The 115,343-nt window shown below is 69.3% G+C and carries 90 protein-coding genes and 1 riboswitch (2 of these 91 cut by a window edge); of the genes, 41 read left to right on the forward strand and 49 right to left on the reverse strand.

All coding sequences use genetic code 11. The annotated features are described in order from the left end of the window. Together BJEO58_RS05510 and BJEO58_RS05515 are read left to right on the forward strand one after the other, a co-directional pair. Nucleotides 1–830, forward strand: partial view of an amidohydrolase family protein gene (locus tag BJEO58_RS05510; RefSeq protein ID WP_246075912.1) — the 3' portion only. 853 nt of this gene lie to the left of the window's left edge; only the last 830 of its 1,683 coding nucleotides appear in the window; its start codon lies off the left edge, out of view; it ends in the stop codon at nt 828–830. Then, the gene (locus tag BJEO58_RS05515) at nt 827–1,582 is read left to right on the forward strand and encodes an IclR family transcriptional regulator (RefSeq protein WP_180951834.1); all 756 of its coding nucleotides are present in this window, start codon (nt 827–829) and stop codon (nt 1,580–1,582) included. The genes BJEO58_RS05510 and BJEO58_RS05515 overlap by 4 nt, the downstream gene beginning before the upstream one ends. Before the next feature lie 190 nt (nt 1,583–1,772). Here BJEO58_RS05515 and BJEO58_RS15315 read toward each other — a convergent pair whose 3' ends face one another. From BJEO58_RS15315 to BJEO58_RS05550, 6 genes are all read right to left on the reverse strand, one after another. After that, nucleotides 1,773–2,498: an HdeD family acid-resistance protein gene (locus tag BJEO58_RS15315; protein ID WP_101588430.1), complete on the reverse strand. Its 726-nt coding sequence runs from the start codon at nt 2,496–2,498 to the stop codon at nt 1,773–1,775. Further along, nucleotides 2,495–3,463 carry a glutamate racemase gene (locus BJEO58_RS05525; RefSeq protein WP_180951835.1) on the reverse strand — a complete coding sequence of 323 codons (969 nt, stop codon included), beginning with the start codon at nt 3,461–3,463 and terminating at the stop codon, nt 2,495–2,497. The genes BJEO58_RS15315 and BJEO58_RS05525 overlap by 4 nt, the downstream gene beginning before the upstream one ends. Then, nucleotides 3,460–4,179 carry an HAD domain-containing protein gene (locus tag BJEO58_RS05535; protein ID WP_180951836.1) on the reverse strand — a complete coding sequence of 240 codons (720 nt, stop codon included), beginning with the start codon at nt 4,177–4,179 and terminating at the stop codon, nt 3,460–3,462. The genes BJEO58_RS05525 and BJEO58_RS05535 overlap by 4 nt, the downstream gene beginning before the upstream one ends. Nucleotides 4,180–4,394: 215 nt before the next feature. Further along, nucleotides 4,395–4,892 carry a hypothetical protein gene (locus BJEO58_RS05540; protein ID WP_101588432.1) on the reverse strand — a complete coding sequence of 166 codons (498 nt, stop codon included), beginning with the start codon at nt 4,890–4,892 and terminating at the stop codon, nt 4,395–4,397. Between the two features lie 2 nt (nt 4,893–4,894). Continuing rightward, nucleotides 4,895–6,085, reverse strand: coding sequence for a serine hydrolase domain-containing protein (locus BJEO58_RS05545; RefSeq protein WP_101588434.1), 1,191 nt, complete (start codon nt 6,083–6,085; stop codon nt 4,895–4,897). Between the two features lie 64 nt (nt 6,086–6,149). Further along, nucleotides 6,150–6,803, reverse strand: a complete 654-nt coding sequence (locus BJEO58_RS05550) for an ArsR/SmtB family transcription factor (RefSeq protein WP_101588436.1) — start codon at nt 6,801–6,803, stop codon at nt 6,150–6,152. Nucleotides 6,804–6,928: 125 nt separating this feature from the next. Here BJEO58_RS05550 and BJEO58_RS05555 point away from each other — a divergent pair, with 125 nt between their 5' ends. After that, on the forward strand, nt 6,929–8,476 hold the full coding sequence (locus BJEO58_RS05555; RefSeq protein ID WP_101588439.1) for a phytoene desaturase family protein: 1,548 nt from the start codon (nt 6,929–6,931) through the stop codon (nt 8,474–8,476). Between the two features lie 9 nt (nt 8,477–8,485). On the opposite strand, the gene BJEO58_RS05560 is transcribed toward BJEO58_RS05555, so the two are convergent. Then, nucleotides 8,486–8,944, reverse strand: a complete 459-nt coding sequence (locus BJEO58_RS05560) for an acyl-CoA thioesterase (RefSeq protein WP_180951837.1) — start codon at nt 8,942–8,944, stop codon at nt 8,486–8,488. Nucleotides 8,945–9,153: 209 nt separating this feature from the next. Here BJEO58_RS05560 and BJEO58_RS05565 point away from each other — a divergent pair, with 209 nt between their 5' ends. Beyond that, entirely contained in the window at nt 9,154–10,440 is a 1,287-nt protein-coding gene (locus BJEO58_RS05565; RefSeq protein WP_246075913.1) for a CaiB/BaiF CoA transferase family protein, read from the forward strand. A gap of 138 nt (nt 10,441–10,578) precedes the next feature. On the opposite strand, the gene BJEO58_RS05570 is transcribed toward BJEO58_RS05565, so the two are convergent. The 4 genes from BJEO58_RS05570 to BJEO58_RS05585 all read right to left on the reverse strand — a co-directional run bounded on the left by BJEO58_RS05570 (nt 10,579) and on the right by BJEO58_RS05585 (nt 14,409). Continuing rightward, entirely contained in the window at nt 10,579–12,012 is a 1,434-nt protein-coding gene (locus BJEO58_RS05570) for an APC family permease (RefSeq protein WP_246075914.1), read from the reverse strand. Nucleotides 12,013–12,157: 145 nt separating this feature from the next. Next, nucleotides 12,158–13,441, reverse strand: coding sequence for a site-specific DNA-methyltransferase (locus BJEO58_RS05575; RefSeq protein WP_101588446.1), 1,284 nt, complete (start codon nt 13,439–13,441; stop codon nt 12,158–12,160). A 27-nt stretch (nt 13,442–13,468) separates the two neighbouring features. Then, nucleotides 13,469–13,987, reverse strand: coding sequence for a hypothetical protein (locus BJEO58_RS05580; RefSeq protein WP_101588448.1), 519 nt, complete (start codon nt 13,985–13,987; stop codon nt 13,469–13,471). Nucleotides 13,988–14,187: 200 nt separating this feature from the next. Continuing rightward, nucleotides 14,188–14,409 carry a hypothetical protein gene (locus BJEO58_RS05585; RefSeq protein ID WP_101588450.1) on the reverse strand — a complete coding sequence of 74 codons (222 nt, stop codon included), beginning with the start codon at nt 14,407–14,409 and terminating at the stop codon, nt 14,188–14,190. 195 nt (nt 14,410–14,604) lie between these two features. Here BJEO58_RS05585 and lhgD point away from each other — a divergent pair, with 195 nt between their 5' ends. After that, nucleotides 14,605–15,858 carry an L-2-hydroxyglutarate dehydrogenase gene (gene lhgD / locus BJEO58_RS05590; protein WP_101588452.1) on the forward strand — a complete coding sequence of 418 codons (1,254 nt, stop codon included), beginning with the start codon at nt 14,605–14,607 and terminating at the stop codon, nt 15,856–15,858. Nucleotides 15,859–16,149: 291 nt separating this feature from the next. Then, on the forward strand, nt 16,150–18,063 hold the full coding sequence (locus tag BJEO58_RS05595; RefSeq protein WP_101588454.1) for a calcineurin-like phosphoesterase C-terminal domain-containing protein: 1,914 nt from the start codon (nt 16,150–16,152) through the stop codon (nt 18,061–18,063). Between the two features lie 128 nt (nt 18,064–18,191). Here the strand turns inward: BJEO58_RS05595 and BJEO58_RS05600 are convergent, their stop codons facing one another. From BJEO58_RS05600 to BJEO58_RS05610, 3 genes are all read right to left on the reverse strand, one after another. After that, complete coding sequence (locus BJEO58_RS05600) at nt 18,192–18,833, reverse strand: hypothetical protein (RefSeq protein WP_101588456.1); 642 nt, start codon at nt 18,831–18,833, stop codon at nt 18,192–18,194. An 83-nt stretch (nt 18,834–18,916) separates the two neighbouring features. Further along, the gene (locus BJEO58_RS05605; protein WP_101588458.1) at nt 18,917–19,513 is read right to left on the reverse strand and encodes a DUF4333 domain-containing protein; all 597 of its coding nucleotides are present in this window, start codon (nt 19,511–19,513) and stop codon (nt 18,917–18,919) included. Nucleotides 19,514–19,661: 148 nt separating this feature from the next. Beyond that, complete coding sequence (locus tag BJEO58_RS05610; protein ID WP_101588459.1) at nt 19,662–20,618, reverse strand: siderophore-interacting protein; 957 nt, start codon at nt 20,616–20,618, stop codon at nt 19,662–19,664. 291 nt (nt 20,619–20,909) lie between these two features. Between BJEO58_RS05610 and BJEO58_RS05615 the strand changes: the two genes are divergently transcribed. Beyond that, nucleotides 20,910–22,412 (forward strand): MFS transporter, encoded by a 1,503-nt coding sequence (locus BJEO58_RS05615; RefSeq protein ID WP_101588461.1) that lies wholly within the window; start codon nt 20,910–20,912, stop codon nt 22,410–22,412. Between the two features lie 79 nt (nt 22,413–22,491). Here the strand turns inward: BJEO58_RS05615 and BJEO58_RS05620 are convergent, their stop codons facing one another. The 6 genes from BJEO58_RS05620 to BJEO58_RS05645 all read right to left on the reverse strand — a co-directional run bounded on the left by BJEO58_RS05620 (nt 22,492) and on the right by BJEO58_RS05645 (nt 28,233). Next, nucleotides 22,492–23,412 carry an endonuclease/exonuclease/phosphatase family protein gene (locus BJEO58_RS05620; RefSeq protein ID WP_180951838.1) on the reverse strand — a complete coding sequence of 307 codons (921 nt, stop codon included), beginning with the start codon at nt 23,410–23,412 and terminating at the stop codon, nt 22,492–22,494. A 118-nt stretch (nt 23,413–23,530) separates the two neighbouring features. After that, nucleotides 23,531–24,241, reverse strand: coding sequence for an HAD family hydrolase (locus BJEO58_RS05625; protein WP_180951839.1), 711 nt, complete (start codon nt 24,239–24,241; stop codon nt 23,531–23,533). Then, complete coding sequence (locus BJEO58_RS05630) at nt 24,238–25,326, reverse strand: ABC transporter ATP-binding protein (RefSeq protein ID WP_101588466.1); 1,089 nt, start codon at nt 25,324–25,326, stop codon at nt 24,238–24,240. Before BJEO58_RS05630 ends, BJEO58_RS05625 begins: the two co-directional genes overlap by 4 nt. Further along, the gene (locus tag BJEO58_RS05635) at nt 25,323–26,177 is read right to left on the reverse strand and encodes an ABC transporter permease (RefSeq protein ID WP_219617076.1); all 855 of its coding nucleotides are present in this window, start codon (nt 26,175–26,177) and stop codon (nt 25,323–25,325) included. Before BJEO58_RS05635 ends, BJEO58_RS05630 begins: the two co-directional genes overlap by 4 nt. Next, entirely contained in the window at nt 26,174–27,100 is a 927-nt protein-coding gene (locus BJEO58_RS05640; RefSeq protein ID WP_101588469.1) for an ABC transporter permease, read from the reverse strand. Before BJEO58_RS05640 ends, BJEO58_RS05635 begins: the two co-directional genes overlap by 4 nt. Further along, entirely contained in the window at nt 27,097–28,233 is a 1,137-nt protein-coding gene (locus BJEO58_RS05645) for an extracellular solute-binding protein (protein ID WP_101588471.1), read from the reverse strand. Before BJEO58_RS05645 ends, BJEO58_RS05640 begins: the two co-directional genes overlap by 4 nt. Before the next feature lie 357 nt (nt 28,234–28,590). Here BJEO58_RS05645 and BJEO58_RS05650 point away from each other — a divergent pair, with 357 nt between their 5' ends. Continuing rightward, nucleotides 28,591–29,385 carry a GntR family transcriptional regulator gene (locus BJEO58_RS05650; RefSeq protein ID WP_180951840.1) on the forward strand — a complete coding sequence of 265 codons (795 nt, stop codon included), beginning with the start codon at nt 28,591–28,593 and terminating at the stop codon, nt 29,383–29,385. An 18-nt stretch (nt 29,386–29,403) separates the two neighbouring features. Here the strand turns inward: BJEO58_RS05650 and BJEO58_RS05655 are convergent, their stop codons facing one another. Continuing rightward, a complete protein-coding gene (locus tag BJEO58_RS05655) occupies nt 29,404–30,927 on the reverse strand; it encodes a helix-turn-helix transcriptional regulator (RefSeq protein ID WP_101588475.1) in 1,524 nt (507 codons plus the stop codon). 171 nt (nt 30,928–31,098) lie between these two features. Here BJEO58_RS05655 and aceA point away from each other — a divergent pair, with 171 nt between their 5' ends. From aceA to BJEO58_RS05670, 3 genes are all read left to right on the forward strand, one after another. Continuing rightward, the gene (gene aceA / locus BJEO58_RS05660; RefSeq protein WP_101588476.1) at nt 31,099–32,385 is read left to right on the forward strand and encodes an isocitrate lyase; all 1,287 of its coding nucleotides are present in this window, start codon (nt 31,099–31,101) and stop codon (nt 32,383–32,385) included. A 270-nt stretch (nt 32,386–32,655) separates the two neighbouring features. Further along, nucleotides 32,656–34,404 (forward strand): malate synthase, encoded by a 1,749-nt coding sequence (locus BJEO58_RS05665; RefSeq protein WP_101588478.1) that lies wholly within the window; start codon nt 32,656–32,658, stop codon nt 34,402–34,404. Nucleotides 34,405–34,578: 174 nt separating this feature from the next. Next, nucleotides 34,579–35,334 (forward strand): IclR family transcriptional regulator, encoded by a 756-nt coding sequence (locus tag BJEO58_RS05670; RefSeq protein WP_101588480.1) that lies wholly within the window; start codon nt 34,579–34,581, stop codon nt 35,332–35,334. Here the strand turns inward: BJEO58_RS05670 and BJEO58_RS05675 are convergent. Further along, a complete protein-coding gene (locus tag BJEO58_RS05675) occupies nt 35,328–36,188 on the reverse strand; it encodes a methylenetetrahydrofolate reductase (protein WP_101588482.1) in 861 nt (286 codons plus the stop codon). The two genes, BJEO58_RS05670 and BJEO58_RS05675, sit on opposite strands and share 7 nt — an antisense overlap. A gap of 184 nt (nt 36,189–36,372) precedes the next feature. Here BJEO58_RS05675 and BJEO58_RS05680 point away from each other — a divergent pair, with 184 nt between their 5' ends. After that, a complete protein-coding gene (locus tag BJEO58_RS05680) occupies nt 36,373–37,677 on the forward strand; it encodes a glycine cleavage T C-terminal barrel domain-containing protein (RefSeq protein WP_101588483.1) in 1,305 nt (434 codons plus the stop codon). A gap of 137 nt (nt 37,678–37,814) precedes the next feature. Further along, nucleotides 37,815–38,297 (forward strand): cupin domain-containing protein, encoded by a 483-nt coding sequence (locus BJEO58_RS05685; protein ID WP_101588485.1) that lies wholly within the window; start codon nt 37,815–37,817, stop codon nt 38,295–38,297. Nucleotides 38,298–38,321: 24 nt separating this feature from the next. On the opposite strand, the gene BJEO58_RS05690 is transcribed toward BJEO58_RS05685, so the two are convergent. Beyond that, a complete protein-coding gene (locus tag BJEO58_RS05690; protein ID WP_101588486.1) occupies nt 38,322–39,881 on the reverse strand; it encodes an acetolactate synthase large subunit in 1,560 nt (519 codons plus the stop codon). Nucleotides 39,882–40,390: 509 nt separating this feature from the next. Between BJEO58_RS05690 and BJEO58_RS05695 the strand changes: the two genes are divergently transcribed. After that, on the forward strand, nt 40,391–40,837 hold the full coding sequence (locus tag BJEO58_RS05695) for a hypothetical protein (RefSeq protein ID WP_101588488.1): 447 nt from the start codon (nt 40,391–40,393) through the stop codon (nt 40,835–40,837). Between the two features lie 146 nt (nt 40,838–40,983). Then, the gene (locus BJEO58_RS05700) at nt 40,984–42,048 is read left to right on the forward strand and encodes an inositol monophosphatase family protein (RefSeq protein ID WP_101588490.1); all 1,065 of its coding nucleotides are present in this window, start codon (nt 40,984–40,986) and stop codon (nt 42,046–42,048) included. A gap of 26 nt (nt 42,049–42,074) precedes the next feature. On the opposite strand, the gene BJEO58_RS05705 is transcribed toward BJEO58_RS05700, so the two are convergent. From BJEO58_RS05705 to BJEO58_RS05720, 4 genes are all read right to left on the reverse strand, one after another. Then, nucleotides 42,075–42,830, reverse strand: a complete 756-nt coding sequence (locus tag BJEO58_RS05705) for an iron ABC transporter ATP-binding protein (protein ID WP_101588491.1) — start codon at nt 42,828–42,830, stop codon at nt 42,075–42,077. Next, nucleotides 42,827–44,032: an iron chelate uptake ABC transporter family permease subunit gene (locus BJEO58_RS05710; protein ID WP_373270407.1), complete on the reverse strand. Its 1,206-nt coding sequence runs from the start codon at nt 44,030–44,032 to the stop codon at nt 42,827–42,829. Before BJEO58_RS05710 ends, BJEO58_RS05705 begins: the two co-directional genes overlap by 4 nt. A gap of 1 nt (nt 44,033) precedes the next feature. Next, a complete protein-coding gene (locus tag BJEO58_RS05715; RefSeq protein ID WP_101588493.1) occupies nt 44,034–44,951 on the reverse strand; it encodes an ABC transporter permease in 918 nt (305 codons plus the stop codon). Between the two features lie 134 nt (nt 44,952–45,085). After that, entirely contained in the window at nt 45,086–46,087 is a 1,002-nt protein-coding gene (locus tag BJEO58_RS05720; protein WP_101588495.1) for a siderophore ABC transporter substrate-binding protein, read from the reverse strand. A 237-nt stretch (nt 46,088–46,324) separates the two neighbouring features. On the opposite strand from BJEO58_RS05720, the gene BJEO58_RS05725 reads away from it, so the two are divergent. After that, on the forward strand, nt 46,325–48,163 hold the full coding sequence (locus BJEO58_RS05725) for an amidohydrolase (RefSeq protein WP_101588497.1): 1,839 nt from the start codon (nt 46,325–46,327) through the stop codon (nt 48,161–48,163). Between the two features lie 146 nt (nt 48,164–48,309). Here BJEO58_RS05725 and fdxA read toward each other — a convergent pair whose 3' ends face one another. Beyond that, entirely contained in the window at nt 48,310–48,630 is a 321-nt protein-coding gene (fdxA, locus tag BJEO58_RS05730) for a ferredoxin (protein WP_101588499.1), read from the reverse strand. Nucleotides 48,631–48,793: 163 nt separating this feature from the next. After that, nucleotides 48,794–48,880, forward strand: a riboswitch (glycine riboswitch). 127 nt (nt 48,881–49,007) lie between these two features. Between fdxA and gcvP the strand changes: the two genes are divergently transcribed. The 6 genes from gcvP (at nt 49,008) to BJEO58_RS05760 (ending at nt 59,460) form a co-directional block, all read left to right on the forward strand. Then, nucleotides 49,008–51,968, forward strand: coding sequence for an aminomethyl-transferring glycine dehydrogenase (gcvP, locus tag BJEO58_RS05735; protein ID WP_101588500.1), 2,961 nt, complete (start codon nt 49,008–49,010; stop codon nt 51,966–51,968). Nucleotides 51,969–52,069: 101 nt separating this feature from the next. Further along, complete coding sequence (gcvT, locus tag BJEO58_RS05740) at nt 52,070–53,224, forward strand: glycine cleavage system aminomethyltransferase GcvT (RefSeq protein ID WP_101588502.1); 1,155 nt, start codon at nt 52,070–52,072, stop codon at nt 53,222–53,224. Between the two features lie 68 nt (nt 53,225–53,292). Beyond that, a complete protein-coding gene (gene gcvH, locus BJEO58_RS05745; RefSeq protein ID WP_101588504.1) occupies nt 53,293–53,694 on the forward strand; it encodes a glycine cleavage system protein GcvH in 402 nt (133 codons plus the stop codon). Nucleotides 53,695–53,847: 153 nt separating this feature from the next. After that, nucleotides 53,848–55,254, forward strand: a complete 1,407-nt coding sequence (locus BJEO58_RS05750) for an L-serine ammonia-lyase (RefSeq protein WP_101588506.1) — start codon at nt 53,848–53,850, stop codon at nt 55,252–55,254. A 275-nt stretch (nt 55,255–55,529) separates the two neighbouring features. Further along, complete coding sequence (locus BJEO58_RS14925) at nt 55,530–56,354, forward strand: hypothetical protein (protein ID WP_101588508.1); 825 nt, start codon at nt 55,530–55,532, stop codon at nt 56,352–56,354. Next, nucleotides 56,347–59,460 carry an SdrD B-like domain-containing protein gene (locus tag BJEO58_RS05760; RefSeq protein WP_180951841.1) on the forward strand — a complete coding sequence of 1,038 codons (3,114 nt, stop codon included), beginning with the start codon at nt 56,347–56,349 and terminating at the stop codon, nt 59,458–59,460. The genes BJEO58_RS14925 and BJEO58_RS05760 overlap by 8 nt, the downstream gene beginning before the upstream one ends. A gap of 381 nt (nt 59,461–59,841) precedes the next feature. Here the strand turns inward: BJEO58_RS05760 and BJEO58_RS05765 are convergent, their stop codons facing one another. The 3 genes from BJEO58_RS05765 to BJEO58_RS05775 all read right to left on the reverse strand — a co-directional run bounded on the left by BJEO58_RS05765 (nt 59,842) and on the right by BJEO58_RS05775 (nt 63,630). Continuing rightward, nucleotides 59,842–60,771: a VOC family protein gene (locus BJEO58_RS05765; protein WP_101588512.1), complete on the reverse strand. Its 930-nt coding sequence runs from the start codon at nt 60,769–60,771 to the stop codon at nt 59,842–59,844. Between the two features lie 141 nt (nt 60,772–60,912). Continuing rightward, complete coding sequence (locus BJEO58_RS05770; RefSeq protein WP_101588513.1) at nt 60,913–62,373, reverse strand: alanine/glycine:cation symporter family protein; 1,461 nt, start codon at nt 62,371–62,373, stop codon at nt 60,913–60,915. A gap of 87 nt (nt 62,374–62,460) precedes the next feature. Beyond that, on the reverse strand, nt 62,461–63,630 hold the full coding sequence (locus BJEO58_RS05775; protein WP_246075915.1) for an aminotransferase-like domain-containing protein: 1,170 nt from the start codon (nt 63,628–63,630) through the stop codon (nt 62,461–62,463). Between the two features lie 148 nt (nt 63,631–63,778). Between BJEO58_RS05775 and BJEO58_RS05780 the strand changes: the two genes are divergently transcribed. Together BJEO58_RS05780 and BJEO58_RS05785 are read left to right on the forward strand one after the other, a co-directional pair. After that, a complete protein-coding gene (locus BJEO58_RS05780; protein ID WP_246075916.1) occupies nt 63,779–65,587 on the forward strand; it encodes an ABC transporter transmembrane domain-containing protein in 1,809 nt (602 codons plus the stop codon). Next, the gene (locus BJEO58_RS05785; RefSeq protein WP_101588516.1) at nt 65,584–67,515 is read left to right on the forward strand and encodes an ABC transporter ATP-binding protein; all 1,932 of its coding nucleotides are present in this window, start codon (nt 65,584–65,586) and stop codon (nt 67,513–67,515) included. Before BJEO58_RS05780 ends, BJEO58_RS05785 begins: the two co-directional genes overlap by 4 nt. Before the next feature lie 40 nt (nt 67,516–67,555). Here the strand turns inward: BJEO58_RS05785 and BJEO58_RS05790 are convergent, their stop codons facing one another. Together BJEO58_RS05790 and BJEO58_RS05795 are read right to left on the reverse strand one after the other, a co-directional pair. Next, nucleotides 67,556–67,807, reverse strand: a complete 252-nt coding sequence (locus BJEO58_RS05790) for a hypothetical protein (RefSeq protein ID WP_144573790.1) — start codon at nt 67,805–67,807, stop codon at nt 67,556–67,558. 125 nt (nt 67,808–67,932) lie between these two features. Beyond that, on the reverse strand, nt 67,933–69,459 hold the full coding sequence (locus tag BJEO58_RS05795; RefSeq protein WP_342779388.1) for an ATP-binding cassette domain-containing protein: 1,527 nt from the start codon (nt 69,457–69,459) through the stop codon (nt 67,933–67,935). Nucleotides 69,460–69,977: 518 nt separating this feature from the next. Here BJEO58_RS05795 and BJEO58_RS05800 point away from each other — a divergent pair. The 3 genes from BJEO58_RS05800 to BJEO58_RS05810 all read left to right on the forward strand — a co-directional run bounded on the left by BJEO58_RS05800 (nt 69,978) and on the right by BJEO58_RS05810 (nt 72,925). Further along, nucleotides 69,978–70,760, forward strand: a complete 783-nt coding sequence (locus tag BJEO58_RS05800; RefSeq protein WP_101588521.1) for a class I SAM-dependent methyltransferase — start codon at nt 69,978–69,980, stop codon at nt 70,758–70,760. 75 nt (nt 70,761–70,835) lie between these two features. Continuing rightward, nucleotides 70,836–71,702 carry a class I SAM-dependent methyltransferase gene (locus BJEO58_RS05805; RefSeq protein ID WP_101588523.1) on the forward strand — a complete coding sequence of 289 codons (867 nt, stop codon included), beginning with the start codon at nt 70,836–70,838 and terminating at the stop codon, nt 71,700–71,702. 263 nt (nt 71,703–71,965) lie between these two features. Next, on the forward strand, nt 71,966–72,925 hold the full coding sequence (locus tag BJEO58_RS05810) for an EamA family transporter (protein WP_101588525.1): 960 nt from the start codon (nt 71,966–71,968) through the stop codon (nt 72,923–72,925). A gap of 11 nt (nt 72,926–72,936) precedes the next feature. On the opposite strand, the gene BJEO58_RS05815 is transcribed toward BJEO58_RS05810, so the two are convergent. Both BJEO58_RS05815 and BJEO58_RS05820 read right to left on the reverse strand, forming a co-directional pair. Next, nucleotides 72,937–73,740 carry a family 1 encapsulin nanocompartment shell protein gene (locus tag BJEO58_RS05815; RefSeq protein WP_101588528.1) on the reverse strand — a complete coding sequence of 268 codons (804 nt, stop codon included), beginning with the start codon at nt 73,738–73,740 and terminating at the stop codon, nt 72,937–72,939. A gap of 153 nt (nt 73,741–73,893) precedes the next feature. Beyond that, a complete protein-coding gene (locus tag BJEO58_RS05820) occupies nt 73,894–75,288 on the reverse strand; it encodes a CPBP family intramembrane glutamic endopeptidase (protein ID WP_246075918.1) in 1,395 nt (464 codons plus the stop codon). Between the two features lie 95 nt (nt 75,289–75,383). Between BJEO58_RS05820 and BJEO58_RS05825 the strand changes: the two genes are divergently transcribed. Both BJEO58_RS05825 and trxA read left to right on the forward strand, forming a co-directional pair. Continuing rightward, nucleotides 75,384–77,540, forward strand: a complete 2,157-nt coding sequence (locus tag BJEO58_RS05825) for a thioredoxin domain-containing protein (RefSeq protein ID WP_101588529.1) — start codon at nt 75,384–75,386, stop codon at nt 77,538–77,540. Nucleotides 77,541–77,625: 85 nt separating this feature from the next. After that, a complete protein-coding gene (gene trxA / locus BJEO58_RS05830; protein WP_101588531.1) occupies nt 77,626–78,114 on the forward strand; it encodes a thioredoxin in 489 nt (162 codons plus the stop codon). Nucleotides 78,115–78,225: 111 nt separating this feature from the next. Here the strand turns inward: trxA and BJEO58_RS05835 are convergent, their stop codons facing one another. Continuing rightward, a complete protein-coding gene (locus BJEO58_RS05835) occupies nt 78,226–79,764 on the reverse strand; it encodes a M18 family aminopeptidase (RefSeq protein ID WP_101588533.1) in 1,539 nt (512 codons plus the stop codon). Between the two features lie 336 nt (nt 79,765–80,100). On the opposite strand from BJEO58_RS05835, the gene BJEO58_RS05840 reads away from it, so the two are divergent. The 3 genes from BJEO58_RS05840 (at nt 80,101) to BJEO58_RS05850 (ending at nt 85,634) form a co-directional block, all read left to right on the forward strand. Continuing rightward, entirely contained in the window at nt 80,101–82,410 is a 2,310-nt protein-coding gene (locus BJEO58_RS05840; RefSeq protein WP_144573791.1) for an HNH endonuclease signature motif containing protein, read from the forward strand. A gap of 288 nt (nt 82,411–82,698) precedes the next feature. Continuing rightward, nucleotides 82,699–84,057, forward strand: a complete 1,359-nt coding sequence (locus BJEO58_RS05845; RefSeq protein ID WP_101588534.1) for an MFS transporter — start codon at nt 82,699–82,701, stop codon at nt 84,055–84,057. A 119-nt stretch (nt 84,058–84,176) separates the two neighbouring features. Continuing rightward, entirely contained in the window at nt 84,177–85,634 is a 1,458-nt protein-coding gene (locus tag BJEO58_RS05850) for a DUF1684 domain-containing protein (protein WP_180951843.1), read from the forward strand. A 290-nt stretch (nt 85,635–85,924) separates the two neighbouring features. Here BJEO58_RS05850 and BJEO58_RS05855 read toward each other — a convergent pair whose 3' ends face one another. Then, on the reverse strand, nt 85,925–87,904 hold the full coding sequence (locus BJEO58_RS05855) for a M13 family metallopeptidase (protein WP_101588537.1): 1,980 nt from the start codon (nt 87,902–87,904) through the stop codon (nt 85,925–85,927). A 122-nt stretch (nt 87,905–88,026) separates the two neighbouring features. Between BJEO58_RS05855 and BJEO58_RS05860 the strand changes: the two genes are divergently transcribed. Next, nucleotides 88,027–88,701 carry a copper resistance CopC family protein gene (locus BJEO58_RS05860; protein ID WP_246075919.1) on the forward strand — a complete coding sequence of 225 codons (675 nt, stop codon included), beginning with the start codon at nt 88,027–88,029 and terminating at the stop codon, nt 88,699–88,701. Nucleotides 88,702–88,776: 75 nt separating this feature from the next. On the opposite strand, the gene BJEO58_RS05865 is transcribed toward BJEO58_RS05860, so the two are convergent. The 8 genes from BJEO58_RS05865 to scpC form a co-directional block, all read right to left on the reverse strand. Further along, on the reverse strand, nt 88,777–89,898 hold the full coding sequence (locus BJEO58_RS05865) for a glycerate kinase (protein WP_180951844.1): 1,122 nt from the start codon (nt 89,896–89,898) through the stop codon (nt 88,777–88,779). 245 nt (nt 89,899–90,143) lie between these two features. Next, a complete protein-coding gene (locus BJEO58_RS05870) occupies nt 90,144–91,400 on the reverse strand; it encodes an MFS transporter (protein WP_101588538.1) in 1,257 nt (418 codons plus the stop codon). A 10-nt stretch (nt 91,401–91,410) separates the two neighbouring features. Then, the gene (locus BJEO58_RS14940; RefSeq protein ID WP_180951845.1) at nt 91,411–91,593 is read right to left on the reverse strand and encodes a hypothetical protein; all 183 of its coding nucleotides are present in this window, start codon (nt 91,591–91,593) and stop codon (nt 91,411–91,413) included. Between the two features lie 27 nt (nt 91,594–91,620). Beyond that, on the reverse strand, nt 91,621–93,261 hold the full coding sequence (gene pgm / locus BJEO58_RS05880; RefSeq protein WP_101588539.1) for a phosphoglucomutase (alpha-D-glucose-1,6-bisphosphate-dependent): 1,641 nt from the start codon (nt 93,259–93,261) through the stop codon (nt 91,621–91,623). A gap of 144 nt (nt 93,262–93,405) precedes the next feature. Next, nucleotides 93,406–94,818 carry a hypothetical protein gene (locus tag BJEO58_RS05885; protein ID WP_101588540.1) on the reverse strand — a complete coding sequence of 471 codons (1,413 nt, stop codon included), beginning with the start codon at nt 94,816–94,818 and terminating at the stop codon, nt 93,406–93,408. A 4-nt stretch (nt 94,819–94,822) separates the two neighbouring features. Beyond that, the gene (locus BJEO58_RS05890) at nt 94,823–95,149 is read right to left on the reverse strand and encodes a rhodanese-like domain-containing protein (RefSeq protein ID WP_101588541.1); all 327 of its coding nucleotides are present in this window, start codon (nt 95,147–95,149) and stop codon (nt 94,823–94,825) included. 131 nt (nt 95,150–95,280) lie between these two features. Further along, nucleotides 95,281–97,176 (reverse strand): AMP-binding protein, encoded by a 1,896-nt coding sequence (locus tag BJEO58_RS05895; RefSeq protein ID WP_101588542.1) that lies wholly within the window; start codon nt 97,174–97,176, stop codon nt 95,281–95,283. A gap of 232 nt (nt 97,177–97,408) precedes the next feature. Then, on the reverse strand, nt 97,409–98,914 hold the full coding sequence (gene scpC / locus BJEO58_RS05900) for a succinyl-CoA:acetate CoA-transferase ScpC (RefSeq protein WP_101588543.1): 1,506 nt from the start codon (nt 98,912–98,914) through the stop codon (nt 97,409–97,411). A 183-nt stretch (nt 98,915–99,097) separates the two neighbouring features. Here scpC and BJEO58_RS05905 point away from each other — a divergent pair, with 183 nt between their 5' ends. Next, complete coding sequence (locus tag BJEO58_RS05905) at nt 99,098–99,946, forward strand: acyl-CoA thioesterase (protein WP_101588544.1); 849 nt, start codon at nt 99,098–99,100, stop codon at nt 99,944–99,946. Between the two features lie 101 nt (nt 99,947–100,047). On the opposite strand, the gene BJEO58_RS05910 is transcribed toward BJEO58_RS05905, so the two are convergent. Next, nucleotides 100,048–100,833, reverse strand: a complete 786-nt coding sequence (locus BJEO58_RS05910) for a crotonase/enoyl-CoA hydratase family protein (protein ID WP_101588545.1) — start codon at nt 100,831–100,833, stop codon at nt 100,048–100,050. Between the two features lie 161 nt (nt 100,834–100,994). Then, nucleotides 100,995–102,167 carry an acyl-CoA dehydrogenase family protein gene (locus BJEO58_RS05915; protein ID WP_101588546.1) on the reverse strand — a complete coding sequence of 391 codons (1,173 nt, stop codon included), beginning with the start codon at nt 102,165–102,167 and terminating at the stop codon, nt 100,995–100,997. A gap of 196 nt (nt 102,168–102,363) precedes the next feature. On the opposite strand from BJEO58_RS05915, the gene BJEO58_RS05920 reads away from it, so the two are divergent. The 4 genes from BJEO58_RS05920 (at nt 102,364) to BJEO58_RS05935 (ending at nt 108,101) form a co-directional block, all read left to right on the forward strand. Then, the gene (locus BJEO58_RS05920; protein ID WP_101588547.1) at nt 102,364–103,530 is read left to right on the forward strand and encodes a thiolase family protein; all 1,167 of its coding nucleotides are present in this window, start codon (nt 102,364–102,366) and stop codon (nt 103,528–103,530) included. Beyond that, nucleotides 103,527–105,254 (forward strand): AMP-binding protein, encoded by a 1,728-nt coding sequence (locus BJEO58_RS05925; RefSeq protein ID WP_101588548.1) that lies wholly within the window; start codon nt 103,527–103,529, stop codon nt 105,252–105,254. The genes BJEO58_RS05920 and BJEO58_RS05925 overlap by 4 nt, the downstream gene beginning before the upstream one ends. Before the next feature lie 186 nt (nt 105,255–105,440). Further along, the gene (locus BJEO58_RS05930; RefSeq protein ID WP_101588549.1) at nt 105,441–107,396 is read left to right on the forward strand and encodes a S1 family peptidase; all 1,956 of its coding nucleotides are present in this window, start codon (nt 105,441–105,443) and stop codon (nt 107,394–107,396) included. 219 nt (nt 107,397–107,615) lie between these two features. Next, nucleotides 107,616–108,101 (forward strand): META domain-containing protein, encoded by a 486-nt coding sequence (locus BJEO58_RS05935; protein WP_180951847.1) that lies wholly within the window; start codon nt 107,616–107,618, stop codon nt 108,099–108,101. A gap of 72 nt (nt 108,102–108,173) precedes the next feature. On the opposite strand, the gene BJEO58_RS05940 is transcribed toward BJEO58_RS05935, so the two are convergent. Together BJEO58_RS05940 and BJEO58_RS05945 are read right to left on the reverse strand one after the other, a co-directional pair. Continuing rightward, nucleotides 108,174–109,805, reverse strand: coding sequence for a class I adenylate-forming enzyme family protein (locus tag BJEO58_RS05940; protein WP_101588551.1), 1,632 nt, complete (start codon nt 109,803–109,805; stop codon nt 108,174–108,176). Next, nucleotides 109,802–110,755 carry a cyclase family protein gene (locus tag BJEO58_RS05945; RefSeq protein ID WP_101588552.1) on the reverse strand — a complete coding sequence of 318 codons (954 nt, stop codon included), beginning with the start codon at nt 110,753–110,755 and terminating at the stop codon, nt 109,802–109,804. The genes BJEO58_RS05940 and BJEO58_RS05945 overlap by 4 nt, the downstream gene beginning before the upstream one ends. Nucleotides 110,756–111,140: 385 nt before the next feature. On the opposite strand from BJEO58_RS05945, the gene BJEO58_RS05950 reads away from it, so the two are divergent. The 3 genes from BJEO58_RS05950 to BJEO58_RS14945 form a co-directional block, all read left to right on the forward strand. Then, a complete protein-coding gene (locus tag BJEO58_RS05950) occupies nt 111,141–111,725 on the forward strand; it encodes a TetR-type transcription factor C-terminal domain-containing protein (protein ID WP_101588553.1) in 585 nt (194 codons plus the stop codon). Nucleotides 111,726–111,825: 100 nt separating this feature from the next. Beyond that, on the forward strand, nt 111,826–113,064 hold the full coding sequence (locus tag BJEO58_RS05955; protein WP_101588554.1) for an acyl-CoA dehydrogenase family protein: 1,239 nt from the start codon (nt 111,826–111,828) through the stop codon (nt 113,062–113,064). 1,932 nt (nt 113,065–114,996) lie between these two features. Then, nucleotides 114,997–115,343: the start of a helix-turn-helix domain-containing protein gene (locus BJEO58_RS14945; RefSeq protein ID WP_505541478.1), read on the forward strand. The gene runs 577 nt beyond the window's last position; only the first 347 of its 924 coding nucleotides appear in the window; it begins with the start codon at nt 114,997–114,999; its stop codon lies off the right edge, out of view.

The raw sequence follows: 115,343 nt of genomic DNA on the forward strand, positions 1-115,343 counted from the left end.
CCTCCGCGCGAGGGACGGGGTGCTGGTCCGACGGACGGGCGACTGCGGGTGTCCCTCGGACCAGCACCCCGTCCCTCGCGGGCGAGGGTGCGCGGCTCGTCACGCTGGGGGCCGCGATCCACTCCGTGCGAGCCGTTCCCGCGGCGGACATCGCCCGCTTCCACGAACTCGACGGGCCCGTCCACATCCACCTGTCCGAGCAGCCCGCGGAGAACGAGACCTGCCTCGCGGCCCACGGCCGCACGCCCACCGGGGTGCTCGAAGGCGCCGGCGTCCTGGGCCCCGCCCTGTCGCCCGTGCACGCCACACACCTGACGGACGAGGACATCGCGGCGCTGGGTGCAGCGGGCACGACGATCGTCATGTGCCCCACCACGGAGGCGGACCTGGCGGACGGGATCGGCCCGGCGCTCGACCTCGCGCACGCGGGAGCGACGATCGCCCTGGGCTCCGACCAGCATGTGGTGCTCGACGCTCTGCGGGAGCTGCAGGGACTCGAAGCGGGAGCACGGCTGCGCTCCGGGCAGCGCGGACGCTTCGCCCCAGCCCAGCTGGTCGACGCGATGACGACGGGAGGCGCACGCAGCCTGGATCTGCCAGCAGGGTCGTTCGAGGTGGGCCGCGTGTGCGACCTCTTCGCGGTGGACCCTGCGAGCCCTCGGACGTGCGGGTCGGTGGCGGAGCAGGTGGTGCTGGCGGGGACCGCGGCGGACGTGCACACCGTCGTCACCGCCGGGCGGGTGCGGGTGCGCGATGGCCGGCACACGACGCTGGGCGGCATCGGCGCGCTCTACCGCGACGCATACGCCGCACTGGGGCTGGATACATGAGTGCCGAGGTCCCGGCGCTGCGCCGCGGCATCGCGATCCTGCGCCAGCTGTCCGCCTCGAACCGCGCAGTGAGCGCCGGGACGCTCGTGCGGCTGCTCGGGCTGCCGCGGTCCACGGTGTATGACCTGCTGGGCGTGCTCGAGGAGCTCGGCATGGTCCAGCGGGTCGAGGCCGGCTATGTCCTGGGCCCGGGCGTCCACGAGCTGGGGGCCTCGTACCTGCGGACGAACCCGCTGCAGAATCTCGCAGCACCGCTGGTGCGGCAGCTCGCGGAGGACACCGGCGGCACCGCGCAGCTGGCTGTCCTGCGCGGGTGGGAGACGGTGTATCTGCTGAAGGAGAGCTCGCCGAGGTCATTGGCGCTCATTACCGCGGCGGGTGTGCGGCTGCCCGGCTACCTCACGGCCACGGGGCGCGCGATCATGGCGCATCTGCCCAAGCCGGAGCTGCTGGCCGCGCTGCAGGGCGAGACCGAGTTCGTCAATCGGACGGGGCGGGGGCCGCGGATGCTCTCGCAGCTGAGTGCCGAGCTGTCACTGACCCGTCGGCGCGGGTACGCGCAGGAGGACGGCGAGGTCACGCCCGGCGTCCGAACCATCGCGGCGGCCGTGTTCGATGTGCTGGAGAGGCCCATCGCAGCGATCGGGGTCAGCGTGGCGGACCCGGCGGATGAGGCATCGGCGGCTGGTGCGCCGACGACTGTCGAGCCGGTGCACCGGACCGCAGCGGCCCTCACCGCACGACTGCGATGAGGGCCTGGGCCGGGACAGAGCTGGGACAGGACAGTACCGAGGCGGGGCAGACCTGACGCGGGACAGATACGTGGCCGGGACAGAGCTGGGCTGGGACAGAGCTGGGTTGGGACAGTGCCGAGGCGGGACAGTGTGGTTCGCCGAGGCGGACGACCGATCTGCGTCGGATCGAGGAGTGCAGGACCGCGGCTCAGACCTCTTCGCCGGGGATGACGTCGTCATCGTGTCTGCTGCGACCGGAGCCGTCGGTGCCGCTGCGGCCGGGGCCGCTCGCTCCGGGCCCGCCGAATCCGGGCATGCCCGGCATGCCGGGCCCTCCGAAGCCTGCTCCTCCGGCACCCGGGGTGTGGACCGCCATCTTCCCGATGCGCCGGCCCAGCAGCATGACGGCGACGCCGATGATGATGAGCAGCACGCCCAGCGCCCACAGCAGGCCCGTGAGCGCGGCGGCAGGGTTGAACAGTGCGAGGAATCCATAGCCGACGGCCAGGACGCCGGCCAGCAGCGTGAGCCACCAGCCCTGCACACCCATGCGCCGGACACTCAGCGAGAGGGCGACCGACAGGCCGCCCACCAGCAGGGACGCGAAGGCGACGAGGAAGACGATCATGGCGCCCGCGGCCTCGGGGATGAAGAGGAGCAGGATGCCGAGTGCGGCCGGCACCAGTGTGCCCAGCAGACTGCCCTGCTTGCGCACGACGGAGAAGACCGCCGACAGGACTGCGGACGTCAGGAGCCACACCGCGAACACGAACACGAAGGCGGTCGCGGACTCGAACGGCCAGACGAGGAAGAGGAGGCCCGCGACGATCGCGAAGCCGCCCTGGATCATGAACGACATCCGCAGCCGTCCCAGCATCTTCTTGAGCACGTCCGGGTCTCCGGCGGATTGGAACCCGCCGATCGGCATCGTCATGGTGTCTCCCTCTCAAGAAGTCGTCGTCCCGCGGTATACGTGTCCAACACCGCCGGCAGGCGACCTGATTCCCCGGACAGATAGGTGGCGAGGACGCGGCCGCCCGTTTCGCTGGTGAGGTCGCCGGTCCCGGGCAGTGGTGCATCTGTGGTCGTCGTCGCAGAGGACTGCGGGTCTCCGCCGTCGGCACCGGACGGACCTGCCGCCAGGATGGGCAGAGGTGCCGTCGCTGCACCCAGCGGCACCGCCGCCACACCCGCAGCATGCGTCGCCCGCACACGCCGGAGCGTCTGCGCGGCGACGGCGTCGGGTGAGTCGAACAGCGTGAGGCCGGTGATCCCGCGCCGCGCGAGCTCGCGCAGGATGCGATCCGCGACGAGTCCGTAGTGGGTGCAACCCAGGACCACGGAGGCGACGTCGGTCGGGGTCCGGGCGGCGGCCTCGGCGATGGCGGCGTCGATCCGCTCAGCAGAACCGGCGTCGATCGCATCGGCGAGGCCGGTCGCGGCGACCCGCGTGACAGGAAGGTCCGCGGCGAACGCATCGATGAGGCGGCGCTGGTAGTCGCTGGCCGTCGTCGCATCCGTCGCCCAGACTGCGAAGGGGCGGTTCGTGGCAGCGGCCGACTTGATCGCCGGCACCGTCCCGATGATGGGGATCCGGGGTTCGAACTCCGCACGCAGGGCGCCCAGGGTGTGCACACTCGCGGTGTTGCAGGCGACGACGATCGCGTCCGGCTTCCACTGCGCGAGCGAGCCCGCGGACGCCAGGACGACCTCCGTGAGCCGCTGCGCGGTCAGCGCCCCGTACGGACTGTTCGCGGGGTCCATCCCGAGGACCAGGTCCGTCGCCGGCGCGCGGGCGAGCAACGCGTCCGCGAACCCGACCAGGCCGAGGCCGGAGTCGAGGAAGCCGATGCGCAGCGAGCGATCGTCCGTCCGCGCGGAAGGAGTGGAGAGGGTCACTGTGTGCCCTCCCGGTCGGCCCTGGCGGGCCCGGCGGCCCCGGCGGCCTCGTCGGCGGCGGGGGCAGCGGATGGCTGGGCATCGAGGGCGGACTCGGTGGCCTTCCGCGTCAGCAGTCGGGCCCGACCGCTGCGGCCGGCCCGGCGGGCGGCGCGACGCTCCCTGCGCGACCGGAGGTCGAGGAAGTCGCGGATCGTGCTGAGGTGGGACGCCAGCAGGCCCTCGGAGAACGTCGGTGCGACCATGAGGAGGCGGTCGGGGTAGCGCTGCGCGAAGTGCGCGCGGGTGACGGGTGCGGCGAGGTCGTCGTCGACCCACACCGCACGGCGGTCCGGGTCGTCGTCGAGCCACGCGGACATGTGGATCGCCTTCCACCACACGTGCGGGTCGCCCGCGAAGCGGTTGAAGGAGTCGTCCGGCATCGGCACGACGTCGAACGAGTGCCGGAATCTCAGCGCCGGCTCCAGCTCCCCGGTGCAGCGATGCGACCACGTCGACAGCCAGACGATGTCGACGTCGTGGGTCTCCACGAGCCGATCGAGTGCGCGGACGATCTGCGGGCGGTAGTGGAGCTCGAACGCCCAGGCACGTGCCCTGCGACGACGCTCCCGGAGGTACCTCAGGCCCGCGACGGGATAGGAGTTGAGGACGCCGTCGACGTCGAGGAACAGGGTCGCGTGGCCTCGTGCCGCCTCGGTCGTGCCCGTTCCCCTCACGCCCCCAGACTACCGGCCGCTCATGCATCGGGGCTGTGATCCGGAACGCGTGGGGACTGCGTCCCGACCCGGCGGTGGGTCTGTGTCCCGATGCGGCGGTGGGTCTGGCGGCAGGGGAGAGGCACCTCGGAGGCACACCTCGGAGACGCACCTCGGAGGTGCCTCTCGTAGCCGCCCTTCGGAGGTGCCCCTCGTGCTCGCAGTGCCGCCCGGTGTCAGAAGACGAGCGGCGGGAGGAACCAGACCGCGAGGACGACCAGTGCCGTGACGATCATGGCCCAGGGGAGTCCCACCGGGCGCATGCCGTGCGCCGTCACGACCGAACGCAGGTCCTCTTCACGTCCGGCGCTCGGCCAGAGCAGGGCGCACCGCCAGATCGCGTAGCCCGCGAGGAGGATGCCCACGACCCAGGCGAGCTGGAACCACCCCGGCAGGTCGAAGAGCAGCCGGGCCACGAGGAAGGCCGTCAGGATGGCGAGCGGCACTCCCAGCAGGCCATTGCGGGTGAGGGCACGTGCGACCTTCGCCCCGGCGAGCGAGCTGTGCTGCTGTGTCGGAGCGTCGGCCGCCGAGGGGGAGGCGCCGCCGGGTCCATCCGCGACGAGCGCATCCGCCTGACGCGTCTGGGCGGGGCGCAGCGCCCACGCGACGGGCACCAGCCAGCCCAGGAGGACGACCGTGCCGATGAGCGGGATGACGATGCTCTGGAACATGGTCACTCCTTGCTGATCGTGTCGTCGGCGGCCTCGGGCTCCGGCTGCGCCCCGGGTCCGCCTGCAGCGCCGGGCTGCGTCGTGAGATAGCCGGCCGCGGCATCGACCGACGTCTCGGTGTTGGACAGGACGACGACCGCCCGGCCGTCCGGTGAGTACCCGGCGTAGGAGCGGTAGCCGCCTGTGCCGCCGTTGTGCCAGGTGATGTCCGTGCCGTCCAGGGGAGTGACGTGCCACGCGTAGCCGATCGCGCCGCCGCCCTCCAGCTCACTGCGCGGTTCGACGGCGTCGGCGCCCGGTGCGTCGCCAGCGACGACTGCCTGCATCCAGATCGCCATGTCGTGCGCGGTGGAGCGGATGGAGCCGGCCGGTGCCGAGGCCCCCAGTGTCCACGGGCCGGTGCGCATCCCGGAGTTCGTGAACCCGGCCGGGGCGTCCGGCGGGAGGTCGGCGCGCGACTCCGGGACGATCGTCTCCTCCATGCCGAGCGGTTCCAGGAGGCGCTCGTGGACCAGCTGCGGGTACTCGGTGCCGGCTGCGTGCGCGACCGCGTGCCCCAGCAGGGCGACTCCGGTGTTCGAGTACACGTACGTGCCGGGCGCCGTGTCGAAGTCCTGCGCCCGCTCGAGCAGCGACGGCAGGTCCTCGACGTACGGGTCCAGGCGGAGGTAGACCTTCCACAGCTGCGTGAGCGGCGCGCTGTCGGCGGACTTCGGCAGCCCCGTGTGCTGGGTCGCGAGCTGCTCCATCGTGAGGTCCCCCGCCGAGGTCCCCGCGAGTTCCGCGAACACCTCCCCGAGCGTGGTCTCCGCCGTCAGCTCGCCGCGCTCGATCGCGTCGGAGAGCAGAGCGGCTGTGAAGGTCTTCGTGATGGATCCGATCTCGAACCGGTCGTGCTCGTCGGCTCCCCAGCCCGTGAAGCGGACGGTGCCGTCGGGTTCGATCGCCGCGGCCGAGGCATCGCGCATGTAGCCCGAGTCCAGGAACGGTTCGAGCTCCGCAGCCAGGTGCGCGTCGCCGGAGGGTGCGGTGGTGAGACCGCGCTCCCACGGAGTGAACGCGGCGAGGGCGAGCATCGAGCCGACCGCGACGCCCGCAGCGACGAGGCGGCGGGAGGACGGGCGTCGCGCTGGGCGGGGAGGCCGTGCGCTCGGTGGCGGCGCCGGCGTCGGGTGCGCGGACGATGTGTGCATGGTGCGTCTCTTCCTGACGAGGCGGGCAGAGGTCGGAGCATCCGGGACGGGCGGCTGGTGGCTGCTACGTGCTCGCGGCCATGACGAGGGCCAGGAGCGGGATGGTGCGCTCGCCGGGGACCTCCCAGCGGCCTCGGCGGGGGGATCGCAGCCAACCGGCGGAGGACAGCTGATTGAGGTGGTGGTAGACCTGTCCGCTCGTGCCCAGGCCCGGCAGGGCGGCGAGGTCCGCGGTCGCGTGCGTGCCGGTGAGCACGGCCTGCAGCAGCGTGAGGCGCACGGGGTGGGCCAGCGCACTGAGGGCGGGCGCGGCGTCGGCGAAGTCGCCGTCGAGCACTGTCCGCGTCGGCAGGCCGTACTGCCAGCGGTAGCCGCCGGCAGCGGTGGACATCGTGCCGCCGTAGAGGACGACGTCATCATCCGGGTAGCGATCCTGCAGGCCCGTGAGCACCCAGTAGGGGTCGTCATCGGCGGACTGGCGGGCGGGATCGGAGGACGAGGGGCCAGTGGCAGCGGACTCCGGCTGTGTGTGGTCCGCCTCTGCGGTCTCTGGCTGTGCAGATTCCGCCTGTGCGGTCCCCGCCTGTCCGTGGCCCTGATCTGGAGGGATGCGCTCGCCGTCAACAGGGCGCGCCGCGCGCTCACCCTCGAGACGATCCATGCGCGCCTCCAGTTCCGCGATCCGAGTGCGGAGGGGCTCGTCAGGTGGGGTGCTCATGCCTCTATAGTACGGAACTACGTACTTACGTCAATAGGGTGCGTCCGTGACGATGGATGCCGTGAGGCCGGGATGCGGCGGCTCCACAGCGCCGGGGTGCGCGACCGCCGCACTACGATGGCGCCATGAGTGCCGGTCCTGCGCGTGACGCCGATGCGGTCATCGTCGGCTCCGGCCCCAACGGTCTCGCCGCCGCGGTGGTCCTCGCCCGGGCGGGTCTGTCCGTCGTCGTCCTCGAGGCCGAATCGACGCTGGGCGGGGGCGCCCGCACCCTCGACCTCGGACTGGCGCCCGGTCTCGTGCACGACCTCTGCTCCGCGGTGCATCCCCTGGCGGTCGCGAGTCCGTTCTTCCGCGAGTTCGACCTGCGCAGCCGCGGCGTGCAGCTCGTCACCCCGGAGGTCTCCTACGGCCAGCCGTTCGACACGGGGCCGGCAGCGCTCGCCCACCGGGACCTCGGGCGCACCGCGGCCGGCATGGGGCCCGACGCCCGCGCATGGGAGCGGTTCTTCCGCCCACTGCTCGCTGCGCCGGACGCGCTCGTCGCCGCAGCACTGGGCGACAAGCGCTCGCTGCCGCCGCTCACGGGAGGTGCGGGTGGTCGGGACGGCGTCCGTCGCGGCGCCCCCGACGGGCCGCGCAGTGCCGATCGGCTCACCGCGATCCGTGCGCTGGGCTCCTTCGGCCTCCGCGTCGCGGGCGAGGGCACTCCCCTGTGGAACCTGCCGTGGCGCACGGAGCGGGCGAAGGCCCTGCTCACCGGTGTCGCCACCCACGCGATCGGACGGCAGCCCTCACTCACGACGGCCGGGACCGGGCTGCTGCTCGCCACGCTCGCCCACGCAGACGGCTGGCCGATCCCCCGGGGTGGTTCGCAGGCGATCACGGACGCGCTCGTCGCAGATCTCACGGCCCACGGGGGAGAGGTCCGCACCGGTGTCCGGGTCCGGTCCGTCGAGGACCTCCCGCCCGCCCGCGCAGTCCTCTTCGACACCACCGCCGAGGCCGCTGCCGCCGTGCTCGGCGACGCTCTCCCTGCCCGGGTGGGCCGGGGGCTGCGGGGCCTGGGGCACGGGCCGGGAGCGGCGAAGGTCGACCTGGTGCTCGACGGGCCGATCCCGTGGGCAGATCCGCGCCTCGGCGATGCGGGGACCGTGCACGTGGGCGGGACGCGTGCAGAGATGGCGGCGGCGGAGGCGCAGGTCGTCGCCGGTCGGATGCCTGCCCGGCCCGTGGTCCTCGTCAGCGATCCGGGGCGGTTCGACGCGTCACGCGTGGTGGACGGGCTGCGACCCGTGTGGGCCTATGCGCACGTGCCCGCCGACTGCCCGATCGACCCGACCCGTTCCGTGCTCGCACAGATCGAGCGGTTCGCTCCCGGCTTCCGGGAGCGGGTCGTCGCAGTGCGTGGCACCCCCGCCAGCCGGATGGCCGAGCACAACGCGAACCTCGTGGGCGGGGACATCAGCGGTGGGCGGCTGGGGCCAGCCCGGCTCGTCGCACGGCCCAGGTGGGCGTGGGAGACGAAGAGGCTGGCCGGGACCTCGGCGTACCTGTGCTCCGCGGCGACGACGCCGGGTCCCGGCGTCCACGGGATGGCCGGGTTCCACGCGGCCCGCGACGTGCTGGCGCAGCGGTTCGGGATCCGCGACGGGGTGTCGCTGGGGGTGTGAGTCGTCTGCTCAGCTCACAGCGGCGGCGAGCGGTGCGGCGGAGACGTCCATGACGTGTGCGGGATCGAACGTGCCGAACTGGGCGAGGAACTCCCTGTCGACGGTGGGGATGCGCGTCGGGCGCTGGGTCTCACGATCGAGGATGACCATGACGTTGAGCCCGTCGAACACGACGGTCTCGTCCTGGATGCCGCGGCACGTGATCGAGAAGGACGACCCGCCGACGCGTCCGATGCCCAGCTGCACCTGGAGTTCGGGGCCGTAGAGGACCGGCGTGCGGTAGTTGAGTTCGACGCGGGCGACCAGCTTGGGCGCGGCGATCGCCTCGCGGTCGCGCATCGTGTTGAGCCAGTCGATGCGGGCCTGCTCGATCAGCGTGACGATGCGGGCGTTGTTCACATGTCCCAGCAGGTCGAGGTCCGACCAGCGGATCTGCGGGGTGGCGACGAAGGCGGGGAAAACGGTCACGGTGTTTCGGTCTCCTGTGGTGAGGCGCAGCGTGGTCGAGCCGGCAGGCCGGCGAGCAGGTGGGCCGGCAGGCCGGCGGGTTGCGCGGGCAGGGATCGGCGTCGGCCGTCTTGCCCGCCGGTGAGCGGAAGTCTAGTGTCCAACTTAGCAATCGTTCGCCTAGTGCGTGTCACGGCATGTGTCCGCAGCCCCTCGACGAAGGAGTCGTCATGACCGAACCTGCCGCCCCTCCGCTGCCTCTTGCGGGGATCCGCATCCTCGACCTCGGCGGGATCGGGCCGGGCCCATTCGCCAGCATGGTGCTCGCGGACCTGGGCGCAGAGCTCATCCGCATCCACCGTCCCCAGGAAGCCGCCGGCAGCCGCAGCGGAGTCGGCATGGATCCGGTGAACCCCGTGCTGGACCGGGGGAAGCGCTCGATCGTGCTCGATCTCAAATCCGCGGAAGGCGTCGACGCGGTGCGCCGCCTGGCGCGCACGGCGGACGGCGTGGTCGAAGGGTTCCGGCCCGGTGTCGCCGAACGGATGGGTCTGGGCCCTGAGGACCTCATGACGGAGAATTCCGCACTCGTCTACGGGCGCGTCACAGGCTGGGGGCAGACGGGTCCCGATTCCCACCGAGCCGGACACGACATGAACTACATCGCGGGTTCCGGACTCCTCGCGCAGCTGGGACGCGCCGACGAGGCCCCGCAGTTCCCGGCGAACCTCGCCGCCGACTTCGGGGGCGGCGGCATGCAGCTGGCCCTGGGCATCGTCGCCGCGCTGCTGCGGGCACGGACGAGCGGTACCGGCGCAGTCGTCGACGCCACGATGGGCGACGGAGCCAACCTGCTGTGGGCGATGCAGTTCGGATTCGAGGCACAGGGGCTGTGGCGCGAGGACCGCGGCCGCAACCTGCTGGACTCCGGCGCCCCGTTCTACGACGTGTACCGGACGGCCGACGACGACTTCGTGAGCGTCGGCTGCATCGAACCGCAGTTCTACGCGGAGTTCGTCGAGAAGCTGGGGATCGCCGACCGACTGCCCGCGATGGGCCCGGGCGAGCATCGGCACCCGAAGCACTGGGCCGCCCAGCGTGCCGTCTTCACGGAGGCCATCGCGGCGCGGACGCGGGCGGAGCTGGACGAGCTGTTCGAGGGCTCCGACGCGTGCACGATGGGGATCCGGTCGTGGGCCGAGGCCGAGGCCGCCCCCCACAACGTCGCCCGCGACCTCTTCTACCGGGATGAGGCGGACGTCCGGCAGCCTGCACCGGCTCCGCGCTTCGCGGACCTCGGCGGCGCGTCGTGGGCCGGAGGAGCAGAGGCGGGAGGGTCCGAGGCCGGTATCGATTCCGCCGATGGAGGCGCTCGTCCTGTGCGCGGCGGCGGCGAGCCGTACGTGCAGCCGGCGCGAGCACCTCGCGTGGGCGAGCACACGGAGGAGCTGCTGGCGTCCGCGGGTATCACGGCTGACGATGTGGCGGCGCTCCGGTCCTCCGGGGTGCTGGGCTGAGCGATCGGCCCTGCCTCTGGTTCCGCCGCCTGCCGCACCCGCCATCCGTCACCAGGAGCCACCGACTTTCATCAGACCGCACACGTTCTTTCATATGCGGTCTGATGAAAGTTGGTGCGTATGGCCTCGAGCCGCTCCTCAGGTCTCCCCGCGCTTCGCCTGCACCGCGGCGATGAGATCCGCCTCCGCCTTCTCGCCCGGTCTGATGCCGCCCGGCAGACGCGCGATGAAGCAGATGCCCAGCAGCATCCACGCACCGAACATCACCCATGACGGCCAGCCCAGCTGCGCCGACCAGGGCGTCACCGGGATGTAGATGAACAGCAGCAGGGCGGTGAGGATGACGGACAGGACACCGATCACCGTGCCGCCGGCGTTCCCACGTCCGCCCACCCGCATCGGCCTGTCCATGTGCGGCTCCTTCTTCCGCAGGACCAGGAACACGACCGACACCATGAAGTAGGCGATGATGATCGCCGGCGATCCGGCGTCGACGATCCAGCCCAGCATCCCCGATCCCAGGAACGGAGCGACGAACGCGAGCGCGCTGATGAAGATCACCGCGTTGGACGGGGTGCGGTACTGCGGGTGCAGCTTCCCGAACCACAGGGGGATCATCCGTGCCCGCGCCATCGAGAACAGGAGGCGCGACGCGCCGATCAGGAAGGCGTTCCATGAGGTGATGATGCCCGCGAGGCCACCGGCGATGACGATGGTGCCCCAGATCTCGTGGCCCAGCAGGATCGCCAGCGCATCCGCCGTCACGAGTTCGTAGCCCGCGAGGTCGGACGACGGGATCGCCATCGACGACGTGAAGATGATGAGCAGGTACCAGACGATCGCCATGAGGACGGAGACGACGACGAGTGCGCCGATCTGCCGTGGCGGCACCCTCACCTCTTCCGCGGACTGCGGGATGACGTCGAAGCCCACGAAGAGGAAGGGCACGGCGACCAGCACCGCGATCATGCCGGGCACCCCGCCGGTGAAGAGCGGCTGTGCGTTGGACGGCTCGGCACCCACTGAGGTGCCGACGATCAGCAGGACGCCCACGATGAGCAGGAAGCTCACGACGAACGTCTGGACCAGCGAGGCCGTCTTGATGCCGCGGATGTTGATCAGGCCGATGATGAGCGCCGCGGCGGATCCGACGATCGCCCACGTGAGGTAGACGTCGGAGCCCGCGACGTTCCACAGATAGATCTGCGAGAGATTCGGGAAGATGTACTCGACCGTCTGCGGGATCGCGACCGCTTCGAACATCACGACGGAGATGTAGCCGCCGGCGATCGCCCACGATCCGAACACCGCACCTCGGGGCCCCAGGCCGCGCAGCAGGTAGTTGTGCTCACCGCCGGCGAACGGCATCGCCGCCACGAGCTCCGAGTACACGAGTCCGACGAAGATCATGATGACGCCGCCTGCGGCGAACGCGAGCATCGCCCCCAGAGTGCCCGCGCTCTGGAGCCAGCCGGAGGTCAGGACGATCCAGCCGAAGCCGATCATCGCCCCGAATCCCACGAACAGGGCATCCCGGCTGCTGAGAACCTTCGCCAGGCCTGTGCCGCTCACCTCCGCACGGGGGGAGTGGCTGTTCGTCGGCTTGCTTATGGCGGGCTCCTCCGGTCGTGACGTCATCGTCAGTGCAGGTCATGCGCCAATGCAGGTCATGCACATGGTCGAAGAATAACCCCAGAGCGGTGGGGACCGCGAGAGGTCAGAGCTCGTCCTGGCCGAGGAATCGCACTGATACGGGCGCACCTCCCGCCTCCTCGTGCGCCGCGGCCGCGCACCGCACCCTCTCCGCGCAGAAGGCGGAGATCGTGGCGAACGCCGCCGAGGCCCCGGCCGGCTCCGCGGCCCCGGGTCCTCGAGTCGGCCCTGCGATCCCGGGTCCTCGGGTCGGCGCCGCGGCCATGATGCGCCCGCCCGTCGACGAGTACGCGGTCCGCAGCGGTTCCGCGACCTGGACGAGGAGGAAGCGGCGACGGCCTCCGTCGCGCAGGTTGGCACGCATGACTGCCTCTGCCGTCGTGCCGGATCCGGCGAAGAAGTCCAGCACCATCGCATCCGGGTCGGACCACGTCTGCGATTCGATGAGGATGCGGAGCAGTTCGACGGGCTTGGGGTAGCCGAAGACGCCGCCCAGGCCCAGGGAGTCGAGATCGGCGCTCCCGTCGGCGTTCATGACCCGGATGATCGAGTAGAGCTTGGACGTCGCCTGCTCGGCGGGGGTCAGGCGCAGCACCGCATGCCTGCGTTCGCCCGTGGCCGGATCGGGGTCGCCCCACGGCCGCAGCATGTAGTCGCCGGTGGCCAGGCGCGCATCCACTTCCGCCTTCTTCGCGCTGCCGCGGACGGTCTCGATGTCCTCGTACATGAGACGACGCTCCTCGCCGCGCCGGTAGCGGCCGAAGCTCACGCGGAGGAAGTCGTCGTCGACGAGCATGCGCCTGCCGTCGATGGTCTCGTAGCGGGCCGGGGGCTTCTTCTCCGTCACGAAGGGTGCGACCTGCTCCGCGTCCTTCCCCCAGATGTGGATGTAGTCGTGGCCGCGGACGAACATGCGCGCGTTCCCGCCGCCCTTCGCCCGCTGGTGGATGAGCGTGCCCAGGCTGTTGTGCTCTCCGAACACCTCGTGACCGAGGATCTGCGCGTACGCCGATTCCCGGTCGTCGATGTGGAGGAACAGTACGCCGTCCTCGCGCAGGAACTCGCGGGCGAGCTCGAGCCGCGGACGCATGAACGCGAGCCATTCGGCATGACCCGCGGCCCCGGTCACCGGCCCGGATGTGCCGAATCGGTCCCGGTACACGTGCGCATTGCCGGTGTTGTACGGCGGGTCGATGTAGACGACCTTGACCGTGCCGCGGTGCGCCGGGAGCAGGGCGCGCAGGACGGCGAGGTTGTCGCCTTCGACGACGAGGCTGTCCGCGGGGGGCGTGCCGGGGGCGGCTGCCGAGGCCGCAGAGTCTCCCCGTGCCGGGTTGGGGTCAGTCACACCCCCAGTATCGCGGACATCAGCGCCTCACCTCTCGTCGGGTTCTCCATCCGCTGTGCGCAGTCCGTCGACGGAGTCGACGCGCTCGGCCTCATCATCGGCCAGCGCATCGACGCCCAGGTCGTCACCCGCGAGGTCGGTGGCCTCTGCGTTGTCGAGGTCCGACGAGGTCATCTCGTCGCCTGCCCGATTGCCCTGCTCTGCGGCCGACTGCAGATCCGCGGAGTGATCGCTCGCGTAGCCGGAGGCGTCGCGGATGGGCCCAGCATCGTCACTCGTCTCGCCGAGGCCGTCTTCAGCGCCCTCGATGCCGGTCCCGGCAGGCCCCTCGGACCCGGGCTGGACCTGCTTGAGCCGTCGGTCCTCGTCCCGGTCGGCCAGTTCGTCGTCGATGCTGGAAGGCTCGGCTGCTTCGTCCGCTGCGTCCCGGATCTCATCGGGCGACGGCTCCGCGAGAGTGGGCTCATCGGAGAGAGCGGCGTCGTCCGCGACGTCCGGATCGCTGAGCATCGGGTCGGTCTTCCGGTCACTGCCTGTGTCAGCCATGGGGGCCTCCTCGGATCTGGGTCGGGCGTGCCGACGCGAACGTCGACCGGCACCTCCATGCTGACATGACGCCTTGCCTTCCGACAGTGCCGCCGGCTGAATCCGGTGCGCCGCGCGAGTGTGCCGCACGCAGATGGATCGGTGCCCCCGTCCGCTCCGAGTGGAGTGGACGGGGGCACCGATCCATTATCGCGAGGCGCTCACCAGTCGGTGCGGCCGCTGTCCTCGGAGGAGCGGGCGTTCTGGGCCCCGCCCTGCATGTCCGAGCCCTCTGCGCGGGAGTCGCCGCCGAAGCCCTCGGAAGAGCCTTCCGGACGCGACCCCGGGGCGGATTCGAAATCCGATCCGGCCTGGTTCGATGCTGCGGAATCCTGCGAGGTGAAGGTGGAGTCGGACTGCGGATCGACGTTCTGCTCGGTCATGTTCACTCCTTCAGGTGGTGCACTTCCTGGTCAGCGGACGGCGCAGCCGGCCGCAACGACAATGCTGGCACGACCGGTCACGGTCGAGGACTGTGCGGAGACGACCGTCATCCACCGTTCATCCGCTGTCTCCTCGCAGGGGTCGGATGATCGTCGAGACCCCTGCGGCCGGATCGACTCTGAGACACTGACCACATGAGAGGGCAGCCCCAGCACATCGCCGTGGTGGGCGGCGGGATCATCGGCACCGCCGTCGCCCGCGAGCTCGCCCACCGATTCGACGACGCCACCGTGACCCTGTTCGAGAAGGAGTCCACGCTCGCCGCGCATCAGACGGGGCACAACTCCGGAGTCGTGCACGCGGGCCTCTACTACGAGCCCGGATCGCTCAAAGCACGGCTGTGCCGCACGGGAGTGGAGAAGCTCATCCGCTACGCCGTGGAGAACGGTGTCCCCTATGACGAGTGCGGCAAGCTCGTCGTCGCGCAGGACACGGACGAGGTCGATCGCCTCGAGGCGATCTTCGAGCGTGCGAAGGCCAACGGCGTGCCGAACGTGCGGCTGCTCGACCGACACCAGATGCGCGAGGTCGAACCGAACGTCCGCGGCGTGCTGGCACTGCACTCGCCGCACACCGCGATCATCGACTACGCGACTCTCACCGAATCCCTGGGCCGCGACCTCGAGGCCGCCGGCGGCGTGATCCGGTACGACTCGGAGGTCGCCCGCCTCGACGCGCTGTCGTCGGAGGTCCGGGTGATGCTCGCGCTGCCCGGGGCACAGGGGTCGAAGATCACCGAGGCCGCCGGGACCTACGATCTCGCCATCACCTGTGCGGGCCTCCAGTCAGACAGGCTCGCGGTGGCGAGCGGACTGGAGGAGGAACCGCGGATCGTTCCCTTCTACGGCGACTACTTCGTCGCCGAGGGCCCCGCCGCCGAGGTCGTCAAGGGCCTCATCTACCCCGTCCCCGATCCTGCGTACCCGTTCCTGGGCGTCCACCTGACGCGGGGCATCGACGGGTCGCTCATCCTGGGCCCGAACGCGTTCCTCTCGCTGGGGCGTGAGAAGTACGAGCGGAAGCTGGGTCCGATCGGGGGCATCGACTTCGGAGACATGGGCAGGACCCTGGGCTATAAGGGCTTCTGGAAGTTCGCGTCCCAGAACCTGCGCGCCGCCGCGCGCGAGGCGCGCACCGCGCTGAGTCCGCAGGCGTTCATCGCGGAGGCGCAGAAGTTCGTGCCGACGCTGGACGCGGCTGCTGTGAGCCCGGGGGCCCGAGGCGTGCGCGCCCAGGCGATGAACCCGGACGGCACACTCGTAGACGATTTCGTCATCACCTCCCGCGGTCGTCTCACTCAGGTGCGCAACGCGCCGTCGCCGGGCGCAACGAGCTCGCTGGCCATCGCCGAATACGTCGTCGACACGGCGGTCGATTCGTTGCGGTGATCGTTCGACCGGCAATTGAGTGAAACTGGGAATGATGTCATTTCAATCAATTCGGCGATATCGTTCGAGGCTCCAGAGGAGGGATTCCTGGAGTGTCCGAGAATCGCCCTGAATGTTATTCAGGTATGCATCACTGCAGGTCGCGGGCCTTGTTCTGTGGGATCTGACTGGATTCGAGTGAATCATCCCGTATTCATTGACGGGCCATAGATGCTTCACTCGGCCGTCTTTGAGTCTCCTTAGTGTCTTCTCTCGGCACGCATTCATCTTGTCGAGAAGAGGACACGCCCCATGCACGAAAGACGACTCCTGCCCTCCGCAGTGACCGCACTGAGCGCCGTCGCCGTCCTTGCGCTGATGGCACCGCTCGCTCCTGCCCACGCCGCCGATCCCCCCGCAGCCCTCTACGAGGGCCACGTCCAGGTCGACCGCGGCGAGGCCGCCGACGCCGACGTCCTCGAGGGACAGGTGTTCGACGACGTCAACCAGAACTCGAAGCTGGATGGAGACGAGCGCGGCGTGCCCGGCGTCGCGGTGTCCAACGGCATCGACGTCGTGCAGACCGATGGCGAGGGCTCATACGAGCTCCCCGTCCGCGACAACATGACGGTCTCCGTGACCCAGCCGTCCGGATGGCAGGTTCCTGTCGATGAGGACAGCTTCGCGCAGTTCAGCTACAACCACATGCCGGAGGGCTCGCCGGAGCTGGAGTTCGGCGGCATGGAGCCCACCGGCGACACGCCGCGGGCCGTGAACTTCCCGATGATCGAGTCCGAGGCCACCGCGGCCGCGGAGCAGGACTGCGCGATCGCATCCGACACCCAGGCGTATGACAAGACCGAGATCGGCTACGCCCGCGACGGGGCCGTGCGCGACCTCGTCGACCGCGACGACTACCAGGCATGCGGTGTTCTCCTGCTCGGAGACAACGTGGGTGACGACCTGAGCCTCAACGACGACCTCCGCGACATCTACTCGGATGTCAACGGCCCCGTCCGCGCGGCCCCCGGCAACCACGATATGGACTTCGACGCGGAGGACGACGCGCATTCGCTCGACACGTTCCGTGACCAGTTCGGTCCTGCGTACTTCTCCTACGACGTGGGCGAGACGCACTTCGTGGTGCTGGACAGCATCGACTACTCCGGTGACGAGTCGACCCACGCGTACACGGAGAGCATCAGCGACGAGCAGCTCGAGTGGCTCGAGAACGACCTGGCGAACGTGCCGGAGAACGCGCACGTCGTCATCGCGACGCACGCGCCGATGCTCACCCACCGCGATCTCGTGGTCCAGAACGCGGCTGAACTGTACGACGTCATCGCCGACTACCCCCATGCGGTCACCGTGGGCGGTCACACCCACACCCAGGAGAACCTGGTGGCCGGCGACCAGCGGGAGGAGTGGGCCGAAGAGGGCATCGAAGAGCTCTCCCACACCCAGCTCGTCGCGGGCGCGGTCTCCGGCGACTGGTACTCGGGCGGCCTCAACTCCGACGGCCTCCCGTACGCGTTCACCTCCGACGCCTCCGAGCCCGGCGTCCTCACCCTCGAGTTCGACGGCTCCGACCGCAGCGAGCGGTACACGGTGCGCAACGAATCGGACGACCATCAGCTGCTGCTCGGGGTCAACTCCCCCGAGTGGCGCGACTGGGCCCAGGAGGCACAGGACTGGCAGGACGCGGACAAGGAGGGCGAGGAGCCGGAGGCGATCTCCGAACGCGTCGTCACCCGCGACGACCTCGCCGCAGGCGACACCTGGCTGACGTCGAGCTTCCTCGCCGGCACGACCGACGCGAACGTCGAGGTGAGCTTCGACGGTACGAGCCCCGTCGTCGCTGAGCACACGCAGCCCGGTGAGGGCGAGGAGCTGCGCAAGGGGTGGGAGTACACGGACCCGTACACCGCCTCGCAGAATCTGCGCACCTCGGGCGGTGTCGGACAGACCAGCTCCCACCTGTGGCGCGCAGAGATCCCGGGGGACCTCGACCTCGGCACGCACACCGCAGAGGTGACAGGCACGGACCGGTACGACCGCGAGTTCACGGAGACCATCCGGTTCACGGTCGTCGAGGACGAGCAGGCTGCGGCGACGACCTCGAAGGCGCTCCTTGAGGACGACGGCTTCTCACTCGATGAGGAGGCTGCGGTCGACGAGAGCGCGGGCCTCGGCTCCGCTGAGGCGGACGCCGTGCTGCCGAACTGATCGACCCCGCTGCACGCCGCACGCAGCAGCGGCGCCGACGTGATCGACGTCGGCGCCTCCGCTGCGTGCGAGTGGGTTCACCTGCCTGGGTGCGTCCAGCGGTCAGCCTCGCCCCGATCCCGGCGACATCAGCCGTCGGAGAGGTCGAGCGCGTCCTCGTCGAGACCGGGGAAGTAGAGCTCGTACTCGACCATCTCACCCTCGAAGCCGATGATCGCGACCGTGCCGTAGTACGACCGCTCCGTCGTGACGATCTCGCAGTTCTGCGAGCCGCGCGACGCGACGACCGTCATGTCGGACGAGCAGGTGACGTCGTCGACCGGTATGTCGTACGAGTTGACGAAGAGGTCCTCGATGTCCGCGGCGAGCGCTTCCTTGGGCACCGTGCCATTGCCCTCGTCGTCGATGTCGATCGAGTCGTCGCCGGCCAGTGAAGCCGTCCGCGGTTCGCCGTCCTCCGGTCCCGCGCCGCCGCGACCGGAGGCGGCGGCATCGTCAGAGCTGTCGTGAGCGGCGTCCTCGGGAGCGTCGGTGGAACCGCCGTCCGTGGCGGCGCCCTCGCCGGGTTCCGTCAGTCCGTTCCCTGTCGAGGACATGCCCTTGGGGCCGCTGCCCGCGTCGGCGGTCTGTGCCGCCTCCTGAGTCTGGGTCCCTTCGGGGACCTCGTCGGTCCGGTCGTCGAGCAGTCCGCAGGCACCCAGGGACAGTGCGAGTGCGGTTCCGCCGGTCACGGCCAGGGCGCGGACCGCGCCGGTGCGGATCGGGTGCATGGAAGTCTCCTCCGGTGGTGGATGCGGGGGTGCTGGTCGAGCGAGACGGCGGGTCAGTCGGTCGACCCGTCAGCCTGCGCGATTCAGAAGTCGATGCCTGCGAACTCGAGCTCGTAGTAGACGTTCTGGCCGACGACGTCGGTCACCTTGACGACGCCGTAGTACTCCTCGCCGGCCACGACGACATCGCAGCTCTGCGAGCCCGACTTGCTGTACACGTGCATGCCGCTGAAGCAGTCGACCGAGTCCACGGTGGTCCCCTGGTCCGCGTAGGCCTGCGTGATGTCGTCCTCGAGCACGTCCTCGGGGATCTCCCCGTTGCCGTTCTCGTCGAGGGTGAAGCCTGCGTTCTGCTCCGAGGTGTCGTCCCCGGAGTCCCCTCCGGACGTGTCCGTGCCCCCACTGCCGGTCGTGTCGTCACCGCTCGTGCCGGTGTCGGAGGAGTCTCCACCGGCTGCGCTCTCACCTGTGGAGTCGTCGTCGGTGCCGTCGCCGCCTGCGGCCTCGGTCTCGGCGGTGCCGGCGTCCGGGTCTGCAGCGGGCTCACTCGTGCCGGGCTGCTGGCCCTCGCCTTCGCCCTCACCGAAGTTGATGGTGATCCCGTCGCAGGCGGACAGGGACATGACTGCGGCGAATCCGCCGACCGCGACGGCGGTCCTCATGATCGTGGTGGTGCGCATGGTGCTCTCCTCGTGGCGCTGTGACTGCGTGCACTCTCATGCTTCCAGCGCTGAGCACCCCGAGGTGCGGATCGGTGTGCGCATCCGGTGTCCCCTGTTGCCGTTCAGCAACAGCCGAGCACAGTCCGAACGTCGGATGGCCGGCGACTCACTCGCCTTCGCGCGAACCCTGCTTCCAGTACCCCATGAACGAGCAGGACTTCCGGTCATAGCCCCGCTCCCGCAGCAGTCCGCGTCGCAGTTCGCGAACGGTCTGCGCGTCCGCGGCGACCCACACCCGCAGTCCCGGACCTGCGGCGCCCTCCTCCCAGAGGATGCCGGTCTCCGTCGTCGTCGCATCCTCGTCGTCGGAGGCGGAACCGGCCGCCGAGGCGCCGCCTGCGGACGGCGATCCGTGGCCCGAGGTGCCCGCCGCCGAACCATCGGCCGCCCCCTCCGCGCGCTCGTCGGCCCACGCGAACACCGCCGAGGCCAGCAGGGAGCCGCGCTCATCGGACGCGGAGCGAGGCAGGTAGCTGACGGCGACCTCGGCGTCGGTGACCATCTCCATCGCGTCTCCGGGAGAGGGGACCTCGACGAAGGCGGCGCCGGAGACATGGGCGGGCAGGCTGCGGAGGATGTTCGCGATCGCGGGCTGTGCGGTCTCGTCACCCACGAGCAGGACGGAGGGGGCGCCGTCCCGACGCCATGCGAGGCCCTGCGTGTCTGCCTCCGGATGGTCGGCATAGGCGCCGACGATGACGAGCCGGTCGCCCGGTTCGGCTGTGAGGGCGAAGCGGCTGGCGGGCCCCTCCGAGCCGTGCGTGACGAAGTCGACGTCGACCTCGCGGGCGTCGCGACGGACGTACCGGGCCGTGTAGGTGCGCATCGTCGGGCGTGACTCGTTCGGCTGCTCTCGCCACCAGGTCGCCCAGTCGTCCGCCGCGGCGGCCTCGTCGAGCTGCGCGTCCGTGCCGAACACCAGCTTGATGCGCTGATCGAGGCAGGTGTCCGCGAACTCGGCCAGCTCGGGGCCGGTGAAGGTGAGGCGGTAGAAGGTGTCGCTCAGCCGCGTCCGACGGGTCAGGGTGACGGCGAAGGGGCGGTAAGCGGAGCGCGGTGCCATGGGTGGAGTGCCTCCTGAGGCGCGGAGTGAGGTGTGGGACACGAGGAGTCCTCCGCCAGGGTAAGGCGTGCCTCACTCGCAAAGCCAGCGAGTGCCCGTGTGTCGGAGTGTGACGCATCATGACCCGAGATGACCTCTGCGGCCATCGATGCGATGCGAGGACGGCAGGCTTCTCACGAACACCGGAATCGGCCCGGACGCCCGATGCAGTCGCGGGCCCCGGGCCGGCGCGGGCCCCGGGCCGGCCCGGGCATCCGACCCCAGCACACGCACCCGATGGAGGACGCGACCATGACCACACCTGCGCAGACCGCAGTCGCTGCGACTCCGGAGGGGTCGCAGCTCGCCCGCATCGGACGGCGACGACAGCGGAAGTCGTTCATCGCGAGCATCGTCGGCCAGCTCCTCGAATGGTACGAGTGGAGCGCCTATGCGGTCTTCGCGCCGTTCATCGCCCTCGCCCTCTTCAACCCCGACGATGCGGTGTCGGGCCTGCTGGCGACGTTCGGCGTCTTCGCGATCGGATTCCTCTTCCGGCCCCTGGGCGGCATCGTGTTCGGCCGCATCGCGGACCGCCGCGGCCGCCGGTTCGTCCTCGTCACGACGATGCTCATGATGGCCGGTGCGTCCGTGGCGATCGGTCTGCTGCCGACCTTCGAGTCGATCGGGCTCGCCGCCTCGCTCCTCCTGCTGCTGGCCCGCATCATCCAGGGCTTCGCCCACGGGGGCGAGTCCGCGACCGCGAACTCCTACGTCGCGGAGATCGCGCCGGCCCGCCGGCGGGGGCTCTGGGGATCGGCCGTCTTCATGACGATCTTCGGAGGTGCGTTCCTCGCCTTCGTGGTGGGAGGCGTCATCACGGGCGCACTCTCCGAGCCCCAGGTGCAGGCGTGGGGCTGGCGCATCCCGTTCCTGCTGGGAGCGGTGCTGGCCGTCGTCGCGCTGTGGCTGCGCATCGGCATGGTCGAATCGCAGGTCTTCCAGGAGGGCGCGGACGACGAAGACACCGGTGCCGATCTGGTCGATTCCGAGACCGGTCGTTCCGAGGCCGGTCGTTCCGAGACCGGCAGCGCCGGTGCCCCCGGCTCCACCGCCGGGGACCAGACGGCTGACCCCACAGCCGAGGCCGTGGTCGGGCTGGCCGACCGCGTCGCCGCCCGAGACGGGCTGGGAGCGGACTCATTCTCCGCGGACACGCTCAAGCCGCTCAGCCCGGCGCTGTCGATCGTGCTGATCTTCTTCCTGGTCTCCGGTGTCGCCGCGAGCAACTACACGTGGACGTCCTACGTCTCGACCTACGCACAGACGCAGGAGGGCATGAGCCCGAGCGGTGCGTACTGGGCGCTCGTCGCCGCGCTGCTCGTCGGGCTCGCCTCGCTTCCCTTCTGGGGTGCGGTGTCCGACCGGTGGGGTCGGAAGCCCGTACTGTACGTCTTCACCGTCGGCACCATCGTCACGGTCTTCCCCCTCATGGGCTTCATCGATGCCCGTCCCTGGACGCTGTTCGCAGCGACGTCGGTCGCGCTGTTCCTGCTGTCCGCGGGTGCGGCGCTGCTGGCGAGCGTCATGGCGGAGACGTTCCCCACCGCCAGCCGCACGGCGAAGATCGGCTTCGCCTACTCGATGGCGACGGCCGTGTTCGGCGGCACGACCCCGTACGTGAACGAGCTGGCGGTGAGCCAGGGCGTCCCGTGGGCCTCGAACCTCTTCATCGCCTTCGCCGCGGCGCTCGCCCTGTGGGCCGCATGGCGCCTGCCCGAGCGCAGGGGGATCGACCTCACGATCGTGCGGTGAGGCTCGCCCACGAGCGTGACGGCGCGGCGCCCGGCGAGGTGGAGGCTTCCACCCGTGCAGGCGCCGCGCCGTCGTCAGGTCACTCCGCAGCGGGGAACGCGAACCGGGTCTCGACCACCTGATGGTCGGAGGGGAACCTGTTCCCGCGGTGGTCCGGGATGAGATCGCATGCTCCGCCCACGTCCTCGAAACCGGGTTCCACCAGACCTTCGGCGGTGCAGCCGCGCATGACGCTGTCCTTGACGGTGAGCCCGCGGGAGAAGATGAAGTCGATCCGGTCGCGCGGCTCCGCGCCGTCGGTGCGCCCGTCCTCCGGCTTCTGCGCGTGCCCGGCGTGGGTGAGCGGTTCGATGGGTGACCAGGTGTCGGCCGGGCTGAGGAGGGCGTCTGGGTGCACCTGCCGGAACGAGTCGACGAAGCCGGCCTCGAGCAGTGCATCGGTCGACGCCCAGCGGATGTCGGGCCGGTCCTCGCGGTCCCTCCAGTCCCCGGTGGCGGGGGCGTTGAAGTCTCCGCACACGACCACCGGGAGTGCACCGCGGGGCTGCTGCGCGAGGATCCGCTCCGTCTCCCGGAGCACCGCACGGATCTGCTCGACGCGCGGCTCCTCCTCGTAGTCCGCGGTCGCCTGCCCCTCGCCCGCGAGCGCCCGGTAGGGAGCGTACGGGTAGGGAGCGAGGTGCACCGACCAGACCAGCACCTCGCCCTGGCCCGGGACCGGCTCCACGAGCGCGGCCTGAGCGTACGGAAGGGTCGTCGTCCTCACGGGTGTGAGCGGGGCGGAGCTCACGACGGCGGTGTCCCAGCCGTGCTGTGCGTGGAATGCTCCGAGTCTGGCGGCGAGGTTCTCCGCCGCCGTGCCCCAGCACTCCTGCATCGCGAGGACATGTGCGGGGTGCTGCGCTGCGATCGCGTACTGCTTCTCCTGTCCGTAGTCGACCTCGCGTCCGCCGTACCAGACGTTCCATGTCTGCAGCGTGAACTCGTCGTCCTGAGTCATGCGGTCCTCTCCTCTCGCGTGCATCCGGGTCGTCCGGACTCGTTGCTGTGCACCTGTCGTTCGGCGCGTCGGTCGCCCTGGTGCGTCGGCCGCACCGGAGCATCTGTCGTCGTGTCCGTCATGCGGGGGAGGCCGGGGCCCACGGACCGCTCACGGCGATCCGGCCGCGGCCGCTCTCATGCGCCTGCACCTCGCAGTCGAGATCCCCGAGGTCCCGCAGCCGGAGGTCGACGGGCAGGGATGCGTCGGGATCATCGTTCACTCCGATGACCGTGCATCCGGCCGCTCGGCCGGCGGCCGCACCCGGGCTCGAATCCTCGAGCACGAGCACGTCGACGGCGTCGACGCCGAGCCACCGTGCGGCCAGCAGATACGGGTCCGGTGCCGGTTTGCCCCGCCTGACGTCCTCGATCGTCACGATCGCGTCGAAGAGGTCGATGATGCCGACCCGCCGCAGCAGCCCGTGGACGTCGTGGCGCCGGCCGTTGCTCGCGACGGCGATGGGCACGGCGCCCGCCAGCGAGCGCACGAGCTCCGGCGCAGCGGGCATGGGGTCAGCGAGGCCGGCGAGCGCGGCGCTGTAGGCGGCGTCGACCTCGGCGACGGAGGGGGGAGACCGCCGCGCAGCGGCTGGGCGCTGACCGCACGCCGCGTGGACTCGGCCCAGCTCCACCGCAGCTTCCTGCGACGCCATGCCGCGGAGGGTGGACGGTGCGATCCCCTCCAGCCCCAGGTCCGCGAGGTAGCCGCCCATGAGTGACAGCCACGGAGCCTCCGAATCGACGAGCACCCCGTCGCAGTCGAAGACGACGGCGTCGAACGTCCTCATGCCCACCGCCCGCCCGCCTCGCCGACCGGCAGGCGCATCGCGGGCTGACCGGTCACGCGGGTGCGGACCCGGGTCCCCGGAGGGACGGCGTGCGCGTCCGCCGATGCGAGCGATGCGGACCATTCGACGGAGTCATCGCCGGGGCGTCCCAGCCGGACCATCGTCCGTTCTCCGGTGTAGGTCTGGCGCGTCACGACGAGCTGTCCTCCCGGATCCGGGTCGACGGCCAGATCCTCCGGACGGATGAACACGACGTCGTCGCCGAGCGCATCCACGGGCAGGTCGTCCGACGCGCTCCACGATCGCGGGACGGCGACCTCGTTGATCGTCCCGACGAAGCGGCTGACGAACGGGGTGCTGGGGTGTGCGTACACCTCGTGGGGCGGTGCGTACTGCTCGATCCTGCCGGCGTTCATGACGGCGACCCGGTCGGCGATCGCGAGCGCTTCGCCCTGGTCGTGGGTGATGAAGACCGTCGTGGTGCCGAGCGCCTGCTGCACCCTGCGGATCTCGTCACGCAGCGACGAGCGCACCGCGGCGTCGAGTGCGGAGAGGGGCTCGTCGAGCAGGAGCACCTTGGGCCGAGTGGCCAGGGCCCGCGCGAGCGCGACCCTCTGCTGCTGTCCGCCGGACAGCTGGTGCGGATAGCGGTCGCCCATCCCGCCGAGTCCGCACACGTCCAGGAGTTCGTCCGTGCGGGTCCGGCGCGCGGCGCGATCGATCCGGCGGATCCGCAGGCCGTACTCGATGTTGTCGTCGACACTGAGGTTGGGGAACAGGCTGTAGCTCTGGAAGACCATCCCCATGTCCCGCCTGCGGGGAGGCAGTCCGAGGATCGAGCGGCCGCCCACGAGCACATCGCCGCTGTCGACGGGTTCGAACCCGGCGAGGACCCGCAGGGTCGTCGTCTTCCCGCAGCCGGACGGCCCCAGGATGCTCACCATGGACCCGGCGTCGACCTCCATCGACAGATCTGTGAGGACGCTCGTGGAGCCGTAGGACTTGTGGATGCGGGAGAAGCTCACCGACATCGGCTCATCAGAGCCGGTGGCGGAGGCCCCTGCGGTCTGCACGTGCGTGCTCATCGGGTGGTGGTTTCCTTCCGGGAAGCGGGGGCGGACGTCCTGCCGAAGCGCGACGCGCTGACGGTCGCGGCGGCGAGCAGGAGCCAGGTTGTGAGGCTGAGCAGCACCGACAGTGTGATCGAGCCGCGGAAGTTCGTGCTGGACAGGGTGTTGAGGTACACCGGCAGCATGGGGATGGAGAGGGTCGCCGCGACCGTGTACTCGGCGATCGACAGCGCGAACGCGTAGAACGCGGAGAACATGACGGGGCCCGCGATGTTCGGGAGGACCACGCGCCGGAGGGTGTCCGGCGTGCTCGCTCCCAGGACCGAGGACGACTCGAAGAGCGTTCGCAGCGGCAGCGTCGACAGGCCGGAGTCGATCGACCGGTAGGTGAACGGCAGGCAGAGGACCACATACGTGCCGACCAGCACGAGCGGCAGGTCCTGTGACTGCAGCGCCGTGCTGATCTGCATGCCCACACTGCCGCGACCCTGTGAGGCGAGCCCGCGCAGGACGGCGGACAGTCCCGCGACGATCGCGATCGCGGGGATCACGAGGGGCAGGGTGCAGAGGATGCCGAGGACGGAGCGCAGCTTCGGCGCCCACAGATGGACCGCCACGACGGCCGGCACGAGCGTGCCGACGAGGACGACGACCGTGAGGGAGGCGATGACGAGGCTCCGGATGAGCGGTGCCACGATCGCTCCGGAGTCCGCGAGCCCCGTGAGGCCGTCCGTCGTGAAGGTCCCGTCCGAGCGGAAGAACGCGTAGGTGAGGGAGCTGACCTGCGGTGTGAGGATGAAGATCGCGAGCGCGATGATCGGCAGCCATGCGAGCGCACGGGTCGGTGCTGCGGCGCGGCGACTCATGCGTCCAGCCATCGTGCCGTGCGCCGTGTGAGCGCGTTGAAGCCGATGAGGACGACGACGGCGATCACGCCGGTCGTGACGCCCAGCGCCATCGCGACGCCCTCGCCCCCGGTCGCGGCGGACCCGGCCAGCTGCCCGGCGATCTCCAGGGGGATCAGCGGCAGGGCGCCGGATCCGATGAGGACGGCCGCAGAGGCGTGCGTGCCGAACGCGGCGCCGAACATGAGGATCCATGCGCCGATCAGTGCGGGCGTGATGATGGGCAGGCCGACGCGGCGCCAGAACGTGAGGGAGGTGCCGCCGAGCGACGTGTTCGCCTCTCGCCACTGCCGGCGCAGTGCGACGAAGCTGGGCAGCGTCAGCAGGATCATCGTGGGGATGAGGAAGTACTGGTACATGAGGATGAGGCCCTTCGTGCTGTAGAGCGTGAAGGTGGGGTCGACCGCGGTCACGAGCGCGATGAAGTAGCCGGTATTGCCGACGGAGACGATGAACGAGAACGCGAGCGGAACACCGCCGTCGTTCGCGAGCACACTGGAGACGACCGCGGTGAGCGAGTCGACGGCCTTCGACCGGAGTGCGGAGATTGCCCAGCTGCAGATCCCGCCGAGCAGGGCGGCCACGGTCGCCGCGACGAATGAGAGGAATAGACTGTTCTCGAGGGCGAGGAGGCGGGACCCGGAGCCGAGCGCGGCGAAGTTGCCCAGGCCGAGGGTCCGGGTCCCGGGTTCGTCCGCGGGGACCAGGAGCGAGGTCGTGGTCATCCCGATGACGGGGACCGCGAAGAACAGCGCGATGAGGACGGCGAGCGGCGCGAGGGCCGCCCACGCCGGCGAGGGCGCGGACCCGCGCCGGCGAGGGACGGCGGCCTCGTTCCCGCTGACGGGGGCCGCGCGCGTGTGCGGAGGAGGGCTGGTGGTCATCCGACGGACTGTGCCCAGGTGTCCGCGACGACGGCCTGTTGGGACTCACGCTGCTCCTGCGACGGCAGGGGGACGTCTGCCGGGGTCTCGGGGAGCGCCGCGAGCGCTTCTTCGTCGACCGTGCCGGCATCGATCATCGCGTCGAGCCGCCCCGGCTTCACGTAGCCCTCCAGCAGGAGGTTCTGCCCCTCATCGCTGAAGACGAACTCCTGCCAGAGGCGGGCGACGGCGGGATGCGGTGCGTCGTCGTTGACCGAGGCGGCGTAGTACGAGGAGACGGTTCCGTCCGCCGGGATGGTCGTCTGCAGATCGACGCCGCCGTCCGCGAGGTCGTCGGCCCACTGGAGAAGGAGGTAGTCCCAATTGATCACGATCGGGGTCTCACCGGTCTCCACGGTGCCGGCGACGGCCTCGGAGGGGATGAGGTTCCCGGACTCCGAGAGCTCCGCGAAGTAGTCGACGCCGGGGCTGATGTCGTCCAGCGTCCCGCCGTTGGCCAGGGAGGCGGCGAACACCGTCATGAACGACGATTCGCCGGTGGTCGGGTCACCCGGCATGGCGATCTGCCCCCTGTACTGCTCGTCGAGCAGGTCCTCGAAGGACTCCGGGCATGTGTCGACGGCCGCGGCGTCGCAGCCGATCGCCATCGTGCCGCCGAGGTGGTTGAACCAGGTGCCCGTCTCCGACTGCATCTGATCAGGGAGGTCGTCGACCGAAGCGGGACGGTACTCCGCGAGCAGGCCCTCCGCATCGGCGCTGACGGCGAACGAGGCGCCCGTGTCGAGGTAGTCCAGCGAGGTCTCCTGGCCCTGGCGGTTCTTCACCGCGTTGACGAGGTCCTGGCTGGCACCGGTGGAGGTGTCGTTCTCGATCTCGATGCCGTACGTCTGTGAGAACGCGTCGAGCAGGCCGCCGTAGTTGGCCCAGTCCTCGTACAGGCCCATGACGTTGAGGGTGCTTTCGGACTGCGCGGCTTCGACGAGGGCGTCCATGCCCCCGCCCTCCTCGACTGAGGTCGCGGAGCGCCAGTTCGCGGACTCGTCGGATTCCGCGGCACCTCCTCCGCAGGCGGAGAGAGCGGCGATCGCGCCCAGGGAGAGCGACGCCGTGACCAGACGGGTGTGCTTCAGCATGAGGTGTGCCTTTCGTGTGCGCGCAGCCGTGCGGCCGGCGGTGAGGGGTGACCCGGGCTCTTCTGCGCTCGATCGACGGGCGCCGTCCCGAGAGATCCTCACTGGTGAAGATCTCCGTACAGTCACAACCTCTCCAGTGAAGATGTCGAAGAAGGGGATGGCGGGATGCCACCGGATGAACTCTGGGTGAGGGGGTGGCACGTCGCGGAATCCGCGCTGTGCCGCGCGGAGCGACCCGCTAGCGTGGGAGGCGTCGTGCGTGCGCACGCGGCTCGGACGGCCGGATGTCGGGAAGCACGCGCTTCCGGGGCGGTCAGATCGGACGGTCCCCGGGTTCGGGACGGAGGGCAGGAAACGATGGAGAACGGGTCGAACGCGATGGCGGTGGGAGCGCCGGCCGCGCGCTACGAGCAGATCGCGGAGCAGGTGCGCGACTCCATCCGCTCGGGTGACCTGGCAGTGGGCCGGAGCCTCGATTCGGAAGCCGCGCTGGCACTGTCGTTCGGCGTCGCACCGGGCACAGTGCGCGAGGCGCTGCGCCTGCTCGTGGCGGAGGGGACGCTCAGCGGCCGTCGGGGCGCGCGCAAGAGTGTTCTGCGGATCCCTCGTCCGCCGGTGGCCCAGGAGGAGTTCCGGAGCTTCGCCCAGTGGGCGACCGCGCACGATCGCACGCCGGACGGGCTGGTCATCGAGCAGGAGTGGGAGATCGCGGGGGAGGAGACCGCGCGCGCGATCACGGTGGATCCGCGCAGCAGAGTCCTCCGCGTCGTGCGAGTGCGCTCACTCGACGGGGAGAGGGTCATGGTCGAGAGGACCCGGTACCCGGAGTGGCTCGGTGAACTGGTCGAGGCGATGCCGGCGGATCTCGAATCGGTGACCCGCGAGCTCGCCGATGTGCACGGCGTGGTCTTCGCAGGGGCCGACCATGTGTTCTCGGCGGCGGTGTGCGGTCAGCAGGACGCGATGCTGCTCGGCGTTTCGCGCGGTCGTCCGCTCCTGCGCCACCTCCGCGTGACCCGCAGCCCGTCAGGTCAGCCGCTGGAGGTGTCGGAGGACCGCTACCTCGCGAACATCCTCACCGTCGCGATCTCGAACGGCCGGAACACGAATCCCATCAGCTGGCTTCCCGCGGACGAGTCCGACTGGCTCTGACCGGCGCCGGCGCCGTGGTCAGGACCGAGCGCTCCGATGCCCGGACTGCTCGCCCCACTCCTCGTCAGGCGCGTGCTTCTCGAGGAACGAGTAGACCTCAGTCGTGTCCACGCCCGGGAAGATGCCGGGCGGCACCGCGGCCAGCAGGGACGCGTGCGTGCGGGCCGACGGCCAGCTCGCGTGCTCCCACTTCTCCGCCAGTTCGTCCGGCGCCTGCCGGCAGCAGGAGGGATCGGGGCACTTCGACGCGGAGCGCTTCGTCGTGTCGCGACCGTCGAACCACCCCACGTGGGCGAACGGGACCCCGACGCTCACGGAGAACTCACCGCCGGGCAGCACGCGCGCGGTGCACCAGTACGTTCCGCTCGGTGTGTCCGTGTACTGGAAGTAGGGGCTGAACCGGTCGGCGACCCGGTGCACGGTCCGTGAGGTGAAGCGCTTGCACGCGTACTGCCCTTCGATCGCTCCCAGCGGATCGGTGGGGAACGGAAGCCCGTCGTTCGAGTACGCCTTATGCACGGTTCCAGAAGAATGGACCTTCATGAAGTGCACGGGCAGCCCCAGGTGCGCCGTCGCGAGGTTCGTGAACCGGTGCGCAGCCGTCTCATACGAGACTCCGAACACGTCACGGAGCTCTTCCACAGAAATCGACCGGTTCTTCTTCGCGCGCTGCAGCAGCGGCACGGCCTCCGATTCGGGCAGCATGAGCGCCGCGGCCAGGTAGTTCGCCTCGACCCGCTGGGTGAGGAACTCCTCGTAGTCCGCGGGTGCGGAATGGCCCAGGATGTGCGACGCGAGGGCCGTGAGCAGATGGGAGCGCGGGTCGTGTCCCGTCACGTCGTCGTGGGAGAGGTAGAGGCGCTGATTCTCCGTGTCCGCGACCGCCCGCGTGGACGAGGGCAGGTCGGACACGTAGTGCAGCGAGTACCCCAGGTGATCGGCCACCGCGGCGGTCTGGCGCTGCGACAGCGGGCCGCCGTCGTACCCGATCCGCGCCAGCACCTCGCCCGCCACCTTCTCCAGCTCGGGGAAGTGGTTGCCCTGCTGGCGCATCTGCTCCCGCAGTGCGCGGTTCACCCGGCGGGCCTCCTCCGGAGTGGCCGCGCGTCGCCGCACCATGGTGGTGAGCTGGCGCTGGAGGCCTGCGATCGCCTCGAGCGCGTCCTGCGGCAGGGATTTCACCTTCACTGGAGGAAGGTGCAGAGAACTGTAGAGCGGCGACATCTGATTGCGCTCCACCTCGAGCTCCAGTGCCTGCCGCGCGTCGACGGGAGACGGGTCCAGGAGGTCGTCCGTCGTGACGCCCAGTGCGGCCGCGAGGTCCCGCAGCTGCCCTAGACCGGGCTCGCGCTTCCCGTTCTCCAGGACGGATATCTGCGACGGCGCGCGATCGATCCGCTCCCCCAGCTGTCCCAGCGTCAGCCCCGCCGCCGTGCGGTAGTGCCGGATGCGGCGGCCGATGCTCAGGGCATCGGCGGAGGAGTCGGTGCCGCTGTCGTCGGAGTGCTCTGCGGCGCGCTGCATGCGTGTGGTGATCACCATGCGACCACTCTGGCAGAAGAAGCGGATGTGCGAAAGAACGTGATTTCTTCACTGAGACAGAAATCCGCCAGAACTTCACCGGAAAAAGTCTCGTCCAGCGGGTTCTCCTCCGGAAGACTGGGTGTCACACCGCAGCACGACGCAGTACACAACCCCTGAAGGAGATCGACGATGACGCAGCAGAACATCCACGACGCGCAGGCCATCCAGAGCGACTGGGCGACCAACCCCCGCTGGTCCGGAGTCGCTCGCGACTACACCGCGGAAGACGTCGTCAAGCTGCGCGGCTCGCTCATCGAGGAGCACACGCTCGCCCGTCACGGCGCGGACCGCCTGTGGGACCTCCTCCACACCGAAGACTTCGTCAACTCGCTGGGCGCCCTCACCGGCAACCAGGCCGTGCAGCAGGTCAAGGCCGGCCTCAAGGCGATCTACCTCTCCGGCTGGCAGGTCGCGGCGGACGCGAACCTCGCGGGCCAGACCTACCCGGACCAGTCGATCTACCCGGCGAACTCGGTGCCGGCCGTCGTCCGTCGCATCAACAACGCACTGATGCGCGCCGACCAGGTCGAGCGCTCGGAAGGCGACATGAAGGTGGACGACTGGTTCGCCCCCATCGTCGCGGACGCAGAGGCGGGCTTCGGCGGCACCGCCAACGTCTACGAGCTCATGCGCGGCATGATCAACTCCGGCGCGGCGGGCGTCCACTTCGAGGATCAGCTCGGTTCGGAGAAGAAGTGCGGCCACCTGGGCGGCAAGGTGCTCATCCCCACCGGCCAGCACGTCCGCACCCTGAACACCGCGCGTCTGGCGGCGGACGTGGAGAACGTCAACACGCTCGTCATCGCCCGGACGGACGCAGAGGCCGCGACGCTCATGACGTCGGACATCGACGAGCGCGACCAGAAGTACGTCACCGGTGAGCGCACGGCAGAGGGCTTCTACAAGATCCGCAACGGCATCGAGCCCTGCATCGACCGTGCGCTGGCATTCGCCCCGTACTCGGATCTGCTCTGGATGGAGACCTCCACTCCGGACCTCGAGGTCGCGAAGCAGTTCGCCGACGCCGTCCACGCGGAGTACCCGGACCAGATGCTCGCCTACAACTGCTCGCCGTCGTTCAACTGGAAGAAGCACCTGGACGACGCGACGATCGCCAAGTTCCAGCGCGAGCTCGGTGCGATGGGCTACAAGTTCCAGTTCATCACGCTGGCCGGCTTCCACGCGCTCAACCACTCGATGTTCGACCTGGCCCACGGCTACGCCCGCAACCAGATGGCCGCATACGTCGAACTGCAGGAGAAGGAGTTCGCGGCGGAGGCTCGCGGCTACACCGCGACGCGCCACCAGCGCGAGTCCGGAACGGGCTACTTCGACCTCGTCTCGACCGCCATCAACCCCGATTCCACGACGACCGCGCTCAAGGATTCGACCGAAGCCGCTCAGTTCAGCAGCTGAGCCCGCAGTCGAGGTCCCGGCCACCACGCCGTGAGACCTCACCATTCCGAAGACGCCGGCTGAGCCGGCCGGCGAATTCGGAGGAAGCGGATCGGCCGTTCCGGCGCAGGGTTTCTGGGGTTTCCCTGCGCCGGGGCGGCCGATTTCTTCACCCGTCCCGCCCGCCTCCCACCCCCCCGGGCTCACCCGCACTGGCCTGCTCACACTGGTCCGCTCGCACTGGTCCGCGCGACCGACATCCTCCGCCACACGACTCGCTCAGGAGCATCCATGTCCTCCCTCCCGACCTCCTCCACACAGGAGCTGCACCCGTCCCCGTCCGCTCGGACCGCCGGCGGCCGCATGGTCGTCGCCGGCCCCATGGAGCCCACGTTCGACACGGTCCTCACCCACGAGGCGCTCGACTTCCTCGCACAGCTGCACGCGGAGCTGCTCACGGAGCGTCGCCGGCTCCTCACCGAGCGCGGCCCCCGCAACGATGCGATCGCCCGCGGCGACCTGCCGGGCCACCGCGAGGACACCCGTCACATCCGTGAGGATGCGGACTGGCGCGCGATCGGCCACGCAGGAGCATCGGGACTGTCCCGTCGCCGCGTGGAGATCACGGGCGCACCGGATGGCCGCACGGCGGTCAATGCGCTCAACTCCGACGCCGATTCGTGGCTCGCGGACTTCGAGGACGCCATGTCGCCCACGTGGTCGAACGTGGTGCTCGGCCAGGTGAACCTCCGTGCGGCGGTGCGCAACCGCCTCAAGCACGTGACGCGAGTGGGCAAGTACTACGAGCAGCGCACGAGTAGGCGCGCAGACGCGCAGCAGCCGACGATCGTCGTGCGGCCCCGTGGTCTCCACATGCCGGAGGCGCACCTGCGGTACGTCGACCGGAACGGATCGGAGACCTCGGCGGCGGCCTCGCTCGTGGACTTCGCGCTGTACTTCTTCCACAACGCCCAGGAGCTGGCAGCGCGCGGCAGCGGCATCTACTTCTGCATCCCGAAGGTGGAGAGTGCCGCGGAGGCGCGCTGGTGGAACCGTCTGTTCGTGCGAGCGCAGGAGCTGCTCGGCCTGGAGCCGGGCACGCTGCGTGCGACGGTCCTCATCGAGACGCTGGGTGCGGCGATCGAGATGGAGGAGATCGTCTGGGAGCTGCGCGATCACTGCGCGGGCCTGCACGCCGGCCGCTGGGACTACATCTTCTCGATGACGAAGGCGTTCCGCCACGACCGCTCCTTCCTCCTGCCCGACCGCAAGGAGATCACGATGGAGCTGCCGTTCCTCACGAGCTACGCGCGGCGCATCATCGACGTGAGCCACCGCCGCGGCATCCACGCGCTGGGTGGCATGGCCACGGCGTTCCCGGACCGCGAGGACCCGGATCTCACCGCGGTCGCGCAGCAGGGCGTGCGGGAGGACAAGGAGCGCGAGGCCGCACAGGGCTTCGACGGGACCTGGGTCGCGCACCCGAACCTGATCCCGGTGGCGCGTGACGCGTTCGACGCGGTGCTGGGGGATGCCGACCACCAGATCGAGCGGATCCCTGCGACGGACGGAACGGGTGAGAACGGCCGGATCACGTCGGCCGACCTCCTCTCCCGCGACGGGCTGCCCACGCCCGAGGACCTGCGCGAGCACGTGAGCGAGGACGGCGTCCGCACGAACATCCGTGCATGCATCGCCTACCTCAACGCATGGCTGTCGGGGAAGGGCGCGCTCAAGGTCGACCACCTGGTGGAGGACGTGTCCAGCGTGGAGATCTCCCGTGCGCAGATCTGGCAGTGGATCCGCCGCGGTGTGAAGATGGACAACGGCCGCGTGCTCACCACCGTGCTGGTGGACCGGTACGTGGCGGAGGAGCTCGCGATCACGTCGCGCAATCCGCTGGACCACTTCTGCGATTCCGCGGAGCTGCTGCGCTGGGGGGCGCTGGGCGACGACCTGCCGGACTCCTTCACCGTGGAGGCCTACCAGCGGTTCATGGTCGACCGGGCGGCGAGGAGTCCCTTCCCGTTCGCGGCGTGAGACCGTCCGCCGGCCGGTGGACGGACTCCCTCCCTCCCCGCCGCCCGGTGCAGTGACCGACGGCTGTCAGCCGTCTACCGACGCCGAGGTGCCGGTCCCCTCCGGGGGAGCCGGCACCTCGGCGTCACCCGTATGATTGTGGTCCACTCCACACAGGGCAGGCGGAAGGAACCGATGGGCCAGGGCACACAATCGATCGACAGGGCCGCCGCACTCCTGATGTTCGTCATCAATGCCCCGGCGCCGGTGTCGTTCACGGACGTCGTCGAGCATTCCGGCATGGCGCGTTCGACGGTGTCGCGCCTGCTGGCCTCGCTGCACGACAACGGGCTGCTCGAACGGATGCCCGACGGCGCCTACCGTGGCGGTCCCCTGTTCGCGGCGTATGCCGCGCGCTTCGACAGGACCGAGGCCCTCGCGGCCGCTGCGACCCCCACCCTCGAGCGGATCGGGGAGAAGACCGGGGAGACGGTCAATCTGGGGCTGCCCAGCGGTGGGCGGGTGGTCCACGCCGCGCAGGTCGATTCGAGCTACGTGCTGGGCGCGGCGAACTGGGTCGACATCGATGTGCCGATCCACTGCTCTGCGCTGGGGAGGGTCCTGAGCGCGTTCGGTTCGCTCGAGCTGCCGAAGGGATCGCTCACCCGCTGCTCCGACGGGGTGGTGCTGTCCGAGTCGAACCTCGTTCAGGACGCGGCGCTCATCCGCACCCGCGGCTTCGCCATCACGCACGGTGATTTCGAGCTGGGCCTCGATGCTGTCGCATCGCCGGTGCGCGGGCAGGGCGGAGCGGTGCTCGCGGCGATCGGCATCTCCGGCCCGGCGGTGCGGATGACGGCCCGCATCGAGGAGTTCGGTCGTCTCCTGGTCCAGGAGGCAGATCTGCTGTCGCGCGGTCTGGCGAAGCTCCCCGCGCGGCACCGTCAGTGAGTGGCGGTCTCGTCTGCGAGCCACGCCTCCGTCTTCGCGATCTCGTTGAACGTGTAGACGTGGAGCCCCGCGACCCGGGACGTCGGGTCCTCGAGTGCGCTCCGCATCCTGGTGAGGAAGCGCTGCGTGTCGTAGCCGCCCGGTGCGATGAGTCGAGCGATCGTTCCGACCTTCCCCGTGAGGAAGCGCAGCGACTGGCCGACCCCGATCCGGGCTCCCACTCGCGCCAGGCGGGCGGCGTCCACGCGACCGGGGACTCCCAGCCAGAGGGGCAGGGCGGTGCCTCGATCCCGTGCGGTGCGGATCCACGCTAAGAGCGTGTCCGGATCGAAGCACAGGTTGCTCACCATCTCCGTCGTGAACGGCTGCTTGTCCGCGAGGGCGTCGACGACCTCGGCGTCGGAGAGGGTCGGGTGCGACTCCGGATAGGCCGCGACGCCGATATCGCGGAACGGGTGGTCCATCCGCGCGAGGTCGCGCAGCAGGTCGAGTGATGAGGTGTAGGCCCCCGGCCCGGGGGTCGCGTCGCCACCGGGGACGAAGACGGCGTCGACGCCTGCGGAGTGCAGCCGCGCGACGATGTCCTCGAGGTGGGATCTGCCGGACACCATGCGGGCGGCGACGTGGGGGACCACTCGGCGGCCGTCGGCGCGGAGAGCGCAGGCGACGGCGAGGGTCGCCTCCAGCCCGAGGCTCTCGGACGCGGTGACCGTGACGGTGCGGTGCTGCGGGGAATGGGCCCGGACGTCGGCGGTGACCGTCCGGGTCGGGAGCACCTCGAGCCGCGCTGTGCTCAGGAGGCGGTCCAGCGGTGCGCGGGACCGGTCGTCGCTGGTCGTCGGGTCGCTGGTCATCGGAGGGCTCCCTTCGCCCGGGACTCCATTGTCGCCGCTCACCCGCACACGCTGTCCATGCGGGATTCGAGCGGGTCATCGTGCGGGAACGGTCTCTTGTTCGAGGGCAGTGCGGAATCCTATACTTGAAGCCCGGGATGCGGGACAGGGATCCCGGAGGGCAGAACTCGCTGAGGAGGATGCCATGCATTTCAACGTCCCGTCCATCGACCAGCGCGACCGGCTGGTCCCCATCAATCTCCGGCAGTCCGGACCGACTCCCGTAGAGATGCTCATCGACACCCGCGTGCGGAAGTCGCCGTACTGGGCCCTGTCCATGCAGCACGGCTGCTGGCGCGCCTCCGTCTACAACCGGATGTACCACCCGCGCGGCTACGTCCGTCCCGACGAGGGCGGGATGATGGTCGAGTACGACTCCCTCGTGAACGACGTGACCCTCTGGAACGTCGCCGTCGAACGGCAGATCCGGGTCAAGGGGCCGGATGCGGAGGCCTTCGTCGATCGGGTGATCACGCGCGATGCCACCAGGATCCCGGCCATGCGCGCTCGCTACGTGATCCTCTGCAACGAGGCCGGCGGCATCCTCAATGACCCCGTCCTGCTGCGGGTCGCCGACGACGAGTTCTGGTTCAGTCTGTCGGACTCCGACCTCATGCTCTGGCTGCAGGGCGTGAATGTCGGGTGGAGGTTCGACGTCGACATCGCAGAGATCGATGTCTCGCCGGTGCAGATCCAGGGGCCGAAATCGCTCGACCTCATGATCGACCTCGTGGGCGACGACGTCGCCGACGTCCCCAACTACGGGCTCATGGCCGCGACGATCCGCGGCTGCGAGGTGATCATCTCCCAGACCGGGTTCTCCGGTGAGAAGGGCTATGAGATCTACCTGCAGGATTCCACGCTCAACGCGGAGACGCTCTGGAGCGCGATCCTCGAGGTGGGCGCGGCGCACCGTCTGCGGGTCGTGGCGCCGGCGCACCACCGCCGGATCGCGGCGGGCATCCTGTCGTGGGGCCAGGACATGGATGCGGAGACCCTCCCCTTCCAGGTGAACCTCGCCTACCAGGTGCCGCGGCAGAAGCCGGGGGAGTACATCGGGAAGGAGGCGCTCGAAGCGGCACGGAACGAGATCGAGGACGGGCGGCCGCCGTACTCGCTGCAGCTCGCTGGGCTGAAGCTTGCGGGCCGGCCGATCGACGACTACGCGCCGGACTTCTGGCTGATCAGCGAACAGCAGCACGGTGAACCGGTCGGGTACGTGACCTCGCCGTGGTACTCGCCGGAGCTCGAGATCAACATCGCGATGGGCTACGTGCCGCTGCGCGACACCGCGCTGGGCACCGAGCTGTGGGTCTGGCTCCCGGACGAGTACGCCGACGAGCCCGGAGTCCCGGTGGCGGCCGAAGTCGTCGAGATGCCGTTCCGCCCCTCCACTCATCCCAGCCAGCGCGAACAGCTGCGGAAGAAGGGGCTCGACAACGCGGTGTGAGGATATGCATCCCTCCCTGTCGGTGCGCAGGTGGGACGGCTAGGGTTCTCTCAGACGAGTCCGGGCCTCGGGATCGATCCCGAAGCCGGGCCCGGAGCCCCGGAGCCCCGGAGCATCGACAGGGAGGAATCCGCTCAATGGACCGCATCGACAACGGACCCAACCCCAACGCATTCGACATCGAGACTGCGACCGTGGAGAACGACACGTACCGCACGGTCGTGTGGACGGGCCGCTACATGCAGGTGACTCTCATGGCGATCCCGGTGGGCGAATCCATCGGGCTCGAGGTCCACGAGGAGAACGACCAGTTCCTCCGGATCGACGGCGGCGAGGGACGCTGCGTCATGGGTCCCGCCGAGGATCAGCTGAACTTCCAGCAGGACGTGTCCGACGGCTGGTCGATCCAGGTGCCCGCCGGCGTCTGGCACGACGTCATCAACACGGGCTCTGAGCCGCTGCGCCTGTACTCGATCTACTCGCCGGTGCACCACGCGCAGGGCCGTGTGCACCAGACCGCTGAGGATGCGGAGATCGACGAGGAGTCGGGCGAGGACGAACCGCCGGCATGGACCGGCCACGAGCTGCCGAAGTGGACGGTCGGCCCGGTCCGCGACTGACCGGGACCGCCTCCTCGGCCAGACTCAGAGCACGACCTCGATGAGGGCGGGCCCTTCGGTCGCCAGCGCGCGGTCGTAGGCGGCACCCAGTGCCTCCATCGTCTCTGCACGCTCCGCAGGCACTCCGAAGCCGCGCGCGACCGACACCCAGTCGATGGTCGGTCGATCGATGTCGAGCAGCTTCGCCGCGGTCTCACCGACGACGTCGACGCCCACATTCGACATCTCGTTCCGCAGGATCTGATACTTGCGGTTCGCCAGGATCAGGGTGACGACGTCAACGCCCTCGCGCGCCTGCGTCCACAGTGTCTGCGGCATGTACATGCCTGATCCGTCCGACTCGAATGTGACGACCTTGCGGTCCGGGCAGGCGATCGCGGCTCCCAGGGCGACGGGCATCGCCCATCCGATGGAGCCGCCTGTCACGTTGATCCAGTCATGTGGGCGCGCGCTGGCGGTTGCCGCGTTGAAGTTCCACCCGGTCGTGATCGATTCGTCGACGACGATCGCGTTCTCCGGGATCGCCTCGGCGATGAATGTTCCGAGCTTCTCTGCGGTGATCGCGCCGGTGGGCCGCTGCGGCAGCGCCAGGTCTGTCAGCTGGACAGAGGCGGCCTTCGCCCGCACCACCTGGGGGAGTGCCTCGAGGACTGCTGTGAGGGGGATGTCCGCGCGTGGTGTCTCAGGGGACAGATCGATGAAGCGGGTATCCGGCTGATAGAGGGTGCTCCGCTTCGTGGGGTACGCGAAGAACGCCACGGGCGGCTTCTCTCCCACGAGCACGATCGTGTCGAACTGGGCGAACAGCTCCTGGGCCGGGTCGACTGCGTACGGGACCTTCATCGCCGCGTACCGCCCGGCGCCGCGGGTGACCCGGGGGGAGAAGGTGGAGGTGAGCACCGTGGCACCTGTTGCGGTGGCGATCCGCCCTGCCGCCTCGAGTGCGTCTTCGCGTGGGGTGCGGCCTCCCATGAGGATGGCGCCCCGGGATCCGGCCTCGACCAGGGAGTGTGCTGCGGACTCGACCGCGAGCTCGTCGATCACCGGGAGGGGGGCGGGCTGTGCGGTCGTCGGGCTGACGGCCGCGGGCAGCTCGTTCCATGCGGCGTCCGCAGGGAGGATGAGGGAGGCGACCTGACCGCGGCGGGCGACCGTCACGGCGTCGGCCACGTCGGTGGTGAGCGCGTGCTCATCGATGGACGTGCGCACCCAGTGCGAGAACGGGCGTGCGGTGCCTTCGATGTCACTGGACAGCGGGGCGTCGAGGTCGCGGTGGTAGCTCGCGTGATCGCCGATCACATTGACGACCGGTGAATGCGCGCGCAGTGCGTTGTGCAGGTTCGAGAGTCCGTTCGACAGTCCCGGCCCCAGGTGGAGGAGGGTCGCGGCGGGCTGGTCGGCCATCCGCCCGTACCCGTCGGCGGCGCCGGTGACGGCGCCCTCGAACAGGCCCAGCACACCGCGGACCGCCGGTGTCCCGTCCAGGGCGGCGACGAAGTGCATCTCCGAGGTCCCGGGGTTCGCGAAGCACGTCGTGACACCATTGTGGTCGAGCGTGGCGAGGAGGGAATCGGCACCGTTCACTAGTGACTCCTTCTGAAGGGGCGCTGCGGGTCGGGCGGGAGGCGTCCGACCCTCCCCCTGCGGCGGTGCAGGGGCGCTCTGCGGCTGTCGGGCCCATCGTCGCACACCTGCGTGCGTGCGTCGGCCTGCTCCACCCGCCTGTCGACTGACGTCACTGCGCGAATGCGGATGCTGCACGCATGACGAGCCGTGCGCATGACGAGCAGTGCGCACCGCGAGCTGTGCGCATGACGAGCTGCGCACGACGATCCGAGTGGCTGCACAGCACGATGCGCGAGAGTGAGGTGCGCGGGAACGGAGGATGGCGACGATGTCACGTCTCTGTAACAGTCCCTGCGTGATGCGTGCGGCTGTCGCCGCAAGGAGCTGTCGAACAGTCAGGCGTACTACCATGACTGCGTACCGCCTGCACGAGCTTCGACGAATGTTTCGCTCTGCAGGTCGACGACCCCTAGTCCGCGAACAATCAGGCTTGCTGAGAAGGCTTGCCAACCACGAGGTCGATTCACATGGCGAGAAGGACGCGCACACTCAGCGCAGAGCAGAAGTCGGTGCTGACGTCAGTGCGGAGGGTTGCCCGTCAGCGGTCGCGCATCAACGAGGCGTACCTGACGGCGATCGTAGACGCGCGCCAGTCCGGGGTGACGTATGCATCCATCGCAGATGCGGTGGGCACGTCGTCACAGGCCGTCCAGGAGATCGTGCGCCGTCATCACAAGGTGGAGCCGGCCTCCGCCTCCCGGGGCCAGGTCTCCTCGATCGGGGACCAGTCGATCGGGGACCAGTCCGGCGCCTCGTCAGCCACGACAGACAGCCGCGCCTCCGCGGTGGGGGCGACGGCCGGCGCGATCGCGGCGATCGCCGGTGACGACGACCACTCGCAGCCGGGAGGGTCGGGCGCTGCGGGCAGCGGGGGACCCGGTGCAGCGCAGGCGACTCCGTCCCCGGCGCTCTGAGCGCGCGGCACTGAGCCGTCGTTCCGCGTGAGCGGGATTCATAGACCGGACCGACCGGGCCGCACCCCGTTTCCGCACTGCAGCGCGGTCTCTCGGGCTGGTCGGATGCCGTCCGCGACGGGGGCGTCGTGTGCAACGATGAAGCGGTGAGCACTCTCTTCCGCGACCCTCTCCTCAACGCCGCACGCGAAGCTGCGGCCATCGCCGCCCATCGCATGTCGGCGTGGGCCGACGAGCTGAGCCCCGTGTCCGTCAGTTCCAAGGACGGGAAGAACGATCTCGTCACAGAGGCGGATGCGGAGATCGAGGCGCTGGTGCGCCATCGCATGATGTCGCTGCGACCGGAGGACGTCGTCGTGGGGGAAGAGGGGACGGACGCCCTGTCGCTCGCGGATCACGCCGCGGGTGATGAGGTCCACTCGATCCTCCTGCGCGCCGAGCAGGCCGCGCAGCGGGCGGCCGCAGCGAACCCGGCAGGCCCAGACCCGGCAGGCCCAGACCCGGCAGGCCCAGACCCGGACGACGTGCGGGAAGGGGTCGAGTGGCACATCGACCCCATCGACGGCACCGTGAACTTCGTCCGTGGGATCGAGCACTACTGCTTCTCCGCGGGAGCCCGTCTGCACTCCGCCGGTCCGGACGCCCCCGACGACGGGTGGGTTGCGGGACTGGTGGCGGCGCCGATGCTCGACCGCGTCTGGTTCGCACGGGCGGGGGCGGCATGGGTCGCGCCCCTGTCAGCGCTCACCGATCCGCACGCGCCGGTGCGGCCTCTCACGGGAAGCTCCGCGCCGACCACCGGGCGCGTGGTCGCGACCGGGTTCGGCTATGCGGAGGATCGCCGTGTCCAGCAGCGAGCGGCGCTCGGTCGGGTGATGGGGCAGTTCGATGACATCCGTCGCTGCGGATCCGCCGCGATCGATCTCTGCATGGTGGCCGAAGGGCGTGTGAATGCGTACTACGAGCGCGGGCTGGGTGTCTACGACTTCGCCGGCGGGGCGTACGTCGCGGACTGCGCTGGACGATTCGTGCGCCGGCGTGCGGATGCCTTCCTGCGGGAGGACACCGGCGCGTCGATCGCCGTGCCGCCCGCGTCGGCTGCTCCGGCGTCACCAGTCTCTCCAGCAGCGCCGAACGCACAGGTCTCGCCGGAACTCACCGTCGTGGCGGACACGCGGGAGCGCTTCGAGTTCCTCCTCGCCAACGGCTGACCGGCTCTGACTCGGTGCTGTCCGCGTCAGTAGTAGCAGGCGAGCAGGCCGCGAGGCCCGTCGATCACGTCGATCGGGGTATTGAAGATCGAGGACAGGGTGTCCGGGGCCATGATCTCCTGAGGCGTCCCGAACGCCACGATCTCCCCGTGCTTCAGCGCGCAGATGTGGTCCGCGTAGTGGCCTGCGAAATTGATGTCGTGGAGCACGATGACGATCGTGCGGCCCAGTTCCACCGCGGCTCGCTTCAGGTGCTTCATCATCTGCACCGAGTGCTGCATGTCGAGGTTGTTGAGCGGCTCGTCCAGGAGGACGTACTCGGTGTCCTGCGCCAGCACCATCGCGACGTAGGCGCGCTGCCGCTGACCGCCTGACAGCTCGTCGAGGTACCGGGTCTCCAGATCGCCCAGGTTCAGGAAGTCGATCGCCTCGCTGATCCGTCGCTCGTCGTCGACGGTGAGGCGGCCCTGCGAATGGGGATACCTGCCGAAGCCCACCAGTTGGCGCACGGTCAGGCGCGTGATGAAGTGGTTCTCCTGGCGCAGGATGGACATCTTCTTCGCCAGCTCCTTCGACGGGGTGTTCGACACGTCGAGCCCGCCCACTGTGATGGTTCCGGCGTCCATGCCCATGAGGCGGCCGATCATCGTGAGAAGCGTCGACTTGCCCGCCCCGTTCGGGCCCACCATGGCCGTGATGCCGCCCGGCGGGATCTCCAGGTCGACGGGCCCGATCGCCACATCGGAGGTGTAGCGGCGCAGGACGGTGCTCAGTGTGATCACAGTCGGCCCTTTCGCAGGATGTACACGAGGAAGAAGGTTCCGCCGACGACTTCCATGATGATGCCGACGGCCCCCTCTGCGTAGAAGACGTGCTTGAGCACGAAGTGCGAGCCCGCCAGGACGACGAACCCGGTGAGCCACGCGATCGGGAAGACCAGCCGATGATCGTAGGTGTCCGCCAGCTGATAGGCGATCATCGCGACGAGGAAGCCCAGGAACGTCATGGGGCCCACGAGTGCGGTGGACACGGCCATGAGCACGGACACCAGCAGGAGCACGATGATCAGCTGGCGGCGATGGTTGATGCCCAGGTTCACTGCAGTGTCCCGGCCCAGTGACAGGACGTTGAGGGTGCCGGCCTTCGCCCACAGCAGGCCGCCGGCGACTCCGGCCAGGCCGATCGACACTCCCAGGTACGAGGTGTCAGCGTTCGCGATGGAGCCGATGAGACGTGCGGTGAGGATGTCGAACTCGCTGGGGGTGAGGAGGCGCTGCATGAACGTGGCCAGGCCACCCAGCCCACCGCCCAGCACGATCCCCACGAGAAGCGTGACCTGCAGGTTCCCGCTGCGCCCGGCCAGCAGCCAGCCGTAGAGCGCGGCGGCGAATGCGACCATGAGCACGATCTGGAGCAGGAACTGCCACAGGCCGGTCAGGGCGACGAGTCCCGTGGCCCCGATGAAGAAGACCGCACCCGTCTGGACCAGCCGGTAGAGCGACTCGAACCCCATGATCGAGGGGGTGAGGATCCTGTTGTTGGTCACCGTCTGGAATGCGACCGTCGCGATCGCCTGGCAGAACGCGACGATGAGGATGACGACGAGGTTCGTCGTGCGCATCTCTGCGATGAGCCAGAAGCCGCGGGAGCCGACCGGCATCGGGTTGTCGTACGCGAGGCTGCCGAACGTGAAGGCCGCAGCGAGCACGCACAGGGCGGAGAAGATGAGCCAGTACCGCTTGTGCGCACGCCGGCCCGGCAGCGGCCCGGACTGCCGGTCGCGGTCCGCGCTGCGTCGGTCCGTGCTGCGTCGATCCGCGCGCTCGTGGTCCGTGTGGCCGGGCCCGGGGAGGCCGGGTCCTGCAGGATCCGGCCCCGCCGCCGAGGCCCGGGTCGCCTGGGCGGAGTCGGGCGCCGGCGCGATGCCTGCCTCGGCGGCATCCGCGTGCAGCCGGGATGTGGTGCGCGTGTGATGAGCGGTCACGTCAGCGCCTCCTGACGATGAGTGCGATGAAGACGATCGCCCCGACCACGGAGAGCAGGAGGGAGACCGGCACTTCGAACGGCGAGACGATCGTGCGGCCGATGAGGTCGCAGACGGTCACGGTGCAGATGCCCACGAGGGCGACCCACGGCAGATTCGAGCGCAGGTCGTCGCCGCGGAACATCGACACGATGTTCGGGACGATGAGCCCGAGGAACGGCAGATTGCCCACGACGACGGTGACGATGCCGGTCGCGATCGCGATGAGGCCCGTGCCCAGCAGCACCACCATGCGGTAGTTCAGGCCGATGTTGGTGGCGAACTCCTCGCCCAGGCCGGCGGCGGTGAAGCGGTCCGCGGCGATGAAGACCGCGACGACCACGACGACGACCACCAGGAGCGGCTCCCACTGGCCCTGGATGACGCCGGTGAAGGAGCCCGCGAACCAGATGCCGAGGCTCTGGAGCATGTTCGTCTGGAGGGCGAAGAAGGTGGACACGGCGCCGACGACGCCGCCCAGCATGATGCCGACGATCGGGACGATGACCGATGACCGCAGGGTGACGCGCTGCAGGAACGCGAAGAAGATCATGGTGCCGATGAAGGCGGAGACGACGGCTGCGGTCATCTTCACGATCAGCGGCGAATCGGGAGCGAGGATCATGACGGCCAGCAGACCCAGGCCCGCCCACTCCGTCGTGCCGGTCGTCGTGGGCTCGACGAAGCGGTTCTGGGTGATCATCTGCATGACGAGGCCGCACATCGCCATCGCGGCGCCTGACAGGACCAGCGCGACGGTGCGCGGGATGCGCGTGATGGCGAACATCTGCGCGCCGTCCTCGGCACCGAAGATGTCGTACTCGCCCACCAGGAGGCTCGTGACGATCAGACCGGCGGTCACCAGCAGGCCGACGACCATCGGCCAGGTGAAGAGGCGGTGGCCTCGCTGCGATCGGTCGGCCGCGATGTGGGCAGGCCGGTGAGCGGGCCCGGCGCCGGACGTGAGGTCCGGTGCTGGGCCCGCTGCCGAGCTCTGCGGTGAGGGCTGTGAGGTCAGTTGCCCGTCTCCATCGCGTCGGCCACCGATGCGTAGAACTCGGTGTAGGTCTGGAGGCTCTCGTCCAGGTAGGTGAACTCGGGCATGTAGACGATGTTCTCCTCCTCCACGGCCGTCACGTTCTGCAGGGCGGCGGAATCGGCGATGAGGTCCTGTGCGGGGGTGTACTCCTCATCGGTGTTCGCGCTGACGCCTGCGTCGCGGTCCATGACGAAGATCCAGTCGGGGTTCGAGTCCGCGATCGCCTCGACGGAGATGTCGTCGCCCTGGTGGCCGGTGGAGGCGTCGTCGACCTCGAGCGAGGGGGTCAGGCCGAGCGAGTCGTAGACGGGCCCCAGTGTGCGGCCGGCCGTGGGTGCGGCATAGTTGATGTCGCCGCCGGAGGTGATGACGCTCATGACGGTCTCATCCGAGTCGTAGGCGGCCTCGACGCGCTCCACGGCTGCGTCGTAGTCATCGACGAGCGCCTGAGCCTCGTCCTGCTTGTCGAACACCTCGCCCAGGGTGGTCACCTGGCGCTTGAGCTCGCCGCCGAAGTCTTCGCCCTCGCGCGGTTCGAGGTCGATGAGCGGAGCGTCGGCAAGCTCCGCGATGTCCTCGTTGTACTGCGAGAAGCGCTGGCCGGAGATGATCAGATCCGGCTCCGAGGCGACGATGTTCTCCAGGTTCGGCTCACGGTGGTTGCCGATGTCGAGGATGTCGCCGTTCTCCTTGTACGACACGTCCGCACGCATGAGCGAGACTGCGCCGCCGGACAGCTCCACGCCCCAGTCGTCGAGGAGCTTGAACGTGCGGTTGTCCAGGGCGACGACGCTCTGTGCGGGGTAGGGCACGTCGACGGATCCGCCATTCGCCTCGATCGTCGTGGTCTCGGACTCACCGGACGCGGCTTCAGCGGATGCGCCGCTCGTCTCGCCCGACCCGCAGGCGCTGAGTCCCAGGGCAAGCGCGGCGGTGGAGGCGATGACGGCGGTGAGTCGGACGTTCCGTCTGTGCATGGGGGAGCTCCTCTGTGCGATGTATGGAGTCCGATGAACGTGAGGCCGAATGGCGAGTCGCTGTGCATCGGGCGGGAGGTCAGCTCGTGGTGAGCCAAGCCTCACCTACACAGTGTGCACACGGACGTCGTTTAGGTAAAGCTCATCTATCGTAAATGAGACCCACTCCACACGCGGATCCGTACCGGAACCACGCGTCGGAGAACGGGCTGGGCGCGCCTGTGGTTCGATGGCTCCATGCACACGGTCGATTCGTCCTGCGCCCCCGGCGCCCCCGGAACTCACCGCCTCTTCGCGAACGGGCGGGTGCACACATTCGCGGAGGCGGTCGCCCGTGACGACGGCGGGGGAGTGCTGGCCGCCGAGTCGTCGGAGCCGGCCGAGGCCGTGCTCGTGCGCGACGGCCGTGTCGTCGCCGTCGGGTCGACGCGCGAGCTGCGAGACCGCGCAGGTGCGGCGCCGGTCGAGGAGATCGACCTCGAGGGCCGTGTCGTCCTCCCGGGCTTCGTCGACGCGCACCTCCACGCGGTGTCGACGGCGAGCACTATCGCCGAGGTCGACATCCGGCAGGTGCGCAGCCTCCGCGCTGCTGTGGAGACGGTCGTCGCCCACGCGGCGACCCTGCCTCCGGGCGAGTGGGTCACCGGCGGTCGCTGGGACTCGAACACATGGGACATGGGCCGCGGCGGCTCGTACCAGCCCGATCGCGAACTGCTGGATGAGGCGATGCCGGACCGACCGGTCGCCCTCTGGTCGATCGATTACCACACGCTCTGGCTCAACGGCGCGGCGCTCGAGGCCGTCGGAATCCACGACGACACCCCCAACCCGGTGGGCGGCGAGATCGTCCGCGACGGCACCGGTCGCGCGACGGGCATCCTCCGCGAGGACGCCGCCACGATCGCGGAGCGCGCGATGCCGGCGCTCTCCCTCGATCAGCGCGCGCAGAACATGCGCACCGCGCAGCGGAAGTGGTTGGCAGAAGGCCTCACCGGCGTCCATGACATCGACGGGGCGGCGTCGCAGGAGACGTGGGACGCGCTGCGTGCGGACGACGGCCTGCTGATGCGCGTCGTCAAGTACCTCCGTCTCGACGAGCTCGAATGGGCGCGGGCCGTCGGCTGGCGGACGGGTGACCAGGTGGGTCGGAGGCGCACGAGCCCCACGGGGATGCCGGAGCCTGCGCTGGCGTGGGATGATCCCGCCCGCGACGGGTGGTTCGTCCGCGGCGGACTCAAGCTGTTCTCCGATGGGGCGCTGGGCTCGCAGACCTCGTACATGACCGATCCGTTCCCCACGCGCCCGGGCGAGGACCACCTCCCCAACTACGGTCTGCCGATCGCGGGTGAGGATCTGCTGGTCGAGCAGATCACCGAGGCGCTGCAGGCGGGCATCGCCCTGGCGGTTCACGCGATCGGCGACCGGGCCAACCATCATGTGCTGAGTGCCTTCTCCCGCACCCGCGCCGCGTCGCGTGCGGCGGAGGAGCGGTACGGCAGGCCCCTGCGCCACCGCATCGAGCATGCGCAGTTCGTCAGGCCGGAGGAGGTTCGGCTCTTCGCGGAGCTGGGCATCGTGGCGTCCATGCAGCCGCGGCACTGCATCTCCGACCTGCACCTGCTCGACTCCCTCAGGCCGGACCCGCGGCTGGCGGCCTACGCGTGGAAGGACCTGCTCGCGGCAGGTGCTCCGGTCGCCTTCGGCTCGGACGGTCCCGTCGAGCCGACTGACCCGTTCGCCGCGATCTACGCCGCGATGACCCGCGCTGACTTCGGTGGAGATCCGAGCACGACGTTCGAGCCGAGCCGGCGGATCCCGGCGCGGGACGCGATCGCGGCCCACACCTCGGGGGCGGCCTATGCGGCCGGGCTGGACGGGACCGTGGGCACGCTGGCCCCCGGCATGGCCGCCGACCTCATCGCGGTGGACGTCGACCCTCTGCGCGCCGACGGCGGCAGCGGGGTGACGGGGGAGTACGCGAGCGAGGCGGCGCTGTTCGAGCACGCCGAGGCCGTCCGCGATGCCACCGTCCACCTCACCGCGGTCGCGGGCGAGGTCGCCTTCACCCGGGTGTGATGCACCCGGGTGTGATGCGTCGCGCGTGACTCTCCGGGGCTCCCCCTGCGGGGCGCTGGGGCCTTCTTCGCGCCGTTCCTCGCCATCACACTCCTGCGCCTCTGCCAGCGCTGCCGGAGGCGACCGTCCAGGCAGCGCTGCCGGTGCTACTGGTTCTGCGGCGGCAGGCGTGCGATGAGCGGGTGGTCCCGGGGGATCACCCCGTGGCTCGCAGCGCCGCCGGGCGCTCCGATGTCGTCGAAGAAGTCGACGTTCGCGTTGTAGTACTCGGCCCACTGGTCGGGCACGTCGTCCTCGTAGTAGATCGCCTCGACGGGGCAGACCGGTTCGCAGGCACCGCAGTCGATGCATTCGTCCGGGTGGATGTAGAGCATGCGGTCGCCCTCGTAGATGCAGTCCACAGGGCACTCGTCGACGCAGGAGCGATCCTTCACGTCCACGCAGGGCTGGGCAATCACGTAAGTCACCCACCCAGGCTAGGCGCTCGACCTGAATCCGCGGTCAACGGCGGTCGGCGACTCGAGCCGCGGAGGCTCCGCTGCCCGCGGCCGCGCCGTGAGCCGCCCGGTGCGGCGTCGACTCCTTGGCAGGGGTGCGGCTCTCGCCTATCCTTGTCCGAGAACGCCGATACGACACAGCGTGGGAGAGCCGCTCAGGCGGCGCCGTAGGTGCAATCCCTCCCCGGGAAACTCTCAGGCCCAGTACCGCGATGTGCAGGCGACTCTGAAGCGGGCTGCCGCTGTCCGGAGCCATCCGGATGCGCGCAGGACGTCGACAGAGCGGGGAGGACGAACCGACACGCGTCCGTCCCCGCGATGGACGCACCCGACGGAGGAGATCCTCGATGACCGCAGGCGCTGAAACCCGGACCCCTGATGCGGCCGCCGCACTGTCGCACGTGAGTGCGACTCGGGGTGATGCCCCCCGCCCCTTCGCCGACCGGCACATCGGTCCGCGGGCCCTGCAGACGCAGCAGATGCTCGCAGAGCTGGGCTATGACTCGCTCGAGGCGCTGGCCGCCGAGGCCGTGCCGGCGAACATCGCGCAGGCCGATCCGCTCACATACGCTCCGCTAGGTGAGCGCGAGACGCTCGCGCGGCTGCGGGAGCTCGCCTCGAAGAACACGATGCGCGTCCAGATGATCGGCCAGGGCTTCTACGACACGGTCACCCCGGCGGTCATCCGCCGCAACGTCGTGGAGAACCCGGCCTGGTACACCGCCTACACCCCCTATCAGCCGGAGATCAGCCAGGGACGCCTCGAAGCGCTGCTGAACTTCCAGACCGCGGTCCAGGACCTGACCGGCCTCGACATCGCGAACGCCTCCCTCCTCGACGAGGCCACAGCCGTCGCAGAGGCCGTCCTGCTCATGCGCCGCGCGACGAAGAAGGGCACGACGGTCGTGCTCGATGAGGAGCTGCACCCGCAGTCGATCTCCGTCGTCCGTGCTCGTGCCCGTGCGATGGACTTCTCCGTCCGCGTCGAGGACCTCTCCCAGGGCCTGGTGGGCGAAGAGGTGTTCGGGATCGTCGTCGCCCAGCCCGGCACCTCCGGCCGTGTCCGCTCCTTCGACGACGCGATCGCCGGGGCCAAGGAGCGCGGCGCGCTCGTCACCTTCGCGGCCGACCTCCTCGCCCTCACCCTGCTCAAGGATCCGGGCTCGCAGGGTGCGGACATCGCGGTCGGCTCCGCCCAGCGGTTCGGCGTCCCCCTGTTCTTCGGCGGCCCCCACGCAGGCTTCATGGCCGTGAGGTCGGGCCTGCAGCGTCAGCTGCCCGGGCGCCTCGTGGGCGTGAGCTACGACGAGGACGGCAAGCCCGGGTACCGCCTGGCGCTGCAGACCCGTGAGCAGCACATCCGACGCCAGAAGGCGACGAGCAACATCTGCACCGCGCAGGCGCTGCTGGCAGTCGTCGCGAGCTTCTACGCCGTGTACCACGGGCCCGTGGGCCTCACGCGCATCGCGTCCCGCGTCCACCGTCTGGCCTCCGCCTTCGCCGCTGCGGCCGTCACGGCCGAGGGCACTGCGCCGGCGGGCGGCGAGGACGCGGACTTCTTCGACACCGTCGCGCTCACGGTGCCGGACGCCGACTCCGCCGTCGCGGCGGTGGAACGGGCCGGGGTGAACATCCGCCGGATCGATTCCACGACCGTCGCCGTGAGCTTCGGCGAGCCGCACACCGTCGCGGATGCGAATGCGGTGCTCGGCGCCCTGGGTGCTTCGGAGACCCTCGACGAGGAGTCCTTCGACGCGGCGGGAGAGGGTGCGTTCGGCGACGCCGCGATCGCGGCCCCGACCTGGTCCGAGGACCTGCACCGCACGACGGAGTTCCTCACCCACCCGATCTTCCGCTCGATCGGCTCGGAGACCCAGCTCATGCGCTACATGCGCACGCTGGCCGACCGCGACCTCGCGCTCGACCGGACGATGATCCCGCTGGGATCCTGCACGATGAAGCTCAATGCGGCGGTCGAGATGGAGGCGATCACCTGGCCGGAGTTCGCCTCGATCCACCCCTACGTCCCGGCAGCGCAGTCCGCCGGCTGGCGTGAGCTCATCGGCGACCTCGAGGACCTGCTCGTCGCGGTGACAGGCTACGACCGCGTGTCGCTGCAGCCGAACGCCGGCTCCCAGGGCGAGCTCGCCGGCCTGCTGGCGATCCGCCGATACCACCTCGCCAACGGCGACGACGCGCGCCGGGTCTGCATCATCCCGCAGTCGGCCCACGGCACCAACGCAGCGTCGGCCGTGCTCGCGGGATTGGACGTCGTCGTCGTGAAGACGGCGGGCGACGGCTCGATCGACCTGACGGACCTCGACGCGAAGCTCGAGAAGCACGCGGAGACGCTCGCCGGCATCATGATCACCTACCCGTCGACGCACGGCGTCTTCGAGGAGGACGTCCGCACCGTCTGCCAGAAGGTGCATGATGCGGGCGGCCAGGTCTACGTCGACGGCGCGAACCTCAACGCGCTCGTGGGTCTCGCACAGCCGGGCGAGTTCGGCGGCGACGTCTCGCACCTCAACCTGCACAAGACGTTCTGCATCCCGCACGGCGGCGGAGGCCCCGGGGTGGGACCGGTCGCGGTGCGCGAGCACCTCGCCCCGTACCTGCCGGGCGACGCGACCGACCCCCGTCTGGTCGCGGGCGAGTCCGAGGGGCTGGGCGATCCCATCAGCGGCACGATGTTCGGCTCCGCCGGCGTCCTGCCCATCAGCTGGGCGTACATGCGCCTCATGGGTGGCCGGGGCGTCACGGAGGCGACCCGTACGGCGCTGCTGACCGCGAACTACGTGTCGAAGAAGCTCGCGGACGCGTTCCCCACGCTGTACACGGGCGACTCCGGGCTCGTCGCACACGAGTGCATCCTCGACCTCCGTGCGCTCACGTCGCGCACCGGAGTCACTGCGGAGGACGTCTCGAAGCGCCTCATCGACTTCGGCTTCCACGCGCCGACCCTCGCGTTCCCCGTCGCCGGCACCCTCATGATGGAGCCGACGGAGTCCGAGGACAAGGGCGAGATCGACCGCTTCATCGAGGCGATGCTCACGATCCGGGAGGAGATCGATGCGATCGGCACCGACTACTCCTACGAGGAGTCGCCGCTCGCGAACTCCCCGCACACCGCGACCTGTGTCATGGACGACTGGGCCGGCGAGTACACGCGTGAGCGGGCCGTCTTCCCCGTCCAGGGTCTGCGCCTCACGAAGTACTTCCCACCGGTGCGCCGCGTCGACGGCGCGTACGGCGACCGGAACCTCGTCTGCTCCTGCCCGCCGCCGGAGGCGTTCGAGACCGTCTGATCCGCACCCCCTCGCCGGGAGCCCGCCCGCGCTGAGTGCCAGCAGGCACCTCGGGCGCGGGCGGGGACCGGCGGATCCCCTCGCACCACCAGGAGTCACCGATGACCGAGACCACTGCCCTCCACGACCTGCACGCCCGGCTGGGGGCGTCCTTCACCGACTTCGGCGGCTGGGACATGCCGCTCAAGTACGGATCCGAACTCGCGGAGCACCGTGCGGTCCGCGAATCCGCAGGCATCTTCGACCTGTCCCACATGGGGGAGGTGCGGATCACGGGCGCGGACGCGGCCGCGTTCCTCGACTACGCGCTGCTCGCGAAGTACTCGATCCTGAAGGTGGGCCGCGCGAAGTACGGCCTCCTCGTGAACCAGTCGGGTCACGTGCTCGATGACCTCATCACCTACCGCCTGGCCGACGATGCGTTCCTGGTCGTCCCGAATGCGGGGAACGCCGCCGCCGTCGCCGAGGCCCTGGCCGACCGCCGGACCGAGTTCACCACCCAGCTGGTGCCGGGTGCGGACGCCACCGTCACGGACGAATCGCGCGACACCTCGCTCGTCGCCGTGCAGGGGCCCAGCTCCGAGGCCGTCCTCCTCACCGCCACGGGCGGCGGGGATGAGGGTGCGCAGGCCGTCACAGAGGTCGCGTACTACGCGTGGACCCGCATCACCGTCGACACCGCCGCAGGGGAGAAGGACGTGCTGCTGGCGCGGACCGGCTACACGGGCGAGGACGGGTTCGAGCTCTACCTCGCGAACGACGCGGCGGAGCCCGTCTGGGAGGCGCTGGTCGCGGGGGCGGAGCAGGCGGGCATCGACCTGACCCCGTGCGGGCTGGCGGCGCGCGACTCGCTGCGGCTGGAGGCGGGCATGCCGCTCTACGGCAACGAGATCACGCTCGAGACGAGCCCGGTCGACATCGGCATGCGGAAGATGGCGGTCAACGCACTCAAGCGCGAGCACCTCTACGCGCGCAGACCCCTCGCCGCCATCGCGGAATCGGAGCCCGCACGGAAGCTCGTGGGACTCGTGTCCGACGGGCGCCGGGCCGCACGGGCGGGCGCAGACGTGCTCGTCGACGACCAGGCGGTGGGAGTCGTGACGTCGGGGCAGCCCTCACCCACGCTCGGCCATCCCATCGCGCTCGCCTACATCGACCAGGCGCACACGGGCATCGGCACGGAACTGGTCGTCGACATCCGCGGCAAGGCCCATCCGTTCCGCATCGTCGATCTGCCGTTCTACTCCCGCGGCTGACCTGCGCGCTCTCTGTCCCACATCTGCACCCATCCCTCACTCACCACCTGCATCGGAAGAGGAGCATCATGGCGGAACTCCCCGCACTGCCCAAGGACTACTCGTACTCCGCGGAGCACGAATGGGTGAACGCGGCTGCTGACAGCGTCGCGGGCACCACCGTGAAGGTCGGCATCACCGCCGTCGCGTCCGACGCCCTGGGCGAGGTCGTCTACGTCGAGACGCCCGCGGCCGGCGACACCGTGACCGCCGGCGAGACCTGCGGAGAGGTGGAGTCGACGAAGTCGGTGTCCGACCTGTACTCGCCCGTCACCGGTGAGGTCACCGCCGTCAATGAGCTCGTCTCCGCCGATCCGGGGGTCCTCAACTCCGATCCCTACGGCGAGGGCTGGCTGTTCGAGGTCGCCGTCACGGAGGCGGGGCCGCTCATGGACGACGCGGCGTACGCGCAGGTCAACCACCTCTCCTGAAGGGGTGGGGCCGTTCCGTGAGGACGGCCTCGGGCCGGGGCAGACCTGGTCCGACGGGTGGGTGCGGGACCGCACCCACCCGGCCGGGGCCTCGGCGGCTCCGGTACGACGGGTCGACGAGGCCCCGTCGACACAACGCGTTTGGAGGCGACTATGCCCATCAGCGTCTTCGATCTCTTCACAGTGGGGATCGGGCCTTCCAGCTCGCACACGGTCGGCCCCATGCGGGCTGCCGCGAGCTTCGTGGACCTCGTGGGGGACCGCAGAGACGACGTCGCGGCCCTGGAGGTCGACGTCTACGGTTCACTGGCGGCGACCGGCAGGGGGCACGGCACGTTCGACGCGATCCTGCTGGGTCTCGAAGGGTGCCGGCCCGATGCGGTGCTGCCTGACGAGGTGGATGAGCGGACCGCACGGATCGCGGAGACCGGCGTGGTCCGGTTCGGCGATCGGGTGCGGATCCCGTTCGCCGTCGCAGACATGCGGCAGCGGCCGCTCACCGTCCTCGAACGGCACACGAACGCCCTCGAACTGCGGGCGAGGTCCGCGACGGGGGAGGAGCTGGCCCACGAGATCTACTACTCGGTGGGCGGCGGGTTCGTCGTCACCCAGTCGGACGAGGAGGCGACCGTCCTGGGGGCGGAGGCCGGCGAGTCCGCCCGGGAGCCCGCGACCCCGCACGACTTCCGGACCGGCGACCGGCTGCTGGAGATCGCGAACCGCGAAGGCCTCGAGATCTGGCAGGTGATGCTCGCGAACGAACTGGGAGCAGGACGCACGGAGCAGGAGGTCCGCGAGGGACTGCTCCACATCGCGAAGGTGATGGAGGAGTGCGCGGCGAACAGCATCGACCGGTCGGGGCATCTGCCGGGCGGACTGTCCGTGCGCAGGCGCGCGCACGACTGGCATATCCGGCTGAAGGAGGAGGACCCGGACCGTGATCCCCGCTACTACCAGGAGTGGGTCAACCTCATCGCTCTGGCCGTCAACGAGGAGAACGCGAGCGGGGGGCGTGTCGTCACCGCTCCCACGAACGGTGCGGCGGGGATCATCCCGGCCGTGCTGCACTATGCGCTCAACTACGTGGACTGGGTGCGGGACGGGGGCGACGCGGCCCGCGACGAGGCGACGGTCAGGTTCCTGCTGACCGCCGCAGCGATCGGCGTGCTCTACAAGGAGGGCGCGTCGATATCCGGTGCGGAAGTGGGCTGCCAGGGCGAGGTGGGGTCCGCCTCGTCGATGGCGGCCGGAGGCCTCGCAGAGGTCCTGGGCGGTTCGGTCGAACAGGTGGAGAATGCCGCAGAGATCGCGATGGAGCACAACCTGGGGCTGACGTGCGACCCGATCGCCGGTCTGGTCCAGGTGCCGTGCATCGAACGCAATGCGATCGGCGCGGGCAAGTCGATCAACGCGGCGAAGATGGCGATGTGGGGCGACGGCGAGCACTTCGTGAGCCTCGACGAGGCCATCGCCACGATGAAGGCGACCGGCGCGGATATGAGTGACAAGTACAAGGAGACCGCGCTGGGAGGCCTCGCCGTCAACGTCGTGGAGTGCTGAGCGATCCGACGGGGCCTCGCAGCCATCGCCGCAGGTGGTATGCGGCGCACCGTCGGCGAGTCTGAGAGTGTGGTCGGGCACACCATTCGTGGAGGGAACGATCAGCTTTCTTGGAGAAAGTAACCCCCTCAGGTACTGTCTTTCGGATAAATATTTCCAGCCTCGAAACGCCTGAAGGGTCTATGAATCGCGCTCACAGTAGAGGACTCCTGTCCTGGCTCCACCTGTCCCGACCGGGTCCACGAAAGAGCGCGAGGCTGTCCGTTGCGTTCGCGATGGTGCTCGCACTCGTCGTCCCCTTCTCTCTGACCTCGGCCGCAGTCGCGGCGACTCCCGGGATCACCGTGACCGTCGACGGGAGCGACGAGCAGTACGGCGGCTCAGAGGTCGTCGACGAGGGTGAACGCATGACCATGCGCATCCAGTACAGCAGCGATGTCGCACCCGGCTCCACGGTCGAGATCGCGCTGGGGGACCTGGCCGCCTTCTCGGTTCCCGACGTGCCTGCGGGCAACGACGCGATCGAGAGCATCGAAGCCGATCCGGACAACCCGAACATCCTCCGCATCACCTTCGCCGATCCATGGCCTCCCGAAGTGAACCAGGGCGTGCTCGCCCTCGACTTCGACATCGTCGAGGTCGAGCGGAGCTCGCAGGAGAACCTCACGTGGAGTGTGGACGGCGAAGAGACCAGCCGCGAGATCACGATCCGTGACGGCGGCGACCGGTTCGCCGACGTGAGGCCGTCGACCGGCAAGGCCGTTGCCGCGCCGAACCTCGCGCAGTTCGTGACCGTCGAGGACGGGGCCGTGTCTGTCGCGGACGAGGTGCTCACCTCTGAGATCACCTACACGCTGTCCGTGGACGTCGAGGACGAGCAGTCGGGATACACCATCACCGACCAGCTCCCCGCGGAGCTCGGCTACGTCGAGGACTCCTTCGCCGTCACGCAGATCACGTGGGATGAGGCGGGCCTCAACAAGGCAGGAATCCACGGACATCGAGTTCGCGCCCCAGATCACGGGGAATGCGTTCGAGGGCACCCTCGACGTGCCCGGTCCGTCGCAGACGCGCATCACCTACCGTGCCGTCGTGGCTGACGAGGCTGCACTCACCGCACTCGAGGAACGGCTCCAGGCGGCCTATGACCGGGCGGTCGACGCTGCGGGCAGCAGCTTCGCCGTGACGCTGGACAACGTCGCGCAGCTGGGCTCCGATGAGCGGACCGGAAGCTTCCGGATCCAGAAGGCGATCGCAGGCATGGAAGGCCCGAACCTGGGCAACGTCTTCTCCAAGGGGTCCGATTGGGATGTCCAGGCCGCCGATCCCGCGGACGACGGGACCCTCGACCCTGCGCTCGACATCACCTACGACCTGAACGTCGACCTGGGAGAGTTCGACGGGAGCAACCCGCACAAGACCCTCGATCAGAATGTGGTCGTCGGCGATTCGCTGCGGGCTCAGGCTTCCTGGAATCGTGACGACGGCGACTTCGTCACGGCGGAGGGCCTCACCCTGGAGCGGCTCGAGGAGCTGCCCGGCGATGCGGGCAACCTGTCGTGGCAGCAGCGTGCCACACTGCTGTCTGCTGACGAGTACGTCAACATGTACTACCTGAACGGCCAGGATCTCTACGCCAACCTGGGCATGGATCCGTCCCTGGACACGTCGCTGCAGATCAAGGCGACGATCGACACGGTCGAGGGACTGAATGCCAGGGGCACGGGGATTCCCGGCGAGACGGCCTACTCCTTCCCGAACCGCGGTGAGCTGCTGTACGGCGAAGGCAGGCAGACCGGGTACAACCACCCGGTGGACATCGTCGCGACGGAGGAGAGTGAGGACGGCTTCAACGCTCCGGACTACTTCGCCAAGGCCGCGGAGGATTCCGCGATCGAGGCGCTGCCGGGGACGTCGGCGGACGTCGCCTACACCTTCACCGTGGGGTCGGGCAAGGGCATCGACCTGCGCAGCAGCACGATCGTCGACCACGTCGACACCAATGTCTTCGACGTGTCGGATCTCGCCGCCATCAAGGCGGGCATCACGGCTGAGTACGACTGGTGGCGAGCGATGGACGGCTCGCACTTCGAGCTGGGCCAGAGCAAGTCCGGCGACCTGGAGATCACACTGTCGGACGCAGGATGGCAGGCGATCGACGAGTGGGGTGCCGACAAGCAGTTCGAGCTCACCCTCACGCTGCCGACCAAGCCGCTGAACGGCAAGGAGACCGTCCAGATCGAGAACCGTGCGACCCTCTTCGGTGAGGACGAGCGGGCGCTCTACTGGTCTGAGATCCAGTCCGAGGTCAGCTCCTACGGTGATGAAGCAGAGATCCGCAAAGCCGTCCGGGAGACCCCGAACGAGGAGTGGACGAACAACCTCCGCGCGGATATCGGACCGGACGGGCAGCTGGTGAACGACCAGCTCGTCTACAACGTTGCCCTGGTGCCGCACGGCGACTACGACGGAGTGGCGATCATCCCGGTCAGCGATGTCCTTCCGGACGGGATCGAGTTCGTCGGCTTCGTGGACGATGAGAACGTCGACTCGGGCGCGAACCCCACAACGGGCATCCGCGAGCTCGCGGGCAACGTCCAGGCGCGCTTCGTCGAACCGACCGACGATGCTCCGCAGGGAACCGTCGTGATGGAGCAGGCGCCGGGTACTGTGCTCAATGCCGCACAGGGGCGTCCGAGCGTGAACATCCTGGTGCGCGTGACCGACTTCGTCATCGACGAGCCCATCGTCAACATGGCGGGCAGCGCATCGGCGACGGTCACCCCGTCCGACGGCTACCCGCTGACGATCGCCAAGGTGGACGCCACCGATCCGGAGACGGTCATCGATGATCCGGACGCTCGTTTCCGGATCCTGGACGCAGACGGCGCTGTGGCGGTCGACGACGTCTTCGTGCAGGATGGCGCGCTGCGCGTGCGGGACGCAGACGGTGCGGTCAAGAACGTGAAGGTCGCCGAACCGGGGGCCTACACGGTCGAAGAGATCGTCGCACCGGACGGCTACGCGGAGACCGACGAGACCATCCAGGTCGTGGTCGACGACAACGGCTCGTCAGAGGCGGCTCGCTTCTACAACGATCCGGCGGCGGAGCCCGAGCCCAAGGACTACGCGGTGGGCGACTACGTCTGGATCGACGCCGACGGCGACGGCCTCCAGAACGATGCAGAGGTGCTCCCCGGTGTGACGGTCACGCTCCTCGACGGTGAAGGCGACGTCGTCGCCACCACCCAGACGGATGCTGATGGCCGGTACATGTTCGATCAGCTGGACGCCGGTGACTACCAGATCGAGTTCGAACTGACCGACGAGCAGGCGGAGATCTATGAGTTCACGCAGGCGGATGCCGGCGGGGACGACGCCGGTGATTCGGATGCGGATCCTCAGACGGGCCGCACTCCGGTGTTCACGCTGGACGATTCGAACGAGGCGCTGACGACGGACTACGCGACCCAGGATGTTCTGGCGACGGAGGGCATCGACCCGACGTGGGACGCGGGCGTGGTCCTGAAGCCCGAGCCGGAGCCTGAGAAGGTCTCGGTGGGTGACTACGTCTGGTTCGATGAGAACAACGATGGTCGCCAGGATGACGGCGAGGTCGGCATCGGGGATGTCGTCCTGGAGCTGACGGGTCCCGAGGGGGAGCCGGTCGTCGATGTGAATGGTGATCCGGTGGGTCCGGTGACGACGGATGAGGACGGTTTCTACACGTTCGAGGATCTGCCGGTGCTGGAGGATGACCAGTCGTACACGGTCACCATCGATCGTGAGGCTTCTGCGGATGCGCTGGAGCCCTACGATCCGACGCTGCCGGGTGTGGGCGACCGCGAGGGCGACTCGTCCGAATGGTCTGCTGACTCGCAGGGTCTGACGAACGACGGCGATCATGACCCAACGCTGGACTTCGGCTTCGTTCTGAAGCCCGAGCCGGAACCGACTGAGGAGCCGACCGTGACGCCGGAACCGAGTGAGAGCCCCTCCCAGGGTCCGACTGAGGATCCGGCGCCCGCACCGGGTGACGGCGACGATGATTCCGGCTCGTCCGACGATTCGGATGATCCCCACGGCGACGATGGTGGAGACCTGCCGCGTACCGGGTTCAGCGGAACGATCGCACTCGTCATCGGTCTGCTGCTGGTCATCGGTGGGGTGGTGCTGGTGCGTCGCACGAGTATGCCGCGCAGGTGATCCCATCCCGCTGAAGGGCTGCGGGCCTGCGGGCCTGCGGGCCTGCGGGTCTGAAGGGCTGAAGGGCTGCAGCTCGGCCGGCGGATGAGAAGAGGCGGTGCGGACCAGAGAGTATCTGGTCCGCACCGCCTCTTCTCATGTCCCGTGTCTGACGGGGCTGATGACCTCGGACGCCGCACTCCAGGTGGCGGCGTTCGGGTCCTCGGGGGTCTGGCGATACGTGTTCACACCGAGCAGGAGGGCGCTCCGGGGCGAATCGTCCAGAGCGATGCGAGCAGAGGACGCGGCGGTGACGGGAACGACGCACCGCGACGTGGTTCACCTGCAGTCCGCCTCGGCTGCGGTCGCCGGCAGCCATTGCGGCGGAGACCGCGGTACACCTCATCGGGCGAGCAGGGACTCCGTCGTGGACGTGCCGGGAAGGGAGACGGTCACGTGAGTGCCCCACGGGTCGTTGACGGTCACGCGGTCACCGTCGTCGGCGGACTGGAGGCCGACACCGCCCAGCCGCGCGGTGAGCGCCTCGAGGTCCTCGCGGCCGGGGACGGTGATCGCGACGTCGCCGAGGCCCAGGCTGGACGCGCGGGGACCCGCACCGGCACTGTTCCACGTGTTCATCGCGACGTGGTGGTGGTAGCCGCCGGCCGAGGCGAAGAGTGCCCCGGGGTGGGTGCCGACCATGGTCTCGAAGCCCAGGGCCCCCACGTAGAAGTCGCGGGCGCGGGCGATGTCGCCCACCTGGAGGTGGACGTGGCCGATGATGCCGGCGTGGTTCTCCGTGTCCGTGAGGGCGGCCTCCGTGAGGTGCTTCTGCAGGAACGCGTTGGGGTCCAGGTAGAGCGACGCCATGTCCACCTCTCCGGTGGGCTGGTAGGTCCAGGCGGAGCGCGGGCGGTCACGGTAGAGCTCGATGCCGTTGCCCTCCGGATCCGTGAAGTAGAACGCCTCGCTCACGAGGTGATCGCTGGAACCCACGAACCGGCTCTCCGGGTGCTGGGCGGCACGCGCGACGGTCGCCGCGAGTGACGCCTCGTCGTCGAAGAGGAACGCCGTGTGGAAGAGGCCCGCCTGCCGGCGGTCGACGCCGGGGCGCCCCGGGGCGGCGATGAGGCGGATCAGCGGAACGCCGCGGCGGCCCAGGACGCGGACGACCTCACGGCCGGCCGCGCGCTCCTCGATGGGGGTCAGCGCCAGGGCGTGCGTGTAGTAGGCACTCATCGTCTCCAGATCGCCGACGTGGAGGGTGACCGCGTCCATCGTCGTGGCGGGGCTGAGGATGTTCTCGCCGGCGGCGGGGGCTGCTGCGCTCATGGTGTCTCCCAGGGGTCGTCGTGCGAGCGGGTATGGCACCACTGTATATCGTTGAAACTTTAACGACAAGGGTCTGTGGCGCTGTTCACGATGAGGAGGCGCCTCCCGGTGCGCGATGGACCCTTCCAGGGACTGCGAGACTCAGCGTCGACTGCGCTTCTGCCAGAACTGCGTCTGCGTCACCTCGTCCGTGCCGTCCCATGCGTCCAGGCCGTCGAGGTCGCCCATCCGGTCCTTGTGGAAGAGGGGCTCGACGCCCTCCTGTCGCTGCTGCTGGTAGTCCCGCAGGATCCGCAGGACCGTCCTGCTGAGCAGCAGGACCGCGATGAGGTTGATGAACGCCATGAGCGCCATCGCGATGTTCGCCGCGGTCCACACGGCATCGAGTGCGACGACGGATCCGAAGAACACGGCCACGACGACCACGAGCCGATACCCGTTGAGCGCGGCCCTGGACTTCGTGAGGTACTCGATGTTCGTCTGCCCGTAGTAGTAGTTGCCCAGGATCGAACTGAAGGCGAAGAAGAAGATCGCGAAGGTGAGGAAGTGGACGCCCCACTGGCCGACCTGAGCGGCGAGCGCCGTCTGGGTGAGCTGTGATCCCTGCGGGGCCCCGTACTCCGGATTGGAGAGGAGCACGATGAAGCCGGTGATCGAGCAGACGAGCAGAGTGTCGAAGTAGACCCCCAGTGACTGCACGAGCCCCTGCTTCGCGGGGTGCGACGCGGACGCGGTGGCCGCGGCGTTGGGGACGGAGCCGATTCCGGCCTCGTTGGAGAAGAGCCCGCGGCGGATGCCCTCCATCATGATGCTGCCCAGGGCCGCTCCGGCGATCGACTGGAAGCCCAGTGCCTCCGAGACGATCGTGGCGAGCATGCCGGGCACTGCGTCCAGGTTCAGGACGACGACGATGATTCCGAGGACCAGGTAGAGGACCGCCATGACCGGCACGATGACCGACGTGATCGCTGAGATGCGGTGGACGCCTCCCACGACGATGATTCCCGCGGCGGCCGCGATGATGAGGCCCACGAGGATCGCGAACCCGCTGCCCGATGCCTCCGCGCCGAAGCTCGCGGCGAGCGCGTCCGTGATGGAGTTCGACTGCACGGTGTTGAAGACGATCCCGTAGACCACTGCCACGATCACAGCGAAGAGCGCGCCGATGACGGGGGCCTTCAGGCCGTGCGTGATGTAGTAGGCGGGCCCGCCGCGGAACGACGCCCCATCCTTCACCTTGTAGAGCTGTCCCAGCGCGGACTCCGCGAAGGCGGTCGCGCCGCCGATGGCCGCGGTGACCCACATCCAGAAGATCGCGCCGGGGCCGCCGATGCTGATGGCGAGCGCGACGCCCGTGATGTTCGCGGTGCCGACCCGGGAGGCGGCGGAGATGCAGAACGCCCTGAACGGGGAGATCCGCCTCTTGCCGTCCGCATCATGACCGGCGGGTTCGCGGATCAGGCGGAACATCTCCGGCAGCAGACGCAGCTGGACGATCCCGGTGCGGATCGTCAGGTAGAGGCCCACCGGGATGAGGACGGCGACGAGCACGTAGCCCAGGAAGCTGTCGATGCTGGTGATGAGGTCGAGGAGCGGGTCCACTGCGAGGTCCCTTCGGATGTGGGTGAGAGTGGTGGCCGCGGCAGTCGTCCGGCCTCTCGGGACAGTGTGCCATCCCGCACCGTCACCTCACCGGAAGACCGTGCTCAGCCGTTCCAGGCCCTGTGCGATGACGTCGACGGGGTTCGACACGAAGCTCAGGCGCAGCGTCGATGGCTTCGGGTCCGCAACGTAGAACTGCATGCCGGGGATGTAGACCACCCCGGCATGCACGGCGTCCATGACGGATTCGCTCGCGTCGAACGGTTCCGGAAGCGTCGCCCACAGGAACATCCCGCCCATCGGAGTGTTGAGCGTGTACCCGTCGGGCAGGACCGCGTCGAGGCCCTCGACCATCGCATCGCGGCGCCTGCGGTACTCGGCGCGGATCGGCACGAGCTTCGCATCGAGGTCGTTGTGCTCCAGCCAGTCGACTGCGGCGAGCTGGTCGATCGTCGACGTCTGGAGGGACATCCCCTGCTTCGTCGTCGCGAGGATCTCGAGCACCTCCTGGGGGCCGCGCACCCAGCCGATCCGCAGTCCGGGCGCCATCACCTTCGACAGCGTCCCCAGGTAGAGGGACTTGTGGGCGAGACGCGGGTCCGCGCTGATGGGGGTCATCGTCCACTCGTCGTAGCGCAGCTCCGAGTACGGGTCGTCCTCGATGAGCCACACGTTGTACCGGGCGAGGACGTCGGCCACCTCGCGGCGGCGTGACTCCGGCATCGTCACGCCCGTGGGGTTCTGGAACGTCGGGATGAGATACACGGCGCGGGGTGAGTACTGGAGGATGGCGGACTCCAGGGCTTCCGGCACGAGACCGCCGGAATCCGTGTCGACAGGGCGGAACTGGGCGCGCGACAGCGCGAACGCCTGCAGTGCGGACACGAATGTCGGGTTCTCCGTCAGGACGATGGAATCCGGGTCGAGCACGACCTGGCCGATCAGCCCCAGTCCCTGCTGGGAGCCCGAGGTGATGAGGACGTCGTCCGCCTCCGTGTGGAGGCCGTTGAGTGTCATGCGCTCCGACACAGCCGCGCGCAGCTCCGGTTCGCCCTCCGTCGACGAGTACTGCAGTGCCCGTGCACCATGCTCTTCGAGCACCCGCTGGTAGGACTTCCCGATCCCCTCGACGTCGAAGCTCTCACTGGCCGGTGCGCCGCCGCCGAAGCTGATGATGTCCGGGTCCTGGGCCAGTGAGAGCAGACTGCGGATCGGCGAGCCGCCCAGTGAGGACACGTACGCGTTGAGCGGGGGCATCGGACTGTGATGAGCGCGCGTGACCATAATCACATAGTGACCGTGAGATCGGACCTCCGCAAGGGGGCGCGCCAGCCTGTCCCTCCGGACTCGCAGGAGCGCCGTGTTCCCTGCGACGGCGCGGAACGGTTGGGCCTAGGATGGCCGGATGCCCGCCCCTCCCTCGTCCGGCAGGACGCTGCTGTCACGCGCCCTCGGCCGGAGGCTCCGACTGCTGCTGCCGGGCGTCGCGTCACTGTCTGTGTGGCAGGTGTGCGAAGCGCTGGTTCCGGTCGCGATCGGGGTGGTCGTCGACATCGCGATCATCCCGCGGTCTCTGCCGATGCTCGCCGTGGCAGTCGCGGGCATCGCGCTGCTCTTCACGGTCCTGAGCTTCGGTTACCGGTTCGGTGCTCGCCTGTGCAATGCGGCCCGGGAGCATGAGGCGCACGCGCTGCGGGTGGAGGTCTCGCACGCAGCGTTGACGTCGCCGGACCTGCCGCCGGACCGCGCGTCCGGTGAGGTCCTGTCGATCGCCTCCGCGGACGCCGATCTCGCTGCCGAGGTCTTCGCGCACCTGGGCCGCGGGGTCGCCGCTCTGCTGGGCATGATCGTCGCCGCTGTCCTCCTCGTCCTGTCGGATGCCGTCACTGGGCTGCTGGTGCTCGTCGCCGTGCCCATCGGGCTGGTCCTCGTGGCACTGCCCGGCAGGGCCGTCTCCGAGAAGGCGGGAGCACAGCTCGCGGCGACGGCCCGCGCGGCGAATTCCGCAGCGGATCTGATGCGCGGGCTCCGGGTGATCAAGGCCCTCGGTGGTTCGGCATGGGCGCTCCGCCGGTTCCGCGCGACGTCCGATGAGGCGGCGGTCGCCGGCGTCGCGACGGGGGAGCGGTCCGGTCGGCTCAGCGGCGTCGGTGCGCTCGTCATGTCCGTGGTGCTCGCCGTGGTCCTCGTCGTCGCCGGTCTGCGGCTGATCGACGGACAGATGAGCGTGGGCGCGCTCATCGCGATCCTCGGCATGACAGCGTTCCTCACCGAGCCCATGCGAGCGCTCGCCGACATCGTCGGCCTGACCGCGCGCTCCCACGGCGCCGCATCCCGCATCGCGGCGCTGCTGACAGACCTCGAAGGCACCCACGACGCGCGCGAGGCGCCGGCCGGGCCGGGACCCGCCGCACCTCCACATACAGCACCCCCACGCACAGCACCTCGCGTGTCCATCACTGCTCACGAATCGGGACTGACGGTCAGCGGAGACGCCTTCCCCTCCGTCGACGTCCCTGCGGGGACGCTCGTCTGCGCACTCGTCGACGATGACGCGCTCGCCCACTACGTCCTGACGGTGCTCACGTCGCAGAGCCGCGTGCTCGGGCCCCATCACCTCCTCGTGACGCCCCACGCCGTCGACCTGTTCGAAGGAACCATCCGGTCGAACATCACGATGTCATCCGGTACGGACACGGCTGATTCGACGGCCGTTCCCCCGGCCACGGCACCGACCCCAGCCCCACCGACCCCAACCCCAGCCCCAGGGACAAGCCCGGCCAAACGCCCAGCGACAGCCGGAGGCGCCGTCGCTCCGGCCGTGCTCGCGGCCTCGGGCGCTCAGGAGGTGCTGGGACTGGTCGTCGACGGCCTGGACCACCGGATCCAGGAACTGGGCGGCAATCTGTCGGGCGGGCAGCGGCAGCGGATAGCTCTGGCTCGGGCACTCCACGCTCAGTCGCGGATCCTGGTCCTGCACGAACCCACCACGGCGGTCGACGCGGTGACCGAGGCGCGGATCGCCGCCGACATCGCCGGCCTCCGGCGCGAAGCCGTGACGCTCGTGGTGACCGGTTCGCCGGCCTTCCTCGCCGCAGCGGATTCCGTCGTCTACGTGCCCGCCGGCGCACCCGCTGTGACCGGCACGCACAGCGAACTGATCGGCGCACCCGGCGTCATCGGCGATGCCTACCGTGAGGCGGTGGCCCGATGACTGCGGATTCGACAGCGCCGGGCACCTCCACGACCCTGCCCCTCTCGACCAAGCGCGCCGCCTTCGCCCGTCTGGCGCCTCACCTGCGAGGACGGTCCGGCTGGATGGCCGTCCTCCTCGTCGCCGGCATCGCGAACGCGGCGGCCGGCCTCGTGGGGCCGTGGGCGATCGGTCGTCTCGTCGACGCACTTCCGGCAGGTGCCGGTCCCGAGGTCGTCTGGACGAGCGCGATCGCCGTCGCCCTCGCGGGACTCGTCATGGCGCTGGGCACGTGGATCGGGGCCTGGGCGCTGGCGCGGGTCGCGATGCCGACGGTGGCGGGTCTCCGCACCGATGTCGTGGGTGCGGCTCTGGCGCTCGATGCGCAGACCGTCGAGCGCACGGGCACCGGCGACCTCGTCTCGCGCGTGGCGGACGATTCGCGCAAGGTGAGCGAGACCTCCACGCAGATCCTGCCGCTCGTCGTCGAGTCCGTCCTCGTGGTCGTCGTGTCTGCGATCGGGCTGGCCGCCGTGGACTGGCGGCTGGGCCTCGTGGGACTGGTCGCCCTGCCGATGTACTGGCTGACGCTGCGCTGGTACCTGCCGCGCTCCGCGCCGCTGTACCAGCAGGAGCGCGCCGCGATCGGCCGCAGGTCGGGCAGACTGCTGGGCGGCCTGACCGGAGCCCGGACCCTGCGGGCCCACCGCGCCGAGCACATCGAGCTCACCCGCATCGATTCCGCCTCCGCCGAGGCCCGCGACCTTTCGGTCGGAGTCTTCCGCTTCCTCACCCGCGCCTTCAGTCGCAACAACCGCGCCGAGGCCGTGGTGCTCTCCCTGCTCCTCATCGCCGGTTTCGCGCTCGTGTGGTTCGACGAGACGACCCCGGGGGCGGTCACGACCGCCGCCCTGGTCTTCCACCGGCTCTTCAACCCGATCGGCGCGCTGGTGGGGCTCTTCGACCAGATCCAGTCGGCGGGCGCTTCCCTGACCAGGATGGTGGGGGTGATCGACGCGGCAGGATCCCGACCCGACGGCGCGGAGGCCGTTGACGCCGAGACCGTTGGTGTCGAGACCGTCGACACCGAGCACGGCGGGCGGCCGCCCAGCGATCGTTCCGAGGTCGTGCACGGAGCGGACGGCGTCGTGCTCGGAGCGGACGGCCCCGTCGCGGGCGCCGGTCCACGGTCCGCGGGCCTGGTCCTGAGCGACCTCTGGTACTCCTACGACGATCATTCCGATGGTCAGAACCACGTCCTGCGCGGAGTCGATCTCACGGTCGCGCCGGGAGAGGTCGTCGCCGTCGTCGGCACGACGGGCGCCGGGAAGTCGACGCTCGCGAAGATCGCGGCGGGGCTCGCCGCTCCGTCGAGAGGCTCAGCACAGCTGATCGAGGACTGGCCGGCTGTGCGCAGCGGCCGTGAGATCACGACCGTGCCCGAGCACCGACTCCGCGCCCACGTCGCGATGATCGCGCAGGAGGTCCACACCTTCGTCGGCACGATCCGCGACAACGTGGCGATGCCGGTCCCCGAAGCGTCCACCGCTTCGATCGAGCGCGCGCTGCGCCACGTGGGGGCGGACTGGGCGTTCGACCTGCCTCGCGGACTCGACACGGTGGTGGGCGACGGGGGTGCGCGGATCTCCCCGCTGCAGGAGCAGACGATCGCGCTCGCCCGCCTGGTCGTCGCGGACCCGGACATCGTGATCCTCGACGAGGCGACTGCCGAGGCCGGGTCGACCGGCGCACAGGTCCTCGAAGCCGCCGCCGCGGCCGCGCTGGCGGGCAGGGGCGCTCTCGTCATCGCGCACCGGCTCAGCCAGGCGGAGGCGGCGGACCGGGTCCTCGTGATGGAGCACGGAGCGATCGTGGAGGACGGCACACATGCCCAGCTCGTCGGCGCGGGCGGTCGGTACGCCACCCTGTGGCAGGCATGGGCGGGCTAGGTGTGATGTCCCGGGAGGTTGTGCCGCCTCCGGTTCCCTCTCAGGACGTCGGCTCGCCGCCCACCACGACGTTGATCGTGACGTGGTCACCCGGAACGTTGATCGTGATGTGCGTCCCGGAGGTCTCCTCTGGAACGACTGTCGGCGACTGCGTCGGCTCGTCCTCGTGCGGGACCGCCAGGTCCACTCCCAGTTCGTCCAGGGCCGTGGCCACGGGATTGGCGAACGTCGTGCTGCCGTCCGTGGACCCGGCGAACAGCAGCCCTACGACGTTGTTGTCTGCGTCCATCACCACCGAACCGGAGTCGCCGCCGTCGGAGAACCGCTCCGAGCGGGTCGTGGCCGCTCAGAAGAGGATTCACTCTCGATTCTGCGCCCCGCCGTCCACGAAGTCCATGCTTCGCAGGAGCGGTCATCTCATACTCGCCGCCGTCCGCCGTGGGCGAGCTCGACGCGGGGCCACTGCGCGAGCCGCCGCAGCACCTGCCGATCGTGCGTCGCCACGACGACGGCGGCACGTGCTTCCTCGAGCCCGTCGAGCAGGTCGTCGACCAGCGACATCGACAGGTGGTTGGTCGGTTCGTCGAGCAGCAGGACGTCCGGCTCCCGCGAGAGCATCTGGGTGAGCCGCCGCCTGCGCAGCTGACCGGGGGAGCGGTGCCCCTCATCCGCCTCGTCCTCCTGCCCGAGGAGGCCCACCGTCATAGCGCCGTGTCTGCGCACCCGGCCCTCGTCGGGCTCCAGCGTCCCGCCCAGCATCGAGAGCAGCGTCGACTTCCCCGCCCCGTTCGGGCCGACGACCAGCAGCCGGTCACCGCCGGCGATCCCGACGGACACCGGATGCGGTGAGCGGCCGGCCACCGCGACCTCGTCGGCGGTGAGCAGGGGAGCTCCCTCCTGCGCGCGGCCCGCAGGCACGGTGAGCCGCTGCGGAGGCGGCGGCACGGTGAGCGCGTGACGACGCAGCTCGTCCTCGCGGCGGTGGAGTGACTGCACGATGCCCGGCGCCCGCGATTGTCTGGCGTGCTTGTCCACCCCCTTGTCCGGCCGCCAGCCGGTCGACAGTCGCGAACGGGCCTGGTCGACGGACTCCCGCAGGCGTCGGTGCTCGGCCTGCTGCGCGTCATAGGCCGATCGCCAGGCCTCGCGGTCCCGTGCACGGCCGGTGCGCCAGCCGTCCCAGCCCCCGCCGTAGAGGCGGGGCCTGCGGTCGGCCGACGGATCGAGGTCGAGGAACTCGTAGGCCACGTCGGCGAGCAGTGCCGCGTCGTGTGAGACGACGAGGAGCCCGCCGGCGCGGGACCGCAGGGCGGCGGTGAGGAAGTCCAGTCCGGCTGCGTCGAGGTGATTGGTGGGCTCGTCGAGCATGAGCAGGTCCGGCTGGGCGCCCAGGACGCAGGCCAGGCGCACGCGGCAGCGCTGACCGACGGACAGATGGGCGAGCCGCCTGGAACGGTCCGTCACCGCGCCCAGAGCCTCGAGGGCGATATCGACATGCCGCTCCGCATCCCACGCGTCGAGCTGGGTGCAGAGCTCCAGCGCACGAGCGTAGGCGTCCTCGGGGTCGCAGCCTGCGCCGTTGCCGGCAGCAGCGCTGGAGCGGCCGGTCTCTGCCGCCATGGCAGCGGCGGCGACGTCGAGGGCGGCGAGGGCCGTGCGGGCCGGAGCGATCGCCTCGTCGGCGAGGTCCCCCACGGTCGCGTCCGGGTGCGCGGGCAGCTCCTGATCGGCGATCGCGAGGGTGCCCGCGCGGTCGACCGATCCCGCATCGGGCACGAGCCGTCCGGAGAGGATGCGCAGCAGCGTGGTCTTGCCGCTGCCGTTCTCGCCGACGACGGCGAGCTTCGTCGAGGCGGACACGGTGACGTCCACGCCGGTGAGCAGGGGATGCCCGCCGGGGGAGTGGGCGATGTCCCGAGCCCGGATATGGGCCCGGTCGCCCACCGGGGCGCCGGAGACCGGCGCATCGGTGACTGTCGCACCGGTGAGCGGCGCATCGGTGATTGTCGCACCGGTGAGCGGCGCACCTGCGTCTGGCGACGAGGCGAGGCGAGAAGAGGCCGTGGAACGGGAAGAAGTGGTGGGATGAGAAGACGAGAAGGGGGTGTAGGACACGGGGTCCTCCGCAGAACGGGCGCGCTGAAGGCGCCGGTCGGAACGTGGCACGTCCGACGGCGGAGGAGGGAGTAGAGCTGTATCCGCGTCCGCCGTCAGCGGCGGGTGCGGAGCCTCATGGACGCGATTCCCGTGTGTCTCATGCCCACCACGGTACAACCGGTGTCCAGAGGGCGCTCTGAGTGTGATCGAATCCTCATCCGCCCAGGCTTCATCAAGGGGTTTCCCTGGGTACTCTCGAATGAAGCAATCGCATCGGCAGAGACGCTGACCGATCATGTCCGTCGCGCTCGCCGCCGGCTCCCGCCGTCGATACCAGCGTGCCGGCCCGCCAGGGAGGACCGATCATGAACGTGAGCAGCGCGCCCCGTGACGCGACGACTCGCTTCACCGGTCTGGCCAGGATCTATGACAGGTTCCGGCCGGGCTACCCCGCAGAGTGCCTGGGGTGGTTGGCCGACACCCTGCGGCTGGGCACCTCCAGCCAGGTCGCGGACATCGGTGCCGGCACCGGGAAGATGTCTGAGGAGCTGGTCTACCAGGGCATCCGGACCATCGCAGTCGAACCCAACCGGGACATGCTGGGCATCCTCGAGGCGAAGGCTGCGACCACCAGCCTCCTCACCGCCATGCATGCCACCGCAGAGGACACGCAGCTGCCGGACGCCTCTATCGCCCTCGTGACCGCCGGGCAGTCCTTCCACTGGTTCGACCAGGCCGCCTTCCGCGCGGAATGCCGCCGTATCCTGTCGCCCGGGGGCAAGGTCGCACTCGTGTGGAACTCACGTCGTCGCGACAGCGAGTTCACCCGGGCGACGGCAGACGCCTTCCGCCGGCACATCGGCGGATTCCCCGGCTTCAGCGGGGACCACAGCGTGAGCGCCGCGGACTTCGACGCGTTCTTCGAGCCCGACGGGTACGAGTACCGCGAGTTCCCCCACGACCAGATGCTCACGTTCGACGAGTTCCTGGGCCGCAATCTGTCGGCCACCTACGCACCCCGCGAGGACGACCCGGCACACGGGCCGCTCGTCGCGGACCTCCGCGCTCTGTTCGACGCGTACCGCGAGGACGACATGGTGCGCTTCCCCCTCACGACACGACTGTTCGTGGGCGGGGTAGGGGTCTGAGCGTTCTGCGGAGCGCTCATCCGGGCACCGCGCCCACGCCGGCGCAGTGCTGAGTCGGCAGGACGGAAGGGAAGCATGACCACGGACAACACAGGCAAGTTCACCGGGCTGGGCGAGGTCTACGCCCGCAGTCGGCCGGGCTACCCGGCCGAGCTGCTCGACCTCCTGGCCGCGCGGATCGGAGGCGTCGACGCCGCCGCAGCCGAGCGGCCCGACGCCGGTGCGCCCGACGCCGGCACGAGCGCTGCTGAGTCGACCGCCGCCGAGGTGCCCGAGACCGGCCACGCAGGTGCGGCTGTCGTAGCCGACATCGGAGCGGGGACGGGCAAGCTCACGGCCGAGCTCCTGGCCCGGGGCTGGCGGGTGAGCGCGGTCGAGCCGAACGACGACATGCGCGATGCGCTCGTGGCTCGTCTGGCGGACGACGAGCGCCTCACCGTCGTGGGAGCACCTGCCGAAGCGACGAGGCTGCCGGATGCGTCTGTGAACCTCGTGACCGTCGCCCAGGCCTTCCACTGGTTCGACATCCCCTCGTTTCGCGCCGAGTGCCGGCGGATCCTGCGGCCCGGTGGTCAGATCGCGCTCATCTGGAACTTCCGACGGAGGGGCGAAGCGTCGGTAGAAGCCGTCGCAGAGGCGTTCCGTGCACGTGTCGGGGGCTTCGTGGCGCTCACCCTCGCGGAGGAGATCACAGACGCGGACCTCACGGAGTTCTACGGCGGGACCCACTTCCAGCGCTTCGCATTCGACAATGACGAGGAGATCGGATGGGAGACGTTCCGTGAACGCCACCTGTCGACCTCCTATGCGCCGAAGGAGGGCGACCCCGCCCGCGAGCCCCTCACCGCTGACCTCGAGCGGATCTTCGATGAGTACGCCGTGGACGGGCGCTACACGTTCCCGAACTCCACTCACGTCCTCCTGGGCGAACTGAGGGGCTGACGGAGCCGCGATCCGGTTCCGGCGGCCGTCAGCCGCGCAGCCAGAGGTGCATGCCCGTCACGTACGCGCTCGCGACACCGGTGTCAGCCCGGACTCCGCACGCAGGCGCCGGTGCGCGCTCACCGAGGGCGGCCCGGTGTGGAGGCGGCAGCGGTCGGGGATGACACTCATGCGCACATCATTCCGGGTGCGGGCGTCATCGACCTGCGCAGTGGTGGTCGATGCAGTGGTGCCCGAGGGGTGGTTGCGGCGATGATCAGTGCATGCCGATCAGCCACTGCCTCCTCGCACTGTCAGTCGCCGTCATGTGGGGGCTCAACTTCCTTGCGATCGACGCATCGCTCCAGCAGTTCCCGCCCATGCTGCTCGTGTCCCTGCGATTCGCGGTGCTGGCGATCCCCGCGCTCCTCTTCGTGCCCAGGCCCCAGGTGCCGGTGCGCTGGCTGCTCGGCTACGGCGCGGGCTTCGGGATCCTGCAGTTCGCCTTCCTCTTCTGGGGAATGGCGATCGGGATGCCGGCCGGGCTGGCGTCGCTCGTGCTGCAGGCATCCGCGCCGTTCACGGTCCTCCTGGGAGCAGTCCTGCTGCGGGAGCGGCTCGCACCGCTCCAGGTGGTGGGCATCCTCGTCGCGGTCGGCGGACTGACCGTCGTCGGCTGGTACCGGTTCGAGAACGCTGCGCTGCTGCCGTTCCTCCTCACGCTCGCAGGTGCGTTCGGCTGGTCGCTCGGCAACATCTGCAACCGTCAGGCGAGGACTGTCGAACCGCTCAAGCTGACGTTCTGGATGTCAGTGGTCCCGCCGGTCCCGATGCTGCTGGTGTCACTCGTGGTGGAGGGGCCTGCGGAGATCGCCGCATCGTTCGACGGGCTGGGATCGAGCACGGGCGTCCTCGCCCTGGTGGGCCTTGCGTACACAGCCCTCATCGGCACGATCGCCGGGTCCGGGGTGTGGTCGTGGCTCATGGCGCGGCACCCGGCGGGGATCGTCGCCCCGTTCTCGCTGCTGGTGCCGGTCGTCGGCCTGTCCGCTGCCTGGCTGGTGCTCGGACAGGCGGTGTCTGTGACGGAGCTCGGCGGGGCGGTGCTCATCGTGGGCGGAGTCCTGCTGGGATCACTGAAGGGGATGCGCGTCTCTGCACGCAGGAGGGGGCGGGAACGCTTCACTGCTGCGTTCCCGCCCCCTCCTGCGGATGCTCCTGCCCCACGCGGCTTCCGGCGGTGAGGTCCCGGAGGTCAGGGCATGAGGTGCACGGCGGCCTCGGCGCTCGCCACGCGGAAGGTGAACGACTCCTCCAGGTAGAGGCTGACCTTCTCCCCGTCGTGCGAGTCGTACCCGATCGATACATCCTGACCCATGTGGAGCTCGTAGTCGCCGCCGCGCTGCGACACGACGATCGCGCCGTCGATGGCGGGCGCCCAGATCACGCGTCCCTCGTTGAGGATGCGCTGGATGTGCGCGGAGATCGGATTGCCCTCGTCGGCGGATTCCGCGAGCTGCGTGTACAGCTCTGCTGACAGGAGCAGGTTGTACGGGCCGCCCACACCGTCGAGGCGGAGGGTCGTGATGGCCTCGGCCACTGCGGACGTCAGGTCCTTGATGTCCGACTGCAGCTGGATGGGCTTGTGCGGGCTCGCGGAGATGATGCCGGACAGTCCGACACCGTCGCCCGAGCCGTTGAGGACCGCGTAGTCCTCTGCCTTGGCCAGGCGCATCGCGGCGTCCTTCGCGGGGTCCCAATCGGCGTCGACGGAGCCGCGGGCGACTGCGTCGATCTCATCGCGGCTGACGGAGAACGGCGCGCGCAGTTCGACGACGGGCAGGGCCACGCGGCTGCGGCCGCGCACTCCGTCGACCTCCGTGGTGACATCGGAGACGCGTCCGGTGGTGAGTGAGGAGAACTCGTAGCCCCGCGGCTCGGGCATCTCGACGAAGCGACGGCCGGCGATGTGGCGACGGAACGTCTGCTTCACTTCGTCTTCCAGATCCGCCCAGGCGGCGTCGGAGATCGGTGCGAGTTCGCGATGAAGGTTGTTCATGGTCGTGCCTCCTCAGGAGTGTGCCGTCTCGGATGCCGCAGGTGCGGGTCCGGTCGGCGGATGCGCGGGGCTGTGCAGCAGCACGGCCTGCCTCGCTTTCTTGATTGGTTCCAGTTTACTGCGCGTGGGGTCGGTCCACCAGTGAGTATGGACTCACTCACCCGGTCGGTGTTCGGTGTGCGGCGAGGAGCGTCCGATATCGGTGGGGATCGGTCCGGTGGTCGCGCTGGTGTGGCCCGGGCCGGTCCCTGCGACGTCCTGTGTGAGGGATTCCGCGCCGGCAGAAGTCTCTCCGGTGCTGATCGGGATGGGTCCGGTGGCGGGCGAGGCCTCGGCGGCGGTGTCTGCTCCACCAGTCGTGCGCGCGAGCCGCCGTCGCTTCGCGAACCAGGAGAGGCCCGCGACGATGGCGGCCAGGAGCGCGAGCGGCACCAGCATGAAGGGGCCGCCCGTCCCCGCCGATCTGTCGAATCCTGCATCCATCTGGTCTGACAGTGAGGCCACGATGAGGAGGAAGACATTGTTGGCGGTGTGGATCGCGATCGCGGACTCGAGTCCGCCGGTGCGCTGGGTGAGGACCGACAGGAGGACGCCGAAGAGCAGGTAGTAGACGATGAGCCAGACGTCCGCAGCGAAGTGGGCTGCGGAGAAGGCCGTCGCGCTGACCGCGGTGCCGACGATGAAGCCCCAGCGGTTCGAGCGGAACCAGCCGCCGACAGAGCGCTGGACCACCCCGCGGAACATGTACTCCTCAGCGGCTGCCTGCAGGGGCGTCGTGAGGATGATGATGCACAGGAATGCCAGCGTGGTGCCGGAGAACGTGAGCGACTGGTACGTGGGGTCGAGGAAGCTCGAGGCGGCGAACAGCAGGTAGACCGGGGCGGCGATCGCGAAGGAGATCAGCAGCCAGCGCCAGCGCAGCCCGGGCGCGACCGAATGGAAGTACCCGATTCTCACACCGTTGATCCACCGGTGCGCGATGAGAGCCGCTCCCGCTCCGGCGATGAGGCTGAGGTTCGTCGCTGCGAGGACGGCCGGAGTCATCGAGATGCGCCCCTCGGAGAGCGCGTCGAGGGACTGCATTCCCAGCACCATGTCGGCCATGACGGCCACGATGCTGAAGAGCAGCGAGAAGAGCAGCATCACAGCGATCACGACGACGATGCTGATCGCGCCCTTCCACCACCGGGATCGGGGAGTGCGGTAGCTGGAGCCGAACGGCAGGCCGGGATGCGGGGTATGCGGGTCCCGGGTGTCCAGGGGAGCGCCGAATGCGGCAGCGGGGTGGGCGCCTGCTGGGTAGGTGCCCGCTGGGGAGGCGCCGGCCGGGTAGGCGCCGCTCGGCGGCATGCCGTGCGCGGCGGGACCGCTCGAGGGGCCCCCGGGAGGGGCGCCCGGGTAGCCGGGCGCGGCGCCCGGGTGGGCGACCTGCTGGGGCCCGCCCGGCTGCTCGCCCGTCGGCGGCGAGTACACGTAGGGGCCCGGCTGCGGTCCCGGGTCCGGCAGCGGCTCGTTCTGATCGGGTGGGGGAGGGACGTTGTCGGTCACCCCTCCACCATACGTTCGACGCCGGCTCCTGGGTACAGAGTGCGAAGGTCGCGCATGCTCTGTGCACGGGCAGCGTCGAGTGAGACGGTGGAGATATGACGAATCTGCTCTCCTCGTCCACCAGTCCGTACCTGCGTGCGCATGCGGACAATCCTGTCGAGTGGCGCCCGTGGGGCAGGGCCGCGTTCGACGAGGCCCGTGACCGGGACGTCCCGGTGCTGGTGAGCATCGGCTACTCGACGTGTCACTGGTGCCACGTCATGGCGGCGGAGTCGTTCTCGGATCCGGAGGTCGGGCGACTGCTGGGCGAATCCGTGGTGGCGATCAAACTGGACCGCGAGGAGCTGCCCGCCGTCGATGCCTTCTATATGGACGCGCTGCTGGCGATGCGGGGGCAGGGCGGCTGGCCGCTCAATGTCTTCACGACGCCGGATGCACGGCCGTTCTTCGCCGGCACCTACTTCCCGTCGGAGCCCAGCGGCGGGATGCCCGGCTTCCGTCAGGTCGTCACGACGATCGCCCGGACATGGGCGAACGATCGGGAGCGGGCGGAGTCGATCGCGAGCCAGCTCGCCGCGTCGCTGGTCCGCCTGCCGGATCTGTCGAGGGGGCTCCCTGCCGGCGGGCCCGTCCCGGAGGTCGACGACGATTCGCTCACGGCCGCCGCAGAGAACCTCCTCTCTGCCGAGGATCAGCGCTGGGGCGGATTCGGCTCATCGCCGAAGTTCCCGCCGACGCTGAGTCTCATCCAGCTGCTCCGGCGCCATGACCGCTCCTACGCGCCCGAGGTCCCCGCAGGTCCCGAGCTCGCGGCAGTCCGCCGCACCTTCGCTGGGATCTCATCTGGAGGGATGCGGGACCAGGTCGACGGCGGCATCGCGCGCTACAGCGTCGACGCGCGGTGGCACATCCCGCACTTCGAGAAGATGCTCTTCGACAATGCCCTGTACCTCAGGGCCGCCACCCGCTGGTACGCCACAGAACGAGGCCGAGGCGACTCTTCCCGGTACACGGCGCTGGCCGCGCGCGAGGTCCACGACACCGCCCGCTTCCTCCTGGACCGACTCGAGCTGCCAGGCGGTGGCTTCGCCTCCGGACTCGACGCCGATTCGGCTGACGATGACGGGAACCGGACGGAGGGCGCGTACTACCTGGAGGCGGGGGGCGCCGTCCCGGAACCGTTCGTCGCACTGGGGCCCGTCGACGCCGCCGCGCCCGGTCGGCCCTTCGCCGTCGGCTTCCCGGCGATCGCGGACTGGGTGCACGGTGGGGAGGAGCCCGGGAGCGGTGGGTCTGCGGCGGACATTGCTGGCGCGGATTCTGCTGGCGCGGAATCTGCTGGCGGCGAGACGGTTGGCGCGGATCCTGCTATCGCGGACACTGCTGGCGCGGAATCGGCCGAGGCCGGTTCTGCTGGTGCCGATCCTGCCGATCCTGCCGGTCCTGCCTGTGCCGACTCTGCTGCGGATGCTGTGACGGGCGGTGCAGACGCACCGTGGGCAACGGCCGCTGCACGTGAGGCTCGGCAGCGCGTGGCCGAGCGGCGGGCCGGTCGTGCGCTTCCGAACCGGGACGAGAAGCTCGTGACGGAGTGGAACGGCCTCGCGATCGTCGCGCTCATGGAGGCCGGCCGAGTCTTCGAGGTCGACGAGTGGATGGCTGCTGCGACGCGTGCCTTCGAGGTGCTGTCGGCGGCGAACCAGGGCGATTCGCCGCTGCGCAGCAGCACGGAGGGCGAAGGCGGTCCGGGGGCAGCGGGGCTCTCCGATGCGGCGCAGACGGCGGTCGCCGCCCACGCGGTCGGTGAGGACGAGGCGTTCGCGACGGCGCTGAGCGACGCGCTGGGCTTCGTCGTCTTCCCGCAGCAGGATCGCGAGGACGACGGGAACCCGGCGGGAGCCTCGGCAGCGGTGGGAGAACAGCCGGCCGTACGATCCGGCGGCCGGTGGGAGGGCGCCAGCCTCCTGGACGCCCATGGCGACGGGATCGTGCCGGCGAGGGGCTCGGATCCCCTGGACGGCTCGGCGCCCTCGGGCCGTTCGGCGCTGATCGAGGCGCTGAGGCTGGCGGTGGGCGACAGTCACGCAGACTCGGTCCCCCGCATCTTGGGACCTGACGGCCGCGAGGTGAGTGCGGACGAGCTCACAGATCTGCGCCGCCGACTCCTCGCGTCGACGCTGCCGGCGCTGCAGCAGGCGACGCGGGCGCTCGGCTGGCTGCTGGCAGAGGCGGAGCTCGACGCGGCGCAATGACGCTGGTGAGTCGGTGATCCCGGTCAGCGATGCGGGTGAGGGGTGCCTTCACTGCGTGTTGAGCCGTATCAGATAGCGTGTTCGGATGAGCACAACCACGGTCACATCGGACAACCTGCAGTCGACCGTTGGGGACAACGACATCGTCATCCTCGACTTCTGGGCGGACTGGTGCGGTCCCTGCCGCAATTTCGCCCCCGTGTACGAAGAGGCATCCGCGAAGCACGAGGACATCGTGTTCGGGAAGGTCGACACGGAAGCCGAACAGCAGCTTGCGGGCGCGTTCGGGATCACCTCCATCCCCACACTCATGGTCTTCCGCGAGGGCGTGGGCGTCTTCAGCCAGGCAGGGGCACTCGCCGCGCCGCAGCTGGAGGAGCTCATCGAGGGCGTGCGGAACCTCGACATGGAGGACGTGCACAAGCAGGTCGAGGAGCAGAAGGCGAAGATGGCCGAGGAAGAGGCCAACGGTGTGGTTGCCGGCGAGGAGGCCGCAGGCCAGGACTCCGGCAGCCAGGAGCAGGAGCAGCCGCGTTCCGCCGGCGCACCGGGGACCTCGCCCACGGACTTCTGAGGTTCCAGACTGCTGAGACTCGAGACCGCTGAGGTTCCAGGCCTCTGCGGATCCTGAATCCTGACGCCTTCACCGGGTGTTCGCATCGCCCGGTGAAGGCGTCTCGTCTATTCAGCCGGCGAAGTATGCCGCCAGGGCTGCACGCAGGTCCGCGAGATCGGACACCGCGCACATCTCGCGCGCCGAATGCATCGACCACAGTGCCGGCCCCACATCGACGGTGGTCATCCCCAGTCGGGTCGCGGTCAGGGGGCCGATCGTCGATCCGCACGGGATCGTGTTGTGCGAGACGAACTCCTGGAACCCCACCCCCGCGGCGCGGCACGCGCGCGCCCACACCGCGGTGCCGACAGCGTCGGTGGAATAGCGCTGCTGCGCATTGATCTTGAGCAGCGGTCCGCCGCCCAGCCTCGGGCGGTTGACCGGGTCGTGGTGACCCGGATAGTTCGGGTGCACTGCGTGGCCCGCGTCGGAGGAGACGCAGACAGAGGCGGACAGCGCCTGCAGGTGGTCATCGCGCTCGCCTCCCAGCCCTGTGGTGACCCGTTCGAGGACGACGTCGAGGAAGGGACCGCTGGCGCCGGACCGCGTCTCCGATCCCACCTCCTCATGGTCGAACGCGGCGAGCACGGCGATGCCCGAGAGCTCTGCGGGGTCGACGTCCTCGAGTGCGCTCGTCCCCGCCCACACGGACGCGAGGTTGTCCAGGCGCGGGGATGCCAGGAACTCGCTGTGCGCCCCGAAGGCGGCCGGCTCCTGCACGGGGAACGTGAGGACGTCGTAGCCGTCGACGTCGGCCAGGTCGACCCCTGCGGAGTCCGCGAGGAGGCCCAGCACGTGCGAACCTGCCGCGTCGGGATCGCCGAGGTCCCCCGCCTCCACCATGTCGGCCAGACCGATCACCGGCTGGGTGTGACGCTGCCGGTCGAGGGCGAGTCCGTCGTTGGCCTTCCGGTCCAGGTGGATCGCGAGCTGGGGGATGCGGGCGATCGGGGCCGTCTGCGCGAGGACGGTCGTGCCGTCGCGCAGCACCAGGCGCCCTGCGAAGCACAGCTCTCGGTCGAGCCATGAGTTGAGCAGCGGCCCACCGTAGATCTCCACCCCGGCCTGGAGTGCGCCCTCCGCCACGAAGTCCGGCTGGGGCTTGAGCTTGAAGCCCGGAGAGTCGGTGTGCGCACCGACGACGTGGAACGGGAATGAGGCTGGAGTGCTCTGAGCGGTTGGGGCGCTCTGGGTGGTTCGGGCGCTCTGAGTGGTTGGGGCGCTCTGGGTGGGTGGGGGCGGAGTCGGGACCGTTGCCGACGCTGCGGCCGTGGCCGTGCCGGTGGCCGTGGCGGGCACGGCGAAGGCGATGACTGCGCCGTCACGGACCACGACGTACCTGCCGCCTGGTTCCAGAGCCCACCGGTCCTCTTCGTCGAGTTCTTCGAACCCGCCGTCCACAAGGCGCTCTCGCACCGCGTATGCCGCGTGGTACGACGACGGGGAGTCCATGACGAACGACGACAGGTCCGCAGCGAGAGCGGCGTCGACGGCCGATCCGGTGCGGTGGGGTCCAGGCTCCGTCGCCGCACGGCCGCGCCCTGCCGGCCGGAGTGCGGGGTCGTCCTGTGGTCCGGGGATGCGTCCGTGCGGAGTCGTATCGGTCATGCAGCCAGCCTATGCGGTGACCGGAAGAGAAGGCGGTGGAACAGAGGGCTGGGTGGGTGAGACGGAGGGTGAGAGCTCGCGGGGTCGCTCTGTGACCTGGAGTGCGCACGGGCTCATCAGCGCATTCGGCGGCATCGTGTCCGGGACCGAGCGGAAGTGCTCTGCGGGATGATCAAACCGAACACAGATCGAATAAAGACTAGAACAAGAGCGTGATATCGAATAGACTGTTCGATATACACGTAGTACTGATGTCTCGTGATCACCTGCTGGAGGTGCGTGATCACGAGGAGCGGTCCCGTGTAGCCGGGGCGGTCCAGCGAAGGGGGTGGCGGCGTGGGTGCGGACAGGGAGCGCAGTGACGGGGTTGAGGAGCCGCGGTTCCGCAGTCCCTTCTCGGACGTGGACCGGGAGCTGCTCGAAGCCCGTGCGCCGCATCTCGTCGAGTTCCTCGACAGGGCCTCCGACGTGCGCGATGCATCGGCCGACCATCGAGCGCTGGGTGCGCAGGAGGCGCTCGCTGCGATTCGCGCACTCGAAGTGGCGCGCCGGCTCGTGGAGGCGGTGAGCACCGACATGCTCGCCCACTACCAGCGGATCGGCGACTCCTCCGCGTACGGCTACCGGACGACGGCCAGTCTGCTCGCGGGGGAGTTCCGGATCACGCCAGGTGAGGCGCGGCGGCGCACCCGCCTCAGCGAACACCTCGTCGGCAGAGTCTCCGCGGTCGGCGAAGCGCAGGAAGCCGTGCGTCCGGCTATTGCAGAGGAGTTCTCGGACGGGCGGATCTCTGCGGATGAGGCGAAGGCGCTCTGCGACGCGGTCGACGACCTTCCGCCCACGATCCGGGCGACGTACGCGGACACGGTCGAGAAGACACTGGTGGAATTGGCCCCGACTGTGTCACTCAAGGACTTTCCCAAGCTCAGCCAGCGGATCATCCAGAACATCGACCCTGACGGGAAGCTGCCGCGGTTCGAAACGGAGCCGCAGAAGTACCACGTCACCCTGACGCAGCAGCGCAACGGCGACTGGAGGCTGAAGGGGCTTCTGGACTGTCCGACCGGAACGACCCTGCGTGCACTCCTCTACGGCCGGATGAAGGACGCGGACGTTCCGGTGGCGGTCCGTCCGAATGCGGCGTGCAATGCGGCCACTGCGGGCGGTGAAGAGACGGTCGGCTGGGCTTCTCCCGGCGCCGACTGCAGTGATCCGAGTGACGCGGGGATCGATGATCTGAGTGGCGCGGGCAGGTCGGCGGCCGATGACGCAGACGACTCTTCGGTCGCTTCGGCGTCGGATGGTGAGAGCGCGGGGGACGCTACTGGGTCGGACGGTGAGGGCGCGGGGGAATCACACGGACGTGTCGGTTCCGACCATGGCGTGCCCCAGATCCCGCTCGAAGCGATGTGGGAAGACACCCGGATCAGTGTCCGTGCGGACGCGACGATCGAACTGGACGGCAGGGTCAGGACGTTTGTGGAGGACGAGCCCCATATCTGTCTCAACGAGGCGGGCTGGCCCGTGCATATGAACGAAAGGGTCTCGACGGAGGTGCAGAGGCTCCTCCACGAAGCGAGAGCGTCGGAAGCCGGTGTCGCGTCCAGCGTGATCTGGGAGAAGGTGCTCGGACGGGTGCCCACGACCAGGCGCGGCACCGCCGGTGGAGTCTCCCGGCACGTCGGCCCACCCTCATCCAGCGGGCAGTCTGGTTCGAGCGGAACACCTGACTGCAGTCGACCGCCTGGTTCGAGCGGGCAGCCTGACTGCAGTCGACCACCTGGTGCGACTGGGCCACCTGACGACAGCGGACCGCCTGACGACACCGCGCCACCTGATTCGAGCGCGCCACCTGGTGCGACTGGGCCGTCGGAGTCCAGCGGGCTGTCTGGTTCCACTGGTCCGAATGGTTCTGCGGAAGCCGCGCCACCGGATTCCGGCTCACCTCCTCGGAACGATTCCGGCGTCGAGGAGCCGCCGCAGACCCCGCTCACCGCTGACGGAGTGTTCGAGGACGGCACGCGAAGCGGGCTTCGGATCAGTGCCTCGCAGGGCGGGATGCCTGGTCTCGCCCGGCACGACAGGTTCGCGTTCCTGCTGCGCAGCGTCGCGCGTGAGCGCGTCCTCCACGGCGCTGACCACGCCCTGGTCGTCACCGCGCGGGCGGAAGACCTCGTGCGACCCGGTGCGCTGCTCACCACGCATGCCGGAGCGCCGGCCACTCTAGGAGGGCTCGAGGCGTGGTCGAACGCGGCGCAGATGTTCCTCCACGTCACTGACGGAGGCGGCAGGTCCCTCGAGGTGAGGTCCCACGGACGTTTCGCCACCCGCACGCAGATGGCAGTGCTCGCTGCCCGCGACCAGGGCTGCACCTTCCCCGACTGCGACGCACCCGCCGAATGGTGCGAAGCCCACCACATCATCGCGTACGCGAGCGGAGGGGAGACGGAGATCGACAATCTGACACTCGTCTGCCCGTTCCACCATCGATGGTTCGAGCGGACCGGGTGGGAGTCGCTCTTCCTCCGCGGATTCCCCGCGTGGAGACCGCCGAAGCCGATCGATCCACGCCAGCGCCCCGTGTTCCACTCGCGGTTCCGCGTGGCTCTGCTCGGGCTGCCGCCCACACTGCCGTTCAGCTCATGACAGTGACTCGCTCGGGTTCGCCATCGGTGCTGGGTCACGGCTCGCCATCGATGACACGCCCCACCTGCGCTGACACATCCCGCCAGCTGCTTCACGGTGAGTGGATGCCGGCGCCTCCGCACGATGACCACGACGAACCGACGGAATGCACCGCGCACCGCAGCATCTGGGCGACCCTCTGCAGTTGATTCTGGGCGACTCCTCTGCATCGGATGGTGACGGGTATGACCACCGGGAAGGCCTCCTCTGCCGGGTGTTTCGGCTCCGAGGCGACTATCCTTGACTGTCGTGTTCGCTTCTCTGATCCGCCTCCTCGGCTGGGGCTACCTCCCCATCGCCGTCGTCGCGAAACTTCCCTTCGCGATGTCAGTCGTCGCTGTCATGACAGCGGTGTCTGCGCTGCGCGGTTCCTACGGGGAAGCAGGCATCACAGCCGCGCTGGTGGGGCTCGGCACAGCGATCTCCGGCCCCCTCATGGGAGCCGCGGCCGACCGCTGGGGGCAGCGCCCCATCCTCCTCATCCTCGGCGTCGCCAACGCAGCCGCGCTGCTGGGTCTCGCATGGGCGCTGGTCGGCGAAGCCGCGTCGTCGGTCATCTTCACCATGGGCATCCTCATCGGACTCACAGCGCCCCAAGCGTCGTCGATGGTCCGGTCCCGCTGGCTGCTTGCCATCGACGCCGACGTACCGGCGGCCTCTCGCAGCCGCTCCACCTCGGCGGTCCTGTCCTATGAGTCCATGACCGACGAGCTCATGTTCGTCTTCGGCCCCGTGATCGTCGGTGTCTCTGCCGTGGCGTGGGGCACCGTCTCTCCCGTGGTGGGAGCGGCACTCCTCACCGTCGTCGGGATCATCGGCTTCGCCCTCCACCGCTCCGCCGACTATGCGCAGGGCCGCACCGGCAAGCGCGCTGCGCCCCAGGCCGCCGCTCAGACCTCCACTGCATCAGAAGCCTCCACTGCATCGGAGGCCGCCACCGAAGCGCCCTCGGGCCAATCCGCAGATGCCGAACCAGCCGCCGTCTCACCCCACGCATCCCGGACGCCGGATCCCGTCTCGATGCTCTTCCGCGCCGCGGTGCTCCTGCCCGTAGGAGGGATGACCTGCATCGGCCTGTTCTTCGGATCCACCCTCACCAGCCTCACCGCGTTCATGGAGACATTGGACAACGCCGACGCCACCGGTATCCTCTACGGGGTCATGGGGATCGGCTCCGCAGTGTGTGCGCTGTCAGTCGTCCTCCTCCCGGAGGCGTTCCGACTGCGAACGCGCTGGCTCGTCTTCTCGACCCTGGCACTGGCGGGCTGCCTCCTCTACACGCAGGCCGAGACGCTCACCGTCTTCGTCATCGCCCTGCTCATCATGGGGGCGGGTATCGGGCCAAGCCTCGTCACCCTCTTCGCGATCGCCTCCGACCAGTCACCGATCGGCCGCCTCACGACCGTCATGGCGATGATGAGCACCGGCGTGGTCGTCGGCCAGTCCGCGGCCTCGGCGCTCAGCGGAACAGTCCTGGATGGTGCCGGCCTCGCCGCCGGTCTGTGGGGGCCGGCGCTGTCGGGCGCGCTGCTCGTCGTGCTGGGCGCGGCGTTCCAGCTGGTCTCTCGACCCGGGCCGCGTCTACGGTCAGCGGTCAGCGCTTCGTAAGCGTGTGATCATTGAAGTGTCCTAGTATGGCCACGGATGCCGCCGAGCCGCAGCATTGGGCGATGCCGCCGGCCGACCGACGGCCTCCGAGCGTACGCACCCGACGATCCGAGGAACCCTTGGAACAGTTCACCTCAGAATGGCAAGCGTGGCATGACGACCGCCTTGCCGCTCTCGCCACCCCGTTCGGCTTCCTCAGCGTCACCGGTCTCCACTGGCTGCAGCAGGGTGAGAACAGCTGGGAGGGATCCCCCGGAAGCTTCGACCTGGACGGCGACACGATCCGCTTCCGGATCGGCACTGGCCGCAGTGCCGGCCCCACCCGTGCCGCGCTGGAAGCCGAAGGTGCGCAGGATGCCGTCGGAGCCCCAGAGGCGTCGACGGACGGTTCCGGAGGCGGGGGCGACTCGCAGGCGAACGGTGCCCCGAGCACGACGCTGGGGACGGATAGATGCGGAACACCGTGGATCCGGCTTGCGACGGATGCAGCGCTTGCCTGGTTGGTGGCCGACCACATCGCGTACGAAGCGATCAACCGGGACGGACGGATCGGCATCCGCGTGCGCGACTCGAAGTCCGCCCTCCTGTCGAACTTCGTGGACATCCCCGCTTTCCCGCTCAAGCAATCCGCAGTGGTGCCCGGGGTGTTCGTGCCCTACCAGGAGCCTCGCATCCGCCGCATCGCGACCGCGCTGCCGGGGCTCGAGATGGACCAGCAGACACTCGGCACCCTCACCTTCGAGTTCGGAGGCGCCACCCACACGCTCACGGCCACCGGCAGCCTGCAGACCGGTCTCACGGTCGACTTCCATGACCGCACGAACGGCGACACCACCCCTATGTGGCGCACGCTGAGCGTCGGCCTGCCGGATCCGGACGGGGTCGTGACCCTCGATTTCAACCGCACAGTCGTCTATCCGTTCGCCTTCATGCCATGGGCCACCTGCCCTGCACCGGTTCGCGAGAACATCCTCTCCGTCGCCGTGCGGGCGGGGGAGCAGTCGCCCACACGCACGATCTCCGAGGCCGGCGTGAGCCATCCGGTGGGGATCGTCGCGATGTCCGGAGGGTTCCCCCTGCCCGAGGTCCTCGAATGGCTCGAGGATTCCGGCACCGAACTGTTCCGCCACCGCGTCCGTCGCAGCACGAACGTCCCGGGACCCATGGCGGCCTCCGCGTTCATCGTCTTCGGCATGAAGGACACCGAAGGGCACGCGGACGAGGATTCGATCGCGGCCGTCCGCGAGTTCGCCGACGACGCGCTCGCCGTGGGGACTCCGATCATCGGGATCGGGACCTCCGGGGCAGAGGTCGTGTTCGGGGCGGCGCGGGACCTGGTGGGATCGACCGGTCAGCCGCCGTCCTTCGAGTCCACCGCGATGCCCGTAGTGGTGAGCGCCGACGTCGCGGAGGACCGCATGCTGCGCGGCTGCGTCACGATGTGCCCGGAGGCAGACATGGGCATCATCGACATCGAGGCGCTCGCCGCAGAGATCGGCGACGACACGGATACCCGCCGCCGGGTGTGGACCGACCTCATCGACCGTTTCACCCGGCTCGTCGTCACCCGCGCCTGAGCAGACGGCAGAGCCGGGCCAGCGCAGGCCGCGCTGGCGCAGGCCGGGCCAGCGCGGGCCGGGCCAGCGCAGGCTGGGCGGCCAGTGCCCGGCGGCCAGTGCCCGGCGGCCAGTGCCCGGCGGCCAGTGCCCGGCAGGCAGCGCCCGGCAGGCAGCGCCCGGCCGACAGTGCCCCGGCACGGAACAGCCGCCTCCGGCGGGCCGTGAGGCCTGCCCGAGGCGGCTGTGTCGTTCCACCGGGTCACCCGCTTCATCGGGCGATGCGCCGGATCATCCGTCGCGTGGTGGTGTCACCAGATGGAGACCCGCTCCTCGGGCGCCATCCACATGCGGTCACCCTCCTGGGTGCCGTACACCTGGGCGAAGGCGTCCATGTTCTTGACGATCTGATTGCAGCGGAACTCCTCCGGAGAATGGGGGTCGATCGTGAGGCGGCGGCGACGCTCTTCATCCCGCATCGAAGTCCGCCATGCGCGGGCCCATGCCTCGAAGAACGAGCGACCGTCCTCGTCGGTCACCTCCACGCCGCGCTCAGCGGCCCGCAGGTGGAGAGCCTTCCACGCGATCGACAGACCACCCAGGTCACCGATGTTCTCGCCGATCGTCAGCGCGCCGTTCACGGTGTCGTCCTCGTCCATGCCGCGGGGCACGAGCACGTCGAACTGGGCGATGAGGGAGCCGGTCTGCTCCTCGAACCGCGCCCGGTCCTCCTCGGTCCACCAGTCGCTGAGCGTTCCGTGCCCGTCGTAGCGCGACCCCTGGTCGTCGAATCCGTGGCCGATCTCGTGCCCGATGACCGCGCCGATCGCCCCCAGGTTCTGGGCGTCGGACGCCTCCGGATCGAAGAACGGCGGCTGCAGGATCGCCGCGGGGAACACGATCTCGTTCATGACCGGGTGGAAGTACGCGTTGACCGTCTGCGGGGTCATGAGCCATTCGGTGCGATCGATGGTCTGGCCGATCCGCTTCACCTGGCGCTCGTGCTCCGCCTCGGTCGCGCGGCGCACGTTGCCCACCAGATCGTCGGCCCGGACCTCGGCGGTGTACTCCCGCCACACGTCCGGGTAGCCGACCTTCGGGGTGAACAGTCCGAGCTTCTCGAGTGCGCGCTCCTTCGTCGCCTCTCCCATCCAGTCGAGCGTGCGGATCGATGAGTCGTACGCCCGGATGAGCGCGTCGACCAGCTCGCCGATCGCGGCCTTGGACGACGGCGGGAACTCCTGAGCGACGTAGATCCGGCCCACTGCTTCTCCCAGCAGCGATTCCACGAGGCTCACGCCCCGCTTCCACCGCTCACGCAGCTGCGGAGTGCCGGACAGGGAGCGACCGTAGAAGTCGAAGTTCGCCTCCACGACCTCGCTGTGCAGGTACGCGGCGAACGAATGGGCGGTGCCCAGCATGGCCCATGCCTTGAGGTCGTCCAGCGACGCCTCCGCCCACACGGTGCCCAGTCCCTCGAGGAAGCTGGGCTCGCCCACGATCACGTGGGGTGCGTCGGCTGCGCCGACCTCTGTGAGCCACCCGCGGACGTCGAAGCCCTCGGCCAGCTGCGCGGCCTCATCGACCGTCATGCGGTTGTACGTCTTCTGCGCATCGCGGGTCTCCACGACGTCCCAGTGGTCCTTCGCGAACTTCGTCTCGAGGTCGAGCACCGCCTGCGCGATATCAGCGGCATCCCGGCCGGTGCGTTCATCGATCCCGGTGAGACCCGCCATGCGGGCGAGATGCGCGACGTAGAGCTCACGGACCTCTGCGTGCTGGTCCTCCCGATAGTAGGACTCGTCGGGCAGGCCGATCCCGTCCTGATGGACGTAGAGGACGTAGTGCTCCGGATCCTTCGCATCCGCGGACACGTACGCGGCGAGTGCTCCCGGGCTGCCCGAGCGCTCCAGGCGTCCGAGCACACGCACGAGCTCGTCGTGGTCCCCCGCCGCCTCCAGCGCCGCGAAGTCGCCCTCCAGCGGCTGGACGCCCAGCTCCTCGACCCGGTCCTCGTCCATGAACGAGGCGAAGAGGTCTGCGACCTTCCGCGCCTCCTCCGCGGCGGCGTCCGACCCGGCGTTCTCGGCGGCGTGGGTGATGATGTCCCGGACCTTCTCCTCGGCGATGTCGAAGAGGCCACGGATGACACCGTCGGCGGACCGGTCGTCGGGGATGGTGTGCGACGCGATCCACTCACCGTTGACGTGGAGGTAGAGGTCGTCCTGCGGGCGGATGTCCGTGGGGATCTGGGGGGCGTCAGCGGACGCGGTGCTCTGCTCGGTGGTCATACCCCCACACTAGAAGCCCGGGCGCGGGAAGATGAAGTTCCCAGACTCATCACGGATAATCAGGAGGGTCCCCGGTGCGGCACCGCACCGCCGGGACCCGATGCACATCCACAGGAGGTCTCGTGACTCTGCGCTCTCGCACGCTCACCGCTGTCATCGCGGCGCTGCTCATGATGTTCGGCCTGACCCTCGGCCAGGCCGCGCACGCCCATGATCAGCTCGTCGGGTCAAGCCCGGAGGAGGGCGCGGAACTCGATGAACAGCCGGAATGGCTCGAACTCGACTTCAGCGGGGAGATCCAGGACGTCGGGACGGAGATCCAGGTCCTCCAGGACGGTGACCAGGACATCTCTGCGGGTGAGGTGACAGTCGAGGGCACCAGCGTCTCCTCCGCGCTCCCAGACAACATGACCCCCGGCGAGTACACGGTGCAGTGGCGCGTCGTGTCCTCGGACGGCCACCCGATCTCCGGAGAATTCGACTTCACCCTGACCGATGCCGTGGGCGCCGGCGAGGAAGGCGCGGCTGACGAGGGCGCGGCTGACGGCGAAGGCGGCGAGGGCCCTGCAGAGCTGGGCGGCGCCGCTGTCGACCAGCCGGAGGACGGCGCACAGGAGCAGGGCGCACTGAGCGAGGACGCAGACTCCGCCGGCATGTCGACGCCGATGATGATCCTGCTGGTCGTGGGCGGCCTCGCCGTCGTCGTGCTCGTGATCCTGCTGCTGACCCGCAAGCAGAAGGGACTGCCGGGCACACCCGGCAACCCGGAGACGCCGGAGAAGCCCGACACGAACTGACGGAGCAGCCCGACGTGAACTGACCCCGCGCGACGTGACGCGCGACGTGAACCGGGCTCACGGGGGTGCAGAGATCTACGCCCGGAGCAGCTCCGCGAGCCGCTCGCCCGCCTGCCGCACGACTGCGGCGGGGCGGGTCATGCACGTCTCGTCGGGCGCGAGTGACCGCAGTTCGACGATCCCAGTGACGCCGGGTGCGTCCTCCGCGCCGATCTCGGCAGCGCCGCACACCACCCACACGGGCACTCCGGCTGCGCGCCCACGATCGATCACAGCTCCGGGGCCCTTCCCGCTGAGGGTCTGGAGGTCGAAGCGCCCCTCGCCCGTGACGACCAGTTCAGCGGAGGAGAACGCGTCCTCGAATCCGACGAGCTCCATGATGTAGTCGGCGCCGGGACGGACCCCGGCCCCCAGCCCCGCGAGCGCCCCGAACCCCGTACCGCCCGCCGCGCCGACACCCGGGGCGAGAGCGATCCGTCCGATCGTCTCGCGGTCGGCCCCCGCAGCCTCGGCGAACCGGTCCCTCAGGTGCGTGAGCGCGCGGTCCAGGAGTGCGACCTCGGTAGCGGAGGCTCCCTTCTGCGGCCCGTACACGGCGGCCGCCCCGTTCTCCCCGAGCAGCGGGTTGTCGACGTCGCTCGCCAAGACGACCTCGGCATCGCGCACGCGGTGGTCCAGGCCGGTGAGGTCCACCTGGGCGACCTCGAGCAGGCCCAGCCCTCCTGTGGGCACCGGTTGACCTGAGTCGTTGAGGAACCGGGCGCCGAGCGCCACGAGCATCCCGGCCCCGCCGTCCGTGGACGAAGAGCCGCCCACTGCGAGCACGATCTTCGTGCAGCCGGCCTCCAAGGCGGCGGCGATGACCTCACCCGTCCCATGGGTTCCCGCGTTGAGGGCAGTGTCCCGTGTGGGGGAGACGAGTGCGATGCCCGAGGCCTCCGCGAGCTCGACGATGGCCGTCCTGCCGGACTGCGCCCACGTCGCCTCGACGGGGCGCCCCAGCGGTCCGGCGACCGTGGCGGTGCGCTTCGCGAAGCCTGCAGCCAGGGCGGCGGCGACGGTCCCGTCTCCGCCATCGGCGATCGGCACGGACGACACGGTATGGCCGGCGGCGCTCAGCGGAGGCGCGAGCTCCGCAGCGACGTGGGCGGACGTGAGGGTTCCCTTGAACTTGTCGCAGGCGAGCAGGATATGCATGCTCTCAGCCTAGTCGCGGCCCACGGTCCGCACCGTCGTGAAACTCGATCCGCCTCGTCGCGGGATCCGGTCCGCATGCGGCGGGCGAGGGCAGGCCGCGCCCGCCGGACAATGAGCCGTGGCGGCCATACATGTTTCAGTCTGACCGCCACGGTGGAATCAGTGTAGCCGACAGGTGAACACGTGTCTTCTTGCAGGTGGGAGCCTTGCCGCCGCCATTGTGGGCCGTGGAGCCTCCCACTGCTTCACGCGGTCGGATCGATGACCGGCAGGGACTCGGTATCGAGGCTCTCGCGACGTGGCCTGCGCAGCGCCGGCGTCCGCGCGGGGTCCATGCCCGGCAGCCCGATGACCGAGACGACGAGCCCGATCGACGCGCAGATCGCAGTGATCCAGATGGCCTCGTGCGCGCCCATCCGGTCGATGACGCTGCCGGCCAGGGCGGACCCGATCGCCACCCCGAATCCCAGTGCGGTGGAGATCCACGCGAGGGACTCCGTGAGTCGCTCCGCGGGTGCGAGCGTCTGGATGACGGAGCTCACTGCGATGAGGCTGGGTGCGATCCCGACGCCCACCACGAAGAGAAGCGCCGCGAAGACCACCATGTCGTTCGCAAGCAGCAGGAGCCACGCGCCCGCAGTGAGCACCGTGAGCATGAGGGGGAACCGATAGCGCACCGGCATTCGCCAGTCGTACGCTCCGTACACCGCTCCCGCGACCAGCGAGCCCGCCGCCAGTGCGCTGAGGGCGATGCCGGCGAATGCCTTCGCTCCCTGTTCGTCGCCGAACCCGACCGCGGTGACGTCGATCGCCCCGAACAGGATGCCGAGGAAGATCTGGCAGACGATCGCAGCGAGGATCCCCGGGTGGGTGAGTACGCGCCCGGTGCGCGCGACCGTGCGGCCCCGCGGGGCGGGCTCGGTCGCCTTCTGCGGATAGAAGAGCAGCGCCCCCACTGCCGTCGCGACCCCGGACAGCAGGACGCCGGCGGGTGCGAACCACAGGGTTGCGAGCGCAGTGACGGCGACGGGGCCGGACACGAAGAGGAACTCGTCGGCGACCGCCTCCCAGCTGAACGCGGTGTCGAGCTGACGGGAGTTCCGCACGAGTGCGTTCCACCGCGCGCGCACCAGCGACCCGAGGCTGCCCACGCTGGCCCCGACGATCCCCGCCAGCAGGAAGACGAACCCGAACCACCACCCCAGTGGGACCGCCGCGAGCAGGCCGACGATCCCCGCCAGGTGCACGCACACGATCGGCACCATGACGCGCGACTGTCCGTGAGCGTCGACGAGCCGCGCGATGAAGGGGTTCGTCACTGCCTGCACGACCATGAAGACGCTCGTGACCAGTCCGGCCAGTTCGTACGATCCCGTCTCGCCCTGGATGAAGAGGACGATCCCGAGGCCCAGGATGGCGATCGGCATCCTCGCGACCAGACCGGCGAGCGAGAACTTCAGCGCTCCCGGCAGTGCGAAGATCTCCGAGTACGTGCGCAGCATAGGGCTGATCCTACGGTTGTGGACGGACGTCCGGGACGTCCGGGACGACCGTCGCCGAGGTGCCGGTCACCACCCGGTCGGTCGGCACCTGGCCGATCACCACCTGGCCGATCACCACCTGGCCGATCAGCACCCGGCCGATCAGCACCCGGCCGATCAGCACCCGGCCTGTCAGCAGCCGGTCGATCGCCACCTCGGCGGTGGGTGCCGTCAGCTCTGCTCAGCCGAGGACGGAGTCCACGAGAGCGCGCGCCTCCTGCTGCACCTGGGCGAGGTGCTCCTCGCCGCGGAGTGACTCCGCGTAGATCTTGTAGACGTCCTCGGTACCGGAGGGGCGCGCGGCGAACCAGGCGTGCTCCGTGCTCACCTTGAGTCCGCCGATCGCGGCGTCGTTGCCCGGGGCCTCGGACCGCACGTCGGTGATGGGATCACCCGCGAGCATCGATTCCGTGACGTTCTCGGCGTTCAGCCGCTTCAGCGCCGCCTTCTGCTGCGGGTCGGCCGGAGCATCGGTGCGGGCGTAGGACGTCATCCCGTGCTCGGCCGCCAGGTCCGCGAAGCGCTGCGAGGGCGTCTGCCCGGTCACAGCCAGCATCTCCGCCGCGAGGAGCGCCAGGATGATCCCGTCCTTGTCCGTCGACCACACAGTGCCGTCGCGGCGCAGGAATGACGCGCCCGCGGACTCCTCCCCGCCGAACGCCACGGTGCCGGACCGCAGCCCGTCGACGAACCATTTGAAGCCGACCGGCACCTCGTAGAGCTCGCGGCCGTGGGCCGCGACGACGCGGTCGATGAGCACGGAGCTCACCAGCGTCTTGCCGATCCGTGCTGCGAGCGGCCAGTCGGGGCGGTGCCCCAGCAGGTAGTCGATCGCGACGGCCAGGTAGTGGTTGGGGTCCATGAGACCCGCGTCGGGGGTGACGATGCCGTGGCGGTCCGCGTCGGCATCGTTCCCGACGGCGAGGTCGAAGGAGTCGCGGGCCGCGACGAGTGACGCCATCGCGTCGGGAGACGAGCAGTCCATCCGGATCTTCTCGTCCCAGTCCAGCGTCATGAACGCGAACGCGGGGTCGACCTCCGGGTTCACGACGGTGAGGTCCAGGTCGAACAGATCGCTGATGCCCACCCAGTAGTCGACGGCCGCACCACCCAGGGGATCGGCGCCGATCGAGATCCCCGCCGACCGGATCGCGCCCATGTCGATGACCGATTCCAGGTCGGACACGTAGGCGTCCATGAAGTTGAAGTTCGTGGTGTTCTCGAGGTGGAAGGCGCGCTGGAACGGTGTCCGCTCGATCGTCTCCCACCCCTGTTCGAGCAGGGTGTTCGCACGGTCCTGGATCCAGTCGGTCGCATCCGTGCCGGCCGGGCCGCCGTGGGGCGGGTTGTACTTGAAGCCGCCGTCCGCCGGCGGGTTGTGACTGGGCGTGATGACGATCCCGTCGGCCAGACCCTGCGCAGCCGCGTGCTCCCGGTTGTGGGTGAGGATCGCGTGGGAGATGACGGGAGTGGGTGTGTACCCGTCCCGATCATCGATCATCGCGGGCACCGCGTTCGCGGCGAGCACCTCAATCGTCGTGAGGAACGCGGGCTCCGACAGGGCGTGCGTATCGCGTCCGACGAAGATCGGTCCCGTGTACCCCTGCGCGCGGCGGTAGTCGACGATCGCCTGCGTCGCTGCGGCGATGTGCGCCTCGTTGAAGGACCTCGTGAGGCTCGAGCCCCGATGACCGGACGTCCCGAAACTCACGCGCTGCGCGGCATCCGCCGGGTCCGGGACGAGGTCGTGATACGCGTCCAGGAGCTCCGGGATGTCGACGAGGTCGCGCTCCTCCGCTGGCTGGCCTGCTCGATTCTGCATGCCCTCACTATGCACAAACGGTATGGATCCGGGGTCGGATTCTCGCATAGTGGCCCCGCGGTCTTGAACCGCGACAGCAGCAAGGGCCCCGCCGTGACCCGGCGGAGCCCCTGCCGATCGGCTGTGAGATCCAGCCGGTGGTCGTCAGACGCGAGCGCAGCCGGTGCCGGAGGCCACCGTCGTGAGCATGCCGTCCATGCGGGTCCCGCCCATCACGTCGACGGTGTATCTGCCGTCGTCCGTGGTGACCAGCGACGGGGCCTCCCCGTCCTCCACGTGGTCGGCCTCCGTCGAGCCGAAGTACGGGTACTCGGACAGGGACATGCCCATCCGCATCGGCGCCGCGAGCGTCAGGTCGTCCGGCAACTCGCCGAGCTCGGCCTTCCAGGCGAGGCAGGTGCCGACCCAGTCAGGCTCTCCGTCGGCGGGGGAGTAGTAGGTGACCTGGAAGGTGCCCCATGTCCTCGACTCCGATCGGTAGCCGCGGTGGGCGCCCTCCTCGGCGAACTCCGACGACTCCGCGTCCGGTTCGCCCATGGAGGCTGTGATCGCCTCGAAGGCCTCCTGGTCGGAGAGGTCCTCCTGGCCGGGGAGGATCCCGTTGTCGCCGTCCACGCCCACCACGAGCGTCTCATCCGGCCGCGGCACGGAGTCCATGAAGTCCTCGACGTGGTCGAACTGCCGGACCGATCCGGAGTCGCCGTCCCACGCGACGTTCTTCCAGCCGCGCCCGCTGGGCTCGTCCGTGTCGCCCTCGCGCTCCTCGCGGATGTAGAAGCGGTAGCCGTCGCCGTTGCGCAGGCTCGAATGGAGCTGGGCCATGCCCATCCCGGAGGGTTCGTGGGCCAGGATGTCGACCGCCGAGGCGCTGGCCTCCTCGCCGTCCCCCGTGGCCGAGCCGGGCTCGCCGGTCCCGGCTTCCTCCGTCCCGGCTTCGTCGGAGCCTGGGTCGTCGGAGCCGGGGTCGTCCCCTGCCTCGTCGCCGGCTCCTTCGTCCGTGATCGGATCTCCCGCGGTGACGAGCCCCATGACCTGGAGGCCGTCCTGGGTCCCGCCGACGAACAGTTCGCCGGAGTCGATCTGCGCCTCGGCCCCGTCCGGCGCGTCGCCGCCCACGGCCGAGCACGAGAACGGCACCGCCGCGTAGCTGCGTCCACCCGGTCCGATCTCGACGTATCCGGCGCCGCCCGTGAGGGTGAGTTCGACCTCGGCGCCCATGTCGGTGAGCTCCTGCGAGGGGTTCGACGGTGCGAACGTCGCACGCCCGCCGTCCACGGTCACGGGACCGTCGTGGTGGCAGGCGGGGATCCGGTCGTACGGGGCGGACCCGAACTCGATGTCGAGGTCGCGCGTGACAGCGGAGGCGAAGTCATCGCCTTCCGCCCCGTCGCCGGCCGTCTCCTCGGTGGCCTGGGGCGCGGTCGGGGAGGCGTCGGGCGTCGGGGTGGTGGCCCCGGCCTCGGAGCCGGTGTCCTGTGAGCAGGCGGTGAGTGCCACGAGCGCTGAGGTGGCGAGGGCGGCCGCAGCCCGCCCTCGCAGGGTGCGAAGAGCCGTCATCGGATCACTTCACCCACGGCTCGTCGTCGCCGTCGGCGACGATCGGCTTGCCGTTGTCGAGGCTCCAGGCCCCCATGCCGCCGTTGACGTCGATCGCGTCGAAGCCGTTGTCGTTGAGCCACGTGACGGCTTGACGCGATCGGCCGCCGGTGCGGCACACGACGTAGACGTCCTCGTCGAGCGGCACCTCGCCGTAGCGTGCCGGCAGGTCCGCCAGGGGGATGTGCAGTGCCCCCTCGATGTGACCGGCCGCCCATTCGTCGTCCTCACGGACATCGAGGATCGAGGCGCCTTCGGGGATCTCGTGAACTGATGCGCGCGGATTGTCCATGGGAGAAGTCTACGAGTCGGACCCGTCGAGGACCGTGCCGAGGTGTGACGGATCCGGAACCGGTCGGCAGGAGTCGGACCGGTTCGCAGGAGTCGGAACCGGCCGGCAGGAGTCGGACGGGTCAGCAGCACTCAGAGGCGTGCGCGCAGCTCCGTCTTCAGCACCTTCCCGGCGGTCGAGGTGGGGAGTGCGTCGACGAAGTGGACCTCGCGGACCTTCTGGTACGGCAGCACCTGCCCGGCGAACCAGTCCATGAGCACCTGGGCGTCGGTGTCTCCGGGGGATGATTCCGGTCGGGAGGCGCCGGCCTGGGACGTGCCCGCCTGGGAAGCAGTGGCCTGGGAGGCGCCGGCCTGGGGGTCATCAGCCGGAGTCGCGTCGGGACGGTGCACGACGAAGGCGATCGGGACCTCGCCCACGTCCGCGTCCGGACGACCGACGACCGCGGCCTGCGCGACGTTCGGGTGCGAGCTGAGGATGTCCTCGAGCTCGCGGGGGTACACGTTGTACCCCTTGTAGAGCAGCATGTCCTTCGCGCGGTCGTGGATGCGGACGAAGCCCGCGGAGTCGATCGAGGCGACGTCACCCGTGCGCAGCCAGCCGTCGACGAACTGCGCCGCGGTCAGCTCCGGTGCATCCGCGTAGCCGGCGGTCACCTGGGGGCCGCGGACCCAGAGCTCGCCCTCGCGTCCGGTGGGGAGGACCTCGGTGCCGTCTGCGGAGCGGACCTCCACCTGCGTGTCCGAGATCGGAATGCCGACAGTGCCGGGCTTCCGGGTGCCGCCGACGGTGATGTCCGAGGCGGTCACGACGCACGTGCCCTCGGTGAGGCCGTATCCCTCGCCGACGATCGCGTTCGGCATGACCTCGGTGATCTTGCCCAGCGACGTTGCGTCGAGCGGGGCCGCACCGGACATGGCGGCCCGGATGGTCGGCGCCGTCCGGCCGGTCTGGGCGGCGTGTGCCGCGAGCGCGAGGTACATGGGCGGATTGCCGGACGTGTACTCAGCCTGCCAGCGGTCGCACAGGTCGATGAAGGTGTCCGGCCGGAAGCGGCCCGTCAGGACGGTCGTGACGCCGCCGAGGGCGAAGAGCGCGATGCTCGCGATGCCCTGCGCGTGGAACAGCGGCGGAACCTGGATCGCGACACCGACGCCGGGCCGCAGGAGCGGCTCGCCGAGCGTCTCGATCGGGATGAGTGCGAGGTCCCCGTCCTCGTCCCGCTCGATGCGGGAGTGCAGGCGCCACGCCGCGACCTGCGTGACGTTGTCGATCACGTTGCGGTGCACGACGCGCACGGCCTTCGAGCGGCCCGTCGTGCCGCCTGTGAACTGATAGTGGGCGACGTCGTCGGAGTGGGCGAGGACAGGGGTGAAGGACGGTGCGGCCTCGGCGGAGGCGGACGGCTCGGTGCCCGGGGCCTCGGCGGGGGATTCTGCGGTGGGGGCCGTGATCGCGGAGTCGAACGACGTGAATCGGGGCTGGGCGGCGTCGGCGACGACCTCGCCGGCGGTGGCGAGCTGTTCGTCCGTCGCCGGGCCGGCCCAGGTGACGCCGGTGATGAGGATGCGGGTGAGGTCGAGATCGGCGGCGGTCTCGATCGCAGCGGTGAGGTGTGCCGGGTGAGTGATGAGGAGGTGGGCCTGCGCGTCCATGAGCTGGCGCGCCAGCGCCGGCGCCGGCTGGAGGGGGTTCACGAGCGTGACGGCGGACCCGGTGAGGAGCGCGCCGAAGTAGGCGACCGGGAAGTCGAGGGTGTTCGGCAGCTGGATCGCGACGACCCGGCCCGGCCCGGCGCCGTCGGCGGCGAGCCGCTGGGCGAGGCGCGAGGCCCGGGCGAGGAGCTCCGAGAAGGTGATGGTGTCGTCGCCGTCGACGAATGCGGCGCGATCGGGGTAGCGCTTCGCCGAGGACAGGAGGATCTCCGGAACCGCCGCGGGGGTGTAGTCGAGCTGCCGCGGCATGCCGGCGGGGAAGTACCCCGACTGCGCGTCGTGGTCAGCGGTTCCGTGGTCCGTGGTCGTCATCGATCCTCCGTAGTGACTGGTGGCGCGGTCGTTGCGCAGGCACGGTGCGGGAACGTGCGCTCACCCTCGGAGCATAGAACTGTCTGATCGTTCGTTCAAGGCGAGGGTGACGATCGGGTGCGGCGTGCGTGCGGAACCAGAGCCGCTCGCGTAAGTCGGTGGCTCGGGTTCCGCACTCTCGACGCGGTGGGCGGCCGGTGGTGGACCGCTGCATGCGTCACTGCACGCGTCGCTACATGCGTCCGTCCGTCGCGGCCCGCTGGTGCCAGCTGAGTGCTTCCTCGAGCAGGTGCGGGGCGTGGCGGGCAGTGGTGCTCCGCGCGTACGCGCGATCGTGGTAATCGTGCAGACGGTCGCGGAAGTCCGGATGCGCGCACGTGTCGATGATGCGCCTGGCCCGCTCGTTCGGGGCCGTGGCGCGCAGATCCGCGATGCCCTGCTCCGTGACGATCACGTGGACGTCGTGCTCCGTGTGGTCGACGTGGGGCACCATCGGCACGATCGCGGACAGCGCCCCGTTCTTCGCAGTCGATGGGGAGACGAAGAAGTTGAGGAAAGCGTTGCGGGCGAAGTCGCCGGAGCCGCCGATCCCGTTGATCATCTTCGAGCCGTTGATCTCCGTGGAGTTCACATGGCCGTAGATGTCCGTCTCCACCATCCCGTTGATGGCGATGACGCCCAGGCGGCGGACGATCTCCGGGTGGTTCGAGATCTCCTGGGGGCGCAGGAGGATGCGGCCCTTGTAGGACTCGATGTTCCGGTTGAACTCCGCCGCGACCTCACGGGTGAGGGAGAACGACGTGGCGGAGATCGAATCGAGCTTCCCGGAATCCAGGAGTCTCAGCAGGTTGTCCTGGATGACCTCGGTGTACGAGGTGAGGTGCTCGAATTCGGAGTCCGCGAGACCGGCCAGCACCGCGTTCGCGACGTTGCCCACTCCGGACTGCAGCGGCAGGAGGCTCTTCGGCATGCGTCCGGCGGAGACCTCGTGGCGGAGGAAGTCGATGAGGTGCCCGGCCATCGCCTCGGACGCGTCGTCCGGTGCTGCGAACGTGTTGTCGCGGTCCGGTGCGCTGGTCTGGACGACGGCGACGACCTTGTCAGGATCGACGCGGAGGTAGGGATCTCCGATGCGCTGGAGCGGATCGAGGATCTCGATCGGCCGACGGTGCGGGGGCAGCTTCGTGCCGTAGTAGACGTCGTGGAGCCCCTCGTACTCGCGCGGGTGCCAGTCGTTGACCTCGAGGATGACCTTGTCCGCGAGGTCGAGCCACGTCTTGTTGTTGCCCACCGAACTGCCGGGGACCAGCAGTCCGTTGGGCAGGATCGCTGCGACTTCGATGACGGCGACGTCGAGGCTGCCGTGGAACCCGAACCACACCTGCTGTGCGAGGTGTGACAGGTGCGTGTCCGTGTACTCGACGTCGCCCGCGTTGATCTGCTTCCGCAGGGCGGGGTCGGACACGAACGGAGCGCGCTTCGCGATGCCGTTCACGCGGGCGAGTTCGCCGTCGACCTCTTCGCCGGTGGAGGCGCCGGTGAGGAGGTTGATGCGGAAGTCCTCTCCCGCTGTGTGCGCGGCGTCGATGCGTTCCGCGAGTGCTGCGGGGACGGCCTTCGGGTGGCCGGCACCGGTGAAACCGCTCATGCCCACGGTGTCTCCGGGGCGGATATGCTCCGCGGCGCGGTCGGGTGTGGTGACCTTTGCCGCGAGAGTCGGATTGGTTATTCGATTCATGCGCACATTGTCTCAGTCGATGTTCAGGAACTTGAAAAGGGCTGGTGGCAGGGCCCGCCGGGCGGCGGGCGGTGAGGCACGACGATCCGCTGCCGGCCTGTGTACGGTGGGCGCTGGGTGCGAGCCGCATCCCGCTCAGGACTCTTCAGCCTTGGCCCCGGACTACTCGGAAGGACCGCGCACATGATCGATGCTCTGCTGAAGGTGTCGGAGGTGGAGGCCGATGTGTTCGAAGGGCAGCCGCGACGCGGGACGATCCTCCCGAAGACGTTCGGCGGTCACACGATGGCGCAGGCGCTCGCCGCTGCGTGCAGCACTGTCGACGACTCGCGTCCTCCGGTGTCCGCGCAGGGCTTCTTCCTGTCCGCGGGTGACACGGACGGTCCGACTCGGTTCACGGTCGAGCGGGTGCGCGACGGGCGGTCCATGGATATGCGTGCGGTGCGAGCGCATCAGGGGCACCGCGAGATCTTCCGTCTGACGGCGTCGTTCCAGACAGCGGGAGACGGCTTCGCCCATGAGGCGTCGATGCCGCGCGCTGCTCCTCCGGAGGAGGTGCCGTCGCTCTTCGACGTCATGGACCGGCACAGCACGCTGGACTCCGGTCCTTGGCGGACCGAGTGGGCCTTCCTCGATCTGCGCTACGTCGAGGAGAACCTGATCGCCCCCGTGCCCGATCACGGGCGCCAGCAGCTGTGGATGCGATTGCCTCAGGCAGAGGGCGCAGAGACCTGGCGGGGGAGGTGCCTCATCACCTACGTCAGCGACCTCGTGCTGCTGGCGGCCTCCCTGGTGCCCCATGGGGTCATGCTGGGTGCTCCGGACATCCCGCGGGCGACGCTCACGCATTCCGTCCATGTCCACGCCGACCCGGTGCCGGGCGAGTGGGTGTTCATCGACCAGCGCTCCGAGTGGGCGGGCGGTGGGCGCGGGCTGTCCCACGCGGCGATGTACTCGCGCGACGGGCGGCGGCTGGCCACCTTCGTCCAAGATGGACTGATCCGGCAGCGGCGCCCCGTCACCTCTGAATGACAGCGGCCCCGCCGCCCGTGACGCGCAGCGGCCCCGCCGCCTCCCGGAGGGGAGCGGGCGGGGCCGCGACGGTGTGACTGCTGACCGTCAGAAGCGGGAGGTCACCTGCCCGTCCACTGCGGCGCGCGCTTCTCCGCGAACGCGCGCGAACCCTCCTTCGCGTCCTCGGACTCGAACACGTCAGCGATGAGCGGGGCCTGCTTCTGCCAGACCTCGTCGTTCGTCCAGTCCTGCGACTCGACGATGACCTGCTTCGAGACCTTGACGGCCAGGGGTCCGTTCGCCGCGATCGTCTGGGCCAGCTCCAGCGCGCCGTCGAGCGCACTGCCGTCCTCGACGACCGTATTGACGAAGCCGTGCTTCTGGCCGAACTCCGCGTCATACATGTTGCCGGTGAGCGCCATCTCCATCGCGATCGCCCGGTGCGTGCGCTGCGGCAGGACCGTCACGCCGCCGGCCGCGGCCACCAGGCCGCGCTTCACCTCGGGGGTGCCGAACTTCGCCGTGTCCGCCGCGACGACCAGATCGCATGCCAGCATCGTCTCGAACCCGCCGGCCAGTGCATAGCCCTCGACCGCGGCGATCAGCGGCTTCTTGGGCGGTGCTTCCGTGAGCGACAGGAAGCCGCGCCCATCGATCGACGGGCGCTCGCCGCGGAGGAACCCCTTGAGGTCCATGCCCGCGCAGAAGGTCTTCCCCGCGCCCGTGATGACTGCGACGAACAGATCATCGTTCGCGTCGAAGTCATCGAGGATCCGGGCCATCGTCTGCGCCATGTTCTGCGTGGCGGCGTTCTTCGCCTCCGGCCGATTGAGGGTGATGACGAGGACATTGCCCTGGACCTCGGTGAGGACCTCGGCGGTCTGCGGTTCGGTGTTCTCCGACATACGTGCTCCTTTGCTTCGAATGCTGCGAGTGAATGGTCAGTGGGGTCCTGACAGCCGCTGTGCGGCGGACGCGCGGCGGACCTGCACAGATGTGCGGGCCTGCACAGATGTTCAGTATTGCAGGCCCGGTGTCGGCGCGCAGGTCGAGTCCGACAGCCGGCTCACGCCCGGCGCGCCGACAGTCCCATGTCCTTCGCGATGATCGTCTTCATGACCTCGGACGTGCCGCCGTAGATGCGCGTGACCCGCGCATCCGTGTAGAGGCGGGCGATCGGGTACTCGAGGATGTAGCCGTAGCCGCCGTGCACCTGCAGGCAGCGGTCGATGACGCGGCCCTGGACCTCGGTGGTGAACAGCTTGACCCGCGCGGCGTCGGCGGGGCTCAGTTCGCCCGCGTCGTGCGCCTCGAGCGCCTGGTCGAGCATCGCCTGCGCCGCGGCCGTCTCCGTCGAGCAGTCCGCCAGCACGAACTTCGTGTTCTGGAACGAGGACAGGGGCTGCCCGAACGACTTCCGCTCCTGCGCGTAGTCCGATGCGAGTCGTATCGCCGCCTGCGCGGTCGACACGGCGTTCACTGCGATCGTCAGCCGCTCCTGCGCGAGGTTGTGCGACATGTACTCGAACGCCTTCCCCGGCTCACCGAGGATGTCGGCGTCCTGGACGACGAGGTCGGTGAAGTGCAACTCGACCGTGTCCTGGCTCTTGATGCCGATCTTCTCGAGGTCTCGGCCCACATCGAAGCCGGGGGAGTCGGTCGGGACGACGAAGATCGTGAGGCCTCCGCGGCGATCGTCCGGGTCGTACGCGGCGGTCCGCGCGATGACGAGCACGAGGTCCGCGTTCGCGCCTCCGGAGATGAACGTCTTCGACCCGTTGAGGACCCAGGTGCCGTCCTCGCGCTTCTCCGCGCGAGTGCGGATCCCCGTGAGGTCCGAGCCCGTGCCCGGCTCCGTCATGGCGATCGCGGCCATCAGGGTCCCGTTCGCCATCCCCGGCAGCCAGCGGCCCTTCTGCTCGTCGGTCGCGTACTCGAGGATGTAGGGGGTCACGACGTCCTGGTGGACGCGCAGCGATCCCAGGCTGGTGCAGGCGCGGGCGGTCTCCTCCGTCAGGATCGCGTTGTACTTGAAGGTGTCGGTCTGTCCGCCGCCCCCGAACTCCTCCGGGATCTGCAGGCCGATGAGCCCCAGCTCGCCCATCTTCGCGAACACCGACTTGTCGATCCGACCGGCGTCCTCGTACTCCTGGAACTTCGGTGCCAGCTCGCGCTCGACGAACTCGCGGGCCAGGGCGCGGAAGGACTCGTGGTCCTCGGTGTAGAGGGTTCGGCGCATGGTGGGGGTCTCCGTTGACTGCGATGTGGACGGCTGTTCCGAAAGTATCGAACAATCGTTAAGGTTGTGTGCACGCTATCGGGTGCACGAAAGCGGTGCAACCGTTTGACGGACTGGCAGAGTTGCGATCGGAGAGTCGCGAACTGGCAGAGTTACTGACTGCACGGACAGTGGAGTCCCACGAAGGAGTGAGTCGATGCCGGAAGCAGTGATCGTTGATGCAGCGCGTACAGCAGTGGGCAGGCGGGGCGGGGCCCTGCGCGACGTCCATCCCGTCGACCTCGGGGCGCACGTGCTGCGCGGACTCGTGGAGCGGAACGGGCTCGACCCGGCGCTGATCGAGGACGTGGTCTTCGGCTGCGTCACGCAGGTGGGGGAGCAGGGCTCGAACGTCGGCAGGTGGGCGGCCCTGGCGGCCGGCTTCCCGGAGACCGTCGCGGGAACGACCGTCGACCGTGCGTGCGGGTCCTCCCAGCAGGCGCTCACGTTCGCCGTCGCCTCCGTCATCGCAGGCCACAGCGACATCGTCATCGCGGGAGGCGTCGAGTCCATGACGCGCGTGCCCATGGGGTCTCAGCGGAACAACGGCCCCGGCAAGGCCTTCGGCCCTGCGGTCGAGGAGCGCTACGGTCGGGACTCCTTCAGCCAGGGCGAGGGCGCAGAGATGGTCGCCGAACGCTGGAACCTCACCCGCACGCAGCTCGATGAGCTGGCGCTGGAGTCGCATGCGCGCGCACTCGCCGCGACCGAGGCCGGGGTCCTGTCCGAGCAGATCCTCCCCATCGCGGGGCAGACCAAGGAGGGGGAGACTCAGGACTTCCGCCGCGATGAGGGCATCCGCCCCGGCGGCACGCTCGAGAAGCTCGGCACCCTCCCGACGGTCTTCAAGGAGGACGGTGTCGTCACCGCCGGCAACTCCTCACAGATCTCCGACGGAGCCTCCGCGCTCCTCGTGATGACGCCGGAGCGCGCCCGCGAACTGGGGCTCACGCCCATCGCCCGGGTGCACACGGCAGCGCTCGCCGCCACGGATCCGGTCATCATGCTCACCGCGCCCATCCCCGCGACGGAGAAGGCGCTGAAGAAGTCCGGCCTGTCGCCTGCCGACATCGGCGTCTTCGAGGTCAATGAGGCATTCGCCTCGGTCCCGCTCGCCTGGATGCAGGAGTTCGGCGTCGGAGCCGATCGCGTGAACCCGAACGGCGGGGCGATCGCGTTCGGCCACCCGCTCGGCGCGTCCGGAGCCCGGATCATGACCGATCTGATCCACACCATGCGTGCGACCGGCACGCAGTACGGCCTCCAGACGATGTGCGAGGCCGGCGGACAGGCCAACGCCACGATCCTGGAGCTGATCCGATGACCACGCAGCCCTCCACGACCCAGACCTCCACGACCCAGACCTCCACGACCCAGACCCCGGCGGCCCAGGCCTCGGCGACCCAGACCTCGGCGACCCAGACCCCAGGGACTCAGGCCTCGGCGACGCCGTCCCCGCAGCCGGCCACCCGCACGATGGGCGAGCTCCTCTACTCGGCCTTCACCCGCTTCGATCGGCGCACCGCGTTCGTCGACGGCGACCGGACGCTGACCTATGCGCAGTCGGCGGCGCGAGTCCAGGCCATCCGCGACTCGCTCCGTGCGGCGGGGGTGAAGCCCGGCGACTACGGTGCGCTGCTCGGCAGCAGCCGCCCGGAGACGTTCTTCTCGACGTCCGCGCTCTACCTCGAAGGGCTGCGGGTGAGCCCGCTCCACCCGGAGAACGGGATCCGTGACCACCGCCAGTCGCTCGAGCTCGCACAGGTGCAGTACCTGCTCTACGAGCAGGGGCGGTTCGACGACATGGCCGGTGAGCTCGCCGCGACCGTCCCCGGCCTCATCGTCATCCCCGTCGAGATCCTCGATCCGGCGACTTCATCGCAGGCGCAGGGCGCCGAGGCCGTCTCCGGCTTCTCCGTCCTCGACCGGCCCGTGCGTGTGGACCCGGAATCGGACGCGTCGCTCGGATTCTCCGGCGGGACGACCGGAACGCCCAAAGGGATCGTGCGCTCGCACCGGACGATGGTGACGAATGCGCTCTTCACGGTGATCGACTGGGAGTGGCCGGCCGACAACCGGTTCCTCGTGACGACGCCGATGTCCCACGCCTCGGGTGCGATGGCCCTGCCGATCCTGCTGCAGGGCGGCTCGATGGTCATGCTGGACAAGTTCTCGCCGCAGGCGTTCGTCGATGCAGTCGCGGAGCACCGGATCTCGTCGACGTTCCTCGTGCCGACGATGATCTACCGGCTCCTCGACCTGCCGCAGGAGCAGCTGGACCGGCTGTCGTCGCTGGAGACCGTCGTCTATGGCGCGTCCCTCATGGACCCGTCGCGGATGCAGGAGGCGCTGACCCGGATCGGGCAGGTGTTCCTGCAGCTCTACGGCCAGTCGGAGGCGCCCAACCTCATCACCGTCCTCCGGAGGGAGGACCACGATCCGACGGTTCCGGGCAGGCTTGCGTCCGCCGGCAGGGCGACCTCGTGCGCGGATCTGACGATCCGGGACGACGAGGATCGGGAGGTGCCGATCGGCGAGGTCGGCGAGGTGTGCGTCTCCGGGCCCATCGTCATGACCGGCTACTGGCAGAACCCGGAGCTCACGGCGGAGACGCTGCGCGACGGACGCCTGCACACGGGTGACCTGGGCCGTCTCGACGAGCACGGATTCCTCAGCATCGTGGGCCGTAAGAAGGACATGATCATCACCGGTGGCCTCAACGTGTACCCCGCCGAGGTCGAGGCCCGCATGCTCGAGCACCCCGCCGTGGCTGAGGCATGTGTCGTGGGCATCCCCGACGCGGACTGGGGAGAGCGGGTCGTCGCCGCAGTCGTGCTGCGGGACGAGACCGCCGCCGAAGTCCCTGCCGGGGAGCATGGACCGGCTGCGGCCGATCTCGTCGAAGAGATCCGAGCCTTCGTCCGTGAGGAGAAGGGGAGCGTCCAGACCCCGAAGGACGTCGTGTTCGTCGAGAACATCCCCGTCACGAAGATCGGGAAGCCGGACAAGAAAGCGATGCAGGAGCAGCTGGCAGCGTCCCTCACCTAAGGGAGTAAGGGACAACTGTGTGTGACGTGGGCAGCGTCTTCGTTGTGATCATTCGGTGATCAAAATGGTCAGAAGTGTTACATGTCCGCGATCTTTGGCACAGTGTCCACTGAGCGTCGTGTAGGTTCCCTGTGCGATGTCGGAGATTTTCGGCTCGATGTCATGAGAGATCAGAGGAAGAACAGTATGAAGAACCCTGAGACGGGCAAGCGGTTCGTCGCGCTGAGCGCGGCCGTTGCCATCGGACTCGGCGGAGTGGCCCTCACGGGCCCCGCCATCGCCGCGAACGAAGCGCCGGACGCGCTGGGTGTTGCCGTTGCACAGGTGGCTGATCAGACCGATCAGATCGCGGCCGTCGGCTACAACGAGAACGGCGACATCGTGGTCCAGGTCGTCGAGGGCGCGGGAATGAGTCCCGTCTCTGAGGAATTGAAGCCGGTGACGGCATTCGCGAAGCAGGAGGATGACAAGAAGGTCCTCGTTCAGGAGATCCCCAACGGCTACAGCGAAGTGAACGCTGAAGACGTCGTCGGAGGCGCTGGATACGCTGTACCGCGAGGCAACGACGTTGGTCTCTGCTCGTTCGGTTTCCCTGTCACGGGGCCGGGGGGAGAAGAAGCGATCGTTACTGCTGGACACTGCGGTGAGGTCGGGGAGGACGTCTTCCTCGAAGCGCCCAAGGGATCGAACGCAGGCAGCGGCAAATATCACGAGGAGAACATGTGGGGCGGCCTGCTGAAGGACGAGGCTATCGGCTCCTTCACTCACTCTGAGTTCGCTGAGACCCCGATTGAGGATCCGTTTAATCCAGGCGGTGCTGACCAGTTTAACCCGGCGGACACACAGGATTTTGCGGTTGTCACCCTCAACGATGAGACAGTCACCACGCATCCAGCGGTAACGGACTGGACGTCCGCGGAGTCGAATGACCTTTTCGTGTCGACCAAGCCGGTCGCAGGTGTCCACGATGTGGAAGCGAGCGACATCGGCAAGGAGATCTGGCGCTCGGGTCGTACGTCCGCTGTGCAGTCGGGAACGATTCCTGCAGAGGCGGAACAGGGTGAAATCGGCGGTATTGTGGATGGATACGCGATCGTGAACCTTCCCGGTGGAGCGGGCTACTCGCTCGTCTACGGCTTTGCTGCGAACGCGCTGGGCATTCCGGGTGATTCGGGCGGCGCGGTCATGATGGGGGATCAGGCGGTCGGCGTCACGTCGCTGTCGAATTACCAGGGCGAGGACCAGGGCGACAAGAACTGGATCTGGGTCGCCGAGCTTTCTGAGGGCCTCAATCACCTCGGCAAGGACTACAAGGTCAAGACCACCGCGGATGCAGAAGAACCGCCGGAGACGCCGAAGCCGACGCCGACTGCTACGGATTCGCCGGAGCCGACTGAGGATCCGACTACACCGGCACCGACTCCGACTGCTACGGATTCGCCGGAGCCGACTGAAGATCCGACCACTCCGGCACCGACTCCGACCGACACCGGTTCGCCGGAGCCCACGCCGACGGATACCGACTCCCCGGAGCCCACGCAGACCGCTACCGACGAGCCCACGACCCCGGCGCCGACCCCTTCTGAGACGGAAGAGGCGGACGAGGACGCTGAGCTGAACGTCGACCCGCGCGAGATCGCTGCTGAGCAGTTCCTCGCCGAGGACGAAGACCAGGCCATCGACGAGGATCGCGGCGTCACCTACTCCGTCACAGGAGTGGAGCCCGGTTCGGACGTCACGTTCGACACCTACGCGTCGACCGATTCCGCATCCGCCAACGCGGGCTCGGAAGAGGCACCGGCTGAGGACTCCAACGATGCACCGGCCAAGTCGGTCACCGTGACCGCTGACGAAGACGGCAACGCCTCGTCCCGCGTCTGGGGCCTGCCGACCGCACCGGCCGAGGCCTACATCGGAGACTACGAAGTCATCGTGACGGCTGAGGGCGAGACGCTCGAGAGCTCGTTCGAGGTCGTCGGTGAAGGTGGCGGCGACGGAGGCCAGGACGATGGCGACAACGGTGACGGCGGCGACGACCTGCCGCGCACCGGTTCGACCACCGCTCCGCTGGCTGCCGGCGCAGCCGGACTGGTCGCCCTGGGTGGCGCACTGGTCTACGTGGCTCGCCGCCGCAAGGCCTGAGCACAGCTGAGGCCGGAGGCGCTCCGACTCCCTGAGACGGAACGCTGACGGTCGACGAAGGGGCACTCGCACACGCGAGTGCCCCTTCGTCGTCGGCCCGCATCACCGGGGCCCAACCCGAATCGGGTGGGTCGAGCCCCCGGCATCAGGGCATTCGGGTCTCCCTCAGCCTCGCCCGTTAGCATGAACCAGCCGACCCCCTACCCCACGGAGGGACCCATGAAGGTACCGATCCGCCTGGCAGCACTCACCGCTTTCACCGCACTCGCACTCACCGGGTGCGGGACGAACGGCGGCCCCGGGGAGGACCCCACAACGGACGCCCCCACAGCGGATCCGGTCTTCGAAGGACGCTGGGTCGCAGAGGACCCCGCCGACGCGTTCCTCGAGTTCACCGAGGTCGACGAAGGCGGCGGCACGATGGGCGGATCCGACGGATGCAACGGACTCCAGGGAGAGTTCCACATCGACGGTGACACCGCAGAGATCGACCGGGGTGCCGGCACGCTCAAGGGCTGCCCGGGTGTCGACACCTGGCTCAGCGGAGTGACCGTGGTCGTGGTCGACGGCGACACGATGCACATCCAGGACGACGAGGGCGAAGAGATCGGCGTTCTGACGCGCGATGAGGGCGGCGACGCCACTCCGACACCGACCGGCAGCGCTGGAGCCTCGATCGACGAAGCAGAGGATTCCGAGGACTGAACTGCGCGGGGACATGACTGTGGGCCGGAAGGATGATCATCCTTCCGGCCCACAGCGCTGCTGGTCCGCGTCCTAGTCCCGGAGCGCGCGGCGCATGATCTTGCCGGTGGCGGTCTTCGGCATCTCGTCGAGGATCCCGATGCTGCGCGGGATCTTATAGGCGGCCAGCTGCTCGCGGCAGTGCGCCACGAGCTCCTCCTCCGTGACGGACTGGCCCGTCTTGACGGTGACGTATGCGGCGACCGTCTCGCCCCGGTAATCGTCCGCGACCCCGACGACCGCGGCCTCGGACACCGCCTCATGATCGTAGAGGACCCCCTCGACCTCACGCGGCCAGACCTTGTATCCCGCCGCGTTGATCATGTCCTTCTTCCGGTCGACGAGGTAGATCCACCCCTCGGCATCCCGGAATGCGACATCGCCCGTGTGGAGGAAGCCACCATCCGTGATCTCGGCGGCCGTGGCCTCGTCGTTCTGCCAGTAGCCGGGGGTGATCTGCGGTCCCCGCGCCCAGATCTCACCGTATTCGCCGTCGGGCAGTTCCGTGCCCGCGTCGTCCACGATCCGCAGCTCCGTGTCGTAGACGGCACGCCCCACGGACAGAGATCCCGATTCCGGATCGACCGGCGACCGCTCACCGACCGGCCCCACCGTGATCGGCGACGCCGTCTCACTCATCCCGTACGCGCTGTGGATGTACGAGCCGTACACCTTCTCCAGGCGATCGGACAGTGTGGGAGCGACAGGGGCGCCTCCCGTGTAGACGACCTCCAGACTGGTGAGGTCGCCGTCTCGCAGCTCCGGCGAATCCGCGATCGCCATCAGTGCCGTGATCGCGCCGATGGTGAAGACGGGACGCCATCGACGGATCGATTCGACCACCGCCACCGGATGGAACCGGTGGCTCAGGACGAGCGGGCAGCCGGCTCGGATGCCGTATGCCAGGTGCCCCACCGACCCCGTGATGTGGAAGAGCGGCGCGACGGCCAGGATCGGCTGGCCCGGCTCGAGACCGCCGATCTGCACATACGTCTCCGCGTTGAACGCGAGGTTGCCGTGGGTGTTGATCGCTCCCTTGGGGCTGCCCGTCGTGCCCGATGTGTATGTCAGCAGAGCAGGATCCGATGCCGAGGTCGCCGGTCGATCCGCGAGCGGCGCCCCGCGCGGAAGGTCCTCGAGGCAGAGCAGGACGGTGCCGTCCGGAGCCGGACGGGCGGCACCGACGGCCGCTGCCACCGCCTCGACGCGGATGCCGTCACCGTCAGGCTGCCAGCGGAGGAACCTGCCGATCACGGTGACGCGGACGGGGGAGTCCGCGATGACCTCGGCGGCGACGTCATCCCACAGAGTGGGCAGTGTGATGAGTGCCTTCGCGCCGGAATCCCGCAGATGGTAGCGCAGCTCGCGGGCAGTGTTCATCGGGTTGATGGGAACGCCCACCGCTCCGAGCTTCCAGACCGCGATGACGCCGACCGCGAAGAGCGGGTCGTTCTGCGTGTACAGCGCGACCCGGTCTCCCGCGGCGACACCGTTGGCGACCAACGACGCCGCGAGAGCATCTGCCTGTCGGTCGACCTCGCCGAAGCTGAGCGTCTCGCTGAAGGAGTGCAGGAACGGCTGGTCCGCGGACTCCTGCACTCGGCGCTCCCATGCTTCGAGCATCGTGGGTGCGGCCGGTGTGAGGGATTCCGTGAACGGCTTCATCGGATGACAACCGGGTTGACCGGCGACCCCGTCGCCCGGTGGATCTTCAGCGGTGCTGCGACGTAGAGGAAGTCCCATCGCCCGTCCTCAGCGCACGCGGCGGCCAGATCCTCCAGGTCGCAGAGCTCCGTGAGCGCGATGCCGAGGTTGCGCATGAGCGCGTTGTGAAGGGTGAGTGCCACACCGGTGTCCGGGTCGGTCGTCACCTCGTTCGCGATCGTGTCGGTCACGAGGTTGGGGATCTCCACCTCGTGGAACCACTGCACGAGTTCCGGGCTGTATTGGAGCCCCGGCTCGCAGAAGTCCTCATAGAACGTGTCGCTCTGCTCGAAGAACAGCTGCAGGTGATTCGTGCGGATGAGCAGGATGTCGTGCTTCTCGAGGGTCACGCCCTGGGATTCCGCAGCGGCGAGCAGGTCGGTGTGGTTGAAGGTGCGCCTGGCCTCGACCGCCTCGACGCCGAAGTGCCGTGCCATGTCGATGAGGACGCCGCGTCCCACGACGCCGCGCTGGGCGATCGGTTCGACACTGGCCTTGTCGAGGCCACCGATCGTCGTGCGGGCGTCGTAGCCGTTCCAGATCTGTCCGCCGTACCAGACGTGGCCCAGCGCATCGTACTGAGTGGACCCCTGCAGGAACGCGACGAGCTTGTCGTCCGCGTAGTGGAGGCCCCCGGGGACCTTCGGGCCGTCGTCGGAGTCCCACGCGGATTCGTCGATGACCATCTCGCGTTCGGCGGGGAGGCGGGACGGCCAGACGGGATCGCCCTTCGGGTCGCCGATGAGGCGCTGAAGGGTGTGGATGTTCCCGTCGCGGATGCTGCGGACCCCGCGCAGGACCTGGTCGTTCGTGAGGAAGTTGAGGGCGCCCACTTCGTCGTCGTCACCCCAGCGGCCCCAGTTCTTCGGGGCATCCGCGAGGAGGTCGCTGAGATTCGGAACATCGGACATGGTCGTCACGCCTTTCGGGAGAGTTCACGCCTGCGCGACGCGGATCCGCCGTGGGGCCGCGACGAGGATCGAGTGCGCGGGGCGTGCCGGTCGTCGTCGGCCGGTGCCGCCAGCATTGTCGTCCCCCGCAGCAGTGTCAAGGGGTGTGGAGGATTTCGAGGCGAACAGGCGTTCGGGGGGCATGACTGCGATGGAGTGCGCCGATCGTGCAGGGCGATCGCCGTCTTCGATGGCTTGTGAACAGGCGTGTTGAGCGCTCGAGCTCCTTGCTCGCGTCCGTTGATCTGCTCATTGACGAACAAGTGTTCGGTGAGTAGCGTGGCGATCAGCCAGTGCCGTGGGCAGATCATTGAATGTCGCGGACAGCAGCGCTGAGGAGCAGACCATGGCACGGACGAGGTCGGGCAGGGACGCCATCCTGGACGCCGCCGTGGACCGGTTCGAGCGCCTCGGCTACCACGGGACGACGATGCGCGACATCGCCCGGGGTGCAGACCTGACCGTCGCCTCGATCTACAGCCATTTCTCCTCGAAGCAGCAGATGCTGCAGGACATCATGGTGCGCGTGCTCAGCGATGGGCTGGCACTCACCCGCAGCGCGGTGCTCCGCGCAGGCCCCCGACCGGACGAGCAACTGAGCGCACTCATGCACGCCTGGCTCCTCTTCCACACCGAGCGGAGGGCGGAGGCACTCGTCGGGGCATCGGAGATCCGCAGTCTCGACCCGCACGGTCTCCGTCTGATCGTCGCACTGCGGGACGAGCAGGAGGCGATGTTCCGCGAGGTCGTCATGCGGGGGGTCGAGGACGGAGGGTTCGCCACTCCGTATCCGGCAGACGCCGTGAGGGCACTCATCGCGATGGGCACATCGGTCGCGTCCTGGTACCGCCCGGATGGTGAGCTCACCCCGGAGCAGATGGCGGAGAGGTACGTGCGACTCGCGGCGGCGACCGTCGAGGCCGGTCCATGAGCCATCGACCAGGCCAACCCCTGCAGACACAGCAGACACAGCCGTACTCAGACAGCCGGACACCGCCGTACCCAGACAGTCGTACACAGAAGGAGAGATCATGACCGATCAGCTGAACGCGATGCCCGTGAGACCGGACGTCGATACCCTGGACCTGCGCCCCTCGGAGCGTGCGCTCGAGCTGCGCGAGGAGCTCGTCGACTTCATGCACACGAGTGTGTTCCCCGCAGAGGCCGAGTACGACGCGTACCGGGCGGAGCGCGACCCGCGCGACGGGTCCGTGCCTCCTGTCATTGAGGCCCTCAAGGCCGAGGCCAAGTCGCGCGGACTGTGGAACCTCTTCCTGCCGTCCGCATCGGCCATCAGCCAGCTCGACTACGCGGGGCTCGCGGAGATCACCGGTTGGAGCCTCCACCTGGCTCCGGAGGCCACGAACGGTCAGGCGCCGGACACCGGCAACATGGAGCTGCTCCACATGTTCGCCACGGAGGACCAGAAGAAGCAGTGGCTGCAGCCGCTGCTGGACGGTGAGATCCGCTCAGCGTTCGCGATGACGGAGCCGGCTGTCGCGAGCTCGGATGCGACGAACATCGAGACGACGATCCGCCGCGAGGGCGACGAGTACGTCATCTCCGGCCGGAAGTGGTGGACGTCCGGCGCGAAGGACCCGCGCTGCAAGATCATGATCGTCATGGGCAAGACCGATGTGGATGCGGAGAAGCACCGGCAGCAGTCGATGATCCTCGTGCCGATGGACACCCCCGGGGTGAAGGTCGTGCGCGATCTTCCGGTCATGGGCCACCACGACCAGCACGGGCACTGCGAGGTCGAGTTCGACGATGTCCGCGTGCCCGCGGCGAACCTCCTCGACGCGGAGGGATCCGGCTTCGCGCTCGCCCAAGCGCGCCTGGGCCCGGGTCGCATCCACCACTGCATGCGTGCGCTGGGCGCGGCGGAGCGGGCGCTGTCGCTGCTCGTCGACCGGGCACAGAGCCGGATCGCGTTCGGCAAGCCGCTCGCGGAGCAGGGCGGAGTCCAGCAGGACATCGCCGAATCGCGCATCGCGATCGATCAGGCGCGACTGCTGTGCCAGCATGCCGCGCGCACGATCGACATGCATGGCAACAAGGCGGCTGCCGGGCTCATCTCTGCCGCGAAGGTCGCCGTCCCGCGTGCCACTCTGCAGGTCATCGACCGTGCCATCCAGGTCCACGGCGGTGCGGGTGTGAGCGACGACGTGCCGCTGGCCGCGATGTACGGCTGGCACCGCGCGATGCGGATCTTCGACGGTCCGGACGAGGTGCACCTGCGCACGCTCGCCAAGCGCGAGCTGCGCTGACCACGAGCTGCGCTGAGTACGAGGTGCCGAGGCGGGGGAGACGACCCGCGCCTCGGCACCTCACCCGCTCGTCGCTGTGGAATCCCACGCGTCGAGGAACGCCTGCTCCCACCCGCGAGGCGTGCGGTCGGCACCCGCGAGGCGTGCGGTCGGCACCCGCGAGGCGTGCGGTCGGCACCCGCGAGCCTGTTCGCGGCCTCCTGCGCGGTGCCGTCCGCGGTGGAGGTGAACGCCAGATGGTCGTCATCGACGAAGATGATCTCCGCCGTGCCGTCCCACCCTGCGGTGCGCAGCGCGCTCACGAGGACGGTGCGACCGTCGTCGCTGCGCGGGTCGGGGCCTGTCGACCGGTCGAGACGGATCCGCAGGTCTGCCGCGTGCGAGATCTCCTCGACGTCGACGGAGGTGAAGCCGGCCTCCCAGAGTGACGCGACGAGTCCGACGTGGTCCGGCCAGTCTGCGGCGCGGAAGACGGAGCCGGTCCCCGCTCCGTGGGTGTGCTGCACCGTGACCTCTGCGCCGGTTTCCAGCGGCCAGTCCGGCGAGGAGACGATCTGTGCCGCTGTGCGCAGTTCGTCCGCGTTGTCAGCGTGGGCGGTGAGAGTGTCGTCCACGGCATCCGCCGAGGTCGTCGTCACGTGTGCATCGGCGAGTGCCTCGAGGGCGTCCGCAGCATCATCCAGGTCACCGGAGCCGCCGGGTCCGTCGATCGAGAGCCCCGAGGCGGCCTCGACGGTGAACGTGCCGAGCGCGTCCTCTTCGACATGCTCGAGAAGCGTCCGCTGGGCGGGGATCGCGTCTGCGTCCGCGGCGACTGCGAGCTCACCGGCCGCGACGACGGGGGTGCGGTCTGTGTCGGGTCGGCTGTGTTCGTGTTCCGGGTCGTCCTGGACTTCCTGGTCGTTCGAGCCGCCGGCGCCGTGAGCGCCGTCGGAATCGTCGACGGTGATCTCCGCCCTCGTGATCGTGGCGCCCGCGTCGGCGGCGGCTTCGTGAAGAGTTCGGACGGCGTCGACGGTTCCTCGAGCGCCGAGGTCCAGCCGGTACTGCGGGTCGCCGCCACCGGAGTCCACTGTCTCGACCCGTACGACTCCACTGTCCGGTTCGGTCTCAGAAGTGGTGGTCTCCACCGCCTCCTCGGCCCATGCGCGCATGTCGGTCTCATCGTCGAGTTCGATCTTCGTCGCGCCGCCGATCTCACCGAGGTCTCCGGCACGCACATCCGGGAGGGTGAGGAGTAGGGGCAGGGCACCGAGGTCGATGTTCTCCGGGTCCGGGACGCAGACGCAGTCCGTCCCACGGCGGACCGGGACCTCGCCGGTGTACGGACCGCTCGTCATCGTGACGAGCGGTGCGCCGTCGGGATAGCGGTGGTCGTTGACGAGTGCGAGGGCCTCGCTCCCGGTCGTGCGGAGGGACTGAGCATCCGCGTCCTCGTCGAGTGCGACGGCCAAGGCGGTGGCGTCCGCGTCCTCGTCGTGGACTTCGTCCGCGGTCAGGTGCGGGCCGTCGACCGAGGTGACGGCAGGCAGGGCGCGCAGGGCCTCGGCGATCGTCCCGTAGTCGGAGGCGGGCCGATCATCGGCGAGGCCGCAGCCCGTCGCGACGAGCAGCAGCGCGCCGATCGCGGCGACGAGGGCGGGGGAGCGACGGGTCGGCATGCGTTCATTGTGCGGGCGTCAGCGAGCCTGGGACCTCCGCAGGTGTCGCAATGCCCGCACGATTGTGCCGGAACGGGAACGGGCCAGCTGGGGCTATCCGGCGCGCACTCCGGGCAGATCAGAGATGGCGATCGACCATGATCACGAGGGAGTCTTCGTCGCACACTGCGCGTTCGGTCTGGGCAGATGTTCAGAATCTGCACATGAGGATCGGGGAGCTCCACCAGGGACTAGGATCGCATTCACGCAATGGGGCGCAGCGGAGGTGCAGATGGAGCAGGAAGCCGCAGTGGTCGGAGAGTCACTGCGTCGGATCGTGCTGCGCGTCCTTGAGAGAAATCGCAGTGAGCTTGAGGCAACCACGAGCTGGGTCGCGTTCGCCGATGCGAACGGTCTCGTTTCTGTCGAATGGTCGTCGGATCCAAGGATTGAGCGCGAGATGCGTGCGATCGCGCTGGGAGCCGGTGCGGAGCTCGACACAGACGCGGCGGGTAGGAACGGTATCGGAACGGCACTCCGACTGGGAACCTCATCGTTCGTCCGTGGCGCCGACCACGATGACGAGAGGTTCTTCGACCTTGTATGTGCTGCCAGTCCCGTGCTCCACCCGGTGAATTC

Origin of the sequence: Brevibacterium jeotgali (assembly GCF_900169175.1) — a bacterium.
Taxonomy (GTDB): Bacteria; Actinomycetota; Actinomycetes; order Actinomycetales; family Brevibacteriaceae; genus Brevibacterium; species Brevibacterium jeotgali.

Excerpts from the sequence above, each read along its gene's own strand:
- BJEO58_RS05515 (WP_180951834.1), top strand. The coding sequence starts at position 827 with ATGAGTGCCGAGGTCCCGGCGCTGCGCCGCGGCATCGCGATCCTGCGC.
- BJEO58_RS15315 (WP_101588430.1), bottom strand. The coding sequence starts at position 2,498 with ATGACGATGCCGATCGGCGGGTTCCAATCCGCCGGAGACCCGGACGTG.
- BJEO58_RS05540 (WP_101588432.1), bottom strand. The coding sequence starts at position 4,892 with ATGTTCCAGAGCATCGTCATCCCGCTCATCGGCACGGTCGTCCTCCTG.
- BJEO58_RS05545 (WP_101588434.1), bottom strand. The coding sequence starts at position 6,085 with ATGCACACATCGTCCGCGCACCCGACGCCGGCGCCGCCACCGAGCGCA.
- BJEO58_RS05550 (WP_101588436.1), bottom strand. The coding sequence starts at position 6,803 with ATGAGCACCCCACCTGACGAGCCCCTCCGCACTCGGATCGCGGAACTG.
- BJEO58_RS05555 (WP_101588439.1), top strand. The coding sequence starts at position 6,929 with ATGAGTGCCGGTCCTGCGCGTGACGCCGATGCGGTCATCGTCGGCTCC.
- BJEO58_RS05565 (WP_246075913.1), top strand. The coding sequence starts at position 9,154 with ATGACCGAACCTGCCGCCCCTCCGCTGCCTCTTGCGGGGATCCGCATC.
- BJEO58_RS05580 (WP_101588448.1), bottom strand. The coding sequence starts at position 13,987 with ATGGCTGACACAGGCAGTGACCGGAAGACCGACCCGATGCTCAGCGAT.
- BJEO58_RS05585 (WP_101588450.1), bottom strand. The coding sequence starts at position 14,409 with ATGACCGAGCAGAACGTCGATCCGCAGTCCGACTCCACCTTCACCTCG.
- lhgD (WP_101588452.1), top strand. The coding sequence starts at position 14,605 with ATGAGAGGGCAGCCCCAGCACATCGCCGTGGTGGGCGGCGGGATCATC.
- BJEO58_RS05595 (WP_101588454.1), top strand. The coding sequence starts at position 16,150 with ATGCACGAAAGACGACTCCTGCCCTCCGCAGTGACCGCACTGAGCGCC.
- BJEO58_RS05600 (WP_101588456.1), bottom strand. The coding sequence starts at position 18,833 with ATGCACCCGATCCGCACCGGCGCGGTCCGCGCCCTGGCCGTGACCGGC.
- BJEO58_RS05605 (WP_101588458.1), bottom strand. The coding sequence starts at position 19,513 with ATGCGCACCACCACGATCATGAGGACCGCCGTCGCGGTCGGCGGATTC.
- BJEO58_RS05610 (WP_101588459.1), bottom strand. The coding sequence starts at position 20,618 with ATGGCACCGCGCTCCGCTTACCGCCCCTTCGCCGTCACCCTGACCCGT.
- BJEO58_RS05615 (WP_101588461.1), top strand. The coding sequence starts at position 20,910 with ATGACCACACCTGCGCAGACCGCAGTCGCTGCGACTCCGGAGGGGTCG.
- BJEO58_RS05620 (WP_180951838.1), bottom strand. The coding sequence starts at position 23,412 with ATGACTCAGGACGACGAGTTCACGCTGCAGACATGGAACGTCTGGTAC.
- BJEO58_RS05625 (WP_180951839.1), bottom strand. The coding sequence starts at position 24,241 with ATGAGGACGTTCGACGCCGTCGTCTTCGACTGCGACGGGGTGCTCGTC.
- BJEO58_RS05630 (WP_101588466.1), bottom strand. The coding sequence starts at position 25,326 with ATGAGCACGCACGTGCAGACCGCAGGGGCCTCCGCCACCGGCTCTGAT.
- BJEO58_RS05635 (WP_219617076.1), bottom strand. The coding sequence starts at position 26,177 with ATGAGTCGCCGCGCCGCAGCACCGACCCGTGCGCTCGCATGGCTGCCG.
- BJEO58_RS05640 (WP_101588469.1), bottom strand. The coding sequence starts at position 27,100 with ATGACCACCAGCCCTCCTCCGCACACGCGCGCGGCCCCCGTCAGCGGG.
- BJEO58_RS05645 (WP_101588471.1), bottom strand. The coding sequence starts at position 28,233 with ATGCTGAAGCACACCCGTCTGGTCACGGCGTCGCTCTCCCTGGGCGCG.
- BJEO58_RS05650 (WP_180951840.1), top strand. The coding sequence starts at position 28,591 with ATGGAGAACGGGTCGAACGCGATGGCGGTGGGAGCGCCGGCCGCGCGC.
- BJEO58_RS05655 (WP_101588475.1), bottom strand. The coding sequence starts at position 30,927 with ATGGTGATCACCACACGCATGCAGCGCGCCGCAGAGCACTCCGACGAC.
- aceA (WP_101588476.1), top strand. The coding sequence starts at position 31,099 with ATGACGCAGCAGAACATCCACGACGCGCAGGCCATCCAGAGCGACTGG.
- BJEO58_RS05665 (WP_101588478.1), top strand. The coding sequence starts at position 32,656 with ATGTCCTCCCTCCCGACCTCCTCCACACAGGAGCTGCACCCGTCCCCG.
- BJEO58_RS05670 (WP_101588480.1), top strand. The coding sequence starts at position 34,579 with ATGGGCCAGGGCACACAATCGATCGACAGGGCCGCCGCACTCCTGATG.
- BJEO58_RS05675 (WP_101588482.1), bottom strand. The coding sequence starts at position 36,188 with ATGACCAGCGACCCGACGACCAGCGACGACCGGTCCCGCGCACCGCTG.
- BJEO58_RS05680 (WP_101588483.1), top strand. The coding sequence starts at position 36,373 with ATGCATTTCAACGTCCCGTCCATCGACCAGCGCGACCGGCTGGTCCCC.
- BJEO58_RS05685 (WP_101588485.1), top strand. The coding sequence starts at position 37,815 with ATGGACCGCATCGACAACGGACCCAACCCCAACGCATTCGACATCGAG.
- BJEO58_RS05695 (WP_101588488.1), top strand. The coding sequence starts at position 40,391 with ATGGCGAGAAGGACGCGCACACTCAGCGCAGAGCAGAAGTCGGTGCTG.
- BJEO58_RS05715 (WP_101588493.1), bottom strand. The coding sequence starts at position 44,951 with ATGGTCGTCGGCCTGCTGGTGACCGCCGGTCTGATCGTCACGAGCCTC.
- BJEO58_RS05720 (WP_101588495.1), bottom strand. The coding sequence starts at position 46,087 with ATGCACAGACGGAACGTCCGACTCACCGCCGTCATCGCCTCCACCGCC.
- BJEO58_RS05725 (WP_101588497.1), top strand. The coding sequence starts at position 46,325 with ATGCACACGGTCGATTCGTCCTGCGCCCCCGGCGCCCCCGGAACTCAC.
- gcvP (WP_101588500.1), top strand. The coding sequence starts at position 49,008 with ATGACCGCAGGCGCTGAAACCCGGACCCCTGATGCGGCCGCCGCACTG.
- gcvT (WP_101588502.1), top strand. The coding sequence starts at position 52,070 with ATGACCGAGACCACTGCCCTCCACGACCTGCACGCCCGGCTGGGGGCG.
- gcvH (WP_101588504.1), top strand. The coding sequence starts at position 53,293 with ATGGCGGAACTCCCCGCACTGCCCAAGGACTACTCGTACTCCGCGGAG.
- BJEO58_RS05750 (WP_101588506.1), top strand. The coding sequence starts at position 53,848 with ATGCCCATCAGCGTCTTCGATCTCTTCACAGTGGGGATCGGGCCTTCC.
- BJEO58_RS14925 (WP_101588508.1), top strand. The coding sequence starts at position 55,530 with ATGGTGCTCGCACTCGTCGTCCCCTTCTCTCTGACCTCGGCCGCAGTC.
- BJEO58_RS05765 (WP_101588512.1), bottom strand. The coding sequence starts at position 60,771 with ATGAGCGCAGCAGCCCCCGCCGCCGGCGAGAACATCCTCAGCCCCGCC.
- BJEO58_RS05775 (WP_246075915.1), bottom strand. The coding sequence starts at position 63,630 with ATGCCCCCGCTCAACGCGTACGTGTCCTCACTGGGCGGCTCGCCGATC.
- BJEO58_RS05780 (WP_246075916.1), top strand. The coding sequence starts at position 63,779 with ATGCCCGCCCCTCCCTCGTCCGGCAGGACGCTGCTGTCACGCGCCCTC.
- BJEO58_RS05785 (WP_101588516.1), top strand. The coding sequence starts at position 65,584 with ATGACTGCGGATTCGACAGCGCCGGGCACCTCCACGACCCTGCCCCTC.
- BJEO58_RS05800 (WP_101588521.1), top strand. The coding sequence starts at position 69,978 with ATGAACGTGAGCAGCGCGCCCCGTGACGCGACGACTCGCTTCACCGGT.
- BJEO58_RS05805 (WP_101588523.1), top strand. The coding sequence starts at position 70,836 with ATGACCACGGACAACACAGGCAAGTTCACCGGGCTGGGCGAGGTCTAC.
- BJEO58_RS05810 (WP_101588525.1), top strand. The coding sequence starts at position 71,966 with ATGCCGATCAGCCACTGCCTCCTCGCACTGTCAGTCGCCGTCATGTGG.
- BJEO58_RS05815 (WP_101588528.1), bottom strand. The coding sequence starts at position 73,740 with ATGAACAACCTTCATCGCGAACTCGCACCGATCTCCGACGCCGCCTGG.
- BJEO58_RS05825 (WP_101588529.1), top strand. The coding sequence starts at position 75,384 with ATGACGAATCTGCTCTCCTCGTCCACCAGTCCGTACCTGCGTGCGCAT.
- trxA (WP_101588531.1), top strand. The coding sequence starts at position 77,626 with ATGAGCACAACCACGGTCACATCGGACAACCTGCAGTCGACCGTTGGG.
- BJEO58_RS05835 (WP_101588533.1), bottom strand. The coding sequence starts at position 79,764 with ATGACCGATACGACTCCGCACGGACGCATCCCCGGACCACAGGACGAC.
- BJEO58_RS05855 (WP_101588537.1), bottom strand. The coding sequence starts at position 87,904 with ATGACCACCGAGCAGAGCACCGCGTCCGCTGACGCCCCCCAGATCCCC.
- BJEO58_RS05865 (WP_180951844.1), bottom strand. The coding sequence starts at position 89,898 with ATGCATATCCTGCTCGCCTGCGACAAGTTCAAGGGAACCCTCACGTCC.
- BJEO58_RS05870 (WP_101588538.1), bottom strand. The coding sequence starts at position 91,400 with ATGCTGCGCACGTACTCGGAGATCTTCGCACTGCCGGGAGCGCTGAAG.
- pgm (WP_101588539.1), bottom strand. The coding sequence starts at position 93,261 with ATGCAGAATCGAGCAGGCCAGCCAGCGGAGGAGCGCGACCTCGTCGAC.
- BJEO58_RS05885 (WP_101588540.1), bottom strand. The coding sequence starts at position 94,818 with ATGACGGCTCTTCGCACCCTGCGAGGGCGGGCTGCGGCCGCCCTCGCC.
- BJEO58_RS05890 (WP_101588541.1), bottom strand. The coding sequence starts at position 95,149 with ATGGACAATCCGCGCGCATCAGTTCACGAGATCCCCGAAGGCGCCTCG.
- BJEO58_RS05895 (WP_101588542.1), bottom strand. The coding sequence starts at position 97,176 with ATGACGACCACGGACCACGGAACCGCTGACCACGACGCGCAGTCGGGG.
- scpC (WP_101588543.1), bottom strand. The coding sequence starts at position 98,914 with ATGAATCGAATAACCAATCCGACTCTCGCGGCAAAGGTCACCACACCC.
- BJEO58_RS05905 (WP_101588544.1), top strand. The coding sequence starts at position 99,098 with ATGATCGATGCTCTGCTGAAGGTGTCGGAGGTGGAGGCCGATGTGTTC.
- BJEO58_RS05910 (WP_101588545.1), bottom strand. The coding sequence starts at position 100,833 with ATGTCGGAGAACACCGAACCGCAGACCGCCGAGGTCCTCACCGAGGTC.
- BJEO58_RS05915 (WP_101588546.1), bottom strand. The coding sequence starts at position 102,167 with ATGCGCCGAACCCTCTACACCGAGGACCACGAGTCCTTCCGCGCCCTG.
- BJEO58_RS05920 (WP_101588547.1), top strand. The coding sequence starts at position 102,364 with ATGCCGGAAGCAGTGATCGTTGATGCAGCGCGTACAGCAGTGGGCAGG.
- BJEO58_RS05925 (WP_101588548.1), top strand. The coding sequence starts at position 103,527 with ATGACCACGCAGCCCTCCACGACCCAGACCTCCACGACCCAGACCTCC.
- BJEO58_RS05930 (WP_101588549.1), top strand. The coding sequence starts at position 105,441 with ATGAAGAACCCTGAGACGGGCAAGCGGTTCGTCGCGCTGAGCGCGGCC.
- BJEO58_RS05935 (WP_180951847.1), top strand. The coding sequence starts at position 107,616 with ATGAAGGTACCGATCCGCCTGGCAGCACTCACCGCTTTCACCGCACTC.
- BJEO58_RS05940 (WP_101588551.1), bottom strand. The coding sequence starts at position 109,805 with ATGAAGCCGTTCACGGAATCCCTCACACCGGCCGCACCCACGATGCTC.
- BJEO58_RS05945 (WP_101588552.1), bottom strand. The coding sequence starts at position 110,755 with ATGTCCGATGTTCCGAATCTCAGCGACCTCCTCGCGGATGCCCCGAAG.
- BJEO58_RS05950 (WP_101588553.1), top strand. The coding sequence starts at position 111,141 with ATGGCACGGACGAGGTCGGGCAGGGACGCCATCCTGGACGCCGCCGTG.
- BJEO58_RS05955 (WP_101588554.1), top strand. The coding sequence starts at position 111,826 with ATGACCGATCAGCTGAACGCGATGCCCGTGAGACCGGACGTCGATACC.